General features: G+C 41.3%; 104 protein-coding genes and 3 pseudogenes (1 of these 107 running past the window's edge). 54 read left to right on the top strand and 53 right to left on the bottom strand.

Going from position 1 to position 115,343, the window contains the following annotated elements; translation table 11 throughout:
* Positions 1–1,278, top strand: partial view of a 2-succinyl-5-enolpyruvyl-6-hydroxy-3-cyclohexene-1-carboxylic-acid synthase gene (menD, locus tag V7L07_RS02675; RefSeq protein ID WP_335054802.1) — the 3' portion only. 477 nt of this gene lie to the left of the window's left edge; 1,278 of the gene's 1,755 nt are visible here — the last part of the coding sequence; its start codon lies beyond the left edge, outside the window; the stop codon is at positions 1,276–1,278.
* Positions 1,279–1,355: 77 nt separating this feature from the next.
* On the opposite strand, the gene V7L07_RS02670 is transcribed toward menD, so the two are convergent.
* The 3 genes from V7L07_RS02670 to ahcY all read right to left on the bottom strand — a co-directional run bounded on the left by V7L07_RS02670 (position 1,356) and on the right by ahcY (position 3,964).
* The gene (locus V7L07_RS02670) at positions 1,356–2,204 is read right to left on the bottom strand and encodes a hypothetical protein (RefSeq protein ID WP_335054800.1); all 849 of its coding nucleotides are present in this window, start codon (positions 2,202–2,204) and stop codon (positions 1,356–1,358) included.
* Positions 2,205–2,224: 20 nt separating this feature from the next.
* Positions 2,225–2,425, bottom strand: coding sequence for a hypothetical protein (locus V7L07_RS02665; protein ID WP_335054798.1), 201 nt, complete (start codon positions 2,423–2,425; stop codon positions 2,225–2,227).
* Positions 2,426–2,686: 261 nt separating this feature from the next.
* Positions 2,687–3,964, bottom strand: coding sequence for an adenosylhomocysteinase (gene ahcY / locus V7L07_RS02660; RefSeq protein WP_334776998.1), 1,278 nt, complete (start codon positions 3,962–3,964; stop codon positions 2,687–2,689).
* A gap of 390 nt (positions 3,965–4,354) precedes the next feature.
* On the opposite strand from ahcY, the gene V7L07_RS02655 reads away from it, so the two are divergent.
* Positions 4,355–6,022: a mechanosensitive ion channel family protein gene (locus V7L07_RS02655; protein ID WP_335054796.1), complete on the top strand. Its 1,668-nt coding sequence runs from the start codon at positions 4,355–4,357 to the stop codon at positions 6,020–6,022.
* Between the two features lie 316 nt (positions 6,023–6,338).
* On the opposite strand, the gene V7L07_RS02650 is transcribed toward V7L07_RS02655, so the two are convergent.
* Both V7L07_RS02650 and V7L07_RS02645 read right to left on the bottom strand, forming a co-directional pair.
* Complete coding sequence (locus tag V7L07_RS02650) at positions 6,339–7,118, bottom strand: class I SAM-dependent methyltransferase (RefSeq protein ID WP_335054794.1); 780 nt, start codon at positions 7,116–7,118, stop codon at positions 6,339–6,341.
* A 444-nt stretch (positions 7,119–7,562) separates the two neighbouring features.
* A complete protein-coding gene (locus V7L07_RS02645) occupies positions 7,563–8,435 on the bottom strand; it encodes a D-alanyl-D-alanine carboxypeptidase family protein (RefSeq protein ID WP_335054792.1) in 873 nt (290 codons plus the stop codon).
* A 381-nt stretch (positions 8,436–8,816) separates the two neighbouring features.
* Here V7L07_RS02645 and mnmG point away from each other — a divergent pair, with 381 nt between their 5' ends.
* From mnmG to V7L07_RS02580, 13 genes are all read left to right on the top strand, one after another.
* Positions 8,817–10,739 (top strand): tRNA uridine-5-carboxymethylaminomethyl(34) synthesis enzyme MnmG, encoded by a 1,923-nt coding sequence (mnmG, locus tag V7L07_RS02640; RefSeq protein ID WP_335054921.1) that lies wholly within the window; start codon positions 8,817–8,819, stop codon positions 10,737–10,739.
* A gap of 47 nt (positions 10,740–10,786) precedes the next feature.
* Positions 10,787–10,957 carry a hypothetical protein gene (locus V7L07_RS02635; RefSeq protein ID WP_335054790.1) on the top strand — a complete coding sequence of 57 codons (171 nt, stop codon included), beginning with the start codon at positions 10,787–10,789 and terminating at the stop codon, positions 10,955–10,957.
* A 110-nt stretch (positions 10,958–11,067) separates the two neighbouring features.
* Positions 11,068–12,399, top strand: coding sequence for a hypothetical protein (locus V7L07_RS02630; RefSeq protein WP_335054788.1), 1,332 nt, complete (start codon positions 11,068–11,070; stop codon positions 12,397–12,399).
* A 313-nt stretch (positions 12,400–12,712) separates the two neighbouring features.
* Complete coding sequence (locus tag V7L07_RS02625; RefSeq protein WP_335054786.1) at positions 12,713–13,840, top strand: succinylglutamate desuccinylase/aspartoacylase family protein; 1,128 nt, start codon at positions 12,713–12,715, stop codon at positions 13,838–13,840.
* Between the two features lie 106 nt (positions 13,841–13,946).
* Positions 13,947–14,075, top strand: a complete 129-nt coding sequence (locus V7L07_RS02620) for a hypothetical protein (RefSeq protein ID WP_335054784.1) — start codon at positions 13,947–13,949, stop codon at positions 14,073–14,075.
* A 59-nt stretch (positions 14,076–14,134) separates the two neighbouring features.
* Positions 14,135–16,588, top strand: coding sequence for an ATP-dependent helicase (locus tag V7L07_RS02615; protein WP_335054782.1), 2,454 nt, complete (start codon positions 14,135–14,137; stop codon positions 16,586–16,588).
* Positions 16,589–16,870: 282 nt separating this feature from the next.
* Complete coding sequence (locus V7L07_RS02610) at positions 16,871–17,581, top strand: hypothetical protein (protein ID WP_335054780.1); 711 nt, start codon at positions 16,871–16,873, stop codon at positions 17,579–17,581.
* Between the two features lie 70 nt (positions 17,582–17,651).
* Positions 17,652–17,849: a 50S ribosomal protein L35 gene (gene rpmI / locus V7L07_RS02605; protein WP_292760699.1), complete on the top strand. Its 198-nt coding sequence runs from the start codon at positions 17,652–17,654 to the stop codon at positions 17,847–17,849.
* 19 nt (positions 17,850–17,868) lie between these two features.
* Positions 17,869–18,225: a 50S ribosomal protein L20 gene (rplT, locus tag V7L07_RS02600; RefSeq protein ID WP_335054778.1), complete on the top strand. Its 357-nt coding sequence runs from the start codon at positions 17,869–17,871 to the stop codon at positions 18,223–18,225.
* A gap of 12 nt (positions 18,226–18,237) precedes the next feature.
* The gene (locus V7L07_RS02595; protein WP_335054776.1) at positions 18,238–19,053 is read left to right on the top strand and encodes a transporter substrate-binding domain-containing protein; all 816 of its coding nucleotides are present in this window, start codon (positions 18,238–18,240) and stop codon (positions 19,051–19,053) included.
* 126 nt (positions 19,054–19,179) lie between these two features.
* Positions 19,180–19,704 carry a tetratricopeptide repeat protein gene (locus V7L07_RS02590; RefSeq protein ID WP_335054774.1) on the top strand — a complete coding sequence of 175 codons (525 nt, stop codon included), beginning with the start codon at positions 19,180–19,182 and terminating at the stop codon, positions 19,702–19,704.
* A gap of 394 nt (positions 19,705–20,098) precedes the next feature.
* Complete coding sequence (locus V7L07_RS02585) at positions 20,099–22,081, top strand: primary-amine oxidase (RefSeq protein ID WP_335054772.1); 1,983 nt, start codon at positions 20,099–20,101, stop codon at positions 22,079–22,081.
* Positions 22,082–22,201: 120 nt separating this feature from the next.
* Positions 22,202–22,771 (top strand): peptidylprolyl isomerase, encoded by a 570-nt coding sequence (locus V7L07_RS02580; RefSeq protein WP_335054770.1) that lies wholly within the window; start codon positions 22,202–22,204, stop codon positions 22,769–22,771.
* 291 nt (positions 22,772–23,062) lie between these two features.
* On the opposite strand, the gene mutS is transcribed toward V7L07_RS02580, so the two are convergent.
* On the bottom strand, positions 23,063–25,681 hold the full coding sequence (mutS, locus tag V7L07_RS02575; RefSeq protein WP_335054768.1) for a DNA mismatch repair protein MutS: 2,619 nt from the start codon (positions 25,679–25,681) through the stop codon (positions 23,063–23,065).
* 552 nt (positions 25,682–26,233) lie between these two features.
* On the opposite strand from mutS, the gene V7L07_RS02570 reads away from it, so the two are divergent.
* Both V7L07_RS02570 and V7L07_RS02565 read left to right on the top strand, forming a co-directional pair.
* On the top strand, positions 26,234–27,352 hold the full coding sequence (locus V7L07_RS02570; protein ID WP_335054766.1) for a sensor histidine kinase: 1,119 nt from the start codon (positions 26,234–26,236) through the stop codon (positions 27,350–27,352).
* 469 nt (positions 27,353–27,821) lie between these two features.
* Positions 27,822–29,180: an ATP-binding protein gene (locus V7L07_RS02565; protein ID WP_335054764.1), complete on the top strand. Its 1,359-nt coding sequence runs from the start codon at positions 27,822–27,824 to the stop codon at positions 29,178–29,180.
* Positions 29,181–29,225: 45 nt separating this feature from the next.
* Here the strand turns inward: V7L07_RS02565 and V7L07_RS02560 are convergent, their stop codons facing one another.
* The 3 genes from V7L07_RS02560 to V7L07_RS02550 all read right to left on the bottom strand — a co-directional run bounded on the left by V7L07_RS02560 (position 29,226) and on the right by V7L07_RS02550 (position 32,786).
* On the bottom strand, positions 29,226–29,750 hold the full coding sequence (locus tag V7L07_RS02560) for a hypothetical protein (RefSeq protein WP_335054762.1): 525 nt from the start codon (positions 29,748–29,750) through the stop codon (positions 29,226–29,228).
* 8 nt (positions 29,751–29,758) lie between these two features.
* Entirely contained in the window at positions 29,759–30,994 is a 1,236-nt protein-coding gene (locus V7L07_RS02555; protein WP_335054761.1) for an AAA family ATPase, read from the bottom strand.
* 190 nt (positions 30,995–31,184) lie between these two features.
* Complete coding sequence (locus V7L07_RS02550) at positions 31,185–32,786, bottom strand: alkaline phosphatase D family protein (RefSeq protein ID WP_335054759.1); 1,602 nt, start codon at positions 32,784–32,786, stop codon at positions 31,185–31,187.
* 335 nt (positions 32,787–33,121) lie between these two features.
* Between V7L07_RS02550 and V7L07_RS02545 the strand changes: the two genes are divergently transcribed.
* Entirely contained in the window at positions 33,122–34,024 is a 903-nt protein-coding gene (locus V7L07_RS02545; RefSeq protein ID WP_335054757.1) for an ABC transporter ATP-binding protein, read from the top strand.
* A 2-nt stretch (positions 34,025–34,026) separates the two neighbouring features.
* Here the strand turns inward: V7L07_RS02545 and V7L07_RS02540 are convergent, their stop codons facing one another.
* Positions 34,027–34,707 carry a tetratricopeptide repeat protein gene (locus V7L07_RS02540; RefSeq protein ID WP_335054755.1) on the bottom strand — a complete coding sequence of 227 codons (681 nt, stop codon included), beginning with the start codon at positions 34,705–34,707 and terminating at the stop codon, positions 34,027–34,029.
* A 613-nt stretch (positions 34,708–35,320) separates the two neighbouring features.
* Here V7L07_RS02540 and V7L07_RS02535 point away from each other — a divergent pair.
* The 3 genes from V7L07_RS02535 to V7L07_RS02525 all read left to right on the top strand — a co-directional run bounded on the left by V7L07_RS02535 (position 35,321) and on the right by V7L07_RS02525 (position 37,706).
* Positions 35,321–35,647 (top strand): YbjQ family protein, encoded by a 327-nt coding sequence (locus V7L07_RS02535; RefSeq protein ID WP_179068088.1) that lies wholly within the window; start codon positions 35,321–35,323, stop codon positions 35,645–35,647.
* A 392-nt stretch (positions 35,648–36,039) separates the two neighbouring features.
* Positions 36,040–36,675: a hypothetical protein gene (locus V7L07_RS02530; protein ID WP_334983026.1), complete on the top strand. Its 636-nt coding sequence runs from the start codon at positions 36,040–36,042 to the stop codon at positions 36,673–36,675.
* A 407-nt stretch (positions 36,676–37,082) separates the two neighbouring features.
* Positions 37,083–37,706: a Uma2 family endonuclease gene (locus V7L07_RS02525; RefSeq protein ID WP_335054753.1), complete on the top strand. Its 624-nt coding sequence runs from the start codon at positions 37,083–37,085 to the stop codon at positions 37,704–37,706.
* On the opposite strand, the gene V7L07_RS02520 is transcribed toward V7L07_RS02525, so the two are convergent.
* Positions 37,701–40,328 carry a U32 family peptidase gene (locus tag V7L07_RS02520; RefSeq protein WP_335054751.1) on the bottom strand — a complete coding sequence of 876 codons (2,628 nt, stop codon included), beginning with the start codon at positions 40,326–40,328 and terminating at the stop codon, positions 37,701–37,703. The genes V7L07_RS02525 and V7L07_RS02520 overlap by 6 nt on opposite strands.
* 164 nt (positions 40,329–40,492) lie before the next feature.
* Here V7L07_RS02520 and V7L07_RS02515 point away from each other — a divergent pair, with 164 nt between their 5' ends.
* Together V7L07_RS02515 and V7L07_RS02510 are read left to right on the top strand one after the other, a co-directional pair.
* Entirely contained in the window at positions 40,493–40,825 is a 333-nt protein-coding gene (locus V7L07_RS02515) for a low molecular weight protein tyrosine phosphatase family protein (protein WP_335054749.1), read from the top strand.
* Positions 40,822–41,505, top strand: coding sequence for a class I SAM-dependent methyltransferase (locus V7L07_RS02510; RefSeq protein ID WP_334697873.1), 684 nt, complete (start codon positions 40,822–40,824; stop codon positions 41,503–41,505). The genes V7L07_RS02515 and V7L07_RS02510 overlap by 4 nt, the downstream gene beginning before the upstream one ends.
* 310 nt (positions 41,506–41,815) lie before the next feature.
* Here V7L07_RS02510 and V7L07_RS02505 read toward each other — a convergent pair whose 3' ends face one another.
* The 4 genes from V7L07_RS02505 to V7L07_RS02490 form a co-directional block, all read right to left on the bottom strand.
* Positions 41,816–42,727 carry a metallophosphoesterase family protein gene (locus V7L07_RS02505; RefSeq protein WP_335054747.1) on the bottom strand — a complete coding sequence of 304 codons (912 nt, stop codon included), beginning with the start codon at positions 42,725–42,727 and terminating at the stop codon, positions 41,816–41,818.
* A gap of 14 nt (positions 42,728–42,741) precedes the next feature.
* A complete protein-coding gene (locus V7L07_RS02500; RefSeq protein ID WP_335054745.1) occupies positions 42,742–43,161 on the bottom strand; it encodes a cupredoxin domain-containing protein in 420 nt (139 codons plus the stop codon).
* Positions 43,158–43,448, bottom strand: a complete 291-nt coding sequence (locus tag V7L07_RS02495; protein WP_442935998.1) for a peptidase — start codon at positions 43,446–43,448, stop codon at positions 43,158–43,160. Before V7L07_RS02495 ends, V7L07_RS02500 begins: the two co-directional genes overlap by 4 nt.
* 149 nt (positions 43,449–43,597) lie before the next feature.
* Positions 43,598–43,954: a hypothetical protein gene (locus tag V7L07_RS02490; RefSeq protein WP_335054741.1), complete on the bottom strand. Its 357-nt coding sequence runs from the start codon at positions 43,952–43,954 to the stop codon at positions 43,598–43,600.
* 614 nt (positions 43,955–44,568) lie between these two features.
* Between V7L07_RS02490 and V7L07_RS02485 the strand changes: the two genes are divergently transcribed.
* Both V7L07_RS02485 and V7L07_RS02480 read left to right on the top strand, forming a co-directional pair.
* The gene (locus tag V7L07_RS02485) at positions 44,569–45,243 is read left to right on the top strand and encodes a sigma-70 family RNA polymerase sigma factor (RefSeq protein ID WP_335054739.1); all 675 of its coding nucleotides are present in this window, start codon (positions 44,569–44,571) and stop codon (positions 45,241–45,243) included.
* Between the two features lie 91 nt (positions 45,244–45,334).
* Positions 45,335–46,066, top strand: coding sequence for an anti-sigma factor (locus V7L07_RS02480; RefSeq protein WP_335054737.1), 732 nt, complete (start codon positions 45,335–45,337; stop codon positions 46,064–46,066).
* Positions 46,067–46,367: 301 nt separating this feature from the next.
* Here the strand turns inward: V7L07_RS02480 and V7L07_RS02475 are convergent, their stop codons facing one another.
* The 5 genes from V7L07_RS02475 to V7L07_RS02455 all read right to left on the bottom strand — a co-directional run bounded on the left by V7L07_RS02475 (position 46,368) and on the right by V7L07_RS02455 (position 52,336).
* Positions 46,368–46,811: a hypothetical protein gene (locus V7L07_RS02475; RefSeq protein ID WP_335054734.1), complete on the bottom strand. Its 444-nt coding sequence runs from the start codon at positions 46,809–46,811 to the stop codon at positions 46,368–46,370.
* Between the two features lie 201 nt (positions 46,812–47,012).
* A complete protein-coding gene (locus V7L07_RS02470) occupies positions 47,013–49,556 on the bottom strand; it encodes a penicillin acylase family protein (RefSeq protein ID WP_442935997.1) in 2,544 nt (847 codons plus the stop codon).
* A 126-nt stretch (positions 49,557–49,682) separates the two neighbouring features.
* Positions 49,683–50,483: an ABC transporter permease gene (locus V7L07_RS02465; RefSeq protein WP_335054730.1), complete on the bottom strand. Its 801-nt coding sequence runs from the start codon at positions 50,481–50,483 to the stop codon at positions 49,683–49,685.
* A gap of 87 nt (positions 50,484–50,570) precedes the next feature.
* Entirely contained in the window at positions 50,571–51,389 is an 819-nt protein-coding gene (locus V7L07_RS02460) for an ABC transporter permease (protein WP_335054727.1), read from the bottom strand.
* On the bottom strand, positions 51,386–52,336 hold the full coding sequence (locus V7L07_RS02455) for an ABC transporter ATP-binding protein (protein WP_335054725.1): 951 nt from the start codon (positions 52,334–52,336) through the stop codon (positions 51,386–51,388). Before V7L07_RS02455 ends, V7L07_RS02460 begins: the two co-directional genes overlap by 4 nt.
* 77 nt (positions 52,337–52,413) lie before the next feature.
* On the opposite strand from V7L07_RS02455, the pseudogene V7L07_RS02450 reads away from it, so the two are divergent.
* From V7L07_RS02450 to V7L07_RS02430, 5 genes and pseudogenes are all read left to right on the top strand, one after another.
* Positions 52,414–52,542: pseudogene (locus V7L07_RS02450) on the top strand (RNA methyltransferase); the annotation flags it as partial.
* A 1-nt stretch (position 52,543) separates the two neighbouring features.
* The gene (locus V7L07_RS02445; RefSeq protein WP_335054723.1) at positions 52,544–52,870 is read left to right on the top strand and encodes a hypothetical protein; all 327 of its coding nucleotides are present in this window, start codon (positions 52,544–52,546) and stop codon (positions 52,868–52,870) included.
* Between the two features lie 164 nt (positions 52,871–53,034).
* Positions 53,035–53,775, top strand: a complete 741-nt coding sequence (locus tag V7L07_RS02440; protein WP_335054721.1) for an RNA methyltransferase — start codon at positions 53,035–53,037, stop codon at positions 53,773–53,775.
* A gap of 174 nt (positions 53,776–53,949) precedes the next feature.
* On the top strand, positions 53,950–55,515 hold the full coding sequence (locus V7L07_RS02435; protein WP_335054719.1) for a serine hydrolase: 1,566 nt from the start codon (positions 53,950–53,952) through the stop codon (positions 55,513–55,515).
* A 210-nt stretch (positions 55,516–55,725) separates the two neighbouring features.
* Positions 55,726–55,908, top strand: coding sequence for a hypothetical protein (locus V7L07_RS02430; protein ID WP_335054717.1), 183 nt, complete (start codon positions 55,726–55,728; stop codon positions 55,906–55,908).
* A gap of 118 nt (positions 55,909–56,026) precedes the next feature.
* Here the strand turns inward: V7L07_RS02430 and V7L07_RS02425 are convergent, their stop codons facing one another.
* From V7L07_RS02425 to V7L07_RS02405, 5 genes are all read right to left on the bottom strand, one after another.
* Complete coding sequence (locus tag V7L07_RS02425; RefSeq protein ID WP_335054715.1) at positions 56,027–56,155, bottom strand: hypothetical protein; 129 nt, start codon at positions 56,153–56,155, stop codon at positions 56,027–56,029.
* A 76-nt stretch (positions 56,156–56,231) separates the two neighbouring features.
* On the bottom strand, positions 56,232–56,675 hold the full coding sequence (locus V7L07_RS02420; protein ID WP_335054713.1) for an acyl-CoA thioesterase: 444 nt from the start codon (positions 56,673–56,675) through the stop codon (positions 56,232–56,234).
* A gap of 108 nt (positions 56,676–56,783) precedes the next feature.
* The gene (locus V7L07_RS02415) at positions 56,784–57,173 is read right to left on the bottom strand and encodes a tautomerase family protein (RefSeq protein ID WP_335054711.1); all 390 of its coding nucleotides are present in this window, start codon (positions 57,171–57,173) and stop codon (positions 56,784–56,786) included.
* A gap of 11 nt (positions 57,174–57,184) precedes the next feature.
* On the bottom strand, positions 57,185–57,790 hold the full coding sequence (locus tag V7L07_RS02410; RefSeq protein WP_335054709.1) for a TetR/AcrR family transcriptional regulator: 606 nt from the start codon (positions 57,788–57,790) through the stop codon (positions 57,185–57,187).
* 183 nt (positions 57,791–57,973) lie between these two features.
* Positions 57,974–59,128 carry an iron-containing alcohol dehydrogenase gene (locus V7L07_RS02405; RefSeq protein WP_335054707.1) on the bottom strand — a complete coding sequence of 385 codons (1,155 nt, stop codon included), beginning with the start codon at positions 59,126–59,128 and terminating at the stop codon, positions 57,974–57,976.
* Positions 59,129–60,148: 1,020 nt separating this feature from the next.
* Here V7L07_RS02405 and V7L07_RS02400 point away from each other — a divergent pair.
* The gene (locus tag V7L07_RS02400) at positions 60,149–60,946 is read left to right on the top strand and encodes a sulfite exporter TauE/SafE family protein (protein WP_335054705.1); all 798 of its coding nucleotides are present in this window, start codon (positions 60,149–60,151) and stop codon (positions 60,944–60,946) included.
* A gap of 57 nt (positions 60,947–61,003) precedes the next feature.
* Here V7L07_RS02400 and V7L07_RS02395 read toward each other — a convergent pair whose 3' ends face one another.
* Positions 61,004–61,666, bottom strand: coding sequence for a cadmium resistance transporter (locus tag V7L07_RS02395; RefSeq protein ID WP_335054703.1), 663 nt, complete (start codon positions 61,664–61,666; stop codon positions 61,004–61,006).
* A 525-nt stretch (positions 61,667–62,191) separates the two neighbouring features.
* Between V7L07_RS02395 and V7L07_RS02390 the strand changes: the two genes are divergently transcribed.
* Entirely contained in the window at positions 62,192–62,902 is a 711-nt protein-coding gene (locus tag V7L07_RS02390) for a cadmium resistance transporter (protein WP_335054701.1), read from the top strand.
* A gap of 476 nt (positions 62,903–63,378) precedes the next feature.
* Here the strand turns inward: V7L07_RS02390 and cysK are convergent, their stop codons facing one another.
* Both cysK and V7L07_RS02380 read right to left on the bottom strand, forming a co-directional pair.
* Positions 63,379–64,341 carry a cysteine synthase A gene (gene cysK / locus V7L07_RS02385; protein ID WP_335054699.1) on the bottom strand — a complete coding sequence of 321 codons (963 nt, stop codon included), beginning with the start codon at positions 64,339–64,341 and terminating at the stop codon, positions 63,379–63,381.
* 18 nt (positions 64,342–64,359) lie between these two features.
* Entirely contained in the window at positions 64,360–64,815 is a 456-nt protein-coding gene (locus V7L07_RS02380) for an RrF2 family transcriptional regulator (protein WP_256875020.1), read from the bottom strand.
* Between the two features lie 241 nt (positions 64,816–65,056).
* On the opposite strand from V7L07_RS02380, the gene cysE reads away from it, so the two are divergent.
* Both cysE and V7L07_RS02370 read left to right on the top strand, forming a co-directional pair.
* On the top strand, positions 65,057–65,785 hold the full coding sequence (gene cysE / locus V7L07_RS02375) for a serine O-acetyltransferase (protein ID WP_335054697.1): 729 nt from the start codon (positions 65,057–65,059) through the stop codon (positions 65,783–65,785).
* A gap of 185 nt (positions 65,786–65,970) precedes the next feature.
* The gene (locus V7L07_RS02370) at positions 65,971–66,561 is read left to right on the top strand and encodes a Crp/Fnr family transcriptional regulator (RefSeq protein ID WP_335054695.1); all 591 of its coding nucleotides are present in this window, start codon (positions 65,971–65,973) and stop codon (positions 66,559–66,561) included.
* 6 nt (positions 66,562–66,567) lie between these two features.
* On the opposite strand, the gene V7L07_RS02365 is transcribed toward V7L07_RS02370, so the two are convergent.
* Positions 66,568–66,906, bottom strand: coding sequence for an NIL domain-containing protein (locus V7L07_RS02365; RefSeq protein WP_335054693.1), 339 nt, complete (start codon positions 66,904–66,906; stop codon positions 66,568–66,570).
* A 171-nt stretch (positions 66,907–67,077) separates the two neighbouring features.
* Entirely contained in the window at positions 67,078–67,722 is a 645-nt protein-coding gene (locus V7L07_RS02360; RefSeq protein ID WP_335054691.1) for an NIL domain-containing protein, read from the bottom strand.
* A gap of 609 nt (positions 67,723–68,331) precedes the next feature.
* Between V7L07_RS02360 and V7L07_RS02355 the strand changes: the two genes are divergently transcribed.
* A complete protein-coding gene (locus V7L07_RS02355; protein ID WP_335054690.1) occupies positions 68,332–68,511 on the top strand; it encodes a hypothetical protein in 180 nt (59 codons plus the stop codon).
* A gap of 241 nt (positions 68,512–68,752) precedes the next feature.
* Here the strand turns inward: V7L07_RS02355 and V7L07_RS02350 are convergent, their stop codons facing one another.
* The 4 genes from V7L07_RS02350 to V7L07_RS02335 all read right to left on the bottom strand — a co-directional run bounded on the left by V7L07_RS02350 (position 68,753) and on the right by V7L07_RS02335 (position 72,335).
* Positions 68,753–69,019: an NIL domain-containing protein gene (locus V7L07_RS02350; RefSeq protein ID WP_334764273.1), complete on the bottom strand. Its 267-nt coding sequence runs from the start codon at positions 69,017–69,019 to the stop codon at positions 68,753–68,755.
* 149 nt (positions 69,020–69,168) lie between these two features.
* Positions 69,169–70,044, bottom strand: coding sequence for a sulfate ABC transporter permease subunit CysW (gene cysW, locus V7L07_RS02345; RefSeq protein ID WP_335054688.1), 876 nt, complete (start codon positions 70,042–70,044; stop codon positions 69,169–69,171).
* Positions 70,031–70,891: a sulfate ABC transporter permease subunit CysT gene (gene cysT / locus V7L07_RS02340; RefSeq protein ID WP_335054686.1), complete on the bottom strand. Its 861-nt coding sequence runs from the start codon at positions 70,889–70,891 to the stop codon at positions 70,031–70,033. Before cysT ends, cysW begins: the two co-directional genes overlap by 14 nt.
* Before the next feature lie 286 nt (positions 70,892–71,177).
* Positions 71,178–72,335, bottom strand: a complete 1,158-nt coding sequence (locus V7L07_RS02335) for a sulfate ABC transporter substrate-binding protein (RefSeq protein ID WP_335054684.1) — start codon at positions 72,333–72,335, stop codon at positions 71,178–71,180.
* 587 nt (positions 72,336–72,922) lie between these two features.
* Between V7L07_RS02335 and V7L07_RS02330 the strand changes: the two genes are divergently transcribed.
* The gene (locus V7L07_RS02330) at positions 72,923–74,062 is read left to right on the top strand and encodes a sulfate ABC transporter substrate-binding protein (RefSeq protein ID WP_335054919.1); all 1,140 of its coding nucleotides are present in this window, start codon (positions 72,923–72,925) and stop codon (positions 74,060–74,062) included.
* 329 nt (positions 74,063–74,391) lie between these two features.
* Here the strand turns inward: V7L07_RS02330 and V7L07_RS02325 are convergent, their stop codons facing one another.
* The 4 genes from V7L07_RS02325 to purE all read right to left on the bottom strand — a co-directional run bounded on the left by V7L07_RS02325 (position 74,392) and on the right by purE (position 77,439).
* Entirely contained in the window at positions 74,392–75,165 is a 774-nt protein-coding gene (locus V7L07_RS02325) for a sulfite exporter TauE/SafE family protein (protein ID WP_335054682.1), read from the bottom strand.
* Positions 75,166–75,601: 436 nt separating this feature from the next.
* Positions 75,602–76,381 carry a class II glutamine amidotransferase gene (locus V7L07_RS02320; protein ID WP_335054680.1) on the bottom strand — a complete coding sequence of 260 codons (780 nt, stop codon included), beginning with the start codon at positions 76,379–76,381 and terminating at the stop codon, positions 75,602–75,604.
* Positions 76,382–76,542: 161 nt separating this feature from the next.
* A complete protein-coding gene (locus tag V7L07_RS02315; protein WP_335054678.1) occupies positions 76,543–76,842 on the bottom strand; it encodes a putative quinol monooxygenase in 300 nt (99 codons plus the stop codon).
* 78 nt (positions 76,843–76,920) lie between these two features.
* Positions 76,921–77,439 carry a 5-(carboxyamino)imidazole ribonucleotide mutase gene (gene purE / locus V7L07_RS02310; protein ID WP_335054676.1) on the bottom strand — a complete coding sequence of 173 codons (519 nt, stop codon included), beginning with the start codon at positions 77,437–77,439 and terminating at the stop codon, positions 76,921–76,923.
* Positions 77,440–77,531: 92 nt separating this feature from the next.
* Here purE and nagA point away from each other — a divergent pair, with 92 nt between their 5' ends.
* The 3 genes from nagA (at position 77,532) to V7L07_RS02295 (ending at position 80,464) form a co-directional block, all read left to right on the top strand.
* The gene (gene nagA / locus V7L07_RS02305) at positions 77,532–78,695 is read left to right on the top strand and encodes an N-acetylglucosamine-6-phosphate deacetylase (RefSeq protein ID WP_335054917.1); all 1,164 of its coding nucleotides are present in this window, start codon (positions 77,532–77,534) and stop codon (positions 78,693–78,695) included.
* A 205-nt stretch (positions 78,696–78,900) separates the two neighbouring features.
* Complete coding sequence (locus V7L07_RS02300) at positions 78,901–79,908, top strand: methyltransferase domain-containing protein (protein ID WP_335054675.1); 1,008 nt, start codon at positions 78,901–78,903, stop codon at positions 79,906–79,908.
* 310 nt (positions 79,909–80,218) lie between these two features.
* Positions 80,219–80,464, top strand: a complete 246-nt coding sequence (locus tag V7L07_RS02295; RefSeq protein WP_335054673.1) for a hypothetical protein — start codon at positions 80,219–80,221, stop codon at positions 80,462–80,464.
* A gap of 268 nt (positions 80,465–80,732) precedes the next feature.
* Here V7L07_RS02295 and V7L07_RS02290 read toward each other — a convergent pair whose 3' ends face one another.
* From V7L07_RS02290 to V7L07_RS02275, 4 genes are all read right to left on the bottom strand, one after another.
* On the bottom strand, positions 80,733–80,930 hold the full coding sequence (locus V7L07_RS02290) for a ribbon-helix-helix protein, CopG family (protein WP_335054671.1): 198 nt from the start codon (positions 80,928–80,930) through the stop codon (positions 80,733–80,735).
* A gap of 53 nt (positions 80,931–80,983) precedes the next feature.
* On the bottom strand, positions 80,984–81,658 hold the full coding sequence (locus V7L07_RS02285; protein ID WP_334708703.1) for a response regulator transcription factor: 675 nt from the start codon (positions 81,656–81,658) through the stop codon (positions 80,984–80,986).
* Positions 81,659–81,889: 231 nt separating this feature from the next.
* Positions 81,890–83,323 carry a sensor histidine kinase gene (locus tag V7L07_RS02280; RefSeq protein WP_335054669.1) on the bottom strand — a complete coding sequence of 478 codons (1,434 nt, stop codon included), beginning with the start codon at positions 83,321–83,323 and terminating at the stop codon, positions 81,890–81,892.
* 940 nt (positions 83,324–84,263) lie between these two features.
* Positions 84,264–85,235, bottom strand: coding sequence for a CHAD domain-containing protein (locus tag V7L07_RS02275; protein ID WP_335054667.1), 972 nt, complete (start codon positions 85,233–85,235; stop codon positions 84,264–84,266).
* A 373-nt stretch (positions 85,236–85,608) separates the two neighbouring features.
* On the opposite strand from V7L07_RS02275, the gene V7L07_RS33405 reads away from it, so the two are divergent.
* The gene (locus tag V7L07_RS33405; protein ID WP_442935994.1) at positions 85,609–85,737 is read left to right on the top strand and encodes a hypothetical protein; all 129 of its coding nucleotides are present in this window, start codon (positions 85,609–85,611) and stop codon (positions 85,735–85,737) included.
* A 24-nt stretch (positions 85,738–85,761) separates the two neighbouring features.
* Here V7L07_RS33405 and V7L07_RS02270 read toward each other — a convergent pair whose 3' ends face one another.
* The gene (locus V7L07_RS02270) at positions 85,762–86,166 is read right to left on the bottom strand and encodes an NIL domain-containing protein (RefSeq protein WP_335054916.1); all 405 of its coding nucleotides are present in this window, start codon (positions 86,164–86,166) and stop codon (positions 85,762–85,764) included.
* A 632-nt stretch (positions 86,167–86,798) separates the two neighbouring features.
* On the opposite strand from V7L07_RS02270, the gene V7L07_RS02265 reads away from it, so the two are divergent.
* The gene (locus V7L07_RS02265) at positions 86,799–89,807 is read left to right on the top strand and encodes a response regulator (RefSeq protein WP_335054665.1); all 3,009 of its coding nucleotides are present in this window, start codon (positions 86,799–86,801) and stop codon (positions 89,805–89,807) included.
* Positions 89,779–90,165, top strand: a complete 387-nt coding sequence (locus V7L07_RS02260; protein WP_335054663.1) for a response regulator — start codon at positions 89,779–89,781, stop codon at positions 90,163–90,165. Before V7L07_RS02265 ends, V7L07_RS02260 begins: the two co-directional genes overlap by 29 nt.
* 176 nt (positions 90,166–90,341) lie before the next feature.
* On the opposite strand, the gene V7L07_RS02255 is transcribed toward V7L07_RS02260, so the two are convergent.
* Together V7L07_RS02255 and V7L07_RS02250 are read right to left on the bottom strand one after the other, a co-directional pair.
* Positions 90,342–91,046, bottom strand: a complete 705-nt coding sequence (locus V7L07_RS02255; RefSeq protein ID WP_335054662.1) for an actin-binding WH2 domain-containing protein — start codon at positions 91,044–91,046, stop codon at positions 90,342–90,344.
* 23 nt (positions 91,047–91,069) lie between these two features.
* Positions 91,070–92,617 (bottom strand): FAD-binding oxidoreductase, encoded by a 1,548-nt coding sequence (locus V7L07_RS02250; protein WP_335054660.1) that lies wholly within the window; start codon positions 92,615–92,617, stop codon positions 91,070–91,072.
* Positions 92,618–92,700: 83 nt separating this feature from the next.
* Between V7L07_RS02250 and V7L07_RS02245 the strand changes: the two genes are divergently transcribed.
* The 3 genes and pseudogenes from V7L07_RS02245 to V7L07_RS02235 all read left to right on the top strand — a co-directional run bounded on the left by V7L07_RS02245 (position 92,701) and on the right by V7L07_RS02235 (position 93,454).
* Positions 92,701–92,982 carry a hypothetical protein gene (locus tag V7L07_RS02245; protein ID WP_335054658.1) on the top strand — a complete coding sequence of 94 codons (282 nt, stop codon included), beginning with the start codon at positions 92,701–92,703 and terminating at the stop codon, positions 92,980–92,982.
* Positions 92,975–93,181, top strand: a pseudogene (locus tag V7L07_RS33400) (IS982 family transposase); the annotation flags it as partial. The gene V7L07_RS02245 and the pseudogene V7L07_RS33400, both read left to right, overlap by 8 nt.
* A 102-nt stretch (positions 93,182–93,283) precedes the next feature.
* A complete protein-coding gene (locus V7L07_RS02235) occupies positions 93,284–93,454 on the top strand; it encodes a hypothetical protein (RefSeq protein WP_335054654.1) in 171 nt (56 codons plus the stop codon).
* Positions 93,455–93,663: 209 nt separating this feature from the next.
* Here V7L07_RS02235 and V7L07_RS02230 read toward each other — a convergent pair whose 3' ends face one another.
* The 3 genes from V7L07_RS02230 to V7L07_RS02220 form a co-directional block, all read right to left on the bottom strand.
* A complete protein-coding gene (locus tag V7L07_RS02230; RefSeq protein ID WP_335054652.1) occupies positions 93,664–94,179 on the bottom strand; it encodes a general stress protein in 516 nt (171 codons plus the stop codon).
* 130 nt (positions 94,180–94,309) lie between these two features.
* Positions 94,310–94,735, bottom strand: a complete 426-nt coding sequence (locus V7L07_RS02225) for a hypothetical protein (protein ID WP_335054650.1) — start codon at positions 94,733–94,735, stop codon at positions 94,310–94,312.
* Positions 94,736–95,118: 383 nt separating this feature from the next.
* A complete protein-coding gene (locus V7L07_RS02220) occupies positions 95,119–97,887 on the bottom strand; it encodes a TIGR02921 family PEP-CTERM protein (protein WP_335054648.1) in 2,769 nt (922 codons plus the stop codon).
* A 798-nt stretch (positions 97,888–98,685) separates the two neighbouring features.
* Here V7L07_RS02220 and V7L07_RS02215 point away from each other — a divergent pair.
* Positions 98,686–99,831 (top strand): SpoIID/LytB domain-containing protein, encoded by a 1,146-nt coding sequence (locus tag V7L07_RS02215; RefSeq protein WP_335054913.1) that lies wholly within the window; start codon positions 98,686–98,688, stop codon positions 99,829–99,831.
* Between the two features lie 7 nt (positions 99,832–99,838).
* On the opposite strand, the gene V7L07_RS02210 is transcribed toward V7L07_RS02215, so the two are convergent.
* Positions 99,839–100,897 carry a serine hydrolase gene (locus V7L07_RS02210; RefSeq protein ID WP_335054646.1) on the bottom strand — a complete coding sequence of 353 codons (1,059 nt, stop codon included), beginning with the start codon at positions 100,895–100,897 and terminating at the stop codon, positions 99,839–99,841.
* A 402-nt stretch (positions 100,898–101,299) separates the two neighbouring features.
* Here V7L07_RS02210 and V7L07_RS02205 point away from each other — a divergent pair, with 402 nt between their 5' ends.
* The 8 genes from V7L07_RS02205 (at position 101,300) to V7L07_RS02170 (ending at position 112,350) form a co-directional block, all read left to right on the top strand.
* A complete protein-coding gene (locus V7L07_RS02205; protein ID WP_335054644.1) occupies positions 101,300–102,211 on the top strand; it encodes a polysaccharide deacetylase family protein in 912 nt (303 codons plus the stop codon).
* A 138-nt stretch (positions 102,212–102,349) separates the two neighbouring features.
* Positions 102,350–102,499, top strand: a complete 150-nt coding sequence (locus V7L07_RS02200) for a hypothetical protein (RefSeq protein WP_335054642.1) — start codon at positions 102,350–102,352, stop codon at positions 102,497–102,499.
* On the top strand, positions 102,481–103,488 hold the full coding sequence (locus V7L07_RS02195) for a hypothetical protein (RefSeq protein WP_335054640.1): 1,008 nt from the start codon (positions 102,481–102,483) through the stop codon (positions 103,486–103,488). The genes V7L07_RS02200 and V7L07_RS02195 overlap by 19 nt, the downstream gene beginning before the upstream one ends.
* Before the next feature lies 1 nt (position 103,489).
* Positions 103,490–107,701, top strand: coding sequence for a DEAD/DEAH box helicase (locus V7L07_RS02190; protein WP_335054638.1), 4,212 nt, complete (start codon positions 103,490–103,492; stop codon positions 107,699–107,701).
* 449 nt (positions 107,702–108,150) lie between these two features.
* Positions 108,151–108,360 carry a hypothetical protein gene (locus V7L07_RS02185; protein WP_335054636.1) on the top strand — a complete coding sequence of 70 codons (210 nt, stop codon included), beginning with the start codon at positions 108,151–108,153 and terminating at the stop codon, positions 108,358–108,360.
* A gap of 142 nt (positions 108,361–108,502) precedes the next feature.
* On the top strand, positions 108,503–108,952 hold the full coding sequence (locus V7L07_RS02180; RefSeq protein WP_335054634.1) for a pyridoxamine 5'-phosphate oxidase family protein: 450 nt from the start codon (positions 108,503–108,505) through the stop codon (positions 108,950–108,952).
* Between the two features lie 158 nt (positions 108,953–109,110).
* A complete protein-coding gene (locus V7L07_RS02175; RefSeq protein WP_335054632.1) occupies positions 109,111–111,756 on the top strand; it encodes a cation-translocating P-type ATPase in 2,646 nt (881 codons plus the stop codon).
* Positions 111,757–112,350: a PspC domain-containing protein gene (locus V7L07_RS02170; protein WP_335054630.1), complete on the top strand. Its 594-nt coding sequence runs from the start codon at positions 111,757–111,759 to the stop codon at positions 112,348–112,350.
* A gap of 195 nt (positions 112,351–112,545) precedes the next feature.
* Here the strand turns inward: V7L07_RS02170 and V7L07_RS02165 are convergent, their stop codons facing one another.
* The 4 genes and pseudogenes from V7L07_RS02165 to V7L07_RS02150 form a co-directional block, all read right to left on the bottom strand.
* Positions 112,546–113,625, bottom strand: a complete 1,080-nt coding sequence (locus V7L07_RS02165; protein ID WP_335054628.1) for a hypothetical protein — start codon at positions 113,623–113,625, stop codon at positions 112,546–112,548.
* A 17-nt stretch (positions 113,626–113,642) separates the two neighbouring features.
* Entirely contained in the window at positions 113,643–114,545 is a 903-nt protein-coding gene (locus tag V7L07_RS02160) for a CHAT domain-containing protein (protein WP_335054626.1), read from the bottom strand.
* 84 nt (positions 114,546–114,629) lie between these two features.
* Positions 114,630–114,782 (bottom strand): plasmid partition protein ParG, encoded by a 153-nt coding sequence (locus V7L07_RS02155; RefSeq protein ID WP_335054624.1) that lies wholly within the window; start codon positions 114,780–114,782, stop codon positions 114,630–114,632.
* Positions 114,783–115,085: 303 nt separating this feature from the next.
* Positions 115,086–115,343: pseudogene (locus V7L07_RS02150) on the bottom strand (hypothetical protein); the annotation flags it as partial.

The following is a 115,343-nucleotide window of genomic DNA, read 5'->3' as shown; positions in this document are numbered from 1 at the left end:
GTAATTCATAGCTGGGAAAGGGCGCAAACTCCTACAAAGGGGCCAGTACATTTGAATATTCCCTTTCGCGATCCCTTAGCGCCTGTTCCTGATGGAACTGACTTGAGTTATTTGCGATCGCAGTTTCACCCAGAAGACTTTTTCGCAGGAATAGCAAACCCATGCCCCATGCCCAATGCCCAATGCCCCATTCCCAAAGAGTGGAAAGAATGCGATCGCGGTATCATCATTGCAGGTGTCGCCCAACCGTCGCAACCAGAGGAATATTGTAGAGCGATCGCGCACATTTCCCAAACTCTCAAATGGCCTGTGCTAGCTGAGGGACTTTCGCCAGTCAGAAATTATGCCGAACTCAACCCTTATTTGATTTCCACTTATGACCTGATTTTGCGAAATCAGCAACTAGCCAAGGAGTTAGCACCCCAAATGGTGATTCAAGTGGGTGAAATGCCTACTAGTAAAGAACTACGTACCTGGATTGACGCAACCCAATCGCGACGCTGGGTAATTGATCCCAGTGACCAAAACCTCGACCCTTTACATGGGAGAACGACGCATTTACGGATATCTGTAGAAGATATAAAAGCAGAGGAGATAAATTTATCCTTCTCCTCAGATTATGTGCAGCAATGGTGTGATGCAGAAACTAAAGTCAGGTTAGTTGTTGACCAGACGATGGGGAAAATAGATGAAATGATTGAGAGTAAAGCAGCCTGGTTAATTTCTCAGATTTTACCGCCTGGAACGCCTCTATTTATTGCCAATAGTATGCCTGTGCGGGATGTAGAATATTTCTGGAAACCGAATAATTTAGGAGTGCGATCGCACTTTAACCGGGGTGCAAATGGCATCGATGGCACATTATCTACAGCTTTAGGAATTGCCCATCGCCAGCAAAGTAGTGTGATGTTAACGGGAGATTTGGCACTGTTGCATGACACCAATGGTTTTTTAATCCGCAATAAGTTTGTGGGACATTTGACGATTGTATTAATCAACAATAATGGTGGTGGCATTTTTGAAATGTTACCCATTGCCAAGTTTGACCCACCATTTGAAGAGTTTTTTGGCACTCCCCAAGATATTGATTTTGCTCAGTTGTGCGCTACTTATAATGTGCAGCATGAATTGATTACTTCTTGGCAGGAGTTACAGCAAAGATTAAACCAGCTTCCAACTATAGGAATTCGAGTTTTGGAGTTGCGGACAAATCGTAAAGCAGATGCCAAATGGCGACAGGATAATTTACGTAATTTTGCCGCAGATATTGCAATATAACCCATTCTATTAAAGTTGATTTAATCGCGGTACATACAATATGGGTACTAGGTGAGATGCTTGTGATATTAATAATCTTAGAATTGAAATTCGTCTGGTTCTGAGGATATTATTTCGCTATAAATGTTTCTATTAACATCAAACTCTATACTACTATCAGAATCTCCGTAGCTTACCGATACCAGCAAAAGATAGTGAGGTAAATTTCTTTCTTGTCTATCAAGTAAATATTCAGATTCATAACCTTTTATATGTTGGATTAAATGTTGGTTAAAATCTAAATCTAAGCCTCGAAAGTATCTAAATAATATTTGATAAGCTAATGGGACAGAAAATTTATATATACTATTTGCATCTATTGGCAACTTCTTCTGATCCTTATCTTGACCAAGATAATCTGGATTTTTGTATCTAATAATTGATTCTACTATATCAATAGGGACAACTACTGCATGATTTTGTTTTGTAGTTGACGGAAAAAATGAATAGTCATGAAATTTTTGAATAGACTGATTATCATATAGTAATAGCATTGGATATTTAATATTGCTGCTAATTATATTCAGTTGTTTACCTTTAATCTCTTGAAACTTCCTCTTATTTTTATGTATTTTTTTTGCTTCCAGAGAAGTAACTCCCTCAAAATCAGGGCTGCCAGGATATACAATTCTTACAAGAAAACCTATATCACCAAATTGAGTTTCAGGTTTTCCAGTAAACTTATACGCTGCTGAATTAATCTTGATTGGCAATGAAGACAGACCATTAATTTGAATATCACGAAATAATTTTCTATATTCAAAAAGTATTTTTCTAGTAATGTAATCTTCTGACCAATCTGAAGGATAACTATCTAATATTTGTTGGCGACAAATATTTTCTATTTCGCTGTATAATGTCATAATCGACATTTTTAAAATAGCCATATTTTTGGATTTTAAATTAATCAAGTTTCCATTTTTAGTTTACCCATATCCTTGTATAAAATTGATGAACTGAAAGAAAAAGGAGAATGAGCGATCGCTTTCCTTTTCTGCCTGAGATTTACCCTTTGGGTTAACCTTGTTTGTAACGACCCTTCCAAGTCAGCGATCGCAATCTCAATTCCAACAAATCCAAAGTTAACGCTTCCAACGTTCTTGAGCAATTTCACCAAATAGTCGTTTTAACAGTCGGAGGAGCGATCGCACTTTTTCTTCCACCGCTTCTGATATACTTACGCTTCTACAAATACTTCTTCACTACGAGAAACTTTATTTGTATTTTACGGAGTGCGATCGCTCTCCTCCTAACTATTTCACTTTGCTACTCTGCATCTAGCCTGTGGGTTCTGCTTTCAGCATCGTGAAATACAAAAAAAGGGATAAGCCCAAAAGCTTATCCCTCAAAAAATCAACTAATCAATGTATCAAGTTCCACTTGTCCAAGAGTTAATGTACTCGATTTGATCTGCTGTGAGGCTATCAATCGTGATCCCAATAGCCTGCAACTTCAACCGAGCAATTTCTTGATCGACTTCAACAGGAATTGAGTGCAAACCAGGGGCTAACTTACCCTTATTCTTCACCAGGAATTCACAAGCCAAAGCTTGGTTGGCAAAACTCATATCCATTACCGCGCTGGGGTGTCCTTCAGCCGCAGCTAGGTTAATCAAGCGTCCTTGTCCGAGAACGACAACTGATTTACCATTTTTCAACTTATACTCTTCAGTGAAAGGACGAACTTCTTTGATTTCCTTAGCATTAGCAGCCAAGTATTTCAAATCAAGTTCTAAGTCAAAGTGACCGGAGTTACAAACGATCGCACCGTCTTTCATGACATCGAAGTGTTCACCACGAACGACGTGCTTGTTACCAGTCACAGTGATAAAAATATCACCTTGGGGTGCAGCTTCAGCCATTGGCAGTACGCGGAAGCCATCCATTACGGCTTCAATTGCCTTGATGGGGTCGATTTCGGTAACGATGACGTTAGCACCCATCCCACGGGCGCGGAGGGCTGTACCTTTACCACACCAGCCATAACCGACGACGACAATGTTTTTACCAGCCAACAAAATATTTGTGGCGCGGATAATGCCATCTAGGGTTGATTGCCCAGTACCATAGCGATTATCAAAGAAGTGCTTGGTGTCAGCATCGTTGACGTTGACTGCGGGGAAGGTGAGAACGCCTTCTCTAAACATGGCGCGTAACCGCACAATACCAGTGGTGGTTTCTTCCGTGCTACCAATCAAATCAGCAATTTGGTGTTGGCGTTCTTGTATCAGAGTTGCAACCACATCGCTACCGTCATCAACAATAATGTTGGGGCGGTGATCTAAAGCTATTTGGACGTGGCGGTTATAAGTTGCGTTATCTTCGCCTTTTTGAGCAAAGACGGGAATTTCGTGATCCAAGACGAGGCTAGCGGCTACGTCATCTTGGGTTGATAAAGGGTTGCTAGCAATTAAAAGCGCGTCTGCACCACCGGCTTTCAGAGCGATCGCCAAATGTGCTGTTTCGGTTGTAATGTGGGCGCAAGCTACAAGGCGTAAACCAGCAAAGGGTTTCTCGATAGCAAAGCGATCGCGGATTTGCCGCAAAACTGGCATTTCGCGTCCAGCCCATTCAATGCGCTGTCTTCCCAAGGCAGCTAGGCCGAGGTCTTTAACCTCGTGCTTTAATCGGGGAGAAGTTGCGGTCATCAAAAGTTACCTCAAAAAATTAAAAAAGCTACGTAAAATTTACGCACTCTACTAGGTTATTGTACTACTGCTGATTTTTGCTGGCAATTAGCAAATTACTAGTTAATAGTCTTCAAAACTAGCTTGACGTTTGATCATCTGAATGTCAACTTCCTTCGCAGGTTCTTCTTTTTTGTTTTATCTTTGTTAAGAGTAAGACTTTTATAACCTTCAACCCTGATTTTCAGCACTTTGTCATCTGTCTAAAGATAGAAGACAACTAAAAAAATACCGAAATTTCATCGTCTAAAAAGAAAACCTCAACTTTAGATAGGTACATCTACCCAAAGATATTGCAGAGGATAGTTATAGAAATAGTCACTAGTAGATTTTACTCAAGGAGGTGTTTGAGTGCGCTTTCAATTTTTGGCGTTGGCTTTGCCCGCCGTAGGCATCGCCAGTTCAATAGCCATAGGCGTTGTATCTGTGCCAAAAGCCACAGCCCAGATTCCTTTTTTACCGCAACTGCAAGCTCCCAGCAGTGTGAGTAATGATTCAGATAACAGAGTTGTTTCGGGCTGGATTTATTTAGATGGTCGTCGGTTATTTCAAATAGCGGCATCAAAAACCAACTTTCCTGAGCGTTCAGAAGATATTCAAAAGAAGTTGGAGAAAATTGGCCAAAATTACTTTCAATCACCAGCAACAACGCCAGTCAAAGTAGAAGTTCGGAAAGTCAACGAATTACCAGTAATTTATGTCAACGGTCAATATCTGATGACCGTTACTTCTGAAGATGCTGGACTCCGACAGGTAGATATATCAACATCGGCAAATCAAGTAGCCGAATCGTTACAAGAAGACTTGCAACAAGCAAAACAAGAAAGGCAAACTCAATCTTTAATCGACCAAGGTAAAATTGCTGCGGGCATCGGATTGGCAATGATTGTCATGAGTTGGGGGGTATATAGCTGGCAGCAGCGTTCTCAAAAGGATTCAGAAAATCTCATTGCCTCCCAACCCCAAAGGGAACTCTTCAACTACCCAAAACCAGCAGATCAAGTAATTACAACACAACTAAATCAACAGCAAAAGAATCATCTGCAAGAAGTCAAAAGACGATTATTTCAGCTAAGTCAAGCCGGAATTTGGGGAGGTGGAAGCTTCTTTATTTTAGGTCTATTTCCCTATACACGAGGGTTTCAGGTAGGAATTCTCACAGCCGCCCAATTTCCTTTGCGATTAGGTATCGTCTTCCTGGGAACCTACGTAGCGATCCGTTTGACCTACGCCTTGATTGACCGCTTCGCCTCCACTCTAATTAGCAGTGGTGCTTTCCTCACCCCAGAAAGTTCTGCACGGCTGCAACTACGAGTTTCCACATTTTCTGGTGTGACTAAAAGTATCACTACTGCTATTTGGGTAGGAGTAGCCTTTTTGCTAGCGCTGGTATCCTTGGGGATAGATATCGTTCCCTTGCTAGCGGGTGCGAGTTTAGTTGGTGTTGCATTGTCTTTGGCATCGCAAAACTTAATTAAAGATGCGATTAACGGTTTCCTGATTATTTTAGAAGACCAGTATGCTTTAGGCGATGTGATTACTGTGGGAGACGTAGGAGGCTTAGTAGAAAATCTGAATCTGCGGATGACCCAAGTGCGGGATTCAGAAGGGCGCTTGATCACGATTCCCAATGGTGAAATTAAAATTGTTGCCAATCTTTCTAGTCGTTGGTCACGAGCCGATTTAACAATTCCCATCGCCTACCAAGCCGATACAGAAGAGGCTTTGAATTTGATTGCAACTATTGCTGATAAAATGAATCAAGAAATGCAATGGCAGCGTCAAATTTTGGAACCGCCGCAAGTTTTGGGAATAGATCAATTTGGCGATCGCGGTTTGATTATCCGTATCTGGATTAAAACACAGCCCCTTAAGCAATGGGATGTAGCACGAGAACTTCGCCGCCGCCTAAAAGTTGCCCTAGACGAAGCGGGAATTTCCATCTCTGTGCCTCAACAAGCAATTTGGGTCAATGACGATCAGTTGTTAAATTTTCAAGGAAATGGCAAAGCTAATTAGAAATTTGGATTCATCTAAATGCAGGAGTATAGCAATCACTACAACTGCATTGACCAAATAATTCGTAATTCGTAATACTCGCCTCCGGCGAGAAGCAAGCTACGTAATTCGTAATTAAAGAGGGTACAAGCCCCCACCAAATCTACGATTTGGTGGTCAACAAGAAAGTTGCAAAAAAATTGTAGGTTGGGTGGAGGCTTTGCGTAACCCAACCTCCTGATATATGTTGGGTTGCGCTCCGCTCCATCCAACCTACGTCTAATGCACTATTTTAAGCTTGCCATGCCACTACTTCTGATGATTCCTATTTTTCTTTTTAAATAACTTCACCAAGGTATACGCTAGTGCGATAGACCATATAGACAAAACCACTTTTATCACGAAAGCGCTGATATAATTCTTGAAAATTATTAATAAGCTGTTCGTATACCCAGCCTTCATGTGGGAGGTAAGAAACACTCTTGGCTCGGCCAATAAGTCCAGTTAAATCTAATTGTTGCCTATAAGTAAAAGTATATTCCTGGATGTTAATAAAATGGGGAGTTACGAACAGTGGCTCTACCGACTCCATTCGAGATTCTGCTGGGTGATTATTAGATGCTTCGCGGACTAGTCGGCTATATTCTGTAGTTAAGGCATCTTCTTTATCTCGATTATTCCACACCACAGCCAAGCGTGCTGATGGTTTTAAAATACGGCGAAATTCCAATAAAGTTGGTTCGGGATTGAACCAGTGGAAAGCTTGAAAACAAGTAACTAAATCAACTGAATTATCAGGGAGTTTGGTAAATTCTGCTGTTCCATCACGAAACTCTATCAAAGGATGTGCTTGGGCAGCTTCTCGCATCGCTGCGTTTGGTTCTATGGCGATGACATTAATTCCGCGTTCAGCTAACAATCTTGAAGCAATTCCTGTACCTGCACCAATATCTGCTGCTACGAGTTGTGAATTTTCACCTAATCCTTCCAAGATAATATCAATTGCATCTGTGGGGTAACTTGGTCGATATTTTACATAATCCTCTGCTCTCTCAGAAAATCGGTTGAGTGGGTTTAAGGTATGTAAGGGTGTTGTTTCAGGATTAATTTGGCTCATGAGTTTTTATGTAAAAATGCAAGTGTGTAGGCGTAGCCCGTCGTAGACATCGTTGTAGTCTAGTCAGGGTAAGAGCATCTAAATTAGGCTTTAGCATTCATGATACATTTACTAAAATCAGCTATGAGCAAGCAGTTAAATTAATTCAACAATATACACTTAACCTTGAAATTAGAAAGGCTATTTTAGATATTCTTCAATCTCGTCTTAGTACTAATGCTTACTATAGTAATCCGATAGCGAAGCGGTAGCAAGTCAGACGCTCCTGCGTCGCTAACGCTGCGCTATCGAGCGTCTTTGATTTCTGAATCACTCGTAGAGGTAAGGGACTGGGGAAGGTGGGGCCCCCTCTGGGGATAAGGGGTAATGGGGACTGGGGAATGGGAAGAAGGAATAAAGGTGTACTGAGTTTTGTTCAAAAATCAAATATGAGTCCTATAGCAATCATAGCGGCGTTATCCAATAAGTAATGCCCCGAATAGCTTGTTTTTTAAAACCAAACAGGGATAAATTCTCTTCAGATAAACCCACATAAGTCCAATGTGGAGTATCATTTTCCACTGTTTGAAACCAACCATTTTGATTCAGAGCTTTTCTTTGTTCTTTACTGCCTACGCGTAAATCAATAGCTAATCCCCAGAGATGTTGAGAAGTTCCGGGAGGTGCAACTAAACCAAGAATTTTTGTTTCTTTACCCTGTTGAACTTTTGCTAAAACTTGATCGTTAGCATATTTGTGCCAAAATCTTAAATTCGTGTTAAAAGTACGAGTACAATCACCAGAACCATAACCAGATTTTAGCGAAATATTTTGCTGGATTCGTGCTTTATTTAAGGCATCAGCCGCCGATTTTTGTAAGTAACAGTCGTTAGTACCATCAACATGACCCATTGTTAAAGTAGCTTGAAAATCTTGAGTTTCTTTTTCATTAGCGAAGATATCTTGTTGCGGCAGTTTAATCTCAACATCTTGATTTACAAAGACTGCACCATAAGCTCGTAGTAACGTATATTCATAAGTACCAGGCTGAGGAATTGTAGGTAATTTTCTAGCGATCGCAGATAAAAAACGCTGTTGAGCATTTAATTTAGCATCAGGAATAAATGGTTCTGATGTTGTCTTTTTAGAGATATCTGTACAAGGCAATGAATCAGTACTCAAGCATCCGTTTAATGGTTGGGCAATTATAGCAACTTTGTGGCGGGTAATCTCATTACTAGCTACTAAGACAAAAATCATCAAGATAACTATCATGATGAAACTTGCTTTTCTGATAGCTCTATTAATATTTATTTTCTTACTGATGGTGAGTTTCATTCTTAAATAATTGCTTCTTGGCTGATTCAAAGCTAAAATCAATCGACTTATTAAAAATATTTCTTGTTTACTTTTATTTTAAATTACAGACAAAATCTTGATACTGAACATGGTTTTTTACGAAAAATCAATATTAAACAATGAATTAATTTATGTGATATCCAACTACATGAACAATAGCTGTGATAAACAAACCGGAACGTCGTCACAAAATTTAAAAAAAGATTACACGTTTTACCTAATACTCAAGTTTAAAAATAAAAACTTGCCTTGATTTGAGTACTAGTAAGTTTGATAACTTTTTTAGCAGAAAGTTACATCCATGAAATCACTGGAACAGTTAAAATTGAAAAGAACTCTCAGCTTGCTGATCCTGTAAGTATGACCATGCACAATTCCGTTGAATTTCAAGACGCTTTTGATGTCATAGTCGTCGGTGCAGGTCACTCCGGTTGCGAAGCAGCTCTCGCCTCTGCACGCCTCGGTTGTCGTACCCTGCTATTGACGCTCAACTTGGATAAAATCGCTTGGCAACCTTGTAACCCAGCAGTGGGTGGCCCGGCCAAATCTCAGTTGACTCATGAGGTAGACGCACTCGGCGGAGAAATTGGTAAAGTAGCAGACCGTACCTATCTGCAAAAACGTATCCTCAACTCTTCACGGGGGCCTGCTGTGTGGGCATTACGCGCCCAGACGGACAAGCGCGAATATGCAGCAGTGATGAAAAATATTGTTGAGAACCAAGAAAATTTGACAATCCGCGAAAGTATGGCAACAGACTTGGTGCTGGGTGCTAATGGTGAAGTCATTGGTGTTGAAACTTATTTTGGTGTGGGGTTCCAATGTCAAGCAGTCATCCTGACAACTGGCACTTTCCTGGGAGGCAAAATTTGGGTTGGTAACAAATCAATGGCAGCCGGACGGGCTGGGGAATTTGCAGCCGAAGGATTGACACAAACCTTAAATCGTTTGGGATTTGAAACCGGCAGACTTAAAACTGGAACTCCGGCACGAGTAGATAAGCGATCGGTAGATTATAGTAAAATGCTCATTCAGCCAGGGGATGAAGATGTGCGCTGGTTCAGTTTTGACCCCGATGTGTGGGTTGAACGGGAACAAATACCTTGCTATATCACCCGCACCACCGCCGAAACCCATCGCCTAATTCGGGAAAATTTGCATCTGTCGCCCGTTTATGGCGGTTGGGTGGAAGCTAAAGGGCCACGTTATTGCCCAAGTATTGAAGATAAGATTGTCCGCTTTGCTGATAAAGAAAGCCATCAAATCTTTATTGAACCGGAAGGAAGGGATATACCCGAACTGTATATTCAAGGGTTTTCTACAGGGTTGCCAGAAAATCTGCAACTGCAAATGTTGCGGACTCTCCCCGGTTTAGAAAAATGTGTGATGCTGCGTCCGGCTTATGCAGTGGAATATGACTATTTACCAGCAACTCAGTGTTACCCCACATTGATGACTAAGAAGATTGCGGGGCTGTTTTGTGCTGGGCAGATTAATGGCACAACTGGTTATGAAGAAGCCGCAGCTCAAGGGTTGGTGGCGGGAATTAACGCAGCTCGATTTGTTCGCTCTCAAGAAATGATTGTGTTTGCGCGCGAGCAAAGTTACATTGGGACGCTAGTTGATGACTTGTGTACAAAAGACCTGCGGGAACCTTACCGGATGCTTACCAGTAGGTCAGAGTACCGATTAATATTGCGTTCTGACAATGCCGACCAACGTCTGACACCCTTGGGACGGGAAATTGGTTTAATTGACGATCGCCGTTGGGATATGTTTATTGAAAAACAGGGTAACATTACCACAGAAAAACAAAGATTACAAGCTACACGAGTGAAAGAACATGATGAAATAGGAATAGCGATCGCATCTAATACCCAACAAGCAATTAAAGGTTCAATTACCCTAAACGACTTGCTGCGGCGTCCGGGATTCCATTATGTTGACCTCGACAGGTTCGGATTGGGAAACCCCAACCTCAACCGCGCTGAGAAAGAAGGCGCAGAAATTGACATTAAGTATTCTGGCTATCTCGCTAGGCAACAACATCAGATTGACCAAATTGCTAGGCAAGCGCACCGCCAGTTACCTGCTGATTTGGACTACACAACAATTGATACTCTTTCCAAAGAAGCACGGGAAAAGCTGACTCACGTAAAACCACTCACCCTTGGTCAAGCCGCACGTATAGGTGGTGTAAACCCAGCAGATATAAACGCTTTATTATTATATCTAGAATTGCGTAAAACCAAGAACCAGCATGAGTTTCGAGCGTTAGCTTAACACCAACTTCATAAAGACTGAGTATAGTAGTAAGGAGGGAGATTGGTATGATAGATGACATAACTCTTAGTAATGCCATCATCAACAATCCCCAGATGAAAGTTGAGTTTAATACCAACGCTCAATCAACTCGTCTTAAGAGAACCGGGATTGGATATTTCATCAAAGAAGGGAACAGAGAACAGTTTTTCTATTTCATGTTCCCTGTCCGGGAGTAAGAGACCACCTGTTTTCTGTTGGCGGTTCCCTATTCTCTCTTTAAGAATAATCCCAATTTACAGGCAGTAGAGACGGCGTTTCCCCGTCCTAGCAACAACCCAGAACGTCTATGTTACAAGAAGCCAGCACCCGTCTCATAGTACCAGAACCATCAGAAGACTTAATCGCCAACGAGCCTTGGTCGATAGAAAACTATGCTGATGGCCTCATGGATGAACTCTTTGCCGATATCGACTACATTCTGGATGTTAGTGGTAATCTGCCTTCTCAAGCTGTTAGGCACCACTCTGTTGCTGGGGTTTCTGCCCAAGCCCAACGCCAGTCTCCTCCAGGATATGTGCCTCTGCAAACAGTTACAATACCGCAGATTATTTTACCAAACAGCTTGAATCAGTCAGATGCTCAAGATAAGCATAAGCAATTGAGTACCTTTGTATTTGAAAACGGCGCTGTGAAAGCAGTTAGTAGAAAGCGTCAGAAAATTAGGCCGGCTTGGGGCAAACTGCTGATGGTGGGAACAACTTTAGGCGTGGCGATCGCAGGTATGATTTACCTGGTGCAGTCTGGAGTTGTATATCTTTTAAATGCCAAATTGCCCGAATCAGCGCTTCTAGTGACACAAGCGCAGTCACAGTTACCTGTCAAAACAGAAATTGAGGCAGAGTTAGTTGACTATATGCTCCAATCACTAGCAGTCATAGATAAGCAAGGAGCAACACCCAATCAAAAATCTTTCAGTCGGGGATTCTCCAGTCAGGCAAATAGTAACCAAATAGCCCTTGGTAACGAGCAAACAACAGGTAATCTGCCAGCACTTCCGCTTCTAGCTAACAATACATCATCAGCCTCCAACCGTTCTGGGAGTGTTGTTGAGCGCATCTACGTTCCTGTTTATCAAGCGCCGTCGCCAATGCGCTACGCCCTTCCAGCTATTCCTGGGACTTCTACACTTTTACCACAAGTTGCCAGTGTATTACAGGGATCTCAACCTAATGTTGTGAAAACTGCCCTAAATACAGTAAGACAAGCTGCCAAGCCTGTAACCGTTAATATGTTAGCTGCGGCTGTACGAGCTGAACTCAAGCCTGTGGCCGGGAAAAATGCACCCATTACAGTGCGGCAGACACCTAAGCCTCTGCCTGCATTACCAGTAGTTCCATTACGTGATGCACTCGCCCCAGAGTCAGAACCAACCATTACCCAAGAACAAGTATATCCGCCAACTGCGATCGCAGAGGCTCCGAGTAATACCTTAGAGGGATTGCTAGAGTTGGGCAATAAATCTGCCGCTTTGTTTAAAATTGATGGCGTGACTCGCCGCATCAACATGGGTGAAAGTATCGGGTCAAGCGGTTGGACACTAGTAGATGTTAGTAACGGCGAAGCAGTCATCCGGCGTAACGGCGAAGTGCGATCAATTTACGCAGGTCAGAAATTATGAAGAGTGCTGAGTTCCGAGTGCTGAGTTAAAAGACCGCCCACGTTCGTGCAGCATACGTACCAGAGGGGCGGGTTATCAACCTTCTCCCACATTCAAAGATTCCGCTTAACGTCGGGCGGGGCTTTTACAATAGTGCGAAAGTCAGCCCTACTCAACTTCAAAACTCAGCACTCAGCACTCAGTATGGTGAACGGCAAAACGTCAAATAGCTAGTCTAAAAGTCATTTTCAACTGTACAAGATTTTGGTTGGGGTGGCTTTTAATTCGGTGCAAATAAAGCGATAATTTACTCAAATCATCACTGGGTTGTTTCATGCTGCCAGTTATTGAAAAAATTGTATTACGTCAAATGGCTTCGGGCGATCGCCTGTTTCTCCAAGTTTACAAGTTCGTTGGCGCTAAACCTGGTAAAAAAGTTTACATCCAATCTAATCTACACGGTGCAGAAATTGCTGGTAATGCTGTTATTCACCAACTAATTGAGTTTTTATTAACAATAAATGATACAGATTTAACTGGAGAAATTTGGCTAGTTCCCGTTTGTAATCCAATGGGGACGAATGAGCGCGCTCATCATTTTTCCCCTGGACGTTACTGTATTTACGAAGCTAAGGACTGGAATCGCATATTTTGGGACTACGAAAAAGAAGCTGATGATTTAGTAGCTTTTACTAAATCTCAACTTCATATCGATCTAGAGGTCGTTCGACAAAATTATCTAACTATAATTAAGCAACAATTCGCAAAAATTTTAGAAAAAATTAATTCTCCTAATTCTGTTCCTTACACTGAGGTTTTTAGCTACAAACTACAAAATCTCAGTTTAGATGCAGACTACTTAATTGATTTACATAGTTCTACCAATCACGCTTTAGACTACCTTTATTACTTCCGAAATCGAGAAGATAGTGCAAAATACTTCCTGCTTGATTTCGGAATTTTACTTGATAAATATGATGGTGATGCTTTTGATGAAGCTTTTATCAAACCTTGGTTAGCATTGGAAGCTTGTTTTAAAAGCTTTGGTAGAGAAATCAAGTTTGATGTGGAAGCTTGGACATTAGAATTGGGAACAGGAATGCAAATTAACTCTGATTCAGTTGCTAAAGGAGTGCAGGGTGTAAAAAATTATTTAGCGCAAAAAGGTGTACTGCAAATTTCTAATTCATCGAATGATACGAAAAACCATGAGATGACTTTTGTATCCAGCCGCAACCGGAAAAAATATTATGCGCTCGCAGGCGGGATGATTGAATCTAGAATTGAATTAGGTAGTAGAATTAAAGCTGGAGAAAAGCTGTATCAAATTCTCAGTTTTAATAAAGAAGGGAAGTTACCTACTGTAATTGATGTTTGCGCTCAACAAGATGGATTAGTTTATGATGTCGCAATTAATCAAGCTGTGAATGAAGGTGAATTTGTATTGGGAGTTATTAGTTAGGAAGCTATAGCAATCCGATTTGATTTCTGAATCACTCGTAGAGGTAAGAGACTGGGGACTGGGAAGAAGGAATAAAGGTGTACTGAGTTTTGTTCAAAAATCAAATATGAGTCCTATAATACCGTTTTTTTGTGAAGCTGCATATAATTCACCCCCCGGCTATCGCCGTCCCCCCGATGCCTTGGGGGAACTACAGGGATTAGCCGTCCAATATAGAGATTCTGAATCTGTTTAAATCATAATATGCTATGCAGTTTTGGAATTAAATCCAAAATCTAAAATCTAAAATTTTATATGTCCGACTTTAATTTTACTATTCCTGTTGTTCAAGAATTACTTGACTCAGAATTATCTGAGCGATCGCCTGTTCCTTCTTTACAAGAGAAAATTCTCGCAATCCGCAACAGTCTACGCCCTGGACAGCAGCAAATGGCTGATTGGCAATCTGGGCCTTTGGCGATTTCTGCCGTCCCTGGTGCAGGCAAATCTACGGGTATGGCGGCGGCGGCGGCGATCGCGATCGCCCGTCAGTATGAGCGTTTATCCTTCCGTCGTCAGTTAGTAGTCGTTACCTTTACTCGCTCTGCTGCTGCCAATATTAAAGCCAAGATTCGCAAATTCTTACGAGATGATTTACATTTACCCCAAACGGGCTTTTTTGTCTATACTCTGCATGGTCTAGCGTTGAATATTGCCAACCGCCATTCAGATTTGTCGGGTTTGCAGTTAGAAAATGTCACATTAATTACACCAACCCAAAGTCACCGCTTTATCAGAACTGCTGTAGAACAATGGATTGCAAATAATCCAGACCGATATTTGCGGTTATTAGAAGGTCATCAATTTGACGGAGAAGAGACAGAAAGGTTGCGTCGTCAATCGGTGCTGCGAACAGAAGTATTACCAGAATTAGCAAATACGGTAATTCATGAAGCAAAAAGTTCTGGGATATCGCCAGAATTGTTACGGGAGTGGAGTAAGCAAACCACAGACGAATATGGAATTTTGAGCGTAGCGGCGGGATTGTACGAACAATATCAAAACTTAATGCGATCGCGTGACTTCATTGATTACGACGATATGATTTTAGCCGCACTGCGGGTTTTAGAAAATGACAGTGCCCGTCGCGTTGAGCAAAATCAAGTATTCGCCGTCTTTGAAGATGAAGCCCAAGATTCTAGCCCTCTTCAGACGCAGCTGTTGGAAATTTTGGCAAGTAATCGGGAATATCAGCGAGAGAATTCTTTACTCCCAACTCCCAACTCCCTACTCCCTACTCAGCACTCAGCACTCAGCACTCAGCACTCAGCACTAAATTTAGTCCGAGTTGGCGATCCTAACCAGGCGATTAACTCTACTTTCACCCCAGCCGATCCGATTTATTTTCGGCAATTTTGCGAAGAGTGCGATCGCATCGAACGATTGGCAACGATGGATCAAGCCGGTCGCAGTACTAGAGTTATCATTGAAGCCGCTAACTTTGCCCTCAAATGGATCAATAATCAGTGGTTAGCAGCAACCAACAACAAACAACAAATTCAGGGTAATCGACAAGTACCATTTCGCTTACAGACAATTCGCCCTGTAGAAGCTGGCGATCCGCAAACTAACGCCAACCCCGCAGCAGTAGGGCGAGGACTGGAACTTTATACACCCGATGATATTCATCACACCGTTAAATTGTTATCTCAAAGGGTGATTGAGTTATTTGGCGAAGATCCAACAAAAAATAGTGCAGCAGTTTTAGTCCGAGAAAATCGCCAAGGAAGATGGTTAGCAGAGGCTCTGACATCTGTATGTAAAGAGCATAATATTACACTTTACGATGTCGGCGAACGCGATCGCCGTTCTCATGTTCCTCAAGAAATTTTGGCATTATTGCAATTTTGCGATCGCCCCCACTCCCCCGATTACCTCAAAGCCGCCCTAGAAACATTAGTACAGCGCCAGTTAATTCCTACCCAAGACCTCAACGCCCTTGCTAGTCTTCCAGAAGAGTTTTTGTATCCTAGTCCCCTAGCAGCACCCCAGTCAGAAACGGTACAAAAAGCTGCACGTTTGTGTCGTAGTTTACTCCGCGCTCGTTTGGAATTGCCCTTATACCAGCTAATTTCCTTTCTCGCCTTGACCTTAAATTATGACCAAGCAGAATTGGCAACTGCTGACAAACTCGCAGAACGGGTTAACCAGCAAATAGCTGGCAACAGTTCGATGGGGGGAATGCTTTCAGCTTTAAGTGAAATCGTCAGTTCTGAACGGTTTGAACCAGTGGAAACCGAGGATTCAGAAGAACGTTACACCCGTCGCGGTCAACTGACGATTATCACTATGCACAAAGCCAAAGGGCTGGATTGGGACTATGTATTTCTTCCCTTTCTCCACGAAAACTTGATTCCAGGGAGATTTTGGGTTCCTCCCCAAAGCCAATTCTTGGGTGATTTTACCTTATCAGAAGTAGCCCGCGCCCAAATTCGCGCTACTCTCCACGAAGAATCTGTCATACCGGATGTTAGTCAGGCATGGGAGGTGGCAAAGAATCTGAAAACATCTGAAGAGTATCGTTTACTCTATGTTGCCATGACACGAGCCAAGCTGCTGTTATGGATGTCTGCGGCGCAGAAAGCGCCCTTTACTTGGAGTAAACCGGACAATTTGCAAGAGCAAGCACCTTGTCCGGTGTTTCCGGCATTAAAACGCCAGTTTCCTGAATGTGTGATGAATTTAGGGGCAATGGCCAGGCAAGCATAAGACATGGGGCATTGGAAAGAAATCTCCTTTGTTCCCCTTGTCATCACTCCTTAAATCAAACAAACTATGACAGGACTTACGCATACTATACAATTCTTCGCGTTCTTGGCGGTTCGACAAATTAAGCGTTTTGGCGATTTTTGCGTAAGTCCTATAACAAAAAAACGAACCGCCAAGGACGCAAAGGGCACAAAGGAATAAGAGTTTTAGAGAGTTATTGCGTAAGTCCTAATATGATTGCAATTGCGATATTATCTGTTCAATTTTCAAAAAAAATATATTATGAAATCAATCATCCAAGCATCTGCCGTCATTAAGTCACCCAGAGGAGTTTTCTTGACACTGGTGTTGACAAGCTTGCTATCCTGTGTATTTGGACTCATTGAAAATAATCCTACTGGGGCTATGCCTAGCCCATACAGCACTCAATTATCGCAATTGCAAGCAAACGATTTGCCGAAGGCGATCGCTAATAAAATTTTACGGGATGCTTCCAAAAATTCTGGTGTACCTAGACGGGAATTAGAGATTACCCAAGTCACATCGAAAACCTTTGGTAATCCCTGTGAGTTCAACTTTGGAGAAATTTGTACTAAGGAATACAACCCTGTTGAAGGCTGGGAAGTAGTTGTCAGAGTCCGTCAAGATTCGTGGACTTACCATGCAGATAAATCTAGAAAGCAAATCCTTTTAGATCCGAAAGTGATTACTTTACACACATTGCCGAAAGCGATCACAGATGCAATTTTGAGCGATGCCTCAAGCCGTTCTGGGGTAGAAATTGCTGATTTAAAAATTACTCAAACGACACCAAAAACCTTTGGAAATCTCTGCAAATTTAACTTTGGCGAAGTCTGCACCCAGCAGTCCGATCCCGTGGAAGGCTGGGAAGTGATTGTCAATGTTAAAGAGCAATCTTGGACTTACCATGTGAAGAAATCCGATTCGCAAATAGTTTTAGATCCCAAAGTCAACGCCACTGAAAAAATTTAAATTATTTAATTGCAGTTATGGCAATTTTAATAGTATATAATAATGGATCGTGTCGAATCAAAGCTAGACCATGCCTAAACTAAAGACTCGTAAAGCTGCGGCAAAGCGATTCCGTGCCACCGGTACCGGCAAAATCGTCCGTCGTAAAGCGTTCAAAAGCCACCTTTTAGAGCATAAAAGTTCTAACAAAAAGCGTAGCCTGCGTCAGAGTACCCTTGTACATGAACGCGATGAACTCAATGTGCGCTTGATGCTCCCATATTTGTAAGTATTTTAGGAAATAAGTTATGACTCGGGTAAAACGCGGTAATGTAGCTCGGAAGCGCCGCAATAAAATTCTCAAACTAGCTAAAGGTTTTCGCGGTTCCCATTCAACTCTGTTTAGAACTGCCAACCAACAAGTGATGAAGGCGCTACGGAGTGCCTACCGCGATCGCAAAAAGAAAAAGCGCGATTTTCGTCGCCTCTGGATCACCCGGATCAACGCTGCTTCCAGGCAACACGGCTTGAGTTACAGCCAGTTGATCGGTAACTTGAAAAAAGCTGATATCCAACTAAATCGTAAGATGTTGGCGCAATTAGCAGTCCTCGATCCAGCTAGCTTCGGCAAAGTTGCGGAATTAGCAATTCTAGCTAAAGGATAAAGGTGGCAAGGGATGTATAACAGATGTAGCAGATGGCAAGTAATTACTCGGTTACATCTGGTATTATCCGCCACTATTTTTTTGATTTTTTGCTTTTCCATAATGGAGACAGGATTAACTGCATCTGCTACCGAAATGTCAGAAATTCAGCAGCGGGGCTATTTAAATGTTGCTGTTAAAGATAACTTGCGTCCCTTGGGGTTTAAAGACGGTAACGGGAATTTGCAAGGCTTAGAAATTGACTTAGCAAAGCGTTTGGCAGTTGATTTGGTTGGTAAAGCCGATGGTGTCAAATTTCAACCTGTAGCGAATCGCGATCGCCTGTCTGTAGTCTTAGACAAGAAAGTTGATTTTGCGATCGCTAGAGTCACAGCAACCGAATCTCGCAGCCGCATAGTTAGTTTCAGTGTTCCCTACTATTTCGATGGCACTGTATTAGTTACAAAAAACACCTCTGTGCAGCAGTTGAATGATTTGGCAAAACAAAAAATTGCCGTACTCAACAACTCTAGTACTATTGCTCAAGTGCGGTACTATCTGCCAAACGCCGAGTTAGTCGGAGTAAATTCTTATGAAGAAGCGCGAGAGGAAATAGAAAATAATGCCGTTGCTGCCTTTGCCGCAGATGCTAGCGTTTTGAGCGGTTGGGTACAACAATATCCTCAATATCGCCTACTGCCAACCAAGCTATCAACTGAACCCTTGTCTATAGTAATGCCCAAGGGATTGCAATACGATGAGTTCAGACGAAACGTGAATCAAGCGATCGCTCGTTACTTAGAAAACGGTTGGCTCCAGCAACGCGCTCAATATTGGGGTTTACCATAAATTAGTTAGGAGTTAGGAGTTAGCAATTAGCAATTAATACTTAAGATAATTATCCTTACCTCCCTCATACCCAATAGGCTGATAATAGATTACAAAAGCAACTTTATAATATTTGTATTTGCAGCAATGGATAACAGTCTAGCCGTTGTTTATCTCTCAATTTTGGTAGTTATACTCACAATTGCAGCCGTGAGTGTGTTTCGCCAGATTTTCAAAACCCGCAAGGTTGAAGGCTCTTTTGCAAGATTGCGAAAGAAATTAGAGAAAGAAAAAGGCACGACTCAAGAATATTATGAGTTAGGCAGTATTTATTCAGAAAAAAAATTGTACTCTCAAGCGATCGCGCTATTTCAAAAAGCTCTCAAAGCTGCCGAAGAAGAGGGAGAAGAAGATATCGCCCCCATTTACAACGGACTGGGTTATATTTATTTCACCCAAGAGCAATATGACCTAGCAATTCGTCAGTACAAAGAAGCTCTCAAAGCTAAACCAGACTACGTGACAGGATTGAATAATCTCGGTCACGCCTATGAGAAGAAAAAATTAACTACTCAGGCATTACAAAGTTACGAAGAAGCACTCAAATTAGCTCCAAATAACCCTATTGCTAAACGTCGTGCTGAATCTTTGCGCCGTTTGGTTTCGGCTTAATTGCTGAAGCGTCAAATATAGCGGTTATCAGTTGAGTGCAATACATACCTAACCCCCAGCCCCTTCCCTATAAGGGAAGGGGAGTGAGATTCAAAGCCTCTCTCCTTTTAGGAGAGAGGTCAAACTGTACTGGAATAAGGAATATATGAGAGCATTTCACTTAATATCTAGCCCTGGCGAATAAAATTCGCGGCTATACGAGACTTTACCCACCTGCGTGGGTTTCCTATTTCTTTAGTCCGCGCAGGCGGACTTGGTTTGTGTAGCCGCGATTTCTAATCGCCAGGTATATTTGCTTTTTGCAAATTAATTTGGCTTTAGCCTCTTAATTTATCGGTTTTCAATCTTAGGCTTGGAAATAGATAACTATAAGTCTTTTGTAAAAATGTAAAAGATGATTAAGCGGCTAAAGCGTTTTTTATGGCTATCTATTGCGATTATTTCCATCATTTCTATCTCAATCGGATTAATGGAAACATTGATGGCTCAACAGCCTTCGATTTACCATCCTCTCACTTCACTAACTGAGGTAGAAATTAGCACAGCTGTTTCGGTCATCAAAAAAGAAAAAAATTTGAGCGAAATGGCAGCTTTTCCACTGATTGCTTTACAAGAACCAGATAAAGAAGAAGTTCTAAATTTTACATCTGGTAAAGCTTTTGGGCGAAAAGCTTTTTTGGTAATCTATGAGCGATCGCTAAATAAAACTTATGAGGGTATCGTAGACCTCACAAACAAAACTTTAAGTTCTTGGAAAGAAATACCCTCTGTTCAACCTGCGATCGTTAATTCAGAATATGAACTAGCAACTCAGATAGTTAAAGCCGATCCGCGATGGCAAAAAGCAATGCAAAAGCGGGGAATTACTGATTTTGAACAAGTCAAAATTAGTTGGTGGGCACCAGGAATTCTGAGTCAACAGGAAGAGGCAACAGGTAATCGTCTTTGTCGCGGCTTATCTTACTACAAAGGCAAAGCCTGGAACTATTATGGTAGTCCCATTGAAGGAGTCGTAGCAACAGTTAATTTGAACACAGGTAAAATCGCTAGTTTTATTGATAAAGGAAATGTACCTTTCTCTAAAGAAAATTGGAACTACGATATCAAATCCTTGGGCAAATTACTTTCACCACTGAAAGTATTGAAGATTGTACAACCTAATGGTCAAAGTTTCCAAATTCAAGACAATGAAATTAGCTGGCAAGGTTGGAAATTTCGCTATTCAATGCATCCTCGTAATGGATTAATGCTGTACCAAGTAGCATACAACGACGGGGAAAATATTCGACCAGTTTTATACCGTGCTAGCCTATCAGAAATGGTAGTACCTTATGGCGATCCTGAGCCTACTTGGTCATTTAGAAATGCCTTTGATGTTGGAGAATATAACTTAGGTTTACTAGCAAATACGATGGAATTGGGTAAGGAAATTCCTGAAAATGGCCTGTTGCTAAATGCTGTATTTGCTAATGAGCAGGGAGAACCTTATAAAATCCCAGGGGTTATCGGTATCTACGAGCGCGATCGCGGAATGCTCTGGAAACATTATGAGTATAATACTCAGCGTAATGATGTCCGTCGCAGTCGAGAATTAGTCATGACGATGACGGTAGCTGTTGACAACTATGATTACAGCATCAATTGGATCTTTCACCAAGATGGGACTTTGGAAATCCAAAATGAGTTAACAGGTATCGTGCTGGCGCAGGGAACGGCTGCCCAAAAGCAATCTGAGGATGATTCCCACGGTAGGTTAATTGCTAAGAATATCTTCGGAGTCAATCACCAACACTTTTTCAACTATCGCCTAGATTTCGATGTCGATGGTCAGGCTAATTCGGTGATGGAAATGAATGTGAAAGCTTTGCCGATGGATGAGAAAAATCCTTTAGGAAATGTGATCGCACTTTCAGAAACCCCACTAGCTAAAGAAACATCTGCGGTGCGCGATTTGGATCTGAAAAGCAGTCGGGAATGGATGATTGTTAGTGCAGACAAAAAGAATACTCTCGGCGCTGCACCTGGATATATGCTGATGCCTGGTGGAAACTCGATGTTTTTCCCTGTGGAAGGCTCAAAAATCCGAGAACGAGCAGAATTTGCAACTCATCACGTCTGGGTAACAAAATATAAACCTAGTGAACTTTATGCTGGGGGAGATTATCCCAACCAAACTCGATCAGGACAGGGTTTGCCCAAATATATTGCAGACGATGAAGCCCTGATGGGTGAAGATATCGTACTGTGGTACACAATGGGCGTAACTCATATTCCGCGATCGGAAGATTGGCCTGTGATGCCTGTTCACCGAGTTGGCTTTAAGCTAGTCCCTAAAGGATTCTTTAGCCGGAATCCAGCGATAAATTTGCCAGAGTAAAATATTTGTTGGCTCAAGTTTCCTCCCTTCAGGTTTTTTGTCATGTCTAAAGGCAGTAACTTGAATGCTGATAAACTTATATAGGTCAAATACAGGCACTTGTTAAAAGTAGGATATCTAATGAGCTTTCCAGAAATTAATATTCCCGGTGATGGCAAGCTGCACGCTCGCTTAATTACTTCTTTAGGTGAAATTGTAGTTCGTTTGGAAGAAGAGCGAACCCCCAACACCGTCAAAAATTTTGTTGGTCTAGCAACCGGAACAATCGACTGGAAAGACCCTAAAACTGGTGAATCTGGTAAGGGAACTCCAGCTTACAATGGGGTTCGCTTTCACCGGGTCATCCCTAATTTTATGATTCAGTGTGGCGATCCTCTGAGTCGTTATCTAGATACAGCCAACCGATGGGGTACTGGTGGCCCAGGATATCAATTTGAAGATGAGTTTCATCCTGAATTGAGACACACTGGTGCAGGTATCCTGTCGATGGCTAATGCCGGACGCGGTACTAATGGTTCGCAGTGGTTCATTACAGAAGCACCAACGCCTCACCTTGACAACAAACACAGTGTTTTTGGTGAAGTTGTCCAAGGTCTAGATATAGTTAAGAAGATTGCTAATGTGCCTACAACTAGAGATCGTCCGAATCAAGAAGTGGTGTTACAAAAAGTAGAAATTTTTCGGCAGTAATTAACACTTCGGTTTGTAGTACGCCTGTAGGGGCATGGTACTGCCCATTAGTGTCTACTTAAGCTGAAACTCCTTTAAAACCACGTTTCCAGCCTCCGGCTGGAAATGCAACTCAAAAGCGGCTCTGCCGCCAGTAAGAGAGGCAAAGCCTCAACGACGAGCATTCCCAGTCTCCGACTGGGAACGAGATAAACATCATATCCGGTTGAATAATTGTCATTGCAAACGGAGTGAAACAATCTGCGAACCCTTGCGATTGCTTCACTTTTTTGTGTACCTTGCGGGAAGTGCTTAACCATCAAGATTTTGCAGTCCCATCGCAATCTTACTGTGTTTTTCAATTTGCCCCATGACTTGTTTTGCCCGTTGAATAACTACAGCCGGTAAACCCGCCAATCTTCCCGCTTCAATTCCATAAGACTTATCAGCACCTCCTGGTTGGACTTGGTGCAAAAATATAATTTGGTCGGGTAATTCTTTCACCGTCACCTGATAGTTAGCTACATTCGGTATAATGCTAGCCAGTTCATTTAACTCGTGGTAATGGGTGGCGAAAATTGTGCGTGAACGAATATCCACTGCTATATATTCTGCCACCGCCCAAGCTATGGAAAGACCATCAAATGTTGCTGTCCCGCGACCAATTTCATCTAATAATACCAGCGATCTAGATGTAGCATGATTGAGAATATTGGCGGTTTCATTCATCTCCACCATGAAGGTAGATTGACCAGTCGCTAAATCATCTACTGCACCAACACGGGTGAAAATGCGATCGCATATTCCCAATCTAGCAAACTTCGCTGGTACAAAACTACCAATCTGCGACATTAACTGAATTAATCCCACCTGCCGCAAATAACAACTTTTGCCGCTAGCGTTTGGCCCAGTGAGGATAATCAAATCGGGGAGTCGGGAGTCGGGAGTCGGGAGTGGGTAAATTTCTTCTTCACTATTCCCTACTCCCAATTCCCCACTCCCCAATTGCGTCGAATTCGGCACAAAGAACCCCGCAGGTAAAGACTGTTCCACCACCGGATGACGCCCATCAACAATATTTATCTCCCTTCCTGGCAACATTTCGGGACGACAGTAACCTTGATGCACCGCCAACTCAGCCAAACCACACAACACATCCGCTGCCGCCACTGCACGAGACAGATTGCGAATTACTTCCGCTTCTTGTGCTACCTCTTCCCGCAACGCCGTAAAAATCTCATATTCCAACTGATTTAAATCATCTCGCGCCGTGAGAATCCGGGCTTCTCGTTCCTTTAAATCGGGGGTGATGTAACGTTCCTCATTGGTCAGGGTTTGCTTGCGGATATAATTAGCGGGTACTTGGTCAGCTTTGTTGCGGGAAATACTGATATAATAACCAAAGGTTTTGTTAAATCCTACCTTCAGTGTCGAAATTCCTGTCTTGGCTCTCTCATCAACTTCCAAGTTCGCAATCCATTGCTGGTCTGCTTCTACAGTCGCCTTTCTTTCATCCAACAGGGGATTTACACTAGGGCGAATTAATCCACCTTCTTTAATTAGTATGGGTGGTGAATCTACAAGATGTGCGTGTAACTTTTGTGCCAATTCTTCCAACACACTTGGGACTTTCTGCAAAGCTTTCAGGAAGGGGGAACGCGTCTCAATTACTAAGTTGGATAATTCCGGTAAGCGTGAGAGAGAATCTGCCAAAGCTACTAAATCTCTAGCATTCGCTGTACCAGAACCCGCCCTTCCGGTGAGGCGTTCCAAATCATAAATTTGCCTTAATAAATACCGCAAATCTTGACGCAGAGGCGTATTTTCCATCAATTCTTGGATGGTATCTTGCCGCGCCCGAATGCCTTTAATATCGAGTAGGGGTTGCAATAACCACCGCCGCAAAGCCCGTCCACCCATTGCTGTACTAGTTTTATCTAATGCCCAAAGTAGGGAACCATGAAAAGTGCCATCCCGGACGGTTTGGGTAATTTCTAGGTTACGGCGGGTTTGATTGTCAACAATTAGATAGTCGGTGACAGTGTAGCTGCGGAGTCTCTGAAGAGTGACTGGGTTTTCTTTTTGAGTATCTTCCAGGTATTCCAGAAGACCGCCAGCTGCACGAACGGCGAGGGGAAGATGATCGCAACCGAGTCCTTCGAGCGATCGCACCTTAAATTTCTGCAATAATCTAGGTCTAGCTTCACCTTGAGAAAAGGGTAGTTGCGATCGCAAACTATAACAAAATGATGGTGGCAAACACTCCGGCAGATGTGGCGAAGTCTCTCCCGGACGCAGCAAACTACCCAAATCGGGCGCATTTGTCGGCACTAACACCTCTGAAGGTTGCAAGCGCATTAATTCTTGTGTCAAATGTTCTAAATCACTACCTTGTGTGGTAAGAAATTCACCTGTGGAGATGTCTGCATAAGCTAAACCCCAATGATTTGCGGCAATTACTACTGCTGCTAAGTAATTATTGCGACTGGATTTCAGCATTCCTTCTTCTAGCAAAGTGCCGGGGGTCAGGATGCGCGTTACTTCCCGTCGCACCAATCTCCCAGCAGCCTCAGAAGCATCTTCCACTTGGTCACAAATTACCACTGCATAGCCTTTTTCCACCAGCATCGTCGCATAGCGTTCCCAAGCATGATGCGGAACACCAGACATCGCCACTCGTCCTTGTTCTCCAGCTTGCTTACTAGTGAGAACTAATTCCAATTCTTGCGCTAGTTTGACAGCATCTTGGAAATAGCATTCAAAGAAATCTCCTACCCGATACAGCAATACCGCGTGAGGATATTTATCCTTCGTTTCGACATAGTGCAGGTACATTTGACTTAGCTTGCTGCGGTCTACCTGTTGATGGTCGGAAATAAAAGTACTTGCGTCGGGTTTGGTAGATGGAGTTTCAGAGTGAGAAGCGGTCATAGATGCTATTGAGTTACGCGCGGAAATTCCACAATATCCGATGATGTTAGAAATGAGTGGCGATGCCTACGACGGGCTATGCCTACGCTCAAGGATATTTTACCTTTATCTGAACAATGGTGCTGAGGTATTTGCGTGACACAAGGGAACATCCAACTAAACAGTATGTTGACTTCTGTCTTCTACGCTAAAAGCAATTATAGAGTGAAAATTCAGGAGTGCTGAGTGCGATTATTACTTTTTTTTACTCAGCACTCATTACTCAGCACTCAGCACTCATTACTCAGCACTGCTTCGGTGATAGTGTATTCATACACAAAATAATTTGAACCTAAAAAATGCTAAAACGTAGATATAGCAATAGTTTATAAACGATTCATCAATTTTTTACATCTATTTCGGTTCAATACCATGTTAAGCTCTGCAATTGTTCAGTCCTTCATTATCACCCTAATTACTCTTGGCGCTTGGATAATGGGACTATCCATTCTCAGGACTCAAAAAATTCTCAAATTATTTAAGACAGAACCAGACAAACTGAGTTGGAAAATCATGTTTTTACTCATGGTTTTTTTTCTCGGCGGTTATTCGTTATGCATCTATTTAACAATTGCAAAGCTGATTGAATGGATACCATTGCTCACTGGCATGGTTTTCTTTTTCGGAGCATTATTCGTCTTTTTTAGCGTTACTATCTATTACCATACACTGCAACGATTGTTTCTAGCACAGGAAAAATACCGTACAGCAAAAGAAAATGCAGAGTCAACTTTATTTAAATTACAAGAAACTCAGCAAGCTCAAATGCAATTAATTCAACGCGAAACTATGTTGGCGTTAGGAACAATGGTTGCTGGGGTTGCCCACGAAATTAATAATCCAGTGAGTTTTATTCATGGGAATTTAGAATATCTTCATCAGTATAGCTATGACTTACTAAACCTTCTAGCAACTTATGCTTCTGTATATCCAAATCCAGATGTCAAAATAGTCAAGGCTCTTGCTAACAGCGACTTGAGCTTTATTCAAAGCGACTTGCCAAAGCTGCTGAAATCCATGCAGGTTGGCACAACTCGTATTGGAGAAATTGTAGAATTGCTCTCAAATTTCTCACGTTTGAATGAAGCTGACTATAAAAAAGCTGACATCCATCAGGGTATTGATAGTACACTAGTCATTTTGCAGCATCGGCTTAACGGTTCTTCTAGTAATAGCAAACCTATTTTAGTGATTAAAGAGTATGGGAACATTCCTAAGATTTTTTGTAATCCTCGCTGTTTAAATCAAGTATTTTTAAATTTAATTAATAATGCCATTGATGCCTTAATTAAAAAAGCAGATATTCTTGGTAAAACTACAGATGAAACACCAACTATTTTGATTCATACATTTCATTCTGAGGACAATCAAATCACTATCTCAATCGCCGATAATGGTTGTGGCATGAGTGAAGAGATTTGCCAGAGCATTTTTCAACCTTTTTTTACTACTAAGCCTGTTGGTCAAGGAACTGGTTTAGGTTTGTCTATTAGCCATCAAATTATCGTTGAGCAACATGGTGGCTCTATCAAATGCACTTCCATTGCAAACCAGGAAACTAAAATCGATATTATACTTCCAATTAAACAAGTAGAAAATAGCAATTATAGTAATGCCTATTCTACAAAATAAAATATCCGGTGGGACACTTTTTGCAGGCTTGTGCTTCCCATTTATCCTCTTAGGACTTACGCAATCATAGCTAAAAATGAAGCCCTTGCAATTACTTAGCTTCTCTACTAGAGGCTGCACCGACGCTCGTAATGGTCTAAAATAGCAGTCCATACGTAAGTACTGAGAGACAATATAAATTATCCGTCTTTGCGGTTAGCGACGCATATTCTTTTCTTATTTTTACTAGTCAATTTCTTGTCTAAATTGTCAATACGTAATTTCTGTAACATTAGTAGAAATATTGTCCAGCATAGAAAAACATGGGATACCTTAATAGAAAAAGCTTTGCAGCATAACTGTTATTTTAAGCAGTAATCAGGGAACTATAAGATTGATTGACTTTGCAATTATTGCAATGCTTGTTCGGGGTATTAGCAGAAATGTTAACTCAAGGTTAAGGGTTGAAAGTATGTTGGCGATAGAGAGCATGACTAGTATCACAAATGCTAATAATCTGAACTTGCGATTAGAGTCTACTTTACAAGAATTACCACTTTGGTCTGTTTACTTCGATGCAGATAGTCCAGCAAATGATTTAAATAGACTTTTTAACCAAGAGCCTTTATTACCAGGAATTATCCTAGTGAAAAATCATAACTATGTGGGCATGATTTCCCGACAAAGATTTTTTGAACACATGAGCCGTCCCTATAGTTTCCCACTATTTTCTAAACGACCTGCGATAAATCTGATTAACTTTCTGCAACCAGATGTATGTGTAATTTCTGAGGAGACGCTCATTGTAGAAGCAAACAAGGTAGCTTTGCAGCGAGAGCCTCAATTTGTATATGAGCCGATTTTAATAGAAACTCAGTTAGGCAGCTATAAACTACTCGATTTCCATCAGTTACTTTTAGCTTATTCTCAAATTCATATTTTAACATTAGCTCAACTAGAGGAAGTAGAAGAACAATCTAGAATCGCCAAACGAGGTTTTCGTAACCTGAAGAATAACTATACTCGATTAATTCAGAATGAAAAAATGGCGGCTTTGGGGCAACTTGTTGCTGGGATTGCACACGAAATCAATAACCCAGTCAACTTTATTGCTGGCAACCTTGTTTATGCGCTCAACTACACTCAAGATTTACTAAAATTAATTAGCTTATACCAACATCATTATCCTACACCAGTAGCAGAAATTCAAGCTGTGATCGCAGAACTAGAACTAGAATTTTTAACTGCTGATTACCTCAAGCTTCTTGATTCTATGAAGTTTGGTACTGAACGTATCCAAGAGATAGTTCTTTCATTACGCAATTTCTCTCGCCTCGATGAATCTGAGAAAAAAATAGTTGATATTCATGAAGGTATTGATAGTACTCTAATAATATTACAAAGCCGTCTAATCAATCAGCAGACTGGTAAAAAAATTACTCTTTCTAAAGAATATGGGAATATTCCTTTAGTAGAATGCTATCCTGGGTTAATAAATCAAGTATTTATGAATATTATAGCAAATGCAATTGATGCTATTTTCGAGAGTTTTGAATCAGCTGATTCAACTCTAAAATCACCCTTAATTATTATTCGTACTGAAGTCACAGATAATCAGCAAGTAGTTATTCGCATTGCTGATAATGGTACTGGAATTCCCAAGGATATACAAAAGCGATTATTTGACCCCTTCTTCACCACTAAACCCGTCGGTAAAGGCACTGGATTGGGGTTATCTATCAGTTATCAAATTATTGTAGAAAAACATTGTGGTCAACTTCAATGTATATCCACTGTAAAAGAAGGAACTGAGTTTATTATTACAATTCCTGTCCAACTTAATTCATGACAAGTTAGTTCAAATAAACTCTATTTTTGGTAAATACTAATCGCTCTAGGCTTTTTTGCGAGTACTTCGACGCGTAGGTGCTGGGATAGCTGGTTCATAAGCCTTGAGTCCCCCATCGCCTGTAAAAATTTCTACTTGAAATGTGCTACTGGTTTTGGCGTAATATTCAGCCACAGTCTTAATTGTCGCATCTCCGATAGAAATTTTTCTAGATGCTAGAGTAGGCCATTCAGTAGCTAGTTGTTTCAATTGCTCTGAGTTCCAAAGTTCACCTACTTGAGTTTCAAAAACTCCCCAAGGTATAACTCCATCTGCTACTTTCACTAAAATATTACCGAAAGCTTGAGCAATTTCATATCGCTTAGAGTTAGCTTGTGAAATGTGATTACCAGTTTCTATAATTGTTGCTATTGGTAGTATAAACTTTGCACCTTGTTTTTCTTCTGCCTGAAAACGGGCTTCAACTCTTTTTTTATCCCATTTATCGTTATCAGAACCACAAGTCTCTTTACCAGGAACACTCAAGTAGACGCAAAGTATTGATGTATCAATAATTAACACCTTTCTCATATTTAATTTTACTTATTATCAGAAAGGCTCTTTTCGATTGCGCCTTTAGTTGCTAGTCTACCTAAACTTCCTGATGCTAACAAAAGAGGAAGATTTTCAATATCTTCTAAAAGAGTAAGTTTGCTTTCTCCAGTTTCTTTATCGCGGTGTGTGACAACTACAAAAGGAACTATTTCCGGGCCTAAAGCATCAAGCAAAGCTGGATTATGGGTAGTTAGTAAAATATCAATTTTTCTTTTGCTGCCAATCTCTCGCAGTATTCTTACCAGTAATTCTGCACGCGAAGGATGAAGACCATTATCTATTTCTTCAATTACCAGTTGACTTCCTTGTGGTCTTGTTAGCAATGCTGTCATAATTGCTAGAAAGCGGAGAGTTCCATCTGACATAGTTCTAGCATCAATTTCTGTAATATGACCAGGTTCCCATTCTTCCTGACAGTAAAGCATTGCATCAGTACCAAACCTACCTACTTTTTCCGTCCATACTTTTTGAATATCACCTTCAGGTAAATCTTTAATATAGTTAGATAGAGTGGATTCCGCTTCAGTTTTTTGTTCTTCAGTTAATGCTGCTAACACACCAGCAATGTTAGATCCATCACTTTCTAACCTGTCAGATAGTGGTGAATAATTCCGTATTTTAGAGGGAATAGAGTCTAATATAAATATATTCTCTAGACTTTGAGAAATAACATTAATTGCTTCAACCATGTTCATAGAAAGTCCTATTAACTGGCTTAGTACAGACTGATTCCGTCTAAAATATTGTGGTTTTCTAATATTTGTATCATAGAAGTTTACAGTAATACTGGGAGTATGAGATGATGGGTTATTTGTTTGGAATAATTTTTCTTGATATGCTTCTTCATTATTATTCAAGCTATGTTTAATTAGCACTAAAGACTCATCTAAAAGCTGCGTATGCGGTTTAGTTTCGACAGTAATAGTGTAGAGGTAATCAGTTCTAGCATACTTTCCATTTACTAACACGTTGAGCGTAAATTTAGTTTCTGGTTTAAGTGCTGCCCATTCTACACCACCTCGAATAGAACTAAGCGTTTTATCTCCTGCTAATGCCGCTTCAATATTCTCACCTCGTCCTATTCTTTGTAAAAATTCCAAAGCCTCAACTACATTAGATTTACCACTTGCATTTGTACCAATCAGAACAGTCAACGGGTCAAGTGGAAGCTCGGCGTAACGGAAACTTTTCCAGTTTTCTAAGATGAGTTGCTTAAGCATGATCAACTCCAAAACTCTACCTATCTAAATTTAGCTCCTATCAGTGGCGTTGGCAAAGCCCGCCGTAGGCATCGCACAATTCTTTCATCCTTCAACATCCCGCCCAAAAAACAGCAAAGCCAGCAGACAAAGTAAAAAATTGCGTAATTACTCTATCTAACTGGCTACATCTCACTATGATTTTGGCGATTTATTTTTCTGGCGGTAAATCTACACTGTAAATAGTCTTCCCTACCAAGTTACGCAGTGTCACTGTCATCACCTTTGTATTTCCATCAATTTTAACTCCTCCAAAGAATTGCAAACCTTCACTTGGTGGTCGATTTGCTTTTGTACCTGGAGGAAGGCTTTGAAATATCAATTGTGGGCCAAAAGTATTTTCTAATTGGTTAGGCCCAAATGTGCCAGAGTTAAGTGGCCCGGCGACAAACTCCCAAAAAGGCTTGAAGTCGGTAAACTGCGCTTTAGCGGGGTTGTAATAGTGGGCTGCTGCGTAATGTACATCAGCAGTTAACCAAACAACATTCTGGATATTTTTATTTTTGATAAATCGTAGTAAATCGGCAAGTTCTAATTCTCTTCCTAAAGCTGGGCCATCTCCATTCGCCCAAGCTTCAAAATCCGTAGTACCGTCTCTAACTATCAGCCCCAAAGGCATATCACTAGCAATCACTTTCCACGTTGCTTTTGATGACAGCAATTGTCTTTTCAACCATTGCACTTGTTTTCTACTCAAAAAATCTGTTTCTTTACTTGGCACTGGCTGATTATTGGGGGAATTTGGCCCCCGGTAGGTACGCTCATCCAGCATGAAAATGTCTAATAATGGGCCATAGTTGAAAGAGCGATAAATTTTCGCTTTATCTGGATTATTACTTGTATATCCAATAGGCAAATATTCTAAAAACGCTTGTCTTGCTCTTTGGGCTAGCAAGTTCACATCCTTAACTGTATAACGGTCATCGTTGAGGATAATTTGCCCAGGATACCAATTGTTTCTTGTTTCGTGGTCGTCCCACTGTGCCAATATGGGAACTTCAGCATTGAAACGCTTAATATTTTTATCCAGCAAATTATATATATAGTTGCCACGAAATTCTGTGAGAGTTTCTGCTACTTTGGATTTTTCTGGTGTGGTAATGTTTTTCCAAATTGTGCCATCGTCTAAAGTTACTTCTGATTGAATGGGGCCATCAGCATAAATGTTATCGCCAGAATGGATGAAAAAGTCAGGATGAAGTTGGCGCATAGTTTCATAAATTTTCATCCCACCGAAATCAGGATTAATACCCCATCCTTGACCAGCAGTATCGCCACCCCAAACAAAGAATATATCTCGTCTAGATTTGGGTGGAGTTCGGAAAGTACCATAAAAAGGAGCGCTGTAAGTACGTTGATAATCTAAATCTTGGAAAATCACCCGATAAAATAATTTTTGGTCTGGTGGTAGATTCTTCAGATAAAGTCGTGCTGTAAAGTCGCTATTTTTTAAAGCATTAGGCCCGATAACTCGCTGCACATTGCGAAAAGATTCGCTGCTAGAATATTCTACGATCATTTTGGCGGCGCGATCGCTCCGACTCCAAATCACAATGCCATCGTTAGATATGTCTCCACTTGCTACACCATAAGGTATTGCAGGACGCATTTTCTCAGAGGTGATAATTGCAGGTGCTTGGGCAAAAACTGGTGATTTGGCTACAAAATTTGTGGAAATAATTCCACCAGCAGTGATAGCAGAGCGTAGCAAAAACTGGCGGCGGTTTAGCTTCAATGGGTGATGAGATTCCATACTAAATAATAGCAACCTTAAACTAAGGTATTACAGGATAAATGTTTACCACATCTTTTTATGGCAATAAGTAAAGATTGAGTTATCTCAGGGTTAATAAAATATATTTAGTTTGATGTAATCAGAATGGTAATGTTGATTAGGGACTTGTACTAGCAAATTTATCTATGACCAAAATTATCATAAATTAAAGGGTTTAAGACCCCTACATCTACATGTAGCACCCATTTCAGCCGGGGTTTAAATCCCCGTCTGAAATTTTTTGAATTTTGATTTTGAATTGTTAATAGTTTGTTAATTTTGAATTTTGAATTTTGAATTCGGAGCGAAGCGACGTGACTGCTGCTGTCTTTTTAGAAAATGTCTACAAGTTTTACAACAATGTACCTGTAGTCAATGACCTGTCATTCAAAATTGAAGCAGGAGAGATATTTGCTCTACTTGGCCCGAACGGTGCAGGTAAATCAACCACAATTCGGATGCTGACTACACTCACCAAACCATCTCAAGGACGCATAGAAGTAGGTGGATATGATGTGATGCGCCAAGCAACGTTGGCAAAACAGAGTATTGGCGTAGTCTTGCAACAAGTCAGTGTAGATAATGATTTAACCGTTTGGGAAAATATGGAACTGCACGGGAGACTACATCACATTAGTAACCCGCAGCGACAAAAATTGATTAATCAATGGTTAGAGTATGTTGAACTAGCAGAAAAACGTGATGATTTGGTAAAAACCCTGTCTGGGGGTATGAAACGACGGTTGCAGATTGCGAGAGCTTTATTGCATCAACCGCAAATTTTGTTTTTAGATGAACCAACCGTAGGACTAGACCCCCAAACCAGGCGACGCCTCTGGGAAATTATTCGGGATTTAAATAAACAAGGGATGACGATGCTACTAACGACCCATTATATGGATGAGGTCGAATTTTTGTGCGATGCCTTTGGTTCTACCAAGCCAGGACGCATCGGTATTATGGATAGCGGTAAACTGATTTCTTTGGGGACTTTACAACAGCTGCGTTCTGCTCACGGTGAAGGTTTGGTGATGAAACAATTAGGTGTGTCTGATGTGGGAAGTGATGGCGCTCGTAGTTGGGAATATCTGTTTTTCCCATCCTTGGAAGCAGCAAATATCTACTTGAATGAACAGCCCGATAAAACTGGAATGATGGTGCGTCCCTCTAACCTGGAAGATATTTTTGTAGAATTAACGGGACGCCAGTTAGATTAACCTCATCCTCCTAACTGCCGCAGCATGGCTTCTACTCTTTCTACGCCACCTGAGTCATTGCGGCGCTTGTACAAGTCACGGGCTTTCTGAAGCAAGCTGTTCGCTTGTTTGGTTTGTCGTCGTTGTTTATACATCGAACCCATCAACTCATAAGTTTGGGCGTTGTTTTTATCCAAGTCGATTGCTTGTTGGTATGCCCAGGTAGCTGCATTATAGTCTCCCATACGCGATTGCGTCACAGCCAATCCTAAATAGGCGTTAACGTTGTTACGGTTCAGCTGTATGGCACGACGGTAGCCTTCCTTTGCCCCTGGTGTGTCGCCCAAATTCGCTTTGATGTAGCCCACAGCGTAGTAAAAATCACTGTTGTTAGGGTTGATTGCGATCGCCCGACGATAAGCTGTTAATGCTGCCTGGTAATTTCCCTGTTGAGCGTACAAATACCCAATGCCTGAATGGATTTTAGCATTTTTGGGATCTAAACTAGCTGCTTGTTGATAAACAGCGATCGCACCACCATAATCACCAGCATCTACTAGCCTCCGTCCTTCTTCTAGCAGTTGCTTTAACTCTGGGTTTTTGGCTTGTGCCACTAATACCTGAGCCTGAGCTACTGAAGGCATCGTGAAGGTAAAACATCCTAATAACACCACGCTAAACACGAATGATGTTGGCTTGTACACAGTAAATTTCCTGAAATTTTAGAGAACTTTTTTCTTGTACATTAAAACAAAAATATGGACTTTTGAAAACTGTATTTATTCGTATTGGTTAAGATGTTAATAGTTCATTCATCTTTCCTTTACAATCAGCACTGCGTAACAGAGTTTTCACGGAAGGATAAAGTGTAAGATATCAACTTTCACATCAAGTTACCCTACATATAAACTAGTATAAACGCAAAATAACACCTTTTTTAGTCAGTAGTTATACGTGCTACTCGGAAAATCTCAGCAAGCATCTGACTTAATCCTAGATGTTGGTGTGCCAAGGTTACAAGGTTTAAGATTCATTCCTGTTTTTTATTTCAATCCAATTTATAGTTATTGATACTACCTTTTGAGAAGTTATCATCTAGACATTCACATCATTCTTTGGTCATTACACGGTAAGATAAATTTAATCAGTCAAATGTTCCTTGAAATTCTGGTTCCTGTTTAGAACAATATTAAAGGTCAAAGCGCAATCTAAAATTCTGTGAGAGGATGTTTATCAAATCTGTATTCTGTAATCAAAGTTACAATTACTCAATTATTTCGATAAACATCTCATATATCCTAACTAGAAGGTTAATTTATGATTATAACTACAACTGATGTGATTCAAGGAGCCGTGATTGATTCATATTTAGGTATTGTGACAGCAGAAGTAGTCTATGGCAGCAATTTCTTGCGGGATTTTTTGGCTGGAATTCGTGATATTATCGGTGGACGCACTGCTAGCTATGAGCGTCTATTTGAACAGGGACAACGCAAGGCGTTAGAAGAGTTAGAACAACGCGCACAACGTTTAGGAGCAAATGCTGTAATCGGGATTGAAATTGATACTGGCACAATCAATCTTGACCAGTCAGGAGTTCTTTTGCTGATTACTGCCACCGGTACGGCTGTGAGGATGCGTTAAAGTAATTCGTAATTATTAATAATGCTCTCTATGAGACGTTGTACGTAGCTTGCTTATCCTCAAGAGTAGGGAATTCGCTAACGTAATTCAGTTTGGTCTTAAGTTTAATTACATACACTATTAAAGCTGTTTTTTGTAAAGAGTTGATAAATAATTTAGTTTTATTTTCAAAACTTTAAGATTAAAACCTTATCAAATTATTTAGATATTAATAAATAATAAATTGTATTAAAAACGTGAAACAAAGTCTGTTTTTATCACTAAAGATAGACTTATTAAGTCTTTCTATTGATAGAGATAAAAGTAGATGATTTAGTTATTTAATTTTAAGCATAAAGGATGAATATACCTGAGCAAATACTTTGCTGAAATAGCACTGGAGAACATAAGCGATGTCATACGTAAATCGGACAGGCAATGACGTTATATCTACTGATACCGTGGTAGCAGGCAGAATAGCTGAATATCACGATCGTGTTCGCTGGGGGCCGATTATTGCTGGCTTGTTGGTTTCTTTAGCTACACAATTAATTTTGAGTTCTATAATCGGTGCGATCGCAGCTGGTACAGTTGAAAGTTCAGGCGCACCCAGAACAATCGCCCCTAACGTTGCAGGTAGTGCGGGTCTTTGGTCAACTATCGCGTTGTTAATTTCTTTATTTATTGGTGGTTGGGTAACAGCCCGTGCCTGTGGGCCGATGAGCCGCAATACAGCTCTTCTCAATGGTGCAATTCTTTGGGCAACGACTTTGGCAGTTAGTTCGTGGCTCTTTGCAAGTGGAGTATCTGGTGCTTTTGGTGTTGCTGCTTCCAACGCTGGGGAAGTTATAAACCAGGTACAACAGCAAGGTGGAGTCTCCAATATTCCGCGAGCAAATGTAACAGCTCAACAAACACGTGATATTGCAGCAAATGTACGTTCAGGATTGTGGTGGTTTGTGCTTGGTTCCTTGTTGGGTTTAGTAACTGCAATGATTGGAGCCGTAGCTGGTACTCGCACTCCCCGGACTAATAATTACAATCCTTAAATAATTGTTTGAAAAATCAAATGTTATTTTTTTTAAATAAAAGCACCTTGAGAAAAGGTGCTTTTTGTCAGAGCTATATTGTTTGCCAAAAAATCAGCAAAGATGGGATTGCCATAACAGCCAGATTGAGATATGGTATGAATCAAAAAATTCTTTTAATCCAAAATCCACAATCTAAAATCTAAAATTGCTAGTCAACTAAGATATTTTTGGTTGCTGCCACAGCACGAGTTTCAATTCAGAACAGTTACAAGCCCATTAGCCGTCGTGCTTCTTCTTTGATATTTTTGATTTCCATGACATTCATTGACTAGAATCACGTCTATCTGGTTATTATAGCGATTCTCCTCAGTGATGTGATAACAAGTAATTTGCTAAACTCTGAATCATCATCAGGAGTAAGTGTGATGTTTCAAGCCTTACCAAAAACGATCGCTTTTGAAGAATTCCTCGATTGGAAGCCAGACGGCGGATGTTATGAACTACACAATGGGGCAATTGTTGAAATGCAGCCAATAGGAGATCATGAAGAGATTAATGGTTTTTTAGCGGGTGAAATCACTTTAGAGTTCAAACGATTAAAACTCCCATACATCATACCCAAGCAAGCACTAGTTAAGATTCCTGACAAAGAATCAGGTTATTCGCCTGATGTGATAGTGATAAATCAAAAGAATCTTTCAGCAGAACCAATGTGGAAAAAGTCTTCAACGGTTACTCAAGCTGCGTCGGTTCCCTTAGTTATTGAAGTCGTCAGCACTAATTGGAGGGATGATTATGCATCCAAGCTAGTTGACTACGAAACTTTTGGGGTTCCTGAATATTGGATTGTTGACTATTTAGCTTTGGGCGGTAGAAGGTACATAGGTAATCCCAAACAACCAACTATTTCCGTTTACTATTTGGTGGATGGTGAGTATCAAGTTAACCTGTTTCGGGGAAATGATCGCATCATATCCCCTACATTTCCAGAATTAAACTTGACTGCTGAACAGATTTTTCAAGCTGGGCGTTCAGAAAATCAATTATGATCGTAATGCAGACACTCCCATCGGACCACGAGTTACGCCTAATTGATTTTGCAGTTTCAACTCTCGCCAGAGTTGGGAACCTGTAATTTCACCTTGCAGTAGTTGACGGTAGCGATGTATTGTTTTAGTCACTTGCTCTGGTGTCTCATTCACAAACTCAATGCGGAAGTGACGTAATCCCAGTTCTATCAGACGTTGTACGTACTCGGCTCCCGTTTGAGCAGTGCCGTTAAATACAGTATTGCGGCAACCTACATCTGCTTTGAGAACGTGTTCAGTACCTACACGGTCTTTTAATTTAACTTCCTGCTTTTCACAAGGTCGTCCACAGTTGGTATAATCTGTACCCGTTGATAGAAAGGCACAAAAAACACAATGCTCCATGTGAAACATCGGTATATGCTGATGGATTGTCACCTCAAACCACTGGGGAGGGCAACTGGTGATTAGGTCTTGTAGTTGGGTAATATTCAGGTCATAAGATGCCGTCAGCCTTTCTAAACCAAAGCGTTGCTGAAAGTAATCTGCTGTTAAAGGATTTGCAACGTTGAGTGAGAAATCTCCAATACAACGGTCTGCGGCAAAAAATTGCAGTTGGTCATAGTTCCGTATCAAATAACCATCTGCTTCACAAGCACGTACTTGCTGCAAAATCCAGTTTTCTCCTGGTTTGGTAATTCGGGGTGGTGCAAGCCAAATTGTGGGGACTGGGAATTGTTGTCTGGGTTGGCGTACTAGCTGTACTGCCTCTCGGTAGGCGCGGGGATCTTCAAATTCGCAGTAGAGTGTTTCAACACCAGCTTTGAGGGCGGCTTGGAGTTGCTTGAGGTTTCTTACTAAGACGATGAGTGAGGGGGATGTGGGAGATGAGGGAGATGAGGAGGGGAGTAAGTCTTGGAAAGAGACATCAGAAAGTAATTGCCAGCGTTTGGGTTGACTCCGCAATTCTTCCAACTGTGCAACTATTTCTCGCCGCATCCGGTTCAACTCACTGACGGGTAGCATAATTGCACCGATGAGATGGTTGGTTAGGGTTCCCAAACAGAAAGGGGTGTTACCCAAACGACCAAATTGTTCTTGTAAACGGTCTGTATCTAGGGGTTTGGTGTGTGCCTCCGCGAGTGAAATTGCAGACTCAATTTGGACAATATTACCAAGTTTATCGCGGGCGATCGCAATCAACGCCTGACCAACTTCTCCATAAACCTCAAAGTCAATCGGACGCTGAAATTGTGGGTTCTCGCCTGCAAAACTCTGACGCAGTTGCTTATCGAGTTCTGGATCGCTGGTTTTCCAAATGCGATCGCCTATATGCACTCGGCGCAGGTTCAAGTCATTTCGACCAAAGGTCAGTATGGTTTCTTTACCCTTGTTGACCACAGCATAAACCCGGCCGCCTTCTTCCTTCGTCTCTGGATGACCGCAGTCAAACACAATTCCATCCCCCGGTTTTAGAGGCGCTTCCAATTTAACTGTTACCTGTTCGTTGTGAATGCGGGTAACTTCACCCAAATAAACGCCGCGCTTTTTACCAAAGCGGGCATGAACTAATTCCTGATTATTAATCCCGCCAAACCAACCTGTGTAGAGTCCGCGAGAAAATGCCATCTCTAGGTTGTAATGTTCTTGATTTGTTGCCCGTTGTTGATTAAGCGGAAGATCCCCCCAACCCCCCTTAACAAGTGGGGCTATGTCCCCCCCTTTTGAAGGGGGGCTAGGGGGGATCTCCTTCATCACCTCATCCAAAGCTTGCCGATAAACACGGGTGACATTAGCAACATACTCTGGAGCTTTCAAACGACCTTCAATTTTGAGACAAGTTACACCTGATTTCACTAAATCGGGCAAAACATCTAACCCTGCTAAGTCTTGAGGACTGAGTAAATATTTGCGTTCTTTTAAATTGATAACTTCCCCATCAGCAATTAAATCGTAGGGCATCCGGCAAGCTTGGGCACATTCACCTCGATTAGCAGAACGTCCGCCTAAAGCCTCACTAGTCAAACACTGACCGGAATAGGCCACGCACAAAGCACCGTGAATAAAGACTTCCAAGGGCAGCGAAGTTTCCTGTAGGGCAATCTGCTGCTGTATTTTATTGATTTCCTGGAGAGAACATTCACGCGCCAGCACCACTAATTGACAGCCAAGGGATTTGGCAAATTCCACCCCAGCCGCACTAGTGATGGTCATTTGGGTGGAAGCATGGATAGGAAAATCAGGGGAGAGGTGACGGATGAGGCGGCATATCCCGATATCTTGGACAATCACTGCATCCACACCTGCGGCAATAATTGTGCGGAGATATTGCTGTGCTTCTGCTAGTTCTTTGGAAAATATTAGTGTGTTGACAGTAACATAACCCTTTACACCCCGGCGGTGCAAGAATGTCATTAATTGGGGTAAGTCCGCCTCAGTAAAATTTTGTGCCCGCATTCTGGCGTTAAACCGATCCAAACCGAAGTAAATCGCATCTGCTCCATTTTCCACAGCAGCTTTAGCACAGTCCCAGTTACCTGCTGGTGCAAGTAGTTCAGGACGTTGAAGGGAGAGTTGGGAAGGGGAGCGTAGGCGTAGCCCATCGTTCGCGTAGCGTCTCGCAGAGAAGATATCGCTTTTCATTCAGGTTGGGAGGGTTAAGTAGTACCATAGTGATTTTATCTAAGTTAGTGAGGAAAGGGGTAAAGCTCTGTTATTTTGAAAATGGTAAAATATTTGGATTTTCCATCTTTGTCAAAGATAAAGAACTTTTTTTAGAGTTAGATCGGCAAGAGGCTACTTAATTAATGAAAAAGCTTTTATTTATCTGTAGCCAGAATAAATTGCGAAGTCCTACCGCCGAGGCTGTGTTTTCTGAATATGAAGGACTTGAAACGGAATCAGCAGGCTTAGATCATTCTGCTGAAGTCCCATTGTCAACAGAGGCTATTCAATGGGCTGACATTATCTTTGTGATGGAAAAATCCCATAGAAATAAACTCTCGAAAAATTTTCAGCCTTTGCTTAAAGATAAAAGAGTTATATGTTTAGATATCCCAGATGACTATGAATATATGGAACCAGCTTTAATTGAGTTATTAAAACAAAAAGTTTTACCCCTATTAAAAATTAGACAATGAATATTCAAGAAGCATTTAATTCCGCCGCAGTAGATTACGATAATTTACGTCGTACTTTAATTCCCTGTTTTGATGACTTCTACAAAACAGCCGTTGAAATTATCTCAGGTGACGACACCGCACCGATGAAAATTCTAGATTTGGGTGCTGGTACTGGACTTTACTCAGGGATGGTTCAGTCCGTCTTTCCTAATGCAGAGTTTACCTTACTAGACTTAGCCCCTGAGATGTTAGAGAAAGCTAAGTTTAGATTTAGCCAAATGGGTAAATTTCCCAAAATATTAATTGGTGATTACGTTGACACTAATTTAGGTGATTCATATCATATTGTAATTTCTGCCTTATCAATTCATCATTTGTCAGATGTTGATAAAAAACTTCTTTATCAACGGATTTATGATGTTCTCAATCCTGGAGGGATATTTGTCAACGCCGATCAAGTTCTTGGCAAAACGCCTGATTTAGAAAAACTTTATCGTCAACACTGGTTAGATTCTGTCCGCGCTAAAAATATCTCAGAACAGGATCTCAAAGCAGCACAAAAACGTATGGAATACGATCGTATGGCAACCCTTGATATTCAACTTACCTGGCTAGAAGCGGCTGGATTTCAAAATGTAGATTGCTGGTATAAAAATTTTAGCTTTGCTGTTTTTGGTGGTTATCGCCCAACTATTTAACTAATATTTATCGAACAGAATTCAGTAGTCAGGAGTCAGAATGGGCTAAACGCCCCGCTACCGCTAACAGAATTAATTTTGTACGGCTGGCGGATGAATAACCGGATTGAAGACCACCAAATCTACGATTTGGTGGTCTTCAATCAGTCGCGGGTCTGAATCCCCGACTCATAGCGCAGCGTTAGCGAGTATTCGAGCGTCGCCTCTTGATTCTGACTCCTGAATTCTGACTTCTGAATTCTTCTTTAATCCAAGAACCTTGCAACCGAACCATTAGCTAGCTCTTAGAAACATCCAGAATGCGATATTTCTACCCCAGAGTATGTTGGTCAACTCTAGTATCCTTGCCGGAAATTACCTCAACTGTGCGGAATCCAAGCACCGCCAACAGATTATTTTCAGGGAGCTTGACGGGAGCAGGTTGATCGCCGTGACCTGGAGCGGGCAGGGGATAGGCAGTCGCCGCAGCGGTGTGGAAGCGAATATTGCCTTCGCTATGCTCAATTACTTGATGGATGTGCCCCGTTAGCACTGTTACCGATGCAAAGCGAGATAGCAGTGAAAGCAACTTAGCAGAATCAGCAGTTGCCCATCCCCATTTGGGATAAAGGTCATATAGAGGAATATGGCTGAAAACAACTAGAGGCGTATCCTGTTTCTGGTTTGCCAAATCTTTGGAGAGCAAGTCGAGTTGCGCCTCACCTAGTTTGCCTGTGCCGGTTGCCCCAAAGTCCAGCACATTGGTCAAAGAAACAAAGTGTATTCCCGCCTGATCCCAAACTTGTAAACCCTCTTTGACATCCTTGCGGTTAAAAGCTTCGTCGTAGGCTTTGCCGCGATCGCCAATCGTATCGTGTTCCCCTGGTAGAGTAAACAGTGGGACTTTCAATTGGGAAAGCAGTTGTTTCGCCAGATCGAATTCTTCTGGTTTAGATAAATGGGAGATGTCTCCGGTGTGAATAACAAAGGCGGGTGGAGTGGGTAAGGCATTGATCGCATCGATCGTTTTCTGAAGCGTATCGGTGACATGTTCATTTGCAGGTTTTTTGAAACCGATGTGCGTATCGCTAATTTGAACAAAGGAAAACGGTGAAGTCGTGGATGATTTTTGAGCATTTGGTTCTCCCACCTGACAGGCAGTTAATAAGCCATTTGCACCAACAGCCCACACAATGCCAAGTCCTGTCCAGCCCACGTGTTCAATAAATTTTCTGCGTTGCATTGGTATTCCTCTGGTTAGTTTTTCTTATTTGTTACCGTCAGCGTCCCTTTCATAAAGGGATGAATTGAGCAAATATAGGGATAGGTTCCCGGTTTGGTAGCGGTGTAGTTCCAGGTTTGATTGGTATCCAGTGCTTTAGAGTTGAAAGTACCATCCGTAGCCGTCGCCGTGTGGGGTTCTTCATCGACATTGATAAACTGAACAGTTTTACCAACAGCGATCGCCAAATTCGCTGGCTCAAATTTGAAATTACGAATTTTGACTGTAGTATCGGCAGTTTGTTGACTAGTTTGGGGTTGCTCCTTGGGTTGATTTTTCATTGCCATTGGTTGGTTCGTCGTTGCCTTATGGTTCGGACTACATGATGACAACGACAACAGGATTACCAGAAAGGCACTGGCGATCGCTATGAAAAAATAAGAAATGTATTTCATGAGCGTTCTTTTATCCGCTTTGGTTGCTGGCGTTTAGTAAACAGTCCGGTCAGCGAGAGTCCGGTAGCCACTAAGCCAATCAGACCTAGCCCATTCAAAACTGGCAGAATGGCATCGAGTTTGAAGATTTGGAAGGTGTGAACAGTGATTAAAAATGCAGCAAGCTCTTCTTGATGCAACCATGTATCGGCGATGGCAATGCTAATGCCAGTCAGAGCAGTAAAGAGTAACGGCAAACAAAAGAGTGTAGCAATTAGCCGATGGTACTTGCGAAATGTGTTTTTCATCATATTGATTCAGTAAGGGACTTCCAAAAAAAATATTCAATTATTGATTGTGGGGTGGGCAACATGAGCGTCCAGTTTATATGGCGGGCAAGATGTCCACCCCACAAGATTGGATAATTTATTTCTTGGAGTTCAGTAACGCCAGTTTTTTAGTCTGCTGTAAATTCTTGCAATTGATTTTCAAGGTTATGGCGATAGCCTCGATCGCTTAACGCTTGCTCAGGTAGTCTATTCGCTTTGACAGCAGCTTGAATAATGTCTTGAGCCGTGATTGTTCCAGACGCGATCGCCGTCATCAATGCACGACTGCTAGGAATGCCTTGGTCTTTTAAGTAGCCTTGATACGCCAGATAAACCAAATTAAAAGGCTTGAGTTGGTTTCCAGAGCGTTGATTTGCCGCGTAGGGATTGAGGCTGATTGGTGCGGTTTGAGCCTGCGCCGCAGCAGGCAAAATGGTGGCAGAGAGAAGCAATGTTGTTAACAGCACAGAAATAGAGCGTCGCATAGAATTACCTTTGAGATTGGTTATTTGACTACAGCGGTTTTACCATACTCAGTACTAACCATTGAGTAATAAAAATACTCAGTATTTTTGCACTATGGTAAAAGCCCCCCCTTGTGGGCGGTTTTTCAACTCAGCACTCGGTACTCAGCACTCTTTATTGACCTTCAATGCTTGGATGCAGCACAAACTTTCAAGCAAATTGGTCGAATCCAAACTGCTAAAAGTGCAAAATATGACATACCAAAGAAGGGGATTGCGGATTGACGATATAAATTTCGTCGGGGCATTCCAGTTTTAAAAGCTGTAGGAGTTGGTAGGTAAACAATTAGCGTGATTTCAGGAATTTAGTTGCAACTTATGCCTGGAAAGAATGCTAACTGGGTTACTTACTTTTCTCTACCTTTAATACGACTGGGAACCAATTTTGGATTTAAACTCTTCAAATGCCCTTGCTAGACTGATGTTCACGGTTCGTTCGGTTTGAGGCGCGAGAAGAACGTTAACCAATCAGAACGAAATAACCCACTTCTGCAAAATTTTGACGCTAAACTCATCCAATTAGCTTCACCAATCGTTTTAGAAATGAAAGTAAGTTTGCTCTATACTCAAAAGTTGTGAAATCAGGATTGGCACTCACATTGCAAGATGCATTGGGCATTTTTGCAGAGAAATTAGCCTCGGTCTATCCACCTGAATCTATGGATCTAAGTTCTCCCGATCGCCATTCATCAGAACCGTCATCCTCCAGCGATGCCAAACTTTTGGATGACCTGAAGGCAAAGCAACCAACGGCGTTAAGGTGTCTCTACGAGCGCTACGGCAGCGTGGTGTATGGAGTGGCGCTGAAAGTTTTGCAAAGCCAGCCGGAAGCCGAAGACCTAACCCAGGAAATTTTTCTATCATTATGGCAGCGTCCGGTTGACCCAGATCGCCACGGTCATTTGATGCGCTACCTGATTGTCATGACTCGATCGCGGGCGATCGACAAACTGCGATCGCGCAGTCGCACCCTTAATTTGGTGCAACGTTGGGGGCAGAATATCACTGCTGCACCTCCCGCGCATACTCCGGTTGAGCAGGCTGTTTTCAATGAGCGATCGCAGCAAGTGCGGCAGGCATTGACCCAACTTTCAGATCAGCAACGACAGGTGATAGAACTGGCCTATGATGCCGGACTGAGCCAATCAGAAATTGCCCAACAACTGCATAAACCTCTGGGAAGCGTGAAAAGCTTGACTCGCCAAGGACTCCTGAAACTGAAGCAACTTTTACAACACTCCATTGACTAAGGTTATGACTGAAAACGACTCATGATACAGAGCAACTAAATTTATTTATGGGGATCATTAATTTTGAATTTTGAATTCGGAGCGAAGCGACGTGACTGAACCCCTTACTCCTCAAGCAATCGAAACCTTGGCAGCAGGCTATGTTGTGGGCGACCTCGATCGCGCCGAAGTAGAAGTTTTCGAGCAACTGCTGGCAGAAAATCCCGCATTAGTGGTAGAAGTGAAGCGGCTTCAGGCAACCTTAGACCAGGTTGTTTACAGCTTAAACAGCGTTGAACCGCCTCCCCATCTCCAATCTGCGATTCTGACTGCCGCTACCACGACTTTCCAACCCTCCCAGAAACCGTCTCGCTTCCTCTGGTACACCGTCATGAGTAGTGTCGCGGCACTCCTCATTCTGTATTTAGGAGTAGATAACTATCGCTTGCGACAGGATTTCCGTATGGCTCAAGATATCAATACCCTACTGCAACAGTCCCAGACACAACTTTTCTCTCTCAAGGCTGTAAATGCGTCGGATACTGCTGCGGGTAGCTTTGTGGTGAATCTAGGACAACGACAGGGGATTCTAGCCGTGCAAAATCTGGTGGCTCCCCCTACAGGGAAAGTCTATCGACTTTGGGCGATCGCTGATGGCGAAAAAATTCCCTGCGGTACTGTGAAAATTAATCCCCAGGGAAAGGTGCTAGATAAATTCTGGATGCCTGCCGACTTTTATGACACAGGTATCTCTGGATTATTCGTAACTTTGGAATTGTCTGAAACTAGCCGTTATCCAACCGGAACTATCGTGATGCAGAGTAACTCATTGACCCATATCTAACCCAGTAACTCACGCTCTATCCCGGATGCAGACTTGGCGGTGCGCTGTAGTATGCAATGGGGAATCCTAATCGCTGGGTTCTGGTTAATGGGACTTATACCATTTTGGATTTTAGATTTTGGATTATGGAACATCCATTGGATAAGTGTTTCAGTTTTCCATCTGTCGCAATCATTTTTCAAATTGGTATTAGACAAAAAATACCCAAAAAAAAGCCTCAAACAAGTGTTCGTTGGTAATTAATCCCATAGCATTAACCAATCCAGCACCGATAATTGCGGAGGTGGGAGCCAAGAGTTAGTTATTTACCAGAACAGTAGCTATTAATTTCGCTGACTATTGAACTTTCTTCGCCACTACTTTTTTGCAGAGATACTAAAAAGCCCTTTGCTGCTGGTAGATTCTTTTTATCTATGGCTGTCGCTGCATTATTCAATTCCTTGCTGATGTTCTGATAGAGTGTGATAAAGCGTCCTTGGAAACCTTGCAGTTTTTCATCTTTAACTTCTACTGCTTTCATCTCTGTGGCAAGTGGGTCTATCTTACCAGCAAGTTCAGTTAGAGCTTTGGAACCTTTTGCCGGATTGGGATTTTTAGCGAATTCTTGACCTAGAGTAGATGCCTGATTGGCAACCTTGATGACTTTGTTACATTGAGCAACTTTACTTTCACCACAACCTGCAAATAATAAAGCGATCGCAGTAGTGACTGAAAGTATAAAACTTTGCTTAAATACGCGTTGCATAGGTTCTATGATCTCCAACTATGTTTCGTGAAAGTTAGACAGTAGAATAGATGATCGGCGAAAATACTTTTTCTAAAAAGAATATTTATTTCTGTTTTTAACCTTCTTTCTGCCCTGTTACTTTATACTTCATTTTTCCAAGAATATGTATGTAATTACACGCAAATAACGCAATTTTAAATTAGATAGTCGTGTCGTACTTTACTCTACCAATTTTGGAATTAGTCTCAGTGTTGCAGTCGTATTTTCTGTAATATTCTTTAATTCCCATAACATCTGGTGGTATTCAATCTTGCGCCAAGGTTCAACCATATCGTTGTAGTGGCTATGGAAAGCATGGCCTGACTGTCCAGGGGTGTGAATTGCTACTGAGTTATCCAAATTTCCTAAATCTACAATCATCCGCAGAGAAGGAATATCAGTCACCTCAAAGGATTTGTTTGCTCTCCAGCGGTTAGCATTTACTGTTTCGCCGTTACCAGATGTAGCAAATGCACCACGATTAAATAAAGCTTCAATCGGTGCAACCCCAGATTTACCCAAGGTGGCATTCCGAAAAGTAATAGTATGCAGCTTGCCCCAATTCCAGTTTTTCGGGTCTTTGCTTTGAATTCGTTCTAGTTCATCTACGGCTTCTATAAAGGACTGCCGGAGGATTTGGTCGCGGTTCTCGACTTTTGCGGTGTTGCGGTTGTCCCACCAAGAACTATTGGGCTGTTTGACCAGATTTGATACCACAGCATACCAGCGATCGCCTCCATTGGGAAAGTACTTTTCAGGCAACTGATCATGAAATGTATCTGCTAGCAAGTGTTTCCAGAATACTTCAAATAAAGCAGCAGCAGGCGATGTCATTCCCAACTGCAAATTCCAATCTTGCAGCAGTTTTTGGGCTGCTTGTAAGCGGGGAGTATCAACAGTGATAGATTTTAGTAGTGGCACTAATGTTTGTGCATTTAAATTGCGATTATCACCCTGTATTTGTTGTACATCCTTCAGAGAAATCAGCTGCGTTTGTTGTGAAATCATTTCAACGATGCGCTTTGCTCGGTAGCCATAAACCCAGTCTGCGGTAATCAGGTAAGGATATTCACGCATAACTAAATTATTGGCAGTAGCAATATAACCTTGGAATGGATTAAAACTTTTGGGTAATTTCTCAAAGTCAATATAGCCTTGCCACTCATAAGCATCTGTCCAACCAGGAACGGGATAACGCCCATCTCCTTGAGCGCGGATGGGGAATTTACCAGGCATTTGGTAGCCAATATTGCCATCAATGTCAGCGTAGACCAAGTTTTGAGCCGGGACATCATAGTTACTAGCAGCATTGCGGAATTCCTGCCAGTTTTGGGCGCGATTGATTTGGGGAATAGCATACGCTAGTTTGGAAGGTTCTAGGGCTGTCCAGCGCAGGGCTACAGCGTAATTTTGCGGTACTTCTAGGGGGTGAATTGGCTGGAATTGCTTCAGATTTGGCGAAACATCAGAGAGAATCGGCCCATGTCGGGTATAGCGTACCGTTTGCACAATCGGCTGACTTCCGGCTACTTGAATTGTCTCTTGCACAAGCTGTATATTAACCCACTTGCCATCGACCTCATACTGATTGGGGTTATTTGGGTTGATTTTCTCGATGTATAAATCCATCACATCAGATTGTACATTGGTGACACCCCAGGCAATGCGATCGCTATGACCGATAATTACCCCAATCATTCCCGCAAAGGAAAAGCCAGAAACGTTGTAGGGACATTCTGCACTCTTGGGTGTGCAGTGCAAACCAACCTCATACCAGATAGAGGGTATTTGCACACCTAAATGGGGGTCATTCGCCAAGATTGGCTTACCTGTTGCCGTTCGCTGACCAGATATCACCCAGTTATTCGAGCCAATACCTATTCCTGTGGGCCCAATGAATTGTTGTAAAGCCATCATCGGCTTAGTAATTGACTCTAAAGCAGGTAATACATCTGGAGAATTGAGAAGGACTTCAACATTATTGTCCCTTCCTGCCTCTGCTTCTCCTATTCCTTGCTGCAACTCAGGTAAAATAACTGGCAAGTCTTCAGGGTATGGTGGAAACAGTTCCTCTACTTGAGCATGAGTAAGAGTTTTGAGCAAAATAGCACGTTCAATTTCGCTCTCGAAATTTCTACCCAAGTCGTAAGCCATTACCTTCCCCCAAGTCAGAGAATGCAGTATTTGCCAAGGTTCTGGCTTATACCCAGGATTGAGAAACTTTAGCACAGCGTATTCTAGACTCAGGGCGCTGCCTTGATGCTCTGTCAAATAGGCATTGACACCATCGGCGTAAGCTTCCAAGTATGCCTTCATCTCTGCATTAATTTCCTGAATTTCTTGCTGCGCCACCCTCGCCCAACCCATTGTCCGCAGATATTTATCAGTGTCAACTTGAGAAGAACCAAACATTTCTGAGAGTTGCCCAGAACCAATGTGTCGCCAAAAATCCATTTGCCAAAAGCGGTCTTGGGCGTGGATATAACCTTGCGCCATAAATAAATCGTGGGAGTTGGCAGCATAAATATGGGGAATTCCCCATTTATCCCGCTGGATGCTTACTTCGGCTTTTAGTTGAGGTAGTTGAATTGTGCCACTCTCTTGCGGAAAGGATTGGCGCACAGTGTAGGTGGAAAATCCCACTAACAATAGCCCTAGCACTAACAGGAAAATCAGAGTAATTTTGAGTCTTTTACGTAACCAACCTTTCCTGTAGTTTTTCATGTGAGCTTCTCGTGGCATTGTTTAGTGAAATCAGGCAATACTACAAGGTATTTAATCAGAATCTTGAGAAAAGTGCGATCTGTCCATTTAAAATACGCCTGAGTATACAGTTAAAATTTTGTTGTACTAGCTACCAGTAGAACAATAGTATCGTTCTCCTATTTTCCAAAGCTTGAGCGCAACTATTAGAAAGATAATCCCTGCAATTGGTGAAACATAACAAAACCACAAAGGCACTAAAAAAGCATCTTCTTTTTCAAGTACTGCAAGCAAAGGAAAATAACTGACGCAAGCAAGCGGTATCAAGAAAGTAAAGAATCGCTGAAACCACTTGCTATAAATTGCAAGAGGGTACTGAGCAGTTTCGACTCCTCCATAAGTGAGGATATTCATAATTTCGAGAGATTCAATAGTCCAGAAGGTGATGGTTGCTTGCATAATAACAATGCCAACAAAGAGTGCAACTCCACCAAAAAATGAAGTACCCAAAAGCCATAAAGTTTTAAAAGTTAAAGGGATGTGGAGTGATGAAAGCGACCACCAAATAACAACAATTCCTTGAAATAATCTTCCGATTCGTTTTAAAGTAAACTCTTTACCTAAAAGCTGAAGTGCTGTGGTGCGTGGACGAACAAGTAAACGGTCGAAGTCTCCACTTTTAATTATTGTTGTAAATGAGTCAAAGCCTTTTCCAAGAGCATCAGCACAAGCAAAAGAAATATTAATTATTCCATAAAATAGAGCAACTTCATTCAAAGTCCACGTACCAATACTATTAAAACGACTAAAAAGTGCCCAAACTCCAAAAAATTCAACAGCAGTTCCTAAAAGCTGCCCTATGACTTGCAGCCAGAAAGAAACTTTGTACTGCATTTGCGACTTGAAAGATATAGAAATATATCGAATGTAAAGCGAAAAATCATTCATAGTCGCGTTGTAATTTTTATCTAAAATAAATTACTAACCTATCTTCCTACTTAAAAAATTACGAATTATGAATTACGAATTATTTACTTATCCTCCTTGAATTACAAGTTTTCTGATACCATATTTCACAAGGGCACGCCCAAGGGTAATAATGACAACTATCCAAAAAGCTTGATGCAGCAAAACATTAAACAGGGCGTTTGGTTGAAGATTTCCACTAAAAAGACGAAAAGGTTTGTCGATTAGTCCTGAAAAAGGGAGTGCATTTAAAAAAGGCTTGCTCCACTCAGGAAAAAGTGGTAAAGGAACAATCATGCCAGAGAAGATAGTAACAAGAGTAGGTAGAATACTATTAATTCCCTCGCCCGAAATTGTCCACATAATTGATACAGTCAGAAGCATAGTTAATGCAGATGAAAGTAAAATTGCGCCAATAAAAGAGAGAATAAAGGCAACAAAAGAAGCAAAGGAGGGTGGAAAAGCAAGCGACCATTCATCAAGCCCTAAAAGGGGGAAAATAAAAATTGTGACACTAAGAAGCGGAATGGCACGAAGTATTAGGGGCGTTGTACGAAGTGCCAAAGCGCGAGTAAACCAAAAATTATAAAGGTCTGTGGGTCGCAGAAGATCGTATCCTACAGCACCAGTTCGGATGAGTTCTTGAATATCTCTATCACCTCCCCAAGGGACAATCGCCATTAGAAACGCCTGTCCCAGCCACACATATCCTACAGCTTGTTGAAAAGTGATAGGTTGAGCAGAGGTTGTATGAGTAAAGAATGCCTGTAAAACCATTACTTTCACTAACCCCCAGAAAAGCTGAGTTCCAATGCCTGCCAAAGCAGCAGCACGGTATTGCAACAGCAGGGTAAATCTAGCAACAAACAGTGACCAATATGCTTTCATGGGCTAATTCCGGCTGAAATTGCATAAAGTTCAGCAACTATCTCTTCAATGGGTGGATTTTCCACAAAAAGATCCTCTACTTCGTGTTGCGAGGTAACTTGGCTAATTAAAGACGCAGCAGAAAGCTTTGTGGGATCGAAGGCTAGAGTTACGGTGCGACCTTCTTTAGAGATAATACTGACTCCTTCTTCTTCAAAGAAGAAATCATCATTTGCTAGGTCAATTCTTAAGTACCGACGCGAGGAAACTTCAGAACGCAGTGCTGCTAAAGTTCCATCACAAAGGATTTCACCTCCACCAATAACTATTATGCGATCGCACAATGCCTCGATATCATCCATATCATGGGTAGTCAGGATCGTGGTTACTTGATGAGTTTTATTCAGCGCTTTGATAAATTTTCTGACTGCAAGCTTGGAAACTGCATCAAGCCCGATGGTAGGTTCATCAAGAAAAAGAATTTCCGGTCTGTGAAGCATTGCGGCTGCGAAGTCACATCGCATCCTTTGACCAAGGCTTAACTGTCTCACTGGAGTCGAGAGAAAGCTTCCAAGACCAAGCAAATCAATCATTTCTTCGCGTGTCTGGCGATACTCCGATTGGGGAACGCGATAAATATCCCGCAGCAAATCGAAAGACTCAATCACTGGTAAATCCCACCAGAGTTGTGTTCTTTGACCAAACACTACACCGATACGATTAACGTGCTTGATTCGATCTTTCCAAGGAGTTCGTCCGCCAATTAGGCATTTTCCACTGGAAGGTACGAGAATGCCGCTTAAAATTTTTATAGTAGTCGATTTACCTGCTCCATTTGGGCCAATGTATCCTACAAGTTCTCCCCGTTCCAGGGAAAACGAAACTCCTTTGAGGGCATCAACTTCTTTAGTTTTTCGCTGCACAAGCCCTCGTATTGAACCGAAAAGCCCAGAGTAACGTTCAGACACAAAGAAAGTCTTCCTGAGATTTTCGACAAGAATGTGAGACATATTTGGGCAGGGGGCAGGGGGCAGGAGACAAATAAATGAGCTTGGCTGGATTAAGAATTGTGTTGGTAGAACCAGCTGGGGCGATCAATGTCGGAGCGATCGCCAGAGTAATGAAAGATTTCGAGATATATCATTTAATAATAGTAAATTGCCAATGCAATCCCCATGCCAAGAATTACCGTAGAAGTATCAGAGGAATTATCTCTACAACTAGCACAAGTAGGCGATCGCTTACCTGAACTACTTGCATTGAGTCTCCAACAACCAGCTGTACCAGCACAAGTTTACCGATATATCTTAGATTTTTTGGCTAGCAACCCCACTCCTGAACAAATTGCTGAATTTAAACATACTCCCGAAATGCAAGAACGGTTGCGTACCTTGTTAACACGCAGTAACGCAGGTGAACTTACACCCACGGAGTTGAAAGAACTAGATGAGTATGAACGTATTGAACACTTAGTTGTGATGATTAAAGCAGGTAACTTCTAAATAGCGACGAACGACTAGCCCAACGGCAAAGATTGCGCTGAACTCTTCAGACCTGACGCATCCATTCACTTACACAGGTAAAATGATTTCAGGGAAACTCTTCAGTAGAACCACAACGCTGAAAATTAGTCTGTAAGTACTGGTACGATCGCAGGAGGCAAAAAATGGGCTTGGCTGGATTAAGAATTGTGTTGGTAGAACCAGCTGGGCCGATAAATATCGGCGCGATCGCCAGGGTAATGAAAAATTTCGGGCTATATAATTTAGTATTAGTGAACCCCCAATGCGATCCGCTATCGACGGAAGCTTTGATGATGGCTGTTCACGCTCAGGAAATTATAGAATCTGCGGTAATAGTGGCGACCTTACCAGAAGCATTGCATGGATGTGTCCGGGCGATCGCTACTACTGGTCGCCCTCGTAGTTGGGAAACACCCTTAGAAAATCCCCGGACTGCACTACCCTGGTTACTGGAGGAACCAGAAAAACCCGCAGCCCTGATTTTTGGCAGAGAAGACCGAGGATTAAGCAATGAAGAATTAAATTATGCACAACGGTTTGTTGGCATTCCCACAAGTCAAGATTATGTCGCACTGAATTTGGCTACTGCCGTTGCAATCTGTTGTTATGAATTGTCACAATCTGCCCAGCAACTTGATACCCAAACCTTACCCGAAACGGAACTTGCAACCTTAGATGCAGTGGAAGGATACTACCAGCAATTAGAATCACTATTACTGAAAATTGGTTATGTGTATCCCCATACAGCAGCGAGTCGCATGGGAAAATTTCGCCAACTATATAATCGCGCTCATCTGAAGACTGGGGAAGTAGCCATGCTACGAGGAATTTTGCAGCAGGTAGAATGGGCCCTGAAAAATCAGAGGGATGGTGAAAACTTGTAATTATTCGTTTAATATATACGCAATCATCCCCCCAAAATATTTAATATCGCTTAAACTAAACACAAAAATGTTACTTAGTGGCAAAGTAGAATTTGAGTATTAATATTGCTTAAAGATTAAGTTTTGGGTCAGGAGTCTGCAAGAAAACAGTCAAGTGGGTCACAAGGAGTAACTGTGTCAGAGTCAAGTGACGAACTAACAGCTTTCTCGCGGCGTCAACCCTTAAATCGCCGCCAGCCGCCACAAAAAGTTCAAAAAGTGGTGAAGAAGAAAGTTAAAGCTAACAGCCAGCCGCAAACTACAAATGGACGAGTAGGGGCGCTAACACGCTCAAAAAATCAAATCATTCCTCCCCCAACCCCTGGTACTACACGTAGGGTAAAATCGGGGTTAGTTATGCCAACGGCAGTAAAACCAGTACCTAGTGCAAAGGGAAAAATTCCTCCCTTCCGACCGGGTGCTGTGATGGTTAAAACAGTGCGGATGGAAAAGCCAAAACCAAGCAGGCGCTCATCGCGGAAAACCCGGTTAAAGCCAATGGCCAAAACCATATTGTATGTTTTGCGGTTATTGATTGTGGGTGTGGGGATGGGTGCAATTGTGGGCACGGCGTTGTCAATATTAGACCCAGCAAATCGCATCAGCACAAGTTCGACATCGCAATCTAATAGTAATGTGGTGCGATCGCAGCCGCAACCTTCCCAAACTCCTCCAGTTGCGTCTTCAAGTCTATATCTATCTCAAGAAATTACCTCTTTGAAAAATGCCGTGCAAAATTTGGCGGCCACTAACCCAAATCTCACACCCGGAGTTTTCTTAGTAGATTTGGATACTGGTAGTTATGTAGATATCAATGCCTCTACCAGTTTTCCAGCGGCCAGTACGATTAAAGTGCCGATTCTGCTTGCCTTTTTCCAGGATGTGGACGCAGGGAAAATTCACCTGGATGAAATGCTAACCATGCAACAGGATTTGGTAGCTGGCGGTTCAGGTAATCTGCAATACAAACCACCAGGAACCCAGTACGCCGCTCTGGAAGTGGTCACTAAAATGATTACAATCAGCGACAACACAGCAACAAATATGCTGATTGCTCGACTCGGAGGAATAGACGCTTTAAACCAGCGTTTCCGCAGTTGGGGATTGACAACCACGGTAATCCGCAATCAACTCCCAGATTTGCAAGGGACAAACACTACTAGTCCCAAGGAACTAGGGAATTTGATGGCGATTGTGAGTCAGGGAAATTTAGTGAGTGCGCCATCACGCGATCTCATGCTTGATATTTTGCGCCGCACCCAGAAAGACACTCTGCTACCCTCAGGTTTAGGAACAGGTGCGAGAGCATACCACAAAACGGGCGATATCGGCACAATGTTGGCAGATGCAGGTTTAATTGTTGTTCCAACTGGCAAGCGCTACATCGCTTCCGTTATGGTACAACGCCCCGCAAACGATCCTCGCGCCGAAAAATTGATTAGCTCAATTTCTCGTTTCGCTTACCAAGAGTTTAGCCAGAATGCTGTCACACCTGGCACTACTACAAATACAGTACCCGCAAATGGTTATCAGCCTCAGGTTGTGAATCCTGCTTTATCCAACGGTACAACAGGCACAGTTCCCATGAGCATTTATCAGCCTCCTATTGTCACTCCTGTACCCAACAGTATGGGAAGTACTGTACCGCCAAACGGTTATCAATCGCCAGTGATGAATCCTCAGTATTACCCTCCAAGATAATTCGTAATGACAGAACAAGGCAAAAGAAGTTTATCAATATTTTTACTTTTTGATACTTCCCGATCAAATTTCCTCAATTTATTTATGGGGATGATTTTTTTACTTAATTTCAAAACTACCAATTTAATCACTGTCATTTCTCCACTTCAGCCAGAGAAGCATCCATGATTTTTATCCCCTCAACACTTGCAATTTTACCTGCTTTAGGGAATGAAGAAGGCAGGAGGCAATGTAGGCTTCTCTTCTCTTCTACGAGAGGCTGCGCCAACGAAAAGACCTACACTGATTGCAGCACACCTGTGGCAGAGATTTTGGAATGGGTCTTCCTTGCTCCCTAGCGATCGCAATTACTTCCTGATATCCCGCTTCAAGCATTGCGATCGCTGGACATAAGCAGCTATAGGACGCATCTATGAAAGGCTTTCCGTCTATCCAAACGTGAAGCATCCTCGAAGAAGCATAAGCCACTTCCTCAAGCTAATCACTTGTTATTTATCCTCAACATAGATTTTTATTCAAATGTTGCCAAATTAACTTGAGCAATTTTGTTGAGTAAGCGTTCACGATGCTTTTGAACAAATTCAGCCAATAATATTGGTTGTTTGCCTGTAATCTGCTCCACAGTGTTGACAAGCGGCATAGCATTTTGCCTTTGAACCATAACAGACCGAACAGTCTGTAATAACTCAAAAAAATATCAAAGGTATTCCTAATTGTTAAATTTTCTGAATCCCTTGTTGATACTGTAAATATTTCTTCTGTAATTCCTCTGGAATGGGAATAAGACGACTATTTTGCAAATTGACAAAAGCACCCTTCTGGGTAGCTACTGCTGCTAACTCATTGTTAGATAAAATTTCAGCTTGCACAGTCCACTTCAACCGTCCTAAATTACTCAGCCATAAACGTCCAATTACTTGATCAATCATCTTTATCGGACGTTTATATTCAATTTCTGTTCCAGCTAAAATCGGTGTATATCCTTGCTCAATTTGTTGATTGAGTTGCCAATGTTCATCTAAAAACTTTAAACGTAAATCCTCTAGCCATCTGATATACACAATATTACTCACGATTCCCATAAAGTCAATATCATAAGTTTTTACAGGAATCGCCAATACTACTTCTAATGGTCTATGTAAGTTGTTATTTACTAGCATTATTTATCCCAGGAGTTTTAAGACCATTGATTTGTAAAATTATTCATCTATTTTAGGTATGAGTAATTATTAATTGTCTAATAACCCATTAGCCATACATATATAGTTTCAAACTTCTACTTTGTAGTTTAAGATTAACTCGTCACCAGGTAAACCTCTAATACCCCAGTTATATTTAGGCGTTTCAAAAATTGTGATTTCAATGTCATATACAGCAATATTCAATTTTTCATTAATATTTTCAATCAGTAGGCGAATCAACTGTTTTTTTGTCTCCACCGATCGCCCCTCAAACATACTAATTTCAATAATCAGATAATTGTCTGATCTATCAGATGGATAGTAGAAATCTGATTTATCCAATGGGAAAAAACGGTGAAATCTTTTTTCAGGGGTAAGCTGTAAAACCTGAATAACAGACGCATGGATTATATTTGATAACTCTATTTTGACAGTATTTAATTTTTCTGCTAAACCATATACCTTGATTTGTGCCATACTTTTAAAGTTCAGGAGTACTGAGTACTGTTTCGGTGAGTTTCCAAGTATTGATTCAGGTGATTAATTACTCTGTGCATGTGAATTGAATCTCCATAAAGCTTGCTCATCATTACGGCTCCTTCTAACGTTGCAATGATGATGGTAGCAATTTCATCAGCACTCACTTCCGGGCGAATTTCACCCTTTTCAATTCCCGTTTCAATAATTCGATGAATCAGATTTAGCCACGAGTTCATTGCTTGTTGAGCGCGTTCTCGCAACGCCGGATGAGCATCATCACTCTCTACAGCAGTATTCAGCAATGGACACCCTCCCTTGATCGGTGGATTTTCTGCGAAGCTACTAAATACCCCAATGATTGCTTGCAGCCGTTCTACTGCGTGGCGTTTGCTTCGTAATGCAAATCTAGTATGCTGTTTGATGTGAGCGATCGCAAAATCAAAAGCCTGTAGAGCGAGATCATCTTTGCTTTGAAAGTGATTGTAAATTCCTCCTTTTTGCAATCCAGTAACACGCATAATGTCAGACATCGATGATCCTGCATACCCCTGTTGGTTAAACAATTCGGCTGCTTGCTGGAGAATTCTGCTTTTTGTTTCTTCGCCTTTGGACATTGGGGACTGGGGACTAGGGATTGGGGACTGGGGCTTGCTGTAAATAAAATATTACAGACCGAACGGTTTGTTTGAATTATCAATGAGATTTGCTTGTAAGTCAAGTATTTTTCAGCGCTAAGTCAAGAAACGAGGCACTGAGCATTAGTTCTTTCCCTAATCCCCAATCCCCAGTCCCTAATCCTATACTGAGAGAGTTAAAATCTGCTCAATTACCTGAGAATTAACATCTTTATATTCTCCCAAAGCTACAGTACCGCGTTTTTCAAAGCGCTCAATAATTACAGGAATGGTATCGAGTTGAACACCATAATCAGACAAGCGCGTGCGTACACCAACGGACTCGAAGAAATTGCGAGTTTTAGCGATCGCTTCAGTAACCCGTTCTTCTTCACTACCATCGACAATTCCCCAAACTTGCTCGGCATATTGTAAGAGTTTTTGCCATTTGCGATCGCGCCTAATTGTCAAGGTGCTAGGTAGTACAACAGCCAAAGTTTGAGCATGATCCAAACCATGCAGTGCTGTCAATTCGTGCCCAATCATGTGAGTTGCCCAATCTTGGGGTACTCCTGCACCAATTAACCCATTTAGTGCTAGCGTTGCAGACCACATCACATTAGCCCGTGCATCGTAGTCTTGAGGATTCGCTAGCGTTTTTGGCCCTTCCTCAATTAGCGTTTTCAAAATTGATTCAGCTAATCGATCTTGTAGTGGTGCGTTGACTGGATAAGTCAAATACTGTTCCATCACATGGGTGTAAGCATCGACAATTCCATTGCTAATTTGCCGCACAGGTAGGGAAAAAGTTGTTTCTGGATCGAGAACTGAGAAACGGGGAAATACCAAAGGACTGCTGAAAGCTAATTTTTCTTGAGTTTCCCACTTAGTCACAACCGCATTCGTATTCATTTCCGAGCCTGTTGCAGGTAAAGTCAAAACTGTACCAAAGGGTACAGTAGCCTTTACAGGTGCGTCTTTGGCGAGGATGTCCCAAGGATCGCCGACAAAGGGAACCGCAGCAGCAATAAACTTAGTGCCATCAAGAACTGAACCGCCACCGACAGCAAGTAGAAAGTCTATGCCCTCATTCCGCACTACTTCAACCGCTTTCAAGAGGGTTTCCAGATGAGGATTGGGTTCGATTCCACCAAACTCAAGGACATTTCGTCCAACCAATGCAGACTTCACCTGATCGTAGACACCGTTAGTTTTGATGCTACCCCCACCATAAGTAATCAGAATTTTGGCATCAGCAGGAATTTCAGCAGCAATTTTGGCAATTTGACCTTTGCCAAACAGGATTTTGACAGGGTTGTAAAAAACAAAGTTTTGCATGAGTGATTAGGCTAGGGAATCGGATTTGACTTCGAGTATTGTAATCACTTTCACAGCCTTAGTTAATTTGAGTGGGGACAATACGGTTAGGTGAAGAAATTTATCCGTTGAGGCAGGCAGGGGGGCAGGGGATGCAGGGGGGAGAAAAAAGCAAAAAAATTGTAGGTTGGGTGGAGGCTTTGCGTAACCCAACATTCTGATATATAGGACTCATATTTGATCTTTGAACAAAACTCAGTACACCTTTATTCCTTCTTCCCAGTCCCCAGTCCCAGTCCCTTACCTCTACGAGTGATTCAGAAATCAAATCGAATTGCTTGTTGGGTTGCGCTCCGCTCCATCCAACCTACGTCTGGGGAATGGTGTAGTTTAATTATTTTCCTTGTTCCCTTGTCCTCTTCTGGTGAATTATCCCTATGGTGATTAACTTGTAGGTAATTTTTCTAGCAACCAGTCCTAAGAAGTTTAACTGGCTACGGAGTATTAAGCAGATAATTGAGCGATATACAACGCGAATACGCTGGACGTTTAATCATGATTACGAGTAAAATACGGTAAGTGCATCGCCTTACGTGCTTTTACATGTAAAACCGCAGAAAAACCTAGTTAGAAGTTGAGTTTAGCAGAGCAACTGACCAATAAGCAGTTATCAAAGTCTTTTTGAGCTAAATGCCAGTTCTCATGCTTACAAAAACTTCCAGACAGGTTTGAAGTTATCCAGGAATCCTCTGCCCTAACTCTTAGCTGGATAAGCCTTGTGTCACTCATCTCTTGAGAAACACAATAACTCACCATAACTAGCTCTGTCTACCACTGGGCTATAGTTTGGCTGACTTGCTGCTTTCTAGCAGTGAAGCTAAAGCTGAATTGAAATTCTAGCTGCTCGTAGTTAAGTCAGTAAAAAGTTATCAAGGCTTCGTTTGGGGATTTAAACCCTAACTGAGGCTGCTCACTTGTAGAAGTAGGAGACTCAACAAGATTCTGATAACTGATAACTAATTGTTGAAACCCCTGAAGAGTATGCACTATCTATTACTACCGTTCTTAAGCTTTTTTGTTGGCATCATCGTTGGTTTGACGGGAATTGGTGGAGCCTCTCTCATCACGCCAATGTTGATTTTTGTTTTTCAGGTTCCGCCTTCTATTGCTGTGAGTTCTGATGTTGTGGCCGCTACGTTGATGAAAGTTGTTGGTAGCGTCAAGCATTGGGAACAGAAAACCCTTGACACAGAAGTTGTCAAATGGTTGGCCTTCGGGAGTGTTCCAGGCTCACTGTTGGGGGTGGGGATTTTGCACTTCATTAAACGTACAGGTGAGTACAACCTAGATAACATCTTGCTCCGTTTGCTTGGCGGAATGATTTTGCTAGTCACAGTATTAGCACTAGTGCAATTGTTGTTATTGACTTTTTTCCCCAAATTTAATTTACCCGAACTGCCAAAGTTAGACTTAGAAACTAACTTTGGTCGATTTGTAACAATTAGTTTGGGAGCAATTTTAGGCTGTTTAGTTGGTCTAACCAGTGTCTCCTCAGGTTCAATGTTTGCCCTAGTGCTGATTGGGTTTTTCCGCCTTGATGCTCGGAAGTTAGTGGGTACAGATATTTCACACGCAGCAATTTTACTGCTGTTTACAGCCCTCGGTCATCTCAGCCTGGGAACAGTTGATTGGAGTTTGGTACTGCCTATATGGCTAGGCTCTGTGCCTGGGGTGTTACTAGGTGCTAAAGTCTGCGAGGTAGCCCCGCAACGTCCGTTACGGTTTATCATTTATGCCATTTTGATGATGGTGAGTTGGAAATTAGTTCATCAGGTGTAACCAATTTGAGATTTTCAATTCCCAATCCAGCATTCAACATCCAGCATCCACCATTGATTAATTTCTCACCCAAGGTAGTAGAGTGAATGTACCTCGGTCATACATAATGAACAGACCCAAGCCAATTAACACAAAAGGTATAACAGCTTGACCGTAGCGATTTAAAAGATCGGCAATGGTAGGTTGACGGCTTAAAAAATAAGCGATCGCACACCAAATCCCTACCATGATAAAAAATACACTTATAATTACTCCCAAGCTGGCAAGATCGTGACCAGCGAACAAAGGGACATATACACTAATATTGTCACCACCATTAGCGATCGTCACTGCTGACACTTTATAAGTTTGGCGGTGTAAAACACTCAAAATAAAAGACAATACCGGGTTAGTAGATGTGGGCTGGTTAAAATCACTACTGACTGTCTGAACTGTTATAGTATCTTCTTCTTTATATACTAAGTGGTGAATACCAATACCAATTGGTAGCAATCCTAGCAATCCTATCCATTCTCGCTGTATAACCAATCCACCAAAAAATCCTGGTAAGCTAGCGATGATAATGGCTGCAAAACCCAGATATTGACCGAGTAAGATATGCCGCCGCCGAAAATTACCATCTACCTGTGAAAAAAATATTAACAAGATAATGATGTCATCTATGTTGGTGGCGATGAAGGCAATTATCCCTTCACTGAAAGCTGTCCCTAGCTTACTCATGCTGGATTTTTAGAATCTACGATTTATAACCATACCAAATTAACCTTCTGGCAGAACTAAGCTTTAATATAGACAAAGTGATTATTCAATGAATTTCACCGATTTACGAGATTTATGGCAAAAATTCAGATCCCAATCCAATAATGGCAAGCAAAAAAATAGTGCATTAGACGTAGGTTGGGTGGAGTGGAGCGCAACCCAACAGATTATCAGGATGTTGGCTTTGGCTGCCTCGTTCCCAGTCGGAGACTGGGAATGCTCGTCGTTGAGGCTCCGCCTCTCGAACTCGCGGCAGAGACGCTTTTGAGTTGCATTTCCAGCCGGAGACTGGAAACGAGGTTTTAAGGGAGTTTCAGTTTAAGTTGACACCAATGCCCAAAGCCTCCATCCAACCGACAATTTTTTTGCAACATTTTAGCCTTGACACGCCAATTTATTTGCATTCTTCTCTTTGGAATGCTTCTCTAAGAGAGGCATTGAGTAGCCTGCTCCCAGATAAAAGTATGTCTATATTTCTCTTAAAATATGAACGAGTTACTTACTGCAATTACTACAGGGGCGATTACGTTCATTGCCACTAACATTGATGATATTGTCATTCTATTGTTGTTTTTTTCTCAAATAAATCCTAACTTTCGGCCCCGGCATATAGTTGCTGGTCAATTTCTAGGTTTTACAGTTCTTTTAATTCTGAGTCTTCCTGGTTTATTTGGTGGGTTAGTATTCTCAAAAAGCTGGATTGGATTACTTGGTTTACTACCAATATCTATAGGTATCAGTAGCTTGGTGAATCGGGAAGAAGATTCATCAAAAGAAGTTGTAGATACAGCAGAAGCAGATGAAGCATCAACAATTACTAGTTTTTTTTCTCCCCAGGTTTATAGTGTGTCAGCCGTGACAATTGCCAATGGTAGCGATAATATTAGCGTTTACATCCCTTTATTTGCTAGCTGCAACTTAGAGAGTTTTTTAGTAATTATCGGATTATTTTTTCTATTATTAGGAATTTGGTGCTACGCAGCATACAAATTAATTAACAATAGAGTCATAGCTGAGATATTGACTCGTTACGTTAATAATCTTGTGCCTTTTGTTTTGATAGGATTAGGCACTTTTATTGTATTGAAAAGTGAAGCTTTAAGTCCAATCAAGCTAGCTGCTAGTGGTGTCTGTTTGATAATTTTAGTGAAAAATAATGAAAGTGCCGACGAAATTCGCGAAAATTCTAGTAGTTAACCAAGCCAGTTTCAATACTGCTCGGTTCGTGGATTTTAAACTGGAATTTGGTTTTGGGAAAAGGTTAAAGGTTTTTTCTTTCCCCTTTCCCATTCCCCTTTTCCCGTTAACCGACAAGTATTGAAGCTAGTTTTAGATTTTGATTTAGATTAAAAATCCTCACATCTTGCACCTAACCCTAGCAATTAAGGAACTCCAAGAAATAAATTATCCAATATTGTGGGGTGGGCAACATGAGCGCCCAGTCGATATGGCTCTTATGTCGCCCACCCCACAAGAGTTAATTGAATATTTTTTTATTTGGAAGTCCCTTAGAAATCGTGGCTATACAAACTAAGTCCGCCTACGCGGACTAATGCAAAATCAAGGCTTTTCAACCTGCAAAGGCAGGTCAAGTCTCGTGTAGCCACGATTTCTAGTCGCCTGGTGCAAGATATTAAAATCTAAAATCCAAAATCCAAAATTTGTCTATCAAATTAAACTTTACTCAACCACTCATTCTCTTCTGGGTCTTTGAACAATGAGGTACTGAGGTAGCGTTCGCCAAAGCTAGGTTGGATCATGACGATGAGGCGACCTGCATTTTCTGGCCGTTGTGCTACTTGAATAGCCGCATATAAAGCAGCGCCAGTCGAAATCCCCGATAGCAATCCTTCTTCTTTGGCAAGGCGACGGCTGTAAGCGATCGCTTGCTCATCCGCTACCTGAATCACTTCATCTACCAGTTCTGGACGGTAAATTGCGGGGATAAATCCCGCGCCGATACCTTGAATTTTGTGAGGCCCTGATTTACCACCTGTTAATACTGGACTGCTGCTTGGTTCAACTGCGATCGCTTGAAAACTCGGCTTCCGTCCTTTAATAACTTCTGCAACTCCCGTAATCGTCCCACCAGTACCCACTCCCGCCACGAGAATATCTACTTCTCCATCGGTGTCATTCCAAATTTCTTCGGCTGTGGTTTCTGCGTGAACTTTTGGGTTAGCTGGGTTGCGGAACTGCTGCAACATATAAGCATTGGGCGTTTGAGCTAAAATCTGCTCTGCACGACCGATCGCTCCTCGCATCCCTTCTACCCCTGGCGTTAACTCTAATTGAGCGCCATAAGCTTTCAGCATAGAGCGTCTTTCGTGGCTCATTGTGTCAGGCATCGTTAGAATAAGATGATAACCCTTAGCGGCTGCCACCATCGCCAGCGCAATTCCTGTATTTCCAGAAGTCGGCTCTACTAAAGTAGTTTTTCCGGGGTGAATCAAGCCTGCTTCTTCTGCCGCTTCCACCATACTCGCGCCAATCCGGTCTTTCACAGAAGATGCTGGATTCATGCTTTCTAGCTTCACCACAATCCGAGCAACCGCTCCTGAAGCTTGGGGAATCTTGTTTAATTGAACTAAAGGAGTTCGTCCGATTAACTCTGTGATATCTTTCGCTATCCGCATGGGGGTACTCCGTCGTGTCTAAATATAATACATTGGACTCTGTTGGGCGCGAGTTTCTCTTTCGTCGCACAAGTTTTGGAGTGTATAACGACCCAAAACTTCTATTGAGGCAGCATTAGCTTGCTCCCAAACTTCATAAACCAGAGTCTTTTCCAGAGTCGGAGAGTCAGAGGTATCTTTCTCTTTCCGCTCACCTTCTACCAAAGTGACAATTTCAAGTATTGTAATCTGCCAAGGTTCACGAACTAAAACGAAACCTCCTTTAGAGCCGCGTTGACTCTGCACTACACCAGCACGCCGGAGGTTGGTCAAAATTTGTTCCAGATAGCGCTCAGGTATAGGTTGTTTGGCAGTGATCTCGCTCATGGTTAAAGGAAGTTTTTTTCCGTGGTGGCTTGCCAGTTCTAAGAGTGCCAGCAGTGCGTATTCCACTTTGGAAGACAGATCCAAGAGAGCGTAGTTTTGGCTATTCAAGACTGTACTCAATATACTACGGTGATTTGAGGGACTTATCGCAGTTTATGCGAAATTAATTTTTTTCAACTGTGGAATGTGATAGCATCCCACTTATTACCCACAAAAACACTATACTCTATCGACTTACCGTAGATTATGATCTGAAAAAATTCCCATAAATTACTTGAATCTTTTTGTGGGAATCATCCTGAGTTTCTGTTTTCAGAACCTCACCTACCAATAAAAATCTCAACAGAGTATGCTACTAACTGATTTGCGAACCATTTTTGAGCGTGACCCAGCAGCCCGTAACTGGCTAGAAGTATTGTTCTGTTACCCTGGACTCCAAGCCTTAATATGCCATCGATTGGCACACTGGCTATATAAAATTGGCATTCCCTTTATACCAAGGTTCATCTCTCATATTAGTAGGTTTTTAACCGGAATTGAAATCCATCCTGGGGCATTAATTGGCCAGGGAGTGTTTATTGACCACGGGATGGGAGTAGTGATTGGCGAGACTGCGATCGTGGGTGACTATGCTCTGATTTATCAAGGTGTCACCCTTGGCGGCACTGGGAAAGAAAGCGGCAAACGCCATCCGACTTTAGGCTCTCATGTGGTTGTCGGAGCGGGTGCAAAGGTATTGGGAAATATTCAAATTGGCGATCGCGTCCGTATTGGAGCCGGTTCAGTGGTGCTGCGAGATGTCCCCAGTAACACTACTGTAGTTGGGATTCCAGGGCGCGTAACTCGTCAGAACAACTTAAATAGCAATGTTCTGGATCATGATAAAGTCCGCGACGTAGAAGCTGAAGTCATCCGTGCTTTATTTGAACGCGTCAAGTCTCTAGAGAAACAGTTCGAGCAGTTGTCAGATCAATCAAGTTTATCCCCAACTGAACTTGCTGACGAAGCAATCAACAAACCTAAGAGCAAAAATTCTGATGGGATGATTGAAGATTTTCTTGATGGTGCCGGAATTTAATTTTGGGAATGGGGCATTGGGTATTGAGAAGAGGTAGAGGGGAAACAGGTAATTTTTTATTTTCCCCCTGCCCCCTGCTCCCCGTCCTCTTTCCCCCACTCCCTTCTTTTAAATACCCATAGGTTCTTATAACCTGATATAAATATAATACTACGGTTAGTTTATCGGAGAAGAGTGTTTATAACATGGTGTCTTTGTACACAAGCTTATCTAGTCTAAGCAGTAATAATACTAAGCAAATTTTTGCCCGTAGGTCATTTCTACCAGAGCATCAAAACGGCCTTTGGAAGATTGAAACGGGTTTTGTTAGGACTTTTACCTATTTGGAAGATGGTACAACCGTTGCTCTGGGATTGTGGGGCCCTGGGGATGTTGTTGGTAGAACTTTGTCAAAATTAGAACCTTATCAGATGGAATGCTTAACTAAAGTAGAGGCGACAGTCTTACCTTTAGAAGAGTGGAGTGAACTAACAGAAACTCTACTTGCCCATATCCAACAGGCTCAAGAATTGATGATCATTCGTAGCCATAAAAAAGTGGATACTATGCTCATCAAGCTATTAGCATGGTTATCTAAAAAGTTTGGTTCGGAAGTTGAGAAGGGGCGTTTAATAGATATGCGTCTGACTCATGAAGACCTGGCAGAAATGCTTGGTTCGACTCGTGTTACAATTACTCGTGTTCTTGGGCAGTTTGAGCAAGAGGGCTTGATTGATCGTCTCTCCCTGCATCGAATTGTCTTAAAAGAAGAAGAAATTTGGTACTACGAAATTTAGATTATTTCAGTAACACCAACTATCGCCGTCAGCATTGGGCTTGCCGACAATTCTAAGGTTTAGAGATTCCAGGTAAGCTAAACCGCTAGAAATTTGTGCCACTGTTCCCCGCAGTTCAATGTCAAAGCATCCTTCGCCATCTGTATTTGGTTGTAGTATCGCCTTGGTAATATTAACTACCAAGCCGTAAGCAGAAATTAACTGCGAAATTACGGGCGCTTGTAGATAGCTTTTGGGAATATGTATTCGCAGACGAATCTGAGTGACTTGGCTTTTTTCATAAGCTGAAGAAACCATTGATAATCTGGTGTGAGAGTTGGTTTTTTGGTTATTTCGTGCTGCCATTGGATAGTGATAATTTTTTTAATTAGCGTAGGCGTAACCCGTCGTAGACATTGCTACCGAGACAAATTCAGCTAAATTGTCCTTCAATTACGTTAGCGAGTCTTCTCCCAAGGGGAGACGCCAAGGGCGAACGAGCGTCACGAGCGTCATTAAGAACTACGAATTATTAATTTAGCGATCGCTATAAACGCTAGACAAATCCAACCAAATTGGTAGTCCCAGTTTTTCTAAATAACTCAGGCTAGAGTAAAGTTGCTTTGTTCTCCCCCACAAATCCAAGTCAAACCAGCCGTCATCTTGGGTATCAGGTTGAAGTATGGCACTGGTAATATTGACTGTTAGCCCATAACGAGAAACTAACTCAGAAATCACCGGTTCTTCGTAATAAGATTTTAAGATGCACAGTTGCAAACGCAATCGATTGGTTTGACCCAAAGAAATCCATTGCTGGAATTGTTGCTGCCATTGGTTTGTCAGCCATGCGGAGTCTTTGAGACTCAATTTGCTAGCTGGATTTGGGAAAGGTAAAGAGTGCTGGTTGGATTGAATTTGGTTAGCGATCGCTAGTTGCAGCAAATTCACTCCCAATCCTTGCAAGTAAGATAGGCTATTTGTCAGTTTTTGAGGATTTCCTGACAGTTCTAAATCAAACCAGCCATCGCTGTCACTGTCAGATGTCAGGGATGCAGCTTTAATATTGACAGTTAAACCATAACGAGACACCAGTCGAGAAATTACAGGTTGCCTATGATACCGTTGAGGCACAAGGATTCGACTGTGGACTGAAGCGGGTTCTAGAGATTTACTTTCAGACATCAGATTAATTCCCAATCGCGATACCTACAGTGGGCTACGCCTACGCAATTTTTGGGTTTCGGCAGAAACTCTTGCTGATGCTGTACCTGGTTAAATGTCAGTCTCATCAAGATTTTCATATTTCTGCCCTTGATTAAATACGGTAAATCTATCGGTTTATCGTATTTAATTGTTATGTAAAGGAGAGTCTCACAAAGACCACAAAAAAACAATGGGTAAATTCACGTAATTTTTGCTCACTTTACGTCAAGTAATACCAATTTTAAAAATGAACGCGACAGATGCTTTTACACAACCCAGACACAGAGAGCGATTCCCAATCTAAAATCTAAAATTCCAAATGATAAGTAGTCAGAGAGAATTAATTACACAATGTCATTGCGAGCGATCGCAATGACTGTAAATATTTTTGTCTGACTACTTATTATTTGAGATTAAAGCGGTAGTACATAAATTTGACATATCAACAACACAAAACTGACATAAATTAAATTAAACCTTTTGGAAAAGCCAGCAGTCTAAATTTATAAATCAGTTAAATTACTGAAAACGAACTCACGAGGAATTTAACTGACTTAATCCAGATAGTTGAACAAAGGAAAAGTAGTTATGAAACGGATGCTTGCAGGTGTATTAGTTGCTTTACCACTGTTCATTGTTGCTATGCCAAAACAGGCATCAGCATTGGTAATCCAGCTTGGTGGACATCATCATCAAAGGTGGATTCCTGGGCATTGGCAGATAATACATCATCGGAGGGTATGGATTCGCGGTCACTATGAACGTTAGAAATAAGAATTAAATAACATAAGACTGCTTGCAGAAGTGAGGAAAAGGCTAAGGGGTAAAGGTATGAAATTTTCCCTTACCTTTTAACCTTTCCCCAACATCTTGCAAAAGTTACTTTTGCAAGATATCTAGGGAACCAGAATCAAAGTCCTCCAATTTATTGGGGGATTTAGGGGGATATAAAATATTTTTCTACCGCCAAGAAGACTTTTCCAACAACCTCTAAGAGCGTCAACCTTCATTACCAATCACTTGCTTTATTATCATCCCAGACTTCTAATTCCAAGTCGCGGAGATAGGTTAAGCCGCTCTGAATTTGTGCATCTGTTCCTTGTAGTTCAAGGTCAAACCAGCCATCACCGACAGCATTGGCTCCCAAAATTGCTGCCGTAATATTCACAGTCAGTCCATAGTCAGACACCAGGCGAGAAATGACAGGTTCCTGGTGATAATCTTTCGGAATTCTGAGTCGAATCCGTTTATTGGTAAGTGTATTATCAGTAGTCATATCTGAATTATTTCAATCCCTGATTGGGATTGGTACAGAACTACCCTCAGTCCTAATGGTAATTTCCTTATAGGTACTAGGTAGATCGTACCATTTCCCATGATTTGCTTGTATCCTATTCAAAGGATAACTATAATCTCTGGATTTTTCTATTCAACGTCTTTAATGCGGGTTTTCCGTTCCAGAATTTCCTTCAGCACTAAGGTTACGACTGCTAGCAATGCTAATAGTACAGCCGCAGAGAAAGCAGCTTCAGTTTCGTATTGTTTGTAAGCATCTTCTACAAATAGTGGTAAACTCTGGGTTTGGTCAGCAATGTTGCCAGATACCACTGAAACTGCTCCGAACTCACCCATTGCTCTAGCATTGGTTAAAATTAAACCGTAGAGTAAGCCCCAACGGATGCTAGGTAGGGTGACGCGCAAAAATATCTGCCAATCTTTTGCACCTAGAGTTCTAGCAGCTTCTTCTTGATCCTTACCAAACTCTTCTAAAACAGGAATTACTTCCCGCGCCACAAAGGGCATACTCACAAAGGCTGTAGCCAATACCATACCTGGAAAGGCAAAGACAATCTTGATATCATGGGCTTGGAGCCAAGGGCCAAACCAGCCATTTCGTCCGTAAAGTAGCACAATCATCAATCCTGCAACTACTGGCGAAATCGAAAAGGGTAGGTCAATAATGCTCAAAACTATGGCGCGTCCAGGAAATTTATGACGAGCGATCGCCCAAGCTGCACATAGCCCAAATACAGTATTTAAAGGTAGAGAAATCACAGCCAGCAATAGGGTTAACCAAGCTGCATGGAGAAAAGCTGGCCGCGTTAGGTTGGACAGAAATGGCCCAACACCCTTGCTAAAGGCTTGGACAAATACGTTAATTGCCGGGATATATTGAACTAGGGCTAAATAGGCGATCGCTATACCAATCAAAACTATTGGCATCCAGTTATTCTGCTCTTTGGGCTTGGCTGTATCTGATACAGGTGTAGATGAATGAAAACTTGGCTTATCTAGTGTCATATCGCCTTGCCCATGCTTGTAAGAAATTAATTGCCAATAGTAGTACCAACGAAATTGATAGTAGAACTATGCCAATTACTGTTGCACCAGAGTAGTCATACTGCTCTAAGCGTTGGAAAATCAGTACAGGTGCGATTAAATCTTGGAAGGGCGTATTGGAAGAGATAATTACAGTCGAACCATACTCTCCAACTGCACGGGAGAAACCCAAGGCAACACCAGTCAAAATTGTGGGAAATAAAGGTGGCAAAATCACTTTCCAGAATGTCTGCCATTGAGAAGCACCTAGACACCAGGAGGCTTCTTCAATTTCATGTTCCATTTCCTGAAGTACGGGTTGCACAGTTCTCACGATAAAAGGTAGTGAGATAAAGATCATTGCTACCGCTACTCCCGTGCGAGTAAAGGACACCTTAATTCCTAGTGGTGCTAGTAGTGAACCTATCCAACCGTTATCGCTGTAAACTGTTGCCAAGGTTAGCCCTGCTACCGAAGTTGGTAATGCAAAGGGTAAATCTACTGTGGCGTCAATAAAGCGCTTGAAGGGAAAGTCATAGCGGACTAGAACCCAAGCAATCAGAGTTCCAAATACGCCATTGAGTAAGGCAGCAAATATTGCCGTGACAAAAGTTACATTGTAGGTTGCTAATGCAATATCACTAGTTGCGATCGCCCAAAATCTCGCCGGAGTTTCCGTACTTGCTTTCAGGAACATAGCAGCTATGGGGATCAGCAACATAACTGTCAGGTATGCAATGGTGATTACCCAAGTCCAAGAAACCCGCTCAAATCTCTTCAAAAACGGTGTTTTGCGTTCAACTTCCACAGAAGGAGATACAGTCGTCATAGTCAAAAATTCAAAATTTAAAATTCACAAAGAAGTTTTTTGCCAATAGTCGGTTGTTTTTTTACCACACTCAGTCCTGAGTGCTGTTAGCAGTAGCGGGGCATTTAGCCCGTACTCAGTACTTTCGCACTATGGTAAGACTTGGCCCGAAGTCAAGCGGAATCTTTTAATGCAGGAGTTGGTTGATACCCCGCCCCTTGTGGACGGTCTTTCAACTCAGCACTCAGCACTCAGCACTCAGCACTCAGCACTCTTCATTGACCACTGACTATTGACTAATGACTAATTACCGTTTATTTGCGGCTTGAATCTTATCAAACACACCACCATCTGCGAAGAACTTCTTATCGATTTCACTCCAACCACCCAAGTCTGCAACTGTACCCAAAGTTTTCACCTTGGGAAATTTGTCTGTGACTTCTTTAGTTTGGGCTAAAGTCTCATCCACAGGACGGAATCCCAATTTGACAAACTCTTGCTGGGCTTCTGGGGTATAGAGATATTTCACAAAACCTTCTGCAACTTCGCGGGTTCCATGCTTATCGACATTTTTATCTACTACGGCGATCGGATTGTCGATGGATATGTTTACATCAGGAACGACATACTCAACCTTTTCGCCCTTTTGCTGTGCCAAAATAACTTCGTTTTCGTAGTTAATTAAGACATCTCCCTGCCCTTGCTTGGTGAATGTATCAGTAGCTTCCCGTGCATCTTTAGGCAAGATTGGCACATTTTTGTAAACTTTCGTCACAAAATCAGTAGCTTTAGCCTCATCGCCACCTGTTTTAATCACTGAGTCCCATAGGGCTAAGAAATTCCACTTTGCAACGCCTGATGTTTTAGGGTTAGCAGTAATCAACTTGACACCATCTTTGGCTAAATCTGCCCAGTTCTTGATGCCTTTAGGGTTACCTGTACGAGTAACTAATGCTGCAACTGATTTGGAGACAATACCATTGTTGGGAACTTCTTTCTCCCATCCTGGTAGAATCAATCCAGCTTTCTCAATCTTTGAGGTATCTCCAGCTAGAGCCAAGTGAACAACATCTGCTTCTAAACCGTCGATCACAGCGCGAGTTTGGGAACCAGAACCGCCATAGCTTTGTTTGAAGACAACAGTTTGATTATGATCTTTCTTCCACTGTTCTACAAATTTAGGAATAATTGCTTCGTGAGCTGCTTTGGTGACAGCAAAGGAAACTAGAGTTAATTCAACATTAGCTTTGCTTGCAGCTACAGCAGGAGTAGCATTAGCATTAGGGGTTTCAGAGGAAGAAGTATTCCCAGTTCCTCCACCAGAGCAGGCAGCAAGGGCTACACTCAATGCAGTACCTACTAAAAAGAGTGATACAAAGCCTTTGAGCGAATTTAGTCTGAAGCGATACGTTGTATGTTCAGCCATTGCTTGTAATTTTTTCACTGAGCGTTGCCATAAACTCATTCCATTTCCTCCACGTAATCTACAGATAATTGATGGGAATACAGCTATATACTGTTTATGATACTGGATGATTCCATGTATCTAGTTGTAAACACCAAAAAACCCCATATTCTTTACCAAGAACATGGACATCCTACCAGTTTTATGAACAATTAAAAATGCTTTCAATTTCAACGATAAAATTGCGTAGGCGCAGCCCAAACTAGTAGTCTGTCCTAAAACTTTTGAGAGGTTAGTGGTGTTCAGATCCCCGACTTCGCAGAAGTTGTCGGGGATCTAGCAGCCCAACAAAATTAATGGGGCAGACCACTAGGCATCGCAATCATCTCTCTGGTATATCAAGCAACTTGCTAACATCCTGCTGCGCCAACATATCTCTACCAAAGACTTCGGTTTTTACTGAACATGTACGGTATATATATTACTTAATTTTGCTACGGGTTTTCCTGTAAAAAAATCAAAATTTTTAGTATAAAAAATAGTTGAATTTTCATAATTAATCTGATAATCTCTTTCTCAAGACAAACAACGGTAATTCGACCGAATTACCGTTGTTTGATCAAGCAACTACACAACATCCAGCTTCCATGACACATCTGCAATTCAAAAAGTTACAAATTTTAGGCATAGTCAAGCAACTATTTTCCCAGAAAAAACCTGTCTCAACTCAAACTTCAGCACTGTTGTTAGCAACTGGTTTAAGTTTCAGCGTCTTTATTCCTGTTTATGCTGCGGGTACTAATTCTGAGAATACTTCTGTTAATCAAAAGTCTCAATTGATTAGTCAAGGCAGTAAAAAAGTTGAAATAACTCTGGTGTCTTATGCAGTTACCAAAGCTGCTTACGAGAGAATCATTCCGCAATTTGTAGCCAAATGGAAACGCGAAAAAGGTCAAGATGTAGTAATTCGAGAAAGCTATGGTGGTTCTGGCTCTCAAACCCGTGCAGTCATTGACGGATTAGATGCGGATATTGTCGCTTTGGCGCTAGCTTTAGATACCAAAAAAATTGAAAAAGCCGGACTGATTCAACCTGGTTGGGAGAAGGAAGCCCCGAATAACTCAATTGTTACCCACTCGGTAGTTGCTCTCGAAACTCGTGAAGGTAATCCGAAAAACATCAAGAACTGGAGTGATTTAACCAAACCAGGGGTGAAGGTGATTACAGCCAACCCCAAGACTTCAGGAGGTGCGCGGTGGAACTTCCTGGCTTTATGGGGCGCGATCGTCAAAAATGGTGGAAGTGAAGCCCAAGCGCTTAACTATGTTACCCAAGTCTTTCGGAATGTCCCTGTGTTACCTAAAGATTCGCGGGAATCCAGCGATGTATTTTACAAGAAAGGTCAAGGGGATGTTCTGCTTAACTACGAAAACGAGATTATCTTAGCAGCACAACAAGCAAAAAGTTCACCTTCTTATGTGGTTCCCCAGGTGAACATTTCTATAGATGGGCCAGTAGCAGTTGTGGATAAAAATGTTGATAAGCACCACACCAGACAGGTTTCGGAAGCTTTTGTCAAGTTTCTTTTTAGTTCAGAAGCTCAACGTGAGTTTGCCAAAGTTGGTTTTCGACCTGTTAATTCTGCTGTAACAAAAGAAGTACAGAATAAATTTCCTAAGATTTCTAAGCTTTATAACGTTCAGAGTTTAGGAGGCTGGGATACGATTCAGAAGAAGTTTTTCGAGGACGGCGCAATCTTCGACAAAATACAAAGTGGGCAACGCTAACCTGACTTTTCACGGCATCTGGAAAACCTCACTTATATTTCTCTCTCCTTGTAGGCTACGGTGTACACACAAGTGGTATCTACAAGGGTTTCAAGCTTTCTAGACCCAATAAATTGTCATTACGAGCGGAGCGAAGTAATCGCATAATCCCGTAGTTTTTGCGATTGCTTCGTCGTTCCTCCTCTCTACAAGACGCACTCGCGTTCGCAATGACAAGCTTTCGGAGCGATCCAACAGCTTAGGGATAGATGACGAAACCAAGTGTGAGGTGTAATTTCAAGACTTGTGTGTACACCGTAGCTTCCCGACGCGGGAAGGGGGTTAGGGGGTTAGGTTTTTGGTGAATATGCAGCAAAATCAAATAACGTCTTGAGTGCAAGAGCAATTACTGTGGTGAGAAATATACGCCGTAACCAGAGGTTGCTAAGTCTGAGGGCAACCCGTGATCCAACAATTCCACCAATGAACATAGTAATACTCAGAATAATACCTAGTTTGTAATCAACTATTCCCTGTGTAAAGAAAATAATGGTGGCAATCAGCGAAGAAAAAATGTTGATAAACTTTGTGTTTGCGATCGCCTGTACAAATGTCATCCGAAATAGCCTGACATAAGCTGCTGTGAGCATAGTGACATATCCACCACTAAAGAAACCACCATAAACACCAAGCACAAAAGTTGCCACATATCCACCAATTTCTTCTATTGGTGATGGTTTCCCTTTTCTTGAAACGATTCCAGCATTCCGATTGGTGATTGAAAACACGGCAACCACAATCATCAAAATCGAGATAATTAGAGGCATCGATTTTGAAGGTACAACTAAAACAAGTAATGCACCGATAATTGAGCCTAAAAGCGTTAGGGCAATCATGATTGGCAAGCGACTACGGTCGATTGCTTTTTTACCAATAAAAGGCAATGTGCCACCAACACTCATAAAGGTTAATGCCAACATATTAGTGGCAAGAGCAATACGCGGTTCAATACTCAATTGCAACATTACAGGGACGGTAATTAAAGAGGTGCTTCCTGTAATGACACTTATGACACTTGTGAGAAAGAAAATTGCAATGAGGAGCAGTAATTGGCTAGCATTCATCAGAGAATTTTATTTTATGTTGTTAGGAATACATTTTCTACAATGATGTTTGCAGTAAACAGAAATATCTGAAACTCTTGTCTAAGATGAGTTACAGCATTTTCTTGACCATATTAATATAGATATACTTCAGTGTAAAGACATAAATTTTATACCAATAAAATCGGTATTTTATATAAGCTTGTAACAACTAAGTTGGGCAAAAATTATATAAATTGGTAAGTTACAAAAGTAATGTACATCTATAACAAAAAGACCCCCGAATTCTTCAAGAAGTCGGGGATCTGAGCCTCTCAGTAAAAAGCAAATTAAATAGGATTGCTAGAGCGAGTCTATTTATCTGGAAATAGCTGCAAATTACTCAATATGAACACCATGAAAAATAAAACCCATCTAGAAATTATCTAGATGGGCAAAATTGAACAACTACTTATTATTAAGTGAACGCATATTTCATGGGCAAACCGTCCTGAAAAACTAGTAATTCTCCCGGTTGAATTTTTGTCCAAACTTCGTTGTCAGTAAGGGGTGTGGTAGCAATGACAGCAACGCGATCGCGTTCAGTAGTCACCTCTCGAAAATCTACGGTCATGTCTTGATCAATTAAATGGGCAGCGGCAAAGGGCGCTTGGCGAACAATGTAGCTGAGATTGGTTGAGCAATAGGCAAAAAAGTGTTCTCCATCTGATAATAAGTAATTAAACATACCCATTTTTGCAATTACATCAGTAATTTCTTGCAGTACAGAGTATAGTTTCTTTATGTCAGGCTTACCTTCAGGAAAGCGCGATCGCAATGTTTCTAGCATCATACAGAATGCTTTTTCACTATCGGTGTTACCTACGGCTTGATAAAAGCCCAAATTTTCTGGATCAAAATTTGGCAAATTACCATTGTGGGCAAACACCCAATACTGACCCCACAATTCTCTGCGGAAAGGATGGCAGTTGTGTAGGGCGATTTCACCCTGAGTAGCTTTGCGGATATGGGCTATGACATGGGTTGAGTGGATGGGATAACTCCGAACAAACTCCGCTACTGGAGAAGCAACAGAAGGTTGAGCATCTAAAAACATGCGACATCCCTTTCCTTCAAAGAAAGCAATGCCCCAACCATCGCTATGATTATCCGTTTTTCCTCCCCGTGCAGAAAACCCTTCAAAAGAAAAGCAAATATCCGTTGGAACATTGCAATTCATTCCGAGCAGTTGGCACATGGATGTTGCAGCTCTCAATTTTTGACTAAGGCCTCAGGATCAAGATACTTCAGAATGCTGCCTTGATTCTGGAGCGATCGCTTCAATCTTAGAATTTAAGGCTGAGATGTGCCACATACTCGCCAAAAATTAAGAGTCTGCTTCAAGTTAGCAGCATGACACTATGCCACAAGATAGTAGCGACGAATATCTGGTGTAGCAGTCACTAAGCCTTCGAGTTTAGCTGCTACCGCTTGGAAATGGGGTGAATCTAGATGAGTATTCAGGGCTTCCTGAGAAGTCCACTCCTCTACAAAAGTAAAGTCTGTTTGGTCGTATTGGTTTTGCAAAAGTTCATACTTGATCGCACCTGCTTCCTGTCGGGTTGGCTCAATGAGTTCCAACAGTACAGCTTTTAGTTCTTCTACTTTGTTAGGCAAAGCAATAATACGGGCAACAATGCGAATAGTTTGGTTAGTCATTTGTCATTTGTCATTTGTCAAGGTTAGGAATTCTTTCACTGCTCCTCTGCCTCCCTACTGCTCTGGTGTTAATTTTTATTAAAACATCTGCTGTAAATATTGTTCATAGCCTAATTGTTCTAATTTTGTTTGCTTTGCAATTACCGATTCACATAGGGTTTGACGATATTGTTGCACTTTTTCTAACAATTCTGGTTGATGAGTTGCGAGGATTTGTACTGCTAAAAGACCAGCATTTTTGGCATTACCGATCGCTACTGTCGCTACAGGAATACCAGCAGGCATCTGTAAAATAGAATACAAAGAATCTACACCTTGTAAATTACGAGTGGGTACAGGAACACCGATGACCGGAAGTGGAGTTAAAGACGCTACCATTCCCGGTAGATGGGCAGCACCTCCGGCACCAGCAATAATTACCTTAATACCGCGTTGGTGTGCAAGTTGAGCATATTGCACCATCCGTTCTGGGGTACGGTGAGCCGAAACGATCGCTACTTCACTTTCAACGCCAAATTCTTCACAAATTGCGATCGCATCTTTCATAGTGGGCAAATCGGAATCGCTGCCCATGATAATACCAACTAAGGGAGTCATAGAATTTTGGATTTTGGATTTTGGATTTTGGATTAATCGCTGATTGTTTCATCTAAAATCGGATGAGATTTAGCTCTCTTCTCGCTAGTGTGATGATCCAAGCAACACAAAATCCTGTAGATATTATCAATGCTAGAGTACCTGGTTACAAAGATTTGCAGATGCTCTTGATTAATCAAGAGGGCATAATTGAGCAAATCTTGCCAATGAGTACAGTAAGGAATGACATCTGTGCATCTGTAATAGATGTTGCAGGTGACTGGATTTCATTGGGTGGCGTTGATTTGCAAATTAACGGTGCTTTGGGATTGGCATTTCCTGATTTGAAGGTTGAAAATGCCCATGTACTCCAGAAAATAACGAAATTTTTGTGGGATGCCGGGGTAGATGGATTTTTACCGACACTTGTGACAACTTCAGTAGAAAAGATTCAGCGATCGCTTGCTGTTATTGCTGATATTATCCCCAGACAACAGGCAGGTGCCAAGATTCTCGGAGTACATCTGGAAGGGCCATTTTTGAATTACCAAAAGCGCGGCGCACACCCAGCAGAGTACTTGTTACCCCTCACAATTGAGGAGGTAAAGCGGGTTTTGGGGGATTATGCCCATATCGTGAAAGTCATAACTTTAGCGCCAGAGTTAGATTCCACTGACGAAGTAATTCCATATTTGCGTTCTTTGGGGATTATCGTTAGTTTAGGACATTCTCAGGCAACATCAGCCCAAGGGCAACTTGCCTTTGAACTTGGCGCAAGGATGGTAACTCATGCCTTCAATGCCATGCCACCATTACATCACCGCGAACCAGGATTATTAGGGGCAGCAATTACCCATCCTCATGTCATGTGTGGTTTTATTGCTGATGGTGAACACGTTTCGCCCACAATGCTGCAAATTTTACTCCGCGCCAGTGATTACGAAAAAGGGTTGTTCCTCGTCAGCGATGCCCTTTCACCTCTGGGGCTACCCGATGGCGTGTATCCTTGGGACAATCGGCAAATTGAAGTTAAAAACGGTACGGCACGACTCGCCGATGGCACGTTATCGGGGACGACTCTACCCTTATTAGTGGGAGTGCAGAATTTGGTGAAGTGGGGGATTTGTAATATGGAGACTGCTATTTTACTAGCTACAGATGCACCTAGAAAAGCGATTGGTTTACCAGAAATTGGCAAGAGTCAAGCCGCTAATTTATTACGCTGGCATTGGGATGAAGCGACAAAAGAACTAACTTGGCAGCGATTCTTGGGCTAAATTTTGCGTCAGAGATATGGGTACACCCTATCTTATTGTTAATTGAAATTTTTCACATATAATATATAGGACTAATATTTGATTTTTGAACAAAACTCAGTACACCTTTATTCCTTCTTCCCAATCCCCATTCCCTTACCTCTACGAGTGATTTAGAAATCAAATCGGATTGCTATAATTTAGAATTCGTATATAAGTGCCTACTATGACTAAATATCGAAATAAAATGATAGTTAAATATAGTGTTTTATTTTCTAAGATTTTCAGGTATGCCAGATATTATCCTGAAGATATAATGCGTATACTTCGATTTTCTGTTTTTCTATGGTTGTTCTACTTATCTAATTGGCGCTCACCAAATAATGCAGAGTTTGTCAATTTAGTATATGCATACTTTTTATCTGTTCCAATTTCAGAGGAAGAGCTTTCATTCTACACAGATAATCTTAACCAAGGTGATTTTTCAAGAATTCAGGTTATTCTTTCTTATTTAATGTTACCAATTGGGATTGAACAAAAACTCTTTGCTCGAACAGGCATAGAGTCACATCACCTTGCAAGACTCAAACTGGTACAAGAAATATTGCCACCTGCTGAGTATATTCTCGATTTAGGAGGTTCTTGCCTTGGTTCCCCAGAAGGTGCCCTCATGGTCATGGGTTATCCCTACAATCCTCAACAGTTGGATATTGTTGATCTACCACAGGAGGAAAGAATTTACAATCTGCATTCTGAGGAACATCCCCAGCAATTCATAACTCCAGATAATCTTACAAAAATCAATTATATCTATCGTTCAATGGCAGATTTATGTTATTTTCCAGAAAATACCGTTGACCTTGTGTGGTCAGGACAAAGCATTGAGCATGTAACAGAAGAAGAAGCCGAGAAAGTAATTAAAGAAGTCTTTAGAGTTATCAAGCCAGGTGGCTCATTTTGTCTAGATACCCCAAATCGTCAGCTTACAAAGCTTTTGGTACGTAGAGGATTTGTACATCCTGAACATAAGATTGAATATACACCTGATGAATTGATTGCAAAAATTCAAAAAGCTGGTTTTATTATAAAAAAAACTTTAGCTGTTTCTCCCATACCCTATAGTTTAAAAACCAAAAAATTTAGCAAGCTGGAACTTATTAATAGTGTTGGATTTTCGGAAAATACAAACCAAGGCTTTTCTTTTTTCATCTATTGTATTAAGCCAGATAGGTAGGGTTAACAATTCAAAATTCAAAATGACGCTCTCTACGAGACGCTAAAAGCGTAGCTTGCTTCCCTGTAAGGGTACGCAGACTCGCTAACGCTGCGCTAACAAAATTCAAAATTAAAGAAATTTCAGACGGGGATTTAGCGAGAAATGCGGTCTTAGGCTTTGCCCAAGTGGAGCGATTTCTCAAGACAAACCCCGACTGAAATGGGTGCTACATGTAGATTGCAGGTTCTTAAACCCTTTAATTTACGATAAATAAACCTAGTACCGCAAGGCGGAATTCAAAATTCAAAATTCAAAGAGTCAGCAAGCTTTGTCTCAACGCCTGGAGAGCTTGCCAGTACAACTGTTTATCAAGTTGTTTGAGCAAGTAATACAACGGATTGCAACTAAGAAAAAGACTAGAGAAGTTGCCTCAATGTGGGCATCGGTAGCTAATTCGTTTAGTGCAGTATGGATTGCCGATGCATCAACCTTGGAAGCAATCAAAAAACATTTGGGACAACTTCAAGAAAAAACAGATACAGTATCCAATACTACTGGGGTTTTGCATTTTTAACTCGGAATTTGATTTGGGGAAAAGGTTAAAGGGTAAGGGTTAAAGGTTTTTTCTTTCCCCTTTCCCCTTCACCTTTTCCCCTTAACCTCTGAGATTTGGCGGGATATTCGAGTGGATAGCGCTCTTTTATTACTCTCGTCAGATTAAATTTGAAACCCTATTTTAGCGTTAGTCCACGCAGGCGGACGGGAGTTTATGTAGCCGCTCTAATCGCTTAGATTATTCTCTCTCCAGAGTAATATAAGAGCGATAGTTACTGTGATTTCGACTAAGTGCCAACAGTTATTGTTGAATCTGCTGTTTCCTTTTCAGAATTTTCCGCATTGTCAACCTTAAGACTTCGGAGCAATTCTCGAATGACATCTGTTGCTGGCCTTCCTGTCAAAGCACAGTAGCGTTCAAGTTTCTTCATTTCCTCGGTTGTGAGATTTACTGTTAGTCGTTTAACAGCCCATTTTTTCTTCATGATCCTTTTTTGTCTTTAATTTGCTTTTTATCAAAATCACCAAGTCATTAGGATTATTCCCGTAGTGCATAGCCTACACCACGGACTGTATGAATCAAACGCTTTTCATTATTTTCTTCCAACTTGAGTCGCAGATAACGAATATAAACCTCAATAATATTAGAATCACCCATGAAATCGTAACCCCAAACTTTCTCTAAAATTTGATCTCTAGTAAACACTTGACGGGGATGTGAAAGGAGATATTCTAATAAGTCAAACTCCTTTGCTGTTAACTCAATGCTTCGTTTCTCCCGAAATACTTCACGGGTGCGGCGATTTAAGCTTAAATCTTCAAATTGCAACAAATCCTCGTCTGTTTCTTGGGTGCGGCGGAGATGGGCGCGAATTCTAGCTAGTAGTTCCTCAATACTGAAAGGTTTAACTACATAATCATCGGCTCCTGCATCTAATCCTGCCACGCGATCGCTCACTTCATCTTTTGCTGTCAACAAAATCACTGGTACTGTACTCCCTGTTGCTCGCAAACGGCGACAAATTTCCAAACCTGTCAAGCCTGGAAGCATCCAATCCAGAATCGCTAAATCTGGTGATGAGTCTCTGGCTAGGGTTAAACCAGCAATACCATCATGGGCTACACTAACTTTGTATCCTTCGCTACTAAGTTCTAATTCGACAAATCGCGCCAGTTTAACTTCATCTTCCACTAAAAGGATATGTGCTGTCATATTTTTGCTCCTAAAGTAGGTAATGTTAGATTCACAATCCAAAATTCATAACAAAATTTCTCTGTCATACACACTATGTCTGCAATCAAATCAAGAAGTCGAGAATCTAAGTCTTTCAATTTTCATAAATCAGATATAAATGGTATATAGCAATCCTAAATGAGTCACGAACTAAAAGATCCCCGACTTCTTCAAGAAGTCGGGGATCTGCTCCTCTCGGTGGAGAGCAAATCAGATAGGACTGCTATATATAGGTAAACTGATTGTAAATATACTACCTTCTCCTAATTTAGATTGCACACTGACATTACCCCCCATACCTTCTATAAGTGTTTTGACAATCGATAAACCCAAACCACAACCCCCAGTAGTATGAGAGCGAGATTCATCTACACGGTAAAACCTCTCAAATATCCGTGCTTGGTGCTGTAAAGGAATGCCATAGCCTTTGTCACAAACTTGAATAATTGCCTTGTCTTGAAGCTGATTTAACTTAAAAATTATCTGTGTATCAGCTTCAGAATACTTAACAGCATTATCAATTAAATTTAATAACACTTGTTTAAGGCGACTGTAGTCTGCTTTGATCTCAATTGGATAAATTTTTGACTCGATTGTAATTGTGCGATCGCTATATTTTTCTGCCATCATTACAACTTCTTCAACCAATTCATTGAGTACATAAGATTTCATCTGAAAGTATAAATAACCACTATCCGCTCGTGCCAAATCAAGTAAATCTTGTAACAAGCGAATAGTGCGTTCCGCTTCTGATGCCGCAGTTTCTAAAGCTTCTTGCTGGGTTTGGGTTAAGTTATTCTGTCTTCGTAAGACGCTTTGCAAATAACCATGTACAATTGTCAAAGGTGTGCGTAGTTCGTGAGAAACATTACTCACAAATTCTCGCTCTTGCTCCCATGATTGGGAGAGGCGTGATAACAGCATGTTTAAAGTTTGAGCTAATTCTTTAACTTCGCTGGGTGCATTATCAAGATATAGCTGTGCTTGTCCTAAATCTTCAGCGGAAATCACAGAAGTCATTTGATTTAGCTGGCGTAGGGGTTGCAGAGAACGTTTGATATAAAGTGCGATCGCAGCAGTTAAAATAATAATTGCCAAAATACTAGTAATACCTAAATTCTGCACCATTCCCACAAACATTTTCTGTTCGCGGGTAATATCCTTAACTACAAATAACTCACCGATAAACTTCCCCTGCACTTGCACAGAACTACCACATAAAACAAAATAGCTTTGGTTTACTTTGTAAACTTGTGCTTTAATCGGCATCTTAGTCAGAGACATTAACTCAGTAACCGTAGTATCAGATAATAAATTTAAATTAGCAGATTTTACTAAAATTTTATTATCAGGGCTTTTTAGCCATAATAATGTGTTGGTATTTCCCAAATTATTAATAGCCTTTTGTAACCCAATTTCCGGCTGCATCATTTCACTATAAATTTGCACATCTTGTGGCAAGCGCTTGGCAATTTGTTCTATATTATATTTATGACTATCAACTAAAATTTGCTGCATTTTCCAGCTAGTCCATGTAGCAAGACTGCCTAATACCAAAGCGGAAAATGATGCAATACCAATGGTGAGGCGTGATTGTAAGGAAAATGGATCTATATTTATCCAAACTTTTATGATTTGCTTCACTGTTCTGGTTGCACTTGATGGGTTTAATAAGGTTTGAATAAGAAAATCAGACTGCTAAATGTAAAGTTACTGTCAACCGCAACATCTTTAGTTATAGCTGATTTGAACTTACCTCTGTTGCATACCTACAGTGAAAAGTGCAGCCATTCCAAAAAGATTGCTAAATATTTTTATTTCATCGCTCTCTTAACTCTATGAATCCTGGTCTAATAATAATCTAAATGCATTTAGTGGTAATTAAATTAATTTGCGCTGAGAATTACCTTAAAATGTCTAATATTATCTGTTTTTGGTTTGAGCGGGAAATATAAATTCTTTAATACAATACGCTTGGGTTAAGGGCTACTGGCAACAATTTTGGGTTTTCGAGACGCGATAAATCGCCGTCTCTACAAGTATTTTGGGTTTATCTGAACTGTATTGCTCTTGAATAATTATCTTGATTACTAAATTTTTTACCTCAGTTACTTGTTATGGGTAGAGTATTCTGAATTCTGACTCCTGTTTTATGATTTGGCAAATTGGCAACTCTGAGAAAATTAACTGTGTTATTTTCAATCCTATACAAGGTGTATTTGCACTTTCAAGCTATTTAGACGGGCTGCAACCCGTCTTTATTTATCGCTAGTTTTCTTTAAGGGGTTGCTGAAGCCCCCACCCTCAATTCTTAGTAGTGTGGGGATAAGGAGCCTCTCGCTACGCGCCACATCTCGTAGAGTAGAGAGCTTCTGGGATCTCTCTAAAGAACTCCAAGAAATAAATTATCCAATATTGTGGGGTGGGCAACATGAGCGCCCAGTTTATATAGCGGGCAAGATGCCCCATCCCACAAGAGTTAATTGGATATTTTTTTTCAGTCCCTAAGTGGATTAAGTGGCGTGGGTTAGGGAAAATCATCAATAAGTGCCTAAAATCACAACCAGCCACTTTGCAAACAACTTCATGAAAGCGGATGCAGTATTGTTAAATGAAAACTATGTCTAGTTTCAGTTTTCAGATACCGTTCTTGCAAAGGTTGCCACTGCTGCCACGACTGGTAACGATTTTCAGTTAACAAAGTAGCAAGGGTGGGCAACTGAGTCTGAATTTCTGACTTGAAAACATCTGTAAGCCAGTCAGTTAAAACTGCACTATCTTGCATCGTACCCAAAATTTCTTGGATATTTTTCACTTCTTCAATATAAGCTGCGTAAGACTCACCATATAAGTCACTAAATAACTCCATTTGGTAGCGTACACGTTTCGCTTCTTTTCGCAGACTATGAAGACTTTCGCCTTCTATCGTCAATTGTTGTTCTATCTTTTCTGGTTCCCAATTTTTCTGGATTTTAACTTCTGAGTTGACAAATTCAGTGCCAACTAGCCAACCCGGATGTAATAAGAAGTTACTCACTTCTGGTAAAAGTAAGTCTGGTAATACTTGCTGAATCGTGATAGATCCCAAAGGTTTATAATTGGGTTTCTCTAACCATTTATCTAATGCCTCTTTTAGAGACTTGTAAGATTCATCTTTTAACGTTTTCTGCACACTCGATAGTACATCTTCACGTTGTTTAGCTAAAGCGGTGAAAGCTGTTTGTAAAGATTCTTGCTCTTTGCGGGGTAAGTTTGGTTTGTAATTGTTTTCCAAACTTTCTTTGAGTACATCTAAATCTCGCAAATTACCAAGACGACGCGCTATTTTACCAATATTTTTATCGCTGATTGGTTTGGATACATCCACCGCTAGTCCAAACCGAGTTACGGCTGTCCGTAAGCGGCGCATTCCCACTCGCATTTGATGCAGCGCTTCTGGATCTTCATCTTTCTTCACTGATTTTTCCCACTTCAAGGTTTTCTTAAAGTGTTTTTGAATCGCTTGGTAGGCGTAGTCCCCTAGAGTTTTTACTGTGGGTTGTGTAGCTAATTTCATAATTGATCTGAATGACTACCTCATGAGGTTATTGCATAATAACATTAGTTAAAAATTTGCATCTGTTTTTGATATTTTTTTATGCAATCAGGATTGCTAAGTATACTTATGACTATTGATAGTTTCATAGCCTTTGATAAATACACATTATCTATCAATCGCAATAGCATAGTTTATACTGGCGATTTGATCTGAACTATAGCTAATTGGAAGATTCTTAAAGAGATTGGGTAAATTATAATAACATGATTTGCATTTTTGTAACTATTAATACAATTTTGAGTTCCAGATTTACATTTTATAAATCAAGTTTCCTTAACTTTTGTAGATCATTTTAAAGAACATAGAGAAGAGTTATTAGAAGTATTTATACTTGGGGTTAGATGAAACCTCAAGTATTCAGCGTCTATCTTTGGTTGATACTGATAGATTTACAGATGCTCAACAAATTCGAGTAGCAGAATTTATCAATTTTAGATTGATAATAAATTTGGATGGGTAATCCTTCCTGCTGCATACGGTAATCTTAGATGTTAGTAGAAATTGCTTGTACGGGACAGCTAGGGATACACTGTTCGCAGACGATACAGCGCGATCGCGTGAATGTCAGTTTGTACGTCTCTGGGTGGAGGGTGAGGGCTTCGGTAGGACAAACCCCAGTACACAAGCCACAGTGGACACATACATCTGGATTGATCGCAATTTCGCCTAGTGTAGAAGACACGTTAACATGGCGCGATCGCATCCACTCAATAGCCGCATCTAATTGATCTATATCTCCCGATAGCTCTACTACTAGTTTACCAATTTGATTTGGAGCAACTTGGGCGCGGATAATATTGGCGGCGACGTTGAACTCTTTAGCCAGTACATAAGTGACTGGCATTTGCACAGCGCGTTTCGGGAAGGTGAGTGTTACTCGTTTTTTCACAGGTTTAGCAGAGAGTTTTTTCTGTTGTAGCGTATTAAGAGTTTTATCAGCCCTTCCCTGCGGTAAGTTTCGCAAACGGGTAAGGCAAAAGAAGATGTTGCTTCCTACTTCAACATACATAGCACCATTTTCAAAAATCTTTGCAACACATAAATCGGCTATCGGAGTTTACAGATATACGCCCTGCTAGATCAGGTCTTTCGTGCAATAGCATTAGACTATAGCAATCCGAGCAGGAGTTACGAACAAAAAGATCCCCGACTTCTTCAAGAAGTCGGGGATCTAAACCTCTCTATACTAGTAAAATCTGTAAGTAAGGTAGTATAAAATTAGAACCTATAAAATATTTATTTCCACAATACCACCTGCTCCGAAGCAGGCAACGATAAAAATTCAATTAAAAATTAATCAATATTGATATTTATTAATGAGTATAAACCGAAAATATATACCTTTTGGAAGATGCTTTAAAACAAAGTATTGATATTATATTATTTTTTAATTTCTAGCAATTTTCAAGTAATTTAACTACACCATTTTCCTGACTCAGCCTTGATCTAAATACCTGATAATTACTATCATTTTTTTGCTTGTTATCTGTTGTATTTATTTTAATTTTGAAATGTTTTAACATGAAAATATTAGTTGTAGAAGATGACGAGTTAAGTGCTTATACACTCACAGCCATTTTGACTAATCAAAACTATGTGGTCGAAATTGCTACTGATGGTGATGCTGCTTGGGATTTTATTCAAACTTATGATTATGATTTAATTCTTCTGGATGTAGTGCTGCCGAAGTTGGATGGTATTAGTCTTTGTCATCAAATTCGGTCTAGTGGTCTGCAAATGCCAATATTATTATTGACAGGGCGTGATAGTAGTCATGAAAAAGCGATCGGGCTAGATGCAGGTGCAGATGACTATGTAGTTAAACCCTTTGACGAAGAGGAATTAATTGCTCGGATCAGGGCGTTATTGCGTCGCAAAGGCGTAACCTCCCAGCCTGTGCTGGAGTATGGTAAGTTGCAGCTAGACCCTAGTAGCTGTGAAGTAATTTATGCTGGAAATCTACTACCACTTACTCCAAAAGAGTATGCTCTGTTAGAACTATTCTTGCGAAATACTCGCCGGGTTTTCAGTTGCGGCATGATTTTAGAACATCTTTGGTGTTATGAAGACACTCCCCAAGAAGAAGCTGTTCGCACTCATATCAAAGGATTACGGCACAAACTCAAAGCTGTAGGAGCGCCCAGTGATTTGGTTGAAACAGTTTATGGTATCGGTTATCGGCTGAAATCACTGGAAGAGGGGCAGGCAAAATCCCCGGTTTCAAATCTCAAATCACAGCAGCAAACATTAATGGCAGTTGCGGAAATTTGGCAACGATTTCAAGGGCGAGTAGATGAGCAAGTGAGGGTGCTAGAGGATGCGATCGCAACTTTAAATCAAAATACTTTAAGTGCCGAATTGCTCTCCCTTGCGGTCAAAGAGGCGCATACCTTGGCGGGATCTTTAGGTACTTTTGGCTTACCTATTGGCTCAAAATTGGCACGCAATATCGAACTGTTGTTGAGTTCTGGTAAAACCTTGAGTCAATCTGAGATTAGTAGCCTCGAAAATTGGGTAAAGTTATTGCGTCGGGAAATTAACGGAAAAGACGCAGGGGAAATATCTACATCGCCAACCCCACAGGTATTAGAAACAGTCACACAACCGCTGCAAAATGACTCATATCCAGAAACTAAAATATTGGTTGTGGATGACGATCCGCAAATTCAAGCATTGTTGCAAACCTTACTTAGTCCTTGGGGACTGAAAGCGATCGCTCTTGAAGATCCACGTCATTTCTGGGAAACCTTGGAAGTTGTTACGCCAGATATGCTAATTCTGGATGTGGAATTACCTTATACAAATGGTATAGAACTTTGCCAATTGGTACGCAACGAGCCGCGCTGGAGTGAGTTACCCATCTTATTCCTCACCATGCATAGCGATGCCGAAATGGTAAATCAGGTGTTTAGCGTTGGTGCTGATGACTTTGTAAGCAAGCCCATTGTCGGGCCAGAACTAGTAACCCGGATCGTTAATCGCTTAGAACGGATGAAATTGCGGCAGCGCGCGACGCAGGGGAGCAGAGGGGTAGAGGGGCAGGGGGGCAGGAGAGCAGGGGGAGCAAGGGAAGTAAATTCTTCTTTGTCGTCCTTATCTCCCTTGTCTCCCTCATCCCCCTCATCCCTCAATTTACGAGCCATCAACGAACTGGAATTGAGAGTTGCAGAACGCACGGCTGAGTTAATTAGAGTCAATCAACAGTTGCAGTCACAACTCGATGAACGTCAGCGAACACAAGGCGAGTTACGGTTCTCTCAAGCGAGATTTGCACGGATTTTAGATATTGCTGATGATGCAATTATTTCCATCAACGGATTCCAAAGGATTACCTTGTTTAATCAAGGAGCAGAGAAAATTTTCGGCTACTCTGCCCAGGAAGTAATTGGTCAGGGTCTTGATTTGCTCTTACCGCAGCGCTTTTTTCAAGTGCATCGTCAACACGTCGTTGACTTTGGCCAATCTCCTAATGTTGCCCGTCGGATGGGAGAACGGCGGGAAATCTATGGTCGTCGTAAGGATGGTACTGAATTTCCAGCAGAGGCTTCTATCTCCAAAATAGATATGAGGGAGGAAATTTTTTATACGGTCATTTTACGAGATATCACAGAGCGCAAGCAAATCGAACGTATGAAAGATGAATTTGTCTCTGTTGTTAGTCATGAACTCCGTACACCTTTAACCTCAATTCACGGCTCTCTCGGAATGCTAGCTAGTGGTTTGCTACCAACAGACTCAGAGCAAGGGAAACGCCTACTGCAAATTGCTACTGATAGCAGCGAACGCCTAGTACGTTTAATCAACGATATCCTAGACATTGAGCGGATCGAATCAGGTAAGGCGAAGATGGAACCAGAAATCTGCAATGTCGTTGATCTGATCGTTCAAGCAGTAAATGTTATACAGCCTCTAGCTGACAAAGCAGGAGTAAAAGTATCTATTTCCGCCTTATCTGGTCAAGTATGGGCAGATAGCGATCGCATTGTCCAAACCTTGACTAATCTCCTGAGTAACGCCATTAAATTTTCGTCTGCTGGATCTACGGTTTGCTTGGGGGCGCAACAACAAGGGGATGAAGTTTTGTTGACAGTCAAAGATACTGGACGCGGTATCCCAACAGACAAACTTGAGATCATCTTTGAGCGTTTTCAACAAGTTGACTCCTCAGATTCACGCAACCATGATGGGACTGGTTTAGGTTTGGCAATTTGTAAGAGCATTATGCAACAGCACGGTGGACGTATTTGGGCTGAAAGTGCATTGGGCGAAGGCAGCACTTTTTACGTCACTCTGCCGTTGTTTGAGGTTTTCCCGAATTCTGATTTAGAAGACTTTTCTAACATCTCCGTCATTCATAGTCGTTATGAGCAGAACATAAATAGCCAACTAAGTCAAGATCCAGAATTTTTGACCAAAGGACCTGTTACTACCGAGGAATTTGAAAAACGGGCAATGGAATTACTTCAGCGAATTACCCTGAACCAACAAGAGGATAGCAGTGATGACAACAAAACAAATTCTAGTGGTTGATAACGAGCAGTATATCCAAGAAGTTACCAAAATTTGCTTGGAAACAGTTGCAGGCTGGAAAGTAGAGATAGCGAGTTCTGGTCAAGAGGGCATAATTAAAGCAGAGACTTATCAACCAGATGTGATTTTACTAGATGTGATGATGCCAGAGATGGATGGCATCATGACCTTTGAAAAGTTACAAGCCAATCCATTAACCAAAGAGATTCCGGTAATTTTGTTAACTGCCAAAATCCAGGCTTCCGATCGCCGTCGCTATGCCCAAATGGGAATTGTCAGTGCGATCGCAAAACCATTCAATCCTCTAGAATTAGCTGCTGAAGTAGCCGTAGCGCTGGGCTGGAGTCTGGAAAAGTAGGTGAGAATTGGTATAGATGCTAACTTCAGCCAAAACCCGGCTATAATATCATATCTGCCTGATTACTTATTAAACCTGAAGAACCCCACCTCGCCAAAGCTACACTTTGTCTCCCCTCCCCTTGGCAAGGGGTGGGGTATAATGACTGTGGGAATCATGACTAATTACTCGGCTAATTAACGGAATCCAAAGAGATAGCTAAGAGATTTAATGACGCTTAAATAAAAATTACCTTCTCTTTCGCGGAATAGTTCAAAAGCAGAACCAGGTGTGCCAAAAAACGGTCTGAGAGTCCATCCTAACTGACTGCCTACGAACGCGTAAAGAAATAGCCAAAATTGTAAAATCTTTTGGCGTGTCTTGCTACCTTCATCATCTTGTTCTAAAACTAAACTCGTGGCTTGATATAAAGACGAAATACCAATAAATCCAGTTATGGCAAAGATAAAGACATTTAACAAAATCAAAAATTGGTAATTATTGGTGGTAATTAAGAAAAATAGTGTGATTGGGGCAAAGCTAAATAAAAGTACGCTAGTGACTGAAACCGCAGTTAAGACTAATGCTAAATGCTGTCCAAAAGTCCGCTTGGAACCAAAAATAATATTAGCAAAATACAACGTCGGGATACAAATCAAAAGTGTGATTAAATAAAGGGCTGGGAGTTTAATGGCAGAAGACAAAGCCTGCATCCAGCTATGGTATGCACCAATGATTCCGCCATAGGCAGCGATAAATAAGGAACTGCAAACTAATAACGAAATGATTTTATTTGGTAATCTTATCCCTTGACGAACTTCCTCTAGAAATCCAGGGCGATCGCGCAGGAATCCAATCAGTACTGCAAAGTATTTGATTCCTGATGATTTCCGTTCCATCATGTTATCCTCACACCGATATAATTCTAAGTTTCATCTGAATAATCACCGCCAGAACCATACTTCCAAGCATCAATCAAACGATGCCAATAATATTGTTGTGCTTTTGGTTGATTCTTAATCCATGTTTCTAGCATTGGACTTAGCGAAAATAAGGCAGTGTATACACCTAAATTAATGTAATGTAACATCCAATCTAACAAACTTGCCAAACCTACTTGCGGAATTATCTTGGCAACTAATACAGGATGATATAAGCCAGTTTTTAACAGTGTTTGTGTTAGTGCCGAAAACTGCACGATATCTTGTAAAAATGGTTTTAGCACTGGTGTACCTAACTGTTGCATTTCCTGAAATACTGCTGAGAGTAGTTGATTAATTTGATCTGGGGCAATTTTTTGATTTACACCAACACTCATCGCCCTTTGAAATAACCAGGTAACAGTCAAACTTGGCTGATAGGGTTGTAGCAGTGTTAACGCTTTTGCTGATAATTGTTCTGTTTCCAGCGCTTCGTAAATGCCATAAGTTAAACGCTTCAGGTGACGCACCATTGCCCCAAAACCACCAAAACTCAAAGGAGATTGACTACCACTGCTATCTCCGGCTGGGAGAATGCGACTCCAAGGGGTTTTTAAGGGACTTTGGCGATAGGTGGGAAAGAAACCAAATAGTGCCCGTTGAAATTTCAGTTTACTCAACTCCACTCCCTGATATTCTGGTAAGAGACGCAGATATTCTTCAAATAGAGTTTCTAAACTCAAACGTTGAGGATCTGCATCCATGTAGGTAAACAAGTAAGTGGTTCTGCCATCCCTGGCTGGAAAGGCTTCCCAGAAGTATTGACATTGATTCTGCAAAGATGTGAATGATAATAATAAGTCGCCTGAGTTATTTTCTGGAAACCCTTGGGCGCAACTTCCCACAACCAAGCACAGCGCATCTGGTTTTTTGCCTTGGCGTGCTTGTTGGGTGATTGGTGAAAAATGTCCCATCGCGTCGATTAATAACCGAGTTTTGAATTGGTTATTTACCATCACCCCATCTGGATGAACCACGGTTTGGGTAAAGGGTGTGTTTTCTAACAACTTTCCCCCAGTGGCGAGAAATCGGGTTTTCAAGGTAGCTAGTAGATAAACTGGATCTACGCCGATATTTAAGACATCCTCTACCCAAACTTCTGTACCGCCAGCAAAACTAACTCGCGCTGGGTTATATTGAGTAGCGATCGCACTTGCTAATTCTTCCTCAGTCAACAAGTTCAATTCCACAAATACATCTAATTCTTTGCGAGAAATATTCCACTCTTGTTCCCTCCCCCGCAAAATTCCCCGTTCCAGCAACGCTACCCTTAGTCCCTTCACCGCTAAGGCGCAACCAATTAAAATGCCCAATGTGCCACCGCAGATAATTACATCAAAGTCCGTATCGCCTAAAGGCTGTTGACTTTCTTTAACTAGCGTTGGAATAGGTGCGGTGTTTTCGCGCCCAGATGTGAGAATGCGATCGCTTTGGCGCAATCCTCCTAAAACATCGCCGGGTAATTGGGAAAGAATTTCTTCAGTTAAAGACATTTTGGAAAAATTTAACTCTACATTCCAAAACTACCTGAGAATGAAGAAAGTAAATACGATATTATTTATGGAGAGCTACGAGCGTGGTCAACAATAATAATCAAATACTACCATTACCCTCAGAGGATAACAGAGAAGAGTTAGAAGGCGTTGTGCAGGTGTTAGCAAACGTAACTAAGCTCCCTGCTGAAGTGGTTAAGCCACATTTAGATGCATTGCTTAAACTGTTGATGAAATCAAAACAGGAGCAACCATTTTACAAAACTGCAACGGCTCTTGAGTGGATAACAGCTTTTCGGGAATGGGCAGAGAGCCATAGGCGAGATACACCCTTACTATCAGAGTATGCTTTAAGTTGTAGATGATTTTTGCAACCAGTGGGAGAACTTGTGGCAACAAGTGCCACAGTTGCCATCCACAAAGGGAGAGCGCCGCAGCAAATCAAAAATGCATTTATCAGAGGTGATGACAATTGCGCTCGCATTTCACGGTAGTGGTTATAAAACTTTCAAGGAGTTCTACACCTTGCACGTGCTACAAAGTTGGCGTGGAGTGTTTCCCAATTATGGGTTGCGTTCAGGAACTTGAGCGATCGCTAATATAAATTACGGCACTAAAACATTTTAGCTAAAATTTGACGGACTCAAAACCTTCAGCGCGATAGCTATGCACGAAAAACCTATACAGGCAGGGGGTAAACTACGCAAGAGTAGTAAGCGAACCGTAGGGAATACTGCACTAAAGACTGCGCCAACGACGACGATCGCAGCAGTGATGACAACGAATACAGAGAATGCAACGACAAATGGTGATGGCACGAAGGCGTTGGTAAATTAAAAAAATTAAGCGATCGCTACAAACAATGCCATCTCTGCTATTGCAAATAGAATCAGGGCGATCGCCCTCATAATTTGCAGTTTAGCTATCTTGTAAACTTTCCCACCCACCTAGCTTGAAAGTGCTGAGTGCTGAGTAAAAAATACTAGTCCCCAGTTCCTCTTTCATCTGTTCTGGTGTAAGCAGTTATGGCTACTTAGTTCAAAGCGTTAGACAGGGATTGAAATGCTTATTCTATGACTGATTGTGTCTAGCATCTGCCTTGCTTGACTGACATCTTTATTGCTGCCTGTCACAAGGATTATGAACTCCCCTGCTTGGATTTGAGTCTCGTGCTTGGGTATTCCTAACGCTCTTAAAGCACCCGCCAGTCCTCCGACAGCAGTAGCATCAACAAGCGTTCCTTCCAACCAACCCGCCAACACTCCCGCAATGGGGCCAGCAATGATGATTGGAGCGACTCCGGGAATAAACAACACTCCAGCGCCACCTAAAATGCCAAATAAGCCTCCAGCGAAGCTACCCCAATAACCACTTCCTACGGCTCCAGCTTTGGCAGTATTTTTCCAAGTGAGAAATCCCTGCACATGTTCAGTGGTTTGGTAGTCTTTGCCAATAATTGAGAGCTTTTGCAGATCAAAACCTGATTTTTGCAACTCCAATACAACTTTTTCTGCTTCTGCATGAGAGGGGAAATGAGCAACAACCGTATGTGTATATGTCATGAGTTTAGCTACTTTATATATATATATGTCAAGCTAATTCATAACTCATAATTAAAAAAGGTTTGTACTTATATCCTTATACAAGCATTCAGAGTTTTATTTAAGTTCTGAAACAATCTTTAATTACGAATTATTTCTTCGTAGTTACTGCTGCGGATTCGGCATCAAGTCTGGCGGCGATCGCTTCTATGGTTGCTTTTTCAGCCTCTTCAATAGTGGCGATCGCGAGGAAGGTTGCTGTAACTGCATGGTTTTCAGCCTTATCTGCCCGATGTTCGAGTTTCTTTACTTTGCGACTTGTTTTCCATTCCTCGACATGGGACTTCACCTCAGACTCTTTTTCCTCGAATTGAGCTTTCAGTTTTGCTCGGTACTCATCAAATTCTTTTTTCTTAGCATCTAGCTTTGCTTTTGCTTCATCAAGTTGAGATTCAATCTCAATTTGAGTTTTATTCGGCGCAGATTGAATACTTTCCCTCAGCGATTTTACCCGTTCTTCAACCGCTTCTAAATTGTCATGCAGATTTTTGGTGAAGTTATCAATTGCAGTAGTCATGATAATTGCTCTATTTTGTTGAATTTCTGAAATATGGCTATATTATTGTCAAGGTTAGATTGACAGCAGCTTTCATGTATTGGAATCACGTCTATAGTCAAGATACAGCATTGCTGTGCCCTACCGCGTAGTCTATTTACCTGAAAATAGCTGTAATCTCAACTTGAGTTTGTTTAGCCACACATTTAATAATTACAAATTTTGCTCAATATAACCTCTACCTTTTGAACGTTTTAGTAGAAGTTATACAATTCATACACTATTTCAACCCTGACTAAAACATAATTACCCTTACCAATGATTGCAGGGTAAGCGCTTAAGATTATCGCCATCACTACTAACTTTCAAGTAAAAATTTAAGTCTAGGAATAATTAGTAATTAATTAACGCCGACGCTTCACAAGGATGAATAGAGCGATCGCACTCACACCTAAAAACCATCCCCCTGATGCTTCAGGGACGCTAACTTTCAAGGGGTTAATGGGCTTAGAGAGATTTTCCTTCCCATTCTCAACTTTTCGGTCAAAGCGATCGCCTTGGGCTTCTGCTGCTTTGAGTAACTGTCTTTGCTCATCGTTAACTAATACCAACATCGAAGAATAAGGGCTGACAATCTTATACTTTTTGGCTACGGCATGAATCGCATCCAAACCTTTGAGGTTATCTAACTTAATTTTTTTGCTCAACCCTAAAATTAATTGTCTGGCTGCTAATGGCAATAAATCATCTTGTTGGTTGCTAGTTGCAATTGCTGTGTCTAATGTTTGCAGATACCAAGCATAACCATTAACAACACTCACAACAGAGTCACTTAAAATTGATTTAGTAACAATTCGTTGCAGTACCTCAGAAATATCAACACCAACCCCACCACCGCTATCTTGCAATGATTTAATGATGCCATCGTTATAAGCCCCAGGTAATCCACCTAGATGTACCATCCACAAAGGTGCAGGCGAATCGGTGACGGTTTTATTGTTCTTCGATAATTCATAACTACCTTCATCACTCAACAGCAAAACGACATCATAAGCTGTATCTCCACGCAAATTATTAAATTGTGTCAGCATTTCTTGGGGTTGAATTGTGCCGTAAAAGGTGACTTTTTCCGGTTGGAATTGCTGGAGATCATCTAACCGTTTGGGCATAACTCCTGGAGAAACACTGAGATATAAATCTGCATCGTTGTTTGTCAAATCATTATCTGCAAAGCCGTATTTTTTCAACCATGATAATGTTTGCACTAATTCTTTAATATGTTTACCCATACTGCGAGAAGTATCAAGAACTACAGCAACTCGTTGATTTTTGGGTAAGGTGTAATCTTGACGAGATAAGGGTTTAGCTAATATTTTGTAGCCTTCTTCTAAATTTACTTCATGCAATACAGGCTGAATTTTTCCACTTGCGGGGATGAATTTTTCTAACCAAGCATCGTCTTTCAAACCGATTTCTTTGCCGTTGCGGATACGCTTGGTTTGATTAGTCCAGAATATATTACGTTTTTCACCTAAATCGGGCATTTCCCAACCAGAGTCTTGTCCTATAACTTTGTAAGTTAACCATAGGTGCATTTCTGTGGGGAGTGCTGCTTGCCCTTCTCTTTGTTGTACATTCTTAGGAGGAATAGGAAAAGCCCGTAAGCGATAATGTCTTGGCCCTACTTGTTCCAACAAAGCTGGATCTATAGGTCGTGAACGTCTAACTTGAGAATTATAAACTTTCTGGGCAGCACCGCGAGGAGAGACAACAAAAGGGAAACGTTGGTCTAATTTATTAGTATCTCCCAACCATAAGCCAGTAATTACAGCGCTTTCTGGCAAAGAAAAGGAGTAAAAAACTTCCTGAACTTCTCGTGTTTGGTTTTTATAAACTTCGTGCAATTCCACATCAGCCCAATCACCATGTTCTTTAACTGTGACTTCTTGTGATCCCAATAAAACTTTTTTTTCGTTAATATTCAATAAACCTGCTTTAACTTCTTCTTCATTAAAAGTAGATTGTACTGCGTGGCTAACTGCTGTTTTTTCTGTTTTTTGTAGAGGTGTATCAAAAAAATCGGCGTAAAGTTTCTCTGCCTTGGCGGGATCTTTTTCAGAACCATTATATAAAAATGGCGACATGAGAAAGTTATAAGTTGCTTGCAATCCATCAGCAGCCGATTTGTCTAAGCCTAATACATAATGATACATAGCACTGATGTGGTTATTTTCTTGCTTGCTGCTAAGGTAGCGGTAAGAAGATAAATAAGCATTAACTAATCCTGTACGAATTTGTTCTGACTTGGCTACAAGTGTTTGGCGATCGCCATCATTTTGAGGTACATTAGTTAAGAGTGAAAAAGCTAATACTTGGGGTTGTTGTTGTAAAGATACAAAAGTAACTGCAAATGCCACAATCACTGCACTAGCACCAACAAATGTTTTATTATTACCATGTTCTGAAGCAAAAGCCCTTAAGATTTTTGCTCCCGAATTTACATACATTGCTGTTAGCATCGATGGCATAGCAATAAACAATGTGGCACTAAAACCAAGAAGAGTTAGCCAAGTTAAAATTAGGAATATCCCCCCGACAAAAGCTGAGTAATATAGTATATCCCATAATGGTTTAACCCATGCAAATTTAATAAATTCTTGCAACAAAAATACTGCGAAAGGCAAGGCGTAAAATAATAAAATTGCACCTGCATAAATGCCAAATAACAGCATTAATGTATGGGTTAACATTTGTACCCATTGCAAACCACTTTTGCGGCGGTCAGCATAACCCCAAAATAATTCTCCAGTAAAAGCAGCTATACATACACCAATTGTTATCAGAATTTGGCTACTAGCTGGTGTCAGTTCTCGAATCACAAATAACCGCAACAAACACAACACAAATAGCGGTGCTTCTATACCATAAAATAGGCGGAATAGTTTTAAAGGTTGTTTAAGAAATTTCCAGCCACCGATAATACTAGAAAATGTGGGAATAGCAATTAAAGTAACTAGAGTCAAAGAAAATTCAGTTGGGATATCACCTATTAAGGTTGCTTGAAATAATGGCACACCTATGTATGGTAATATTCCTATATAAACTAACATTAAAAATGTCAGATTCCAGAGCCAAAATATTCCGTAGAAGCTTGTATTCCAAAACAATTTCATAGCTTTAGTACTCCTAAAATTGACGTTACTGCATGCATATACCAGCCTTGAAGGTCAGTCAATAGCTTTAATTTTTAAATCCACACGATTTTGTCGTAAATTGGCAATGAGTTGCTCAAGCGGCTTATCTAGAGATTGCAATACGTGTAAATTTTCGATCAGAATGCTCTCAGTTTAACCCGTGTATCATCCTGACTTTTCACGGCATCTGGAAAACCTCTCTCCTCAAAGGAGAGAGACTTTGAATTTTCCCCCTTCCCGCAACGAGTTGGGGGTTAGAGGGTTAGGTTTTTGGTGGACTTATACCACATAACGTGAAAAGTCAGGTGTATCATCCCCATAGTAATATCAGTACAATAACTTGTCGCCTTCTTTGCGATCTCTAAGATGTTCATAAACTCATCTTTGCCACTTTTAAGATCACATTTTAATAGCAGCCTCAGCAGTCTATTTACACAATGTCATTGCGAATGGAGCAAAGCGGAATGTTCGCGGAGTGTCTCGTAGAGAAGCAATTGCAAAGGCTGGGATTGCTTCTCTACGAGAGGCTGCGCCAACAAGACGCACTCGCGTTCGCAATGACTGTAAATATTTTTGTCCGACTACTTATCTGACTTGATTAAAAACACTGGCGATATTTGACATGATTGTAGTACCTTTGTGCGATCGCCTTCCCTAAAGGTAAAAGGTAAGTCCGCGATCGCCTATGTCAGCTTTGTGGGAGAAACCCTATACGCACAGAGCAGTATTAGCGATCGCATTTTCTGGAAATTGAACACTGTGGATAAAATGCTAGATATGAAATGCCAATCCTTACTAAACGCCTTGTTCGCACAGATGAAAACAGGGCATTGGTGGATCACTGCCTTATTATGGATGACTTTAGCTACCCCAAGCAAAGCATCTGTAATCTTGCGAATCGCAATTGAGAGGGGAGTTAATCAGGTAACAGTTGGCAGTTCTACAACTGCGTTGGTTAAAGATAGTACTGGTCATACTCTCGGAAAATTACCAGCAATGAGTTCGTTTTATGCCCAAGCAGTTCCAGGCGGTGTGGCTTTAGATAAATGGCAGTCTGGTCTATTTTGGATTGAACCCACAGGTAAGGGATTCGTTTACATTGGCGAACGTTGGTATCGAGGTAGAACTCTCGTTGTCCCAACAGACAAAGGACTAACCGCCGTTAACTGGGTGGATGACGAAGAATATCTCTACAGTGTTGTCGGTGGTGAAATGGATACTGAGTGGCCTGCTGAAGCTTTGAAAGCACAAGCAGTAGCCGCCCGGACTTTTGCTCTCTATGAGCGAGAAAAACAACGCAATAATCCTGTTTACGACTTAGGCAATAGTCCAGATCACTGGCAGAATTATAAAGGAGTAATCAATGAAACTCCTAGTACTTATGCCGCCGTCGATGCAACTGATAAACAAGTACTAACTTATAAAGACAGTGTTATTCTCTCAGTTTTTCATGATTGTTCTGGAGGACATACTGAAAATGTCGAAGACGTTTGGGGAAGCCACGAGCCTTACCTGCGTGCTGTTGAAGATTACGATCAAAATGTTAGCGAGTGCAAATGGGTGAAAACTTTCTCCCCTAGAGAAATTAGCGCCAGAATTTCTGATGTCGGCAATGTTAAAGATATGATTGTACAAACATACTCACCTTTTGGTAGTGTTAAAGCCTTAAAAATTGTTGGTGACAAAGCTACCATTGTACTGGTTGGCGAAAAAGTACGTACAGCCCTGAAGATTAAAAGTACCCACTTTATCCTTACCAAAGCAGCAGATGGTAGTTTTGTACTTCAAGGACTTGGCTATGGTCATGCTTTAGGTATGAGTCAATGGGGCGCATACAATTTAGCTAAAAGAGGAGTAAACTACCTGCAAATTTTAGGGCATTATTATCACGGCGTAGCTTTAAGTACCATTAACGCTAAATAACATGAAATTAATACTTCTGAGATAATTTTGGTTGATCTAGATACTGATAAACTAGATGAGAAACTTGACGTACAAACTCCCTTCCTCGCTCATCATCATGGGGTCTAATCACAAAAATACCTGCCAAGTAATGTTTACCATTTGGCAAAGTAATAATTCCTGCATCCCCAACCAAAAATCCAATATCTCCAGTTTTATGAGCAATAGTTCCACCTTTACCCACACCAGCCGCCAGTAACTTATTATTATGACAATGACGCAAGATATCTAAAACTTGTCCTTGACTACCCTCTGAAATCAACTTATGTTGGTCAACCAAGGCTGACAACCGGACTAAATCTGCTGGACTAGTGGTATTAGTGCCTTTAAAGTCTCCTAACATATTGCGAATGACTGTGTTTTTTAGTCCCCAAGTGTGGAAACGCTGATTGAGTTTTGCTTTTCCGCCTAGACGATCAATAATCATGTTACTAGCAGTATTATCACTGATCGTAATCATTTTGTTAACAGTTTCTATTACACTCAGTTTGATTCCTGCTCGTTTATACTGTAAGTCACCGGAACCACTCGCTACTAAGTCACGTCGCATTACTAGCTTTTCATCAAGTTTGATGTTCCCAGCGTCTACTTGTTCAAATAAAGCAATTAAAATTGGATATTTAATAGTGCTAGCTGCCGGAAATACCTTTTCACCATCAATATTCAAATAATTACCTGTTTCTATATCTAAAAAAAACATTCCCGGCTTCAGAAAACTGTAATGAGCCATTAATGCTTTAACTTGAGACTTTAGCTCTGGTATTTCTTTTCCTAATGGAATAATTCCACCAAATAAAGAAGTATCATTTGTATTGCTGAAAATTTCCGGTTTATTAAGTTGAGGAACCAACTTTTTTTGCACAGTTCCGGGACTTTCAAAGTTAGCCAATAAATACTTCCAATCCCTTGCTGAATCTAGATAATTCTGAGTTGAGTCAATTTTTTGAGATTTTAATCTAGCTGCCAAACTGGGCGATGTTAGTAAACAAATACTAAGAATGGGTAGTAAAAACCAGCGTAATCTCATTGATTTATTTCCGTGATAGCTTGATTTAAGTAGACACTTTTTGGACAATTTGTGTAGCGTACCTCTAATCTGACCAGATTGTAGTTATATTTATTTACAATGTCAAGATTTCAATTGATTATCTTGTTACCTAAATAATTGACAACTAATCTAAAATTTAGACTCAAGATTATGACATATTTTCTTGATAAAGATATTACAAAATTATGACAAAAGTATGTTTGATTTATCTGATTGCGCTTCTAATCATCAACTGTGAACATTTAAGTGGTGCGGATAAGCGATCGCACCCTTGGCAATCTCTCAATAGATAGTTATACTTTCTCTGAAAGTAAGCAGATAAATAGTCTAAACTTACTATCAATAGGGTGACTGATTGTTTGACCATTGCAGGAAGTTGATGTGATCAATAATAAGCAGAGTCTTTGGACTCCGGGTAAATTAGTTGGGCTGCTTATCTTATTATGTGGTGGATTTAGTCTGGGTTTAATGATCTTTAGCAAAATCAATCTGTTTCAGTTTGATTCAAAACAGACTATAAATGTAAATAACGTAGCGGCAAATGTCGGAACTCAACGGCGAGTTGAGGAATTAAAGACAGTGATGCTCAAAAGTTGGCAAGGGGAAGCACAAGTAAAGGGTTTTTCTGACTCTATTCCATCAAGTTTTCAAGGTGCGATAATTGACTCAGCAAAACTCTCTCCATCTCAGAAAGTTATTGCTCTCACCTTCGATGATGGCCCTTGGCCTGAAAGTACAGCAGAAGTGTTAAATATCCTGAAAAAAAATCAGATCAAAGGGACGTTTTTTGTAGTTGGAGAGAATGTAAAAAATTATCCCAGCTTACTCAAGCAGGAAATTGCTGAAGGTCATGTTATTGGCAACCATACTTGGCATCATTGGTATCAATTCTTGAATCCACAAGCCGCTGCTTATGAAATTGACCACACCGAAGATATTATTTTTAAAACTACAGGCTTGAAAACAAATTTATTTCGACCACCTGGAGGAGTGATGCATAATGGGGTAGTTGACTACGCTAGAAATAGTAAATACGCTATTATTATGTGGTCATCTGACTCTGTAGACTATTCCCGTCCTCCGGTTCCCAAATTAATCAGTAATATATTCAGAGAGGCCAAATCTGGTGGAATTGTATTGATGCATGATGGTGGTGGTAATCGTTCTAGAACTGTACAAGCTTTACCAGAAATTATAGACAACTTTCGCAATCAAGGATATCGCTTTGTCACTATCCCTGAACTCTTAGAAATTCAAGATAAAAACCAAAAATTGATCGAAAATAAAAAGTAAAGTAACCCTGCTTAGGAAACTCTAAGAAATAAATTATTCAATATTTTCCAATATTGTGGGGTGGGCAACATGAGCGCCCAGTTTTTATGGCTCTTGTGTCGCCCATCCCACAAGAGTTAAATAAGAGATGAACTTATTGTGGGCGCGATCGCTGATCTCAAAAAACGCGGCAATCTGATTCAGGCAGAGATAGAGGGTAGCGAAATTACACCATATCAAGTCAGTATTCGTTTTGATGCAGGTGGACAGAAGCAATTTTGTGTGCAGAGATGTCTCAAGGAGAAATAGTAGATTTGCAGTTGATGTTAGAATCCTGGCAAGATGAAATCAGTGCAGACTTTAGTATGAGTTTAGAAGCATTGCGTCAAGGTTGGGATTACGAACCACTGCAAGAGATTATGCAGGGAGATGATACCGCAGAACTTTGGGAAAATGAACGACCTAGCTTTGCTGATGATTTAGCATTGATTCGCTTGCAAATTCTTGAACGTCAAAATCGTTACACAGAGTATTTAAATCTAGCTTTAGCAGAAGAAATGACTCTGCAATACCTGACGCAATTAGCAGCTTTGGGAAGAGTAGAAGAGGCGATGTCTGCGGCTAAAATCCTGATGGAAAAAGCAGAAGAGGGTTTTGCCCTAGCAAAAATATTGCAGGAAGATGGGTATTTAGTTGAAGCGTTAGAAATATGCCAAGCAGGTATAAATTTAACAGGTAACTGTTTATATGAATTTGCTACTTGGACAAGTGATTTAGCCCAAGGATTAGAAGATAATGCCACTGCCTTAACTGCTAGCATCATTGCTTTTAAAATCAGACCATCGTTTCGAGACTATGGTAAGATTCAAGACTATGCAGGAGAAACTTGGTTGACGCTCAAACAAGATTTGCTGCAAACACTGCGAGATCAGCCAGATTGGGGAATACGAGAAGCTCAAGTTGATATTTTCCTCGATGAAGGATTAATTGATGATGCAATTAAAACAGTAGAAAGAGATAGTTACTATGCTTCAGAACTAGTTCATCGAGTCATGGATGCAGCAGTTTCCCATCGTCCAAAGTGGGTAATTGATAATGCTTCCAGACGAGCAGAACCAATTATGGAACAAGGAAAAGCTGACCGTTATGACGCTGCGGTTAATTGGCTCAAAAAAGTAAAAGCTGCGTATCTCCAACTTGGGCAAAAAGCTGAATGGTCTGCTTATCGCTCACAACTAGAAGCGGCTCATGGACGTAAACGTAAATTAATGGAATTATTTAAAGAGCTGAATAAATAGTATGATTAATTTGGCAACTGATACCACAAAATTGCAAACACAACTCGCTGATAAATACTTCAAGTTACATCCTTACATACAAAAAATTATTCAATTATTTTCGGTAATTTATGCACCAATAGACAAAAATTCATTCGTAAGTTGTCTTAGTAAAACTGGCGCTTTAGATGAAAACAATAAACCTTGGGGTACTAAAACCCTTAGTCCCCAAATTGATAAATTATTAAAAGCAGGTTTTTTAATACAGGAAAGCAGGCAAGGTGCTGAATGTCATCCGTTACTCACAGAAATTGCAACTCGTCATGCTGTACAAACCGGACAGTTTGAAATCCTTGTCACAGCAGTAGAGGAGAAGCTACCGATACGTACTCACTGGAACAGGGATTCTCGGATATTCTACAGCTTACGCCAGTGTATCAGAGAAATCCGCATTGGGATTTATCGTCAAGATCCTAGTTTTATTAATCAGCAAATTGAAGATTACCAGAAGTACGCTGATAGTGAAGAAAAAATATCAATACAAAATATATTTGAGCAGATATACAATAACCCATTTGATGCAGATTGGTTTAACACCCTACCACAAGGATTATATGAAAGTGGCATATCAAGTATTCTCTTCAATTCAGCCTTAAAATTATCTGCTTGTGAAGATGCGTTGACGCTGTTAGAAGAAGAATGCGCTACACCTGGAAAACATTGCTCAGATTATCTGCATCTGATTTTGACAGAACAACTGCTGTTACAGGGTTGTACCCAAGAAGCACAAGAAAGTCTAGAACGGATATCAAATGAATATCAAAATAATGCTGCTATCTTTTGGGGTTGGTTAAGTTTTCTGCGGGGTGATAATGAACAAGCTATCAAATATTATAAAGATGCCCTGAAAGCCATCAAAAAGGCTACAGGCAAACGCCAAATGTATTTCAATACAATTGGGGGCTTATTTTTCATCCTTGCACTTTTAAAAGATGGTTCAGTGCAACACCTCCAAGAAGCAGAAGAGTACACCAGTTTGATGTCCCGTCAATCAGATCATTGGCTCAGGTTCACTTATGGGAGAATGGAAAAGGTACTGCAAGTTCACCAAGGTGATATTACTCAAAAACAATTTGTAGTCAGCGGTCATATTTCTTCCGTAGAAGAAGAAAATAGCTTACAAACATTGTTTTGTTCGCTATGCCTTTACTGGATGGATGCTGAGAGTGCCAAAAAACGCTTACCTAATTTATTAGAACCATTGTATCGGCGATCGCTCGCCTCCGGTTATCACTGGTTGGCAATGGAAACCGCAGAACTCTTATCCCGACTCAAACCCAGCAGTAACTATAAACAACTTGCAGAGGCACTACGAGAAGATAGCAATATCCAAACTATCGTAGACTTAATTCGACCCCAAGAAGCTTGGGAAATGTGCCTCAATGCCCTAGCAAATCTCCAATCAAGACCACAAACACCAGGAAAACCAGAATCGGAACTGCGTTTAACATGGTTCATTACCTTCTTTCCCAGCAGATGTGTCTTACAACCGCGAGAACAAAAAGTTAATGCTAAAGGTGAGTGGAGTAAAGGTCGCCCCATATCCCTCAAGCGTCTAAGCAGTGCATTATCTGAGTTTGATTACATTACACCCCAAGATATGCGGGTATGTAGTTGTATTGAGGCGTATAGTGATGGCTATTATGGCAAAGTTGATTATACCTTCGGTGAAAAAGCCATCTCTGCCTTAATTGGACACCCGTTGGTTTTTTGGGAAGATACACCTACTATCCGTGTAGAAATTGTTAAGGGAGAACCAGAACTACTGGTTAAAAAAGAAAAACTTGGCCGTCTCACCTTAGAATTTTCTCCCAAATTACCAGAATCACAGAATATTCTGCATATCAAAGAAACCCCAACCCGCATCAAAGTCATTGAAATTACTACCGAACACAGACGCATTGCGGAAATTATTGGTAAAGATAACAAATTAAATGTGCCTGCGATCGCCGAGAAACAAGTTTTGGCAGCCATTAATGCCGTCTCTGGCATCGTTACCGTACATTCTGACATCGGTGGCGGTTCCGAAGGTGCAGAAGAAGTACCCGCCCAAACTCTCCCACATATTCACCTTTTACCTGCCAATGCCGGCTTGAAAATCAGCCTTTTGTCGCGCCCCTTTGCCCAAGGTGGCCCCTACTACCGTCCTGGTACAGGTGGTGAAACTGTAATTGCTGAGATTGACGGTAAACGTCTCCAAACCCGACGAAATCTGTCTGAAGAGAAGCAACTTGCCAAAGATGCTGTAGCCGCCTGCGCCACCTTGACTCAAACTGAAGAACAAGATGGTGAATGGACAATAGAAGATCCAGAAGACTGTTTAGAACTGCTGCTAGAATTGCAAGCACTGGGAAATAACGTAGTCATCGAATGGCCACAAGGAGAAAAACTGCGTGTTAGCCACAATGCCGACTTGAAAGACTTTAATCTATCAATTCAACGTCAGCAAGACTGGTTTGCAGCCACGGGAGAGTTGAAATTGAATAACGACCTAGTGCTAGATATGCAGCAACTACTAGAACTACTGGAGAAAACCCCCAGCCGTTTTATCCCCCTTGGTGATGGTCAATTTCTGGCTTTAACTCAAGCTTTTCGGAAACGCCTCGACGAATTGCGAATGTTTTCGGAAAAACATAGTAAAGGTATTCGTTTTCACCCCTTAGCAACATTAGGGTTAGAAGATTTTGTCGATGAGGTAGGTAAGGTAAAAGCAGATAAACACTGGAAGACACATATCCAGCGTCTCCATGAGGTGAAAAACCTCCAACCAGAACTGCCATCTACGCTTCAAGCAGAACTACGTGACTACCAGATGGAGGGTTTTTGTTGGCTGGCGCGGCTAGCACATTGGGGTGTGGGCGCTTGTTTAGCAGACCAAATGGGATTGGGTAAGACCGTGCAGGCATTGGCGGTCATTCTCAGAAATGCCCATGAAGGGCCAACCCTAATTATTGCCCCCACTTCCGTGTGCATGAATTGGGTGAGTGAAGCGCAGAAGTTTGCCCCAACTTTGAATATTATTCAATTTTCTGGTGCTAACCGCCAAAAATTATTGGATGGGTTACAACCTTTGGATATGTTGGTATGCAGTTATGGTTTATTGCAGCAGGAAGAAGTAGCGCAAATGCTTTCTCAGGTACAGTGGCAAACAATTGTTCTGGATGAAGCCCAGGCGATTAAAAATATGACCACTAAACGTTCTCAGGCAGCCATGAACCTAAAATCTAATTTTAAATTGCTGACTACTGGGACTCCCATTGAGAATCACCTGGGTGAGTTGTGGAATTTGTTCCGCTTTATTAATCCTGGGTTATTGGGTTCTTTTGAAAGCTTCAATCAACGCTTTGCTACCCCCATTGAAAAATATCAAGATAAACTTGCACGTAATAAACTCAAAAAACTTATTCAACCATTTCTGTTGCGGCGGACAAAAAATCAAGTACTAGAAGAGTTGCCATCTCGTACCGAAATTCTCCTTCATGTAGAGTTAAGTCGAGAGGAAAAGGCATTCTATGAAGCGTTGCGCCGTCAGGCCATATCTAAACTGACCGAAAGTGATGCAGAAGCAGGGAAGAAACATTTGCAGGTTTTGGCTGAGATTATGAAACTGCGTCGCGCTTGTTGTAATCCTAGTTTGGTGATGCCTGGTACTGAATTACCCAGTTCCAAGTTGCAACTTTTTGGTGAAGTGCTGGGTGAACTGCTGGAAAATCGTCATAAAGCGTTAGTGTTTAGTCAGTTTGTTGACCATTTGCACATTATCCGCGATTACCTCGAACAGCAAGGTATTAATTATCAATATCTAGATGGCAGCACTTCCGTGGCAGAGCGCAAAAAACGGGTCGATGCGTTCCAAGCTGGTTCAGGAGATGTCTTTCTGATTAGTCTCAAGGCAGGGGGTACAGGACTCAATCTGACTGCGGCTGATTATGTCATCCATACAGACCCTTGGTGGAATCCCGCAGTGGAAGACCAAGCCTCAGACCGCGCCCATCGCATTGGGCAACAACGCCCTGTGACAATTTATCGCTTGGTAGCAAAGGATACTATTGAAGAAAAAATTGTGGAATTACATCACCACAAACGAGATTTGGCAGATAGCCTGTTAGAAGGTACTGAGATGAGTGGCAAGATATCAACGGAAGCTTTGTTACAGTTGATTAGTGAAGGTTAAGCTTTAAGAAATAAAAGGGAAAAGGTTAAAGGGGAAAGGGGAAAGGGATGAACAGGTCGCCCACAAGGGGCGAGGTTTTTACCTTTCCCCTTCTTCATGAAGGGCTACTGGTAACAATTTTGGGTTTTCTAGAAGCGATAAATCGCAATCTCTACAAGTGTTTTGTTGCTCATTCTGAACTGTATTGACTTATAACGTTTCATTGTTAAAGATCGTGTTTTAATAAATGTTTTAGTTCATGTATAAGTTATACAAATTCTCATAAAACATTCAAAAGTAGTAGATGAGATTGAATTTATTTACCTAGCAAGATACAAGAATTATTTTATGCTTTCTGTTTTAATTAAAAGCCAAGGGACTAATCAGGAATTTTCCAAATCTTGAGAGTTTATCGAAAAAATAGTGTCCTTTTATGGCCTTGTCTAAAGCTATATAGAGGAGTCTTATTTATGAGTAAAAAGTTCATCAAACTGCCTATTTTTTGTCATACCCAACGAGTAAGATTTTTGGGTGGAGAAGGACTTGTGAAAAGCTACAAATCTGAATCTGAAAGTTGGATCTATCTAATTGAAATGCCTCTAGGGCTAGAACCTCATTCTTACAGAGTTGGTGTAGAAACGATGGTGTTACTAAATGAGACAGATTTGTGTGCAGCATGATTATCAAATCTAAGCTGTTGAAGACTTCTGCAATTCATTAGACAAACTTGATTAATTTTTACATCTGCACTCCATCTAATAGAAGTGTGGACTATTTATCTTTAATACACTACCAATCAACTGAATCTTTAGGAGAATATTAATGTTAGATATTGATGAAATGAATTCAAAAGAAATACACGAACTACTACACCAAATAGGATACGGTCATCTTGGCTGCGTACACGAAGGCAAACCCTACGTGATGCCAATGTATTATTATCTCGAAGAAGAGGATATTTACCTCTTTACAACGGTTGGCATGAAGACTCATGATATTGACGCGAATCCAGAAATCTGCCTACAGGTTGAAGAAATTCACGATCCTCTTCATTGGCGCAGCGTGATTGTGAATGGTCGAGCATCACGCCTCACCGAGCATTCAGACATCGATCGCGTAATGCACTTGATCAAAGAGCGCAATACAACGCTCTCACCCGCGATCAATCGAACTTGGATTGATGCTGAGGGACGTTCAGAAGCGATCGCAATCTACCGCATCCACGAGAGTGAGATAAGTGGACGAACCACTGATGGAGTTAGCAGTCAGTGAAAATTTTTTACTCAGCACTCAGAACTGTCTCGGTGAAGAAGCCAGTTTGGAAGTGACTCAGGATAAACGTTTATACTACCTCACGAGTTCTTCAAGTTTGGTATTTAATATCAAGTTGAATAGCTCTATTTTTATGTTTCATAGGAAAAAGCGGGATTATGGTTTCCACCGTCGATCTCAATACCGTGAATGGCTTATCTGAGCAAGAGGCGATCGCTCGGCTCAAAGACGAAGGCTACAATGAACTCCCATCAGCTCGTTCTCGCAGTATTTTATCGTTCGCTTGGGAAACTGTTCAAGATCCGATCTTCCTCTTGCTAGTCGGTGGTGGTATCATTTATTGGATTTTAGGCGATCTACAAGAAGCCCTGATTTTGCTGGGTTTCGTCTTCTTCATCACCGGGATTAGCCTTTACCAAGAAGGTAAAACTGAACACGCCCTAGAAGCCTTGCGCGATCTTTCCAGTCCTCGCGCCTTGGTGATTCGGGATGGAGAGCGAAAACGAATTGCGGGGAGAGAAGTCGTTCGGGGAGATGTCTTAGTTTTGGCAGAAGGCGATCGCGTATCTGCTGATGCAATGGTACTATCTTGCACAAATTTTTCAACTGATGAGTCGTTACTCACTGGGGAATCCCTACCCGTTCGCAAAGTTGCCGCCGCCGGTACTGTGGAAATGGCACGTCCAGGGGGAGATGAGTTGCCCTTTGTATATTCTGGAACCTTGGTAGTTCAGGGACAGGGAATTGCTCAAGTCCAAGCGGTGGGCGCTCAAACAGAGATGGGCAAGATTGGCAACGCCTTACAAAAAGTGAAGCCGGAACCAACTCCGCTACAACAAGAAATGACTCGGTTGGTGAGCCGTTTATTTGGCATCGCTTTATTGTTGTGTGTAGCGATCGTTGTTATTTATGGAATCACGCGAGGAGATTGGCTCAAAGGATTTCTCGCAGGTATTACCCTAGCGATGGCAATTTTGCCGAATGAATTTCCGGTTGTCGTGACGATTTTCTTAGCCTTGGGAGCCTGGCGTATTTCTCAGAAACACGTCTTAGCTCGTCGCGCTTCCGCCGTGGAAACCTTGGGTTCGGCAACGGTTCTGTGTGTCGATAAAACCGGGACGCTGACGCTGAATCAGATGGCTGTGCAACAGCTATTTGCATATAACCATGCAGAAAATTCTCATCCATATAATTTGGAATTGCATTTACGAGAGTCTCTCCCCGAAGCAGTTCATGAATTAGTCGAGTTCTGCATTCTGGCGAGTCAGAGAGATCCTTTTGATCCAATGGAGAAAGCATTTAAGGAATTAGGCGATCGCTATCTCGCACATACTGAACATCTGCACAACGATTGGATACTGTTGCGAGAATATCCGCTCTCACCGCATCTACTAGCAATGTCTCACGTTTGGCAGTCAGCCGATGGCCAGCAGTATGAAATTGCAGCGAAAGGAGCGCCGGAAGCGATCGCGGATCTCTGTCATTTCACGCCCCAACAGCAGAAAATTATGGCAGCCCAAATCAGTGAAATGGCAAATCAAGGATTGCGTGTGCTAGGCGTTGCCAAAGCCTCTCTTGTTGATGCGCCACCGCCATTTTTACCGCCTCATCCGTCGCTGAATCCAAATCATTTACCCGATGAGCAACATGACTTTCCTTTTCAATTTATCGGCTTAGTTGGACTGTCTGATCCAGTGCGTCCAAATGTTGCGGCGGCAATTCAAGAATGTTATACCGCAGGTATTCGAGTAGTTATGATTACGGGTGATTATCCCGGAACGGCTCAAACTATTGCTCGTCAGATTGGATTGATGCAAATGGGAGCCATTCTGACGGGAGCGGAATTGGATCTCATGAGTGACGCTGAACTCGAACAACGTATTCAAAGTACAAATATCTTTGCACGAGCCGTTCCCGAACAAAAATTGCGGTTGGTGAATGCTTTGAAAGCCAAGGGTGAAGTCGTTGCCATGACTGGGGACGGTGTGAATGATGCCCCGGCTCTCAAATCTGCCCAAATCGGGATTGCGATGGGACAGCGAGGCACAGATGTTGCCCGTGAGTCGGCGGCGTTAGTGTTATTGGATGATGATTTTTCGTCCATTGTGCAAGCGGTGAAACTGGGACGGCGAATTTTTGATAATCTCCGTAAAGCAATGGCATATCTGCTAGCGATTCACATTCCGATCGCTGGGATGTCTTTAATTCCAGTGTTATTTAAACTGCCGTTAGTATTACTTCCCGTTCACGTTGCCTTTCTACATTTAATTATTGATCCAGCTTGCTCCATCGTTTTAGAAGCCGAACCCGCAGAAGCAACGGTGATGCAGCGTCCTCCCCGCAACCCCAAAGAACCATTATTTGGTAGGAAAACTTTGGGTTTGGCAGTGTTGCAAGGGGTGGGAATTTTAGTAATTGTTCTCGTCGTTTTTGTGGTTGCGTTATATCGCAGACAAGGCGAACTTGATGCCCGTGCCTTAACGTTTACGACGTTAATTTTAGCAAATTTAGGATTAATTTTGAGCGAAGGTTCTTCATCTCGCCTCAGCCTCAAAATCTTGAAATCTCCCAATAATGCACTTTGGTGGGTGATTGGTGGGGGACTGGTTTTTCTTGCGATCGTCTTGTATGTTCCCTTCTTGCGTCAATTGTTTAGCTTCTCCTTCTTACACCCAATAGATTTGGCAATTTGTTTGGGTGGTGGTGCGATCGCTCTACTTTGGTTTGAACTATTAAAGTTACTCAATCGACCCCAAAAAGTTATTCAATCTAAATCAAAAAAACATATCCAAGGAAATCTATAAATGATTTACTATCCTTTGATTTTGATACTATTGTTTGTTGGCCCAGCGCTTTCATCGATTGCAATTTGGCGATCTTTTAGGATGCGTGGACACTTGATTTTGCTTGGCATAATCATCTTCTACGGAATTTTACCCCTCCTACTAGCTTGGGGAGGAATGGGTTTAGCTGAACGCTTTGGTTGTCAGTCAGAAGCTATCATTTTTCGTTGTCCTAACCCTTCCTGGCTGGGAGAACTAGTTACAGGGATGGTCTTTGCCCATTGGTTGGCGATTTTTACCATTCCATCGGCTATTTTGGGTTCTATAGGACTGATTAGTTCTTTAATTGTAAAACTTAATCCATCACGCACAAAAGTAAATACTTCAGGGAAAACAACTACACCTTTTTACCGTAGTCGTCGCCATAAAGTAATTTCAGGAGTGTGTGCAGCGATCGCACAGCGCTGGAAACTGCCAGTTCAAGGAGTACGGATTGTCACAGTTGCTTTAGCAGTCGTCATCCCTGGACTTGTTTGGTTACTGTACCTTTGGCTTTGGTTGGCGTTACCATTAGAGCCGCCAATCGAATCCCATATTGAAGTAGTGCAACGATAAAAGTAAATTAACAAGCGTTTCAATAAAATTTTTACAGCTATATCCCATGTCTGGAGTCCATTACCCGCTTTTGCTGCTGTAGAGCAAATCGAAGAATCTCCAGGGCAGATGCTCTACCAATCCCGGCAAAACCTGCATTTTGCAAGAATTATACTTTCAGTCTCATTTCAGCTTTCTCTTAGCTCATTATGCTCATTAGTTATCTAGAGACCAAACTCTAAGGTTTTTATATTGGTACTGGACTGATCTATCACTTATTCCACCCCCTGCTGTCAAAAAAACAGATCCTTTATTCGTTAACTCTGAAATATCAAAGGTTCCAATGTACATATCATTTACAAAAAATTTAGCTTTCTTATTATTTACAGTTAAACGTAATTTATTTGAGCTTTTATCTGAAACATTAAGATTTGATAAATTTCCGTTTAAAGAGATATTGTCTGAACTGAAACCCCATGTTTTGTTCTTTGAATCAACCCATGCATCTAACCCTTTGCGCTTAGGATCATTAAGAAGAGGAGTTGTATTATCTATAAACGCAAAACCATAAGTCCAATTATCCATTATTGTACCATCATAGGGGTTATCAAATTGGGCTTCAACAATAAAATTACGAAGGTCTACTCTTGTTATACGTTTAACTAGTACTCCGCCTTTCTTATGCTCTCCTATACTTCCCTCAATCTCAGACTGAACAGGTTGGGCTTTCTGTGTTAGCGCCTGATCCTCGTCTAATTGAGATGGCTGTTTGAAATGTTTATAAGTTGGATATCCTCCTAATCCAATTAAAATAATTGCACCAACTGTAAGTAAATTTTTATTAAAATTACCGATTTTTGTAAACAACGATTCAGGTTTTGATTCATCTAGTTGATTAGGGTAATTGACTCTGAACTCAGGAACGGAACTATGTATTGGAGAAGTTGACTGTTCTACCGTTTTATTTTTTGGAGAATTCTGTCCAGATTCATGATTACAATTTAGTTTTACTGCAATCTCTTCTAAGATGGTTCTATGTGCTGATTTATTAAAGATAGGAAATAATTCCCGGCAACAAAGCCTACAAAGAGCTTCTTGATCGCCTATTTCATTTAAATACCCAATGAGAAGTAGAAAAAAGTCAGAATCAGACGAATTTCTTAAAAACGAAAGTTGCCTGGGGTCGATTCTAATGCTAGAACATAGGGCTTCTCGTGTTCTTGATTGTTGGCTACGAAGCAAAAGATTTGTTAAGGTATCTATATCAGATTCATTTAAAAAATTTTGTTGAGACATACTTTTAACCTCTCACATTATGACAAATTTAGTTTTGATGTAATACTGTCCAAATCAAATGCGTATTTCCCTCTTTTAAACACCACTTCAAGTTGCTTACAGATTTTTCCAATAGCTTGTTTATCATCGGTAGTATGCAAATAGCTAATTAGCTCTAAGGCAAAATCAGCATCGGTTGATTCTCTTAAAAATCCAAGTTGATTTGGTTCAATTCCAATTTTTATACAGAGTGCTTTCCGTGCCGAATATTCTGCACGTCCACTACGTATTAAGAGTTCTGTAAGTATTTCTCTGTCAGAGTCGTTTAGTTCTTCAGGTGCAGGTTTGTTCGTGACTGGAGGCTGTTCTTCAATTTCAATATTTGGCTTCTTTTTTAGAGTCGGGGTGAGTTGCTCTGGAATACCTGCTAACCGAATTGCAGCGCAACCTAATTTGTGGGCGAACTCAACAGTTCGTCCTGCTCCTAGAGCATCGTAAAAACCCACAGCAAATTCAATTGCTGCTTTATCTCCGATCGCCTTTTTCATGCCAATCACATAATTAACGTGTTGTCCGATCGCCGAAGCTTGCACTTCTGAATAACAGCCGTTAAGAACAACACACTCAACTTGCTCTGCAAACAGTGCAAACAGTCCCGCTAAAGCTTCTCCATCGACTAGCTTTGCCGAACCTGTTTCATCTTCAAATACTAAACCCTCATCTCCTGTTCCATGCCCAGAAAAATGAACAATAGAAGGATTGATATCCAGCATTGCTCTCTGTATGTCCCTCGGTCGCACTGCAAACATTGACTTTAGAACGAACTGATCGCGTTGTTTTGCCCGCTGTAATCCTTCTTCAATATCTCGTACCTCCTGATCTAAACGTAGTTGTGAAGTACCTTTAGGATTTGCTGTCAAAATTAAGATTGTTTGTACCATTTACTTAAACTCCAGTTATATAATTTGATAAGGTTTCTCAGAACTGGTTTTACCTGTAGCCAGACCATTCAATTTGGTTGACTGCTACAGCCTCTTTACCTCCCCAGGTTGGGTAACTTCGTTACTTTCCAGCCATTGCTCGATTAGCTCAATTACTACTTGGCTCATGTTTTTACCCCGCATGACGCAGGTGACATGAAATCGCTTCTTCAAGTCATCTGTAATGCTTATATGCATTTCTTTATATTCGCTACTTATGTAGGTGATTCTTACCAAACCTACAAATGTAAAAATGGCAATTCCGCAAAAATAATAGTTAAAAAGGGACTTCCAAATAAAAAAATATTCCAAAACTGACACAAAAATCCTCTTAATCTCTCCTCTCTCTGTGTTCTCTGCGTCTCTGTGGTTCGTTTTTTGGGATAATTTATTCCTTGGAAATCCCAAAGTAAAAGCACTATTCAGGTAGAGTGCCTTGAGAGTTTCTTGGTTAATCTGTCCAAAAATTGTCGAATCGCATCAAGCCCTACGTTTTTCTTGCTAATTTTCCTCCTGTTCTTGCCACAGTGGAAATCGGAGGGGCAATTGCTTGCTCACGCCAACTGATTCATGTAACCAGGTTTCCCAATTTGCGATGCATGCGGCGGGCATAGTCATCGCCGAAATAGCAATTGCTGTTTCAAAAGCCATTTCGGGAGTTGCTGAAATAGCAAATGCTGTCTCCGAAATAGCAAATGCTGTCTCCGAAATAGCAAATGCTGTCTCCGAAATAGCAAATGCTGTCTCCGAAATAGCAAA

Source organism: Nostoc sp., assembly GCF_036916985.1.
Lineage (GTDB): Bacteria > Cyanobacteriota > Cyanobacteriia > Cyanobacteriales > Nostocaceae > Nostoc.
Note: the sequence above shows the minus strand (reverse complement) of the source record. Positions and strands in the feature narration are given on the sequence as shown.

Bases quoted from the DNA above. Each gene is read 5' to 3' on its own strand.
- V7L07_RS02635 (WP_335054790.1), top strand. From the start codon at position 10,787: ATGATAGATGACATAACTCTTAGTAATGCCATCATCAACAATCCCCAG.
- V7L07_RS02165 (WP_335054628.1), bottom strand. From the start codon at position 113,625: ATGTCTCAACAAAATTTTTTAAATGAATCTGATATAGATACCTTAACA.
- V7L07_RS02350 (WP_334764273.1), bottom strand. From the start codon at position 69,019: ATGACTACTGATAATACACTTACCAATAAACGGATTCGACTCAGAATT.
- V7L07_RS02585 (WP_335054772.1), top strand. From the start codon at position 20,099: ATGATTAAGCGGCTAAAGCGTTTTTTATGGCTATCTATTGCGATTATT.
- V7L07_RS02315 (WP_335054678.1), bottom strand. From the start codon at position 76,842: ATGACTAACCAAACTATTCGCATTGTTGCCCGTATTATTGCTTTGCCT.
- V7L07_RS02595 (WP_335054776.1), top strand. From the start codon at position 18,238: ATGTATAACAGATGTAGCAGATGGCAAGTAATTACTCGGTTACATCTG.
- rplT (WP_335054778.1), top strand. From the start codon at position 17,869: ATGACTCGGGTAAAACGCGGTAATGTAGCTCGGAAGCGCCGCAATAAA.
- V7L07_RS02250 (WP_335054660.1), bottom strand. From the start codon at position 92,617: ATGTCTTTAACTGAAGAAATTCTTTCCCAATTACCCGGCGATGTTTTA.
- V7L07_RS02490 (WP_335054741.1), bottom strand. From the start codon at position 43,954: ATGCGACGCTCTATTTCTGTGCTGTTAACAACATTGCTTCTCTCTGCC.
- V7L07_RS02560 (WP_335054762.1), bottom strand. From the start codon at position 29,750: ATGAGAAAGGTGTTAATTATTGATACATCAATACTTTGCGTCTACTTG.
- V7L07_RS02400 (WP_335054705.1), top strand. From the start codon at position 60,149: ATGCACTATCTATTACTACCGTTCTTAAGCTTTTTTGTTGGCATCATC.
- V7L07_RS02195 (WP_335054640.1), top strand. From the start codon at position 102,481: ATGTCTCAAGGAGAAATAGTAGATTTGCAGTTGATGTTAGAATCCTGG.
- V7L07_RS02565 (WP_335054764.1), top strand. From the start codon at position 27,822: ATGACTAGTATCACAAATGCTAATAATCTGAACTTGCGATTAGAGTCT.
- V7L07_RS02210 (WP_335054646.1), bottom strand. From the start codon at position 100,897: ATGAGATTACGCTGGTTTTTACTACCCATTCTTAGTATTTGTTTACTA.
- V7L07_RS02625 (WP_335054786.1), top strand. From the start codon at position 12,713: ATGCTGCCAGTTATTGAAAAAATTGTATTACGTCAAATGGCTTCGGGC.
- V7L07_RS02465 (WP_335054730.1), bottom strand. From the start codon at position 50,483: ATGAATGATTTTTCGCTTTACATTCGATATATTTCTATATCTTTCAAG.
- cysK (WP_335054699.1), bottom strand. From the start codon at position 64,341: ATGCGGATAGCGAAAGATATCACAGAGTTAATCGGACGAACTCCTTTA.
- V7L07_RS02300 (WP_335054675.1), top strand. From the start codon at position 78,901: ATGACTAAATATCGAAATAAAATGATAGTTAAATATAGTGTTTTATTT.
- V7L07_RS02580 (WP_335054770.1), top strand. From the start codon at position 22,202: ATGAGCTTTCCAGAAATTAATATTCCCGGTGATGGCAAGCTGCACGCT.
- V7L07_RS02520 (WP_335054751.1), bottom strand. From the start codon at position 40,328: ATGAAAAGCGATATCTTCTCTGCGAGACGCTACGCGAACGATGGGCTA.
- V7L07_RS02215 (WP_335054913.1), top strand. From the start codon at position 98,686: ATGAAATGCCAATCCTTACTAAACGCCTTGTTCGCACAGATGAAAACA.
- rpmI (WP_292760699.1), top strand. From the start codon at position 17,652: ATGCCTAAACTAAAGACTCGTAAAGCTGCGGCAAAGCGATTCCGTGCC.
- V7L07_RS02495 (WP_442935998.1), bottom strand. From the start codon at position 43,448: ATGAAAAACACATTTCGCAAGTACCATCGGCTAATTGCTACACTCTTT.
- purE (WP_335054676.1), bottom strand. From the start codon at position 77,439: ATGACTCCCTTAGTTGGTATTATCATGGGCAGCGATTCCGATTTGCCC.
- V7L07_RS02535 (WP_179068088.1), top strand. From the start codon at position 35,321: ATGATTATAACTACAACTGATGTGATTCAAGGAGCCGTGATTGATTCA.
- V7L07_RS02170 (WP_335054630.1), top strand. From the start codon at position 111,757: ATGATTTACTATCCTTTGATTTTGATACTATTGTTTGTTGGCCCAGCG.
- cysE (WP_335054697.1), top strand. From the start codon at position 65,057: ATGCTACTAACTGATTTGCGAACCATTTTTGAGCGTGACCCAGCAGCC.
- V7L07_RS02285 (WP_334708703.1), bottom strand. From the start codon at position 81,658: ATGACAGCACATATCCTTTTAGTGGAAGATGAAGTTAAACTGGCGCGA.
- V7L07_RS02645 (WP_335054792.1), bottom strand. From the start codon at position 8,435: ATGAAACTCACCATCAGTAAGAAAATAAATATTAATAGAGCTATCAGA.
- ahcY (WP_334776998.1), bottom strand. From the start codon at position 3,964: ATGACCGCAACTTCTCCCCGATTAAAGCACGAGGTTAAAGACCTCGGC.
- V7L07_RS02505 (WP_335054747.1), bottom strand. From the start codon at position 42,727: ATGCAACGCAGAAAATTTATTGAACACGTGGGCTGGACAGGACTTGGC.
- V7L07_RS02395 (WP_335054703.1), bottom strand. From the start codon at position 61,666: ATGAGTAAGCTAGGGACAGCTTTCAGTGAAGGGATAATTGCCTTCATC.
- V7L07_RS02155 (WP_335054624.1), bottom strand. From the start codon at position 114,782: ATGCATATAAGCATTACAGATGACTTGAAGAAGCGATTTCATGTCACC.
- V7L07_RS02650 (WP_335054794.1), bottom strand. From the start codon at position 7,118: ATGAGCCAAATTAATCCTGAAACAACACCCTTACATACCTTAAACCCA.
- V7L07_RS02360 (WP_335054691.1), bottom strand. From the start codon at position 67,722: ATGTCTGAAAGTAAATCTCTAGAACCCGCTTCAGTCCACAGTCGAATC.
- V7L07_RS02510 (WP_334697873.1), top strand. From the start codon at position 40,822: ATGAATATTCAAGAAGCATTTAATTCCGCCGCAGTAGATTACGATAAT.
- V7L07_RS02235 (WP_335054654.1), top strand. From the start codon at position 93,284: ATGCACGAAAAACCTATACAGGCAGGGGGTAAACTACGCAAGAGTAGT.
- V7L07_RS02275 (WP_335054667.1), bottom strand. From the start codon at position 85,235: ATGAAATTAGCTACACAACCCACAGTAAAAACTCTAGGGGACTACGCC.
- V7L07_RS02470 (WP_442935997.1), bottom strand. From the start codon at position 49,556: ATGAAAAACTACAGGAAAGGTTGGTTACGTAAAAGACTCAAAATTACT.
- V7L07_RS02630 (WP_335054788.1), top strand. From the start codon at position 11,068: ATGTTACAAGAAGCCAGCACCCGTCTCATAGTACCAGAACCATCAGAA.
- V7L07_RS02370 (WP_335054695.1), top strand. From the start codon at position 65,971: ATGGTGTCTTTGTACACAAGCTTATCTAGTCTAAGCAGTAATAATACT.
- cysT (WP_335054686.1), bottom strand. From the start codon at position 70,891: ATGACGACTGTATCTCCTTCTGTGGAAGTTGAACGCAAAACACCGTTT.
- V7L07_RS02530 (WP_334983026.1), top strand. From the start codon at position 36,040: ATGTCATACGTAAATCGGACAGGCAATGACGTTATATCTACTGATACC.
- nagA (WP_335054917.1), top strand. From the start codon at position 77,532: ATGATCCAAGCAACACAAAATCCTGTAGATATTATCAATGCTAGAGTA.
- V7L07_RS02180 (WP_335054634.1), top strand. From the start codon at position 108,503: ATGTTAGATATTGATGAAATGAATTCAAAAGAAATACACGAACTACTA.
- V7L07_RS02500 (WP_335054745.1), bottom strand. From the start codon at position 43,161: ATGAAATACATTTCTTATTTTTTCATAGCGATCGCCAGTGCCTTTCTG.
- V7L07_RS02190 (WP_335054638.1), top strand. From the start codon at position 103,490: ATGATTAATTTGGCAACTGATACCACAAAATTGCAAACACAACTCGCT.
- V7L07_RS02550 (WP_335054759.1), bottom strand. From the start codon at position 32,786: ATGGAATCTCATCACCCATTGAAGCTAAACCGCCGCCAGTTTTTGCTA.
- V7L07_RS02185 (WP_335054636.1), top strand. From the start codon at position 108,151: ATGAGTAAAAAGTTCATCAAACTGCCTATTTTTTGTCATACCCAACGA.
- V7L07_RS02615 (WP_335054782.1), top strand. From the start codon at position 14,135: ATGTCCGACTTTAATTTTACTATTCCTGTTGTTCAAGAATTACTTGAC.
- V7L07_RS02330 (WP_335054919.1), top strand. From the start codon at position 72,923: ATGACACATCTGCAATTCAAAAAGTTACAAATTTTAGGCATAGTCAAG.
- V7L07_RS02260 (WP_335054663.1), top strand. From the start codon at position 89,779: ATGACAACAAAACAAATTCTAGTGGTTGATAACGAGCAGTATATCCAA.
- V7L07_RS02365 (WP_335054693.1), bottom strand. From the start codon at position 66,906: ATGGCAGCACGAAATAACCAAAAAACCAACTCTCACACCAGATTATCA.
- V7L07_RS02230 (WP_335054652.1), bottom strand. From the start codon at position 94,179: ATGACATATACACATACGGTTGTTGCTCATTTCCCCTCTCATGCAGAA.
- V7L07_RS02220 (WP_335054648.1), bottom strand. From the start codon at position 97,887: ATGAAATTGTTTTGGAATACAAGCTTCTACGGAATATTTTGGCTCTGG.
- V7L07_RS02225 (WP_335054650.1), bottom strand. From the start codon at position 94,735: ATGACTACTGCAATTGATAACTTCACCAAAAATCTGCATGACAATTTA.
- mutS (WP_335054768.1), bottom strand. From the start codon at position 25,681: ATGACCGCTTCTCACTCTGAAACTCCATCTACCAAACCCGACGCAAGT.
- V7L07_RS02405 (WP_335054707.1), bottom strand. From the start codon at position 59,128: ATGCAAAACTTTGTTTTTTACAACCCTGTCAAAATCCTGTTTGGCAAA.
- V7L07_RS02445 (WP_335054723.1), top strand. From the start codon at position 52,544: ATGCCAAGAATTACCGTAGAAGTATCAGAGGAATTATCTCTACAACTA.
- V7L07_RS02570 (WP_335054766.1), top strand. From the start codon at position 26,234: ATGTTTTTACTCATGGTTTTTTTTCTCGGCGGTTATTCGTTATGCATC.
- V7L07_RS02440 (WP_335054721.1), top strand. From the start codon at position 53,035: ATGGGCTTGGCTGGATTAAGAATTGTGTTGGTAGAACCAGCTGGGCCG.
- V7L07_RS02265 (WP_335054665.1), top strand. From the start codon at position 86,799: ATGAAAATATTAGTTGTAGAAGATGACGAGTTAAGTGCTTATACACTC.
- V7L07_RS02410 (WP_335054709.1), bottom strand. From the start codon at position 57,790: ATGTCCAAAGGCGAAGAAACAAAAAGCAGAATTCTCCAGCAAGCAGCC.
- V7L07_RS02430 (WP_335054717.1), top strand. From the start codon at position 55,726: ATGAAGAAGGCAGGAGGCAATGTAGGCTTCTCTTCTCTTCTACGAGAG.
- V7L07_RS02670 (WP_335054800.1), bottom strand. From the start codon at position 2,204: ATGGCTATTTTAAAAATGTCGATTATGACATTATACAGCGAAATAGAA.
- V7L07_RS02320 (WP_335054680.1), bottom strand. From the start codon at position 76,381: ATGTGCCAACTGCTCGGAATGAATTGCAATGTTCCAACGGATATTTGC.
- V7L07_RS02475 (WP_335054734.1), bottom strand. From the start codon at position 46,811: ATGCAACGCGTATTTAAGCAAAGTTTTATACTTTCAGTCACTACTGCG.
- V7L07_RS02325 (WP_335054682.1), bottom strand. From the start codon at position 75,165: ATGAATGCTAGCCAATTACTGCTCCTCATTGCAATTTTCTTTCTCACA.
- mnmG (WP_335054921.1), top strand. From the start codon at position 8,817: ATGACCATGCACAATTCCGTTGAATTTCAAGACGCTTTTGATGTCATA.
- V7L07_RS02390 (WP_335054701.1), top strand. From the start codon at position 62,192: ATGAACGAGTTACTTACTGCAATTACTACAGGGGCGATTACGTTCATT.
- V7L07_RS02555 (WP_335054761.1), bottom strand. From the start codon at position 30,994: ATGCTTAAGCAACTCATCTTAGAAAACTGGAAAAGTTTCCGTTACGCC.
- V7L07_RS02355 (WP_335054690.1), top strand. From the start codon at position 68,332: ATGAAACGGATGCTTGCAGGTGTATTAGTTGCTTTACCACTGTTCATT.
- V7L07_RS02425 (WP_335054715.1), bottom strand. From the start codon at position 56,155: ATGCCGCTTGTCAACACTGTGGAGCAGATTACAGGCAAACAACCAATA.
- V7L07_RS02255 (WP_335054662.1), bottom strand. From the start codon at position 91,046: ATGATGGAACGGAAATCATCAGGAATCAAATACTTTGCAGTACTGATT.
- cysW (WP_335054688.1), bottom strand. From the start codon at position 70,044: ATGACACTAGATAAGCCAAGTTTTCATTCATCTACACCTGTATCAGAT.
- V7L07_RS02525 (WP_335054753.1), top strand. From the start codon at position 37,083: ATGTTTCAAGCCTTACCAAAAACGATCGCTTTTGAAGAATTCCTCGAT.
- V7L07_RS02610 (WP_335054780.1), top strand. From the start codon at position 16,871: ATGAAATCAATCATCCAAGCATCTGCCGTCATTAAGTCACCCAGAGGA.
- V7L07_RS02415 (WP_335054711.1), bottom strand. From the start codon at position 57,173: ATGGCACAAATCAAGGTATATGGTTTAGCAGAAAAATTAAATACTGTC.
- V7L07_RS02620 (WP_335054784.1), top strand. From the start codon at position 13,947: ATGAGTCCTATAATACCGTTTTTTTGTGAAGCTGCATATAATTCACCC.
- V7L07_RS02590 (WP_335054774.1), top strand. From the start codon at position 19,180: ATGGATAACAGTCTAGCCGTTGTTTATCTCTCAATTTTGGTAGTTATA.
- V7L07_RS02175 (WP_335054632.1), top strand. From the start codon at position 109,111: ATGGTTTCCACCGTCGATCTCAATACCGTGAATGGCTTATCTGAGCAA.
- V7L07_RS02160 (WP_335054626.1), bottom strand. From the start codon at position 114,545: ATGGTACAAACAATCTTAATTTTGACAGCAAATCCTAAAGGTACTTCA.
- V7L07_RS02460 (WP_335054727.1), bottom strand. From the start codon at position 51,389: ATGAAAGCATATTGGTCACTGTTTGTTGCTAGATTTACCCTGCTGTTG.
- V7L07_RS02290 (WP_335054671.1), bottom strand. From the start codon at position 80,930: ATGAAGAAAAAATGGGCTGTTAAACGACTAACAGTAAATCTCACAACC.
- V7L07_RS02335 (WP_335054684.1), bottom strand. From the start codon at position 72,335: ATGAGTTTATGGCAACGCTCAGTGAAAAAATTACAAGCAATGGCTGAA.
- V7L07_RS02420 (WP_335054713.1), bottom strand. From the start codon at position 56,675: ATGCTAGTAAATAACAACTTACATAGACCATTAGAAGTAGTATTGGCG.
- V7L07_RS02515 (WP_335054749.1), top strand. From the start codon at position 40,493: ATGAAAAAGCTTTTATTTATCTGTAGCCAGAATAAATTGCGAAGTCCT.